A 108,378-nucleotide genomic window follows, 5' to 3' on the forward strand; every position below is an offset into this window, starting at 1 on the left:
CCAAGCCAGATGCAAACCCAAGAGGGATGCGGGGGAGAAGGGGTGAGGGGATGACTTCAACCACCGTAAACCAATATAAGACCTGAACCCCTTACGCGCTAAAGACGTCTTCCGGCGTAGGTAGCTCCTTCCTCACCTTCTCGAGCAACCTCAGGTAGTACCCGAGGTCTATGTCCTCGGCGCTGACCCTCTCATCGTAGACGGCGAGACCGCTCTTCAGCGCGATTAGCTGGTGCGACGCGCCGTCTCCTTCCAGGACGTACCTGGGCGGCCTCTTGTAGGAGCCTCTCGCGCGCCTAGACCTGGTCATGAGGAGGAGCCTAACGTCGACGTTCTCTAACAGCCTCCTCTCGTAGTCTTTCACGACGTCGTAGGCGGTGCTGAGAGCCTCGGCCATGCTCAAAGGGTCTCTCGCCTCGGCCAACTTACTCAACGCTTCGAGCTCTGCCTGTCTCACGATCTCGGGGGTGTCTCTTCTGACGGCTAGTACACCCTTTATCTTCAAACCCCCCTCGTGGAGTAGCCCGTAGTACCTGTTGGCTACACCCCTGCTACCGTTTAGTTCTCTGGGGAGGTACAGCCACACGTAGTAGGCCTCCACCTTAGTCTTGTAACCCGTAGCCCTCTCTATGGCCGCGGCCAGCTCCGCGCAGCACTCCGCGTCAGCTACGCCACCTATGAACAGGCTGTCTACAATGGCGTGTACTACTTTGTAGCCTCTCCTAGCGACCTCCTCCGAGGCTCTCTTCATTATCTCTCTACTCGTAGCCGTGACAGCTTCGTGCGCCATTATAGAGCCGAACAAGCTGTTCCTGTAGCCTAGGTAGCCGAAGCTAGCGACGAGAAGCCACTTAACAGCGCTCCTCCTTTCATAGTACAGTTCGTCGCCTGTAGCCTTGTAGAGCTGCTCGTAGAGCTCTTTCAGCTCTAGCAGTCTCTCCAGGCTCATGGGCACGACCCCTCTCCTGTCCACGCACACCTCTTTAGCGGCGTAGTCTAGGCTTACTTTGCTACCGCAACCGGGGTCGTTCACAGTCTCGCCCGAGATGTTCAGTTTGGCGATGATAGACGGGTAGAGGCTCTTGAAATCGACCTGGCACACCCCCCAGTAAAGGCCCGGCCTAGGCTTAAAGACCACGCCTCCACGGTCGAGCAGTATCAGGTCTGTTATCCGCCTAAAGGGCTCGGGCCTAGAGTGGTCTCTCCTGACGATGTACTTCAAGTCTCTAGACGCGAGTACCTCGATAGTGGTCAGTAATCTACCTATCGTAACGTTGTTCATGAGGCTTAGCGGCGTGAAAGTCAGCCTTGACCACTCGAAGTACTCGTGGGGGCTGAAAGCGCCTCCTAGAACCCACTTCCCGACGTACTCCTTCACTTCCGGGTACATCGATACGAGCCTGAGATAAACGCTGGGCTCGGTGAACACTAGTAGTGGCCGGTGCTCAGCTATGTAGGCCGCTAGATCCCTCACGCTATAGAACTTAATGGGGGTCTTACCGCCGACTATGTAGGCCCCGTTCCTGACGTCCACGACCATGCTCCTGAGACCCGGGTCTCTCTCGCTAGGTCTCCAAGCTATGGTCAAACCCTTGTCGGCCTTGCAGACCCTGGTTAGAGGTCTAACACCCCCCTTGTACAGGGACTCCACCAGCGGGTGAGGGTACTTGTTGACTGGTCTCAAGCCCCTCTTCTCGGCGGTACTCGTGATCCTTCTCAGCTCGTGCAAGCTCTTGACGGAGAAGACCACTATCTCCTCTCTACTCCTATAGTAGGGTGGTGTAAACCACTCCTCGACCCACGCGTTCTCTACTATACCCTCGTAGACAAGCTCTCTAGATACAGCGTAAGGGTCGGGCGCCTCTATGTAACCGTAGAAGCGCAGGTCGACCGGCAGCTCCCTGACCAGGCCGGAGCCTTCGTCGAATAGCTCTAGGACCACACCTCCACTAGGCGACGGTCTTGCGTCTAGGATCCATAGCCCTCTCTCTTCGCTGTTACACTCACTTACAATGTTTACCTTCATACTCCGCCTTTAACTCCGCTATTACGAGTAGGAGATGGAAAACAAGAGGCTCTAAGGGGTCCACGACGCCCTTGTACGACAATAGGGAGGCCGAATAATCAGCCCTCTCGAGAACCTCCTTGACTGCAGCCCTAGTACAGGGGTCTAGTAGTGGTAGTAGGCTAGACCACCTCTCCAGGTACTTGTCGACGAGCTCCTTGAGAGAAGGGGTTGTCCTACCCAATCAGCTCACCCTCACCCAGTTCAGTAAGCTAACAGTGTCGACGGGGGCTGCCTTCTCCTTGAGTAGCTCGACTCTAAAGAGCCTCCTCAAGCCGGTGGGCTTCGCGGGGTGTTTTACGAGCTCTGCCACCACGCTCCTTCCCAGCCTCTTGACTCTGAGTATAACCTCAACTACGTGGTGGTGCATACTACCGCCCTCCGGCATCCTCGACCCGAACCTCGTCGTTGTGTTAAAGATGAGGACGGTGTTCTCCGCCGATACCCTGTTTATAAGCCCCGATATTTCGGTGGCCTCGTAGTAGGTCGAGGGGTCGTCTCCTAGGAAGTTGTAGGGGTACAGAAGGACGACCGTAGAGTCTCTTACACCTATTAGGCTCTCTAGTATGCGTACGACATCTCTTGTTTTGAAAGCCCTGCTAATACTCACAGCCGTCAGTCTACAGTCGAAGACCCTACAAAACGCCTCTATGAGGTCTGTCCTGATACCTCCGAACTCTAGAGAGACAACTACGTAGACCTGGCCCCGCCTACTCTGTATGGCTATAGACCTGTGAAACAGGTAATCTAGAACATAGGAGTCCCCGTAGAACTCTATACTCCAGTACCTGCCGACCGGGTTCAAGAGGTCGTCTATAGGCTTTAAGCCTGTTATAATCACTTTCGATGACCTCACCATATTAAGCTCTAATAAAGAGGGGTAGAGCTGGCCGAAACTTTCATTCTGTCCTAGGCTAAACGTTATTTCTTAGCGTCCACAATATTAATGGTGGTGGTCTTGTTGGAGGACCTCGTGAGACTTTTCCAGGAGTACTCCGAGGTAGAGAAGAGGTACGCCGAGGAGCTCAAGTCCATAACGAGCAAGTTCAGGCACCCGCTACTCAAGGCCTTGATAGAGAGCGTTGCGCAAGACTCCCTGAAGCACTCGCTGATGTACCAGGCTCTAGCGGAGATAGCAAGGGGTGGGCTACCGTTCTTAACGGAAGAGGAGCTGGAGTATATCAGGGAGGGCATCGCCAAGCATATACAAGCCGAGGCGGAGATGATCGCGAAGGCTAAGAAACTCCTGGAGGAGAGTAAGGAGCCCTACTCTAAGTTGATACTGGCGGCGATACTCGACGACGAGAGGAGGCACCACACACTCCTACTCGATATACACGACAAGGTGGCTGTGAAGGAGAAGTTCGGCGAGGAGGAGTTGTGGGACGCCGTCTGGAAGGACAGCCCGTGGCACGGGACGCCGGGTGGGTGAAGCCTTAACTTAGAGGGGAGTTACACCTGTGTTTTAGTCTATCCAGTCGCCGCCCTCTATCTTACTCGGTATGTACGTATCAGCGAGGAATTTTAGACCCTTGCTAGCCATCGCCTCTATCTCGAGCTTGTTCAGGGTCTTGAAGAATATACAAAGTTCTCTGACCCAGTCCGGAGTTCTAAACCACGGGTAGCCCGTAAGACCCTCCTTCTTTTTGAGCTTAGACCTGAGCTCGGAGCTTTCTACGCACTTGTCGGCGACGTCGTACCCCACGAGCTCCACCGCGCGCTCGATGTCGCGTTGTTTCGCCTTTATAACGTAGTTCCTCCTCTCGCTCTCCGACAAGTAGGGCTTCTTCTTCTTGAGCTTGCCGAAGGCGGTTTTAGTGAACCCGCCTACCTCCTTAACTTCGTCTAGGACCTCGCGGAAGACCTCGTCACCGAAGACGTCCGTCATGGAGACGCCTATAAACCTAGCACTAGGAGTAGCGAGCCTCTCGCTCTCGTAGGAGAGGGTTATAGAACCTATCTTGAAGACGCTGTAGATGTAGAAACCGTAGGGGTCGCTGTCCGTCAACACGTAGACAGGTAATTTTAGCTCCTCGTTGAGCCTCCTAACAAACCTCCTCGTGGCCCTGTCGGGCTGCCCGGCGCTCGTGACTAGTATGGCTCTGTACTTCCGCCAGAACCCGTACCTGTGGAGTTGCTGGAATACGGCGTCCTTCTCGACTACCAGCACGTACTCCGCGTCCACGTCTTTGAACTCCACCAGGTCGGGGGTGGGCTCGATCGAGTAGGCCCCGTGCCCCATCTTGCTCAAGTCTATCGTGTCATCGCCGCTCTTGATCACGAGGTTCCCTACCACTTTCCCCTTCTCCTTGCTTAGGATGAGCATCTCCTCTCTCAGGACGTTCATGAAGACCTCCAGGTCTCGTATGACGCTGTCGGACTCCTTCTGTTCGTCCCAGGTGTTCTCGTGCACCAGCTTCCCGTCCACGTCCCTGTACCCTATGCTGTGCTTACCCCTGTAGTACAAGTCACGTATAGTGGGGTACTCGTTGTTCACTAGTGCCTCGTATATTATGGAGGCCATTAAGAGGGTTTGCATAAACTTCCTGGCCTCGTTTACGTCGATAAGCGACCTCCTGAGGACGTCGGGGCCTAGAAGGAGCATTTTGTTCTTCTCGTCGTAGATAGTGTTGGACAGGACCCTCTTGGGCATGACTAGGGTCGGCTTCTCGCCCCTCTGTATCTGGTCTAATATGATCTTGAACTTCTCCTTCAGTATGCTTATGGCGTTCATTCTCGCTCTAACGTCTACACTCGACATGGACGTCCCTCCTAAGCACCTATCTCGACGCTCCTGATCACCTCGTTGATTTTGTTTTCCGGTATACCTGTTTTAGCCGATATAATCCCTACGAGTCTCTTAACAATGGTGTCCTTGTCAAACCCGTCACCGGAGAATATTACCTCGAGAGACCTCGCGATCTCCGGTATATACTTGGCTAAGTGCACTACTTTCCTCTGCGCCTCCAACTCTTTCTGTTTAGCCGTTAAGTACCCTCTGAGCCTCCTGGCGACCTCTGAGATGGCGAGCTTGATCTCCCTACGGACTTCGGGTACATCCGCTATACTCTCTTTGCCGACGCCCTTAAACGGCACTTTCGTGCTACAAACGTGTACCAGTAGCACCAGCTGGGCTGGGAAAGTCACCATGTAGTTGTCCCACGCAATATCCTCCTTAACGACGCTGGTTATCACGTCGCTACCCTCGTCGTACAGTAGCGGTATCTTGTTCGCGTACCTAAGTAGAATTGGTTTGTCGGCCTCGCTGAGCGGGACTTTACCACCGTAGGCTATCCCCGCCTCTACTATGAACGGGTGCCCTTCGTAGATCGACGGCTTCCTTGTCACCGCGTCCACGAACTCCGGCTCGAACATCCTTGTGAGCCCCGCCTTTATGACCTCAACACCCAGGGGTGATATAGCCGAGCTTGACGGGGGTTTGAACTGGTTGTACGACTTCATCGTGTTGATCAGCCTGAGGAGGTCGTCTTCCTTCAAGTCCCTCGGGTTTGAGGACGGGTCTATACCCGCCTTCGACAAGAGGTCTTTAGCGGTTACTTCGCCTACGCTCTGAAAGTTCTCGACCAGCACTTCGAGTATCGTCGGCTCCTTACTGGACTCTATGATCATTTTCAGCATTTCCAAGTCCACACCGTAGGGGTGCGGCTTGACCTCCTTTGGGGGTCTAGGCATAGTCTCTATGACCCTCTTGTACAGGATTACCTCGTTGTCGGGTGTGTACATGACTATGTTAGCGTAAGGTGTAACAGTAGCAGTCCTGTTGATGTACTCCTTTATCCTGGCCTTGGCCTTACCCCAGTCCCCCTCGATCGTTAGGGAAACTATTGTGCCGTGCCAGTCTCTCTGCTTCCTCCAGCTACCTCTCTCCAGTACCACGGGCTCGTTCTTGTTAATGTCTATCCTTATCTTGAAGAAGTAGATCCTCCTGTACTCCCTCTTGCTCGTGATCACCTCGATCGGTCTGCCGGTAGTCATCTGCCCGTATAAGACGGCCATCTTAACGCCCAGCCCGTACATTCCTCTTGTTTGTCTCAGGACGTACTTCGAGCTGAACAGCACCCTGCCGAAGGCGTTTGGCACTACATCGGGCGGTATACCTATACCGTTGTCCTCGACGGTTACTCTGTAGAACTCCTGAACAGGGTCAGCCCTCTGGATCACGACCTTTATATCGGGCAGTATCCCGTGCGAGTCGGTGGCGTCGAGAGCGTTCTCGACCAGCTCTCTGACTGTCTGGTATAGTGCTCTAGCAGGGTTGGCAAAGCCGGCTATCTCCTTGTACTTGTAGAAGAACTCCGCTGGGCTGATCGCCTTGTACTTCTCAACGGTCTCGCTCGACAAAACATCCCCACCTTACTTCCTTTCCGTAAATCCACCAATAGACGTCTTTAAACTATGGGACTAAGGGGGGTTAGTTTCGCTGAACCCCGCGACCACCTAGTTATTTAAAACTATTCTTAACAACCTGTTTAAAGCCACTCCTTTCGACTGGGGTGTACAGGCTTGAAGGGCGTAGAAGGTCTAGTAGCGGCGGCCCTACTACTAGTGATAACGGTAGCTGGAGGGCTACTGATATACAACTATGTAATGAACTACCTCTCTCTTCCTCAGCAATACGCCAGCTTAAAGGTGGTGTCCGCAAAGATAGTAGTGCTAAACTCAACGTCTATGCTGACATTACAGGTTAGCAATCTGGGCAATATACCCGCTAACATCACAGGCGTTACCGTGTACACGAGCGGTAGCACCTACTCGGTCTCTCTATCGAACCATGTGCCGGCTGGAAGCACGATCACCATCAACGTCGGTTTAAACAGCACCGTCACGAGCGCCATTGCGGCTTCCAGCCAGGTCTACATATCCGTTAACTACACTTCTAACGGGAGTAGTGGGGCATCAGATCTAGTCAAGGTACCCGTGTACTACTAGGTGTTTTTTCGCATGATCAAAAACCTCCTCGCGTTTGGTCTGTTCTCTCAATCGAATTCTAAGCAGAAGAGCTTCTTTTCTAAGCTTGTACAAGACTATCTCTCTAGTACTGAGTACGACAAAGTAGAAGTGAGTAGGGTTTTCGAGGAGTACACTGTTGGCGGTGTGGTCAAGGTCAGGATCGCGGAGGGGGCAGACGGCTTCCTCTACTATCTCGTGGAAGAGCCGCTTCTGGACGAGACCGAGGTTGAAGTACTCGGCCACGTGCTCTCCACGGGCGTCGAGTGCGTAAACGTGGAGTGTTTGACGACAGAAGTCGACGGTAGGTTGAAGGGGCTCTCAAAGGAGTCTGTGAGTAGAGTCTACTACCACTATGCGAGAATAGTAACGGGTTACGGACCCTTGTACCCTATACTCCTCGACCCCTTGGTCGAAGAAGTGTCTCTCAACTCTCTCGACAGGAGAGTCTGGGTAATTCACAGGGCGATTAGCCACTACGGCTGGATCAAGACTAACCTGCTCGTCAGAGAGGGCTTTGTCGACAAGGTTGCGTTAAGCCTGTCTAGGAAGGTCAAGAAGCATGTGAGCTTAGCGTCTCCCATCGCCGAGGGGCTGACCAAGGAGGGCTACAGGGTCAGCGTCATCTTCGGCGGGGACATCTCTAGGAAGGGTAGTAGTGTCGTCATCAGGAAGAGGCCCGAGAAGCCATGGACCTTAACGCAGCTCATCAACCAGGGGGTGCTCAACAGCCTTATAGCGGCGTACCTGTGGCTCGTGATAGAGTCGAAGGGCTGGGTCATCGTAGCCGGAGGGGTGGGAGCGGGTAAGACCACCCTACTACAGGGCTTGCTCAACCTCATACCACACAACAGGAGAGTCGTTACTATCGAGGACACGCCCGAGCTATTCCTGTCGAGCGAGCAGTGGGACCCGCTCGTAGAGAGAGTGTCGGTGATAGACCCTAGCACGAACATCGACATGTATGGTTTGCTCAAGGCCAGTTTGAGGAGGAGGCCTGACTACATCGTGGTAGGTGAGGTGAGAGGGGTGGAGGCCAGGGTCCTAGTCCAGGCGTCGAGGCTTGGGCACGGAGTCCTTAACACCATTCATGGCGACAGCCCAGACTCCGTCTTGAAGAGGCTCACAGCGTACCCGATATCGATACCGAAGAACCTCCTCGGCAACATATGGTCAATAATCATAGTCGAACAGACCAGCTACGGGAGGAGGGTCACGAGAGTATCCGAGATAACCGAGAAAGTCGACGTGGTCGACGTCGCGTGGTTTGAGAGGGGGGTGTTTAAGCCCCTCGGTGTAGAGGAGCTGGCGTCCAGGTCTCTGAGACTCGCGGAAAGGATGGGAACAAGGGGCCTCGTGAAAGAGCTGACCGAGAGAAGCCTCTTTCTAGAGAGGCTCGTGTCGAACGGCGTCTTCGAAGAAGCCGAGCTCGCGCGGATGATCAACGAGTTTTACCGTAGTAGGGGCCTGCTCGGCGGGAACTAGCGTTATGAGAATCAAAAGACCCAGGCCTCTTTTCACGACCGTGTCTAACGTGTCCGAGCTAGAGTTCATGGAGTTCTTGACCCTCCTCCTCGCATTCGAGACTAGCGGTCTTAGACTACCTAGGCTACTAGTAGAGATCGCCGAGGGGAGAGTCGAGGCCAGCGGTTACATAAAGGAGCTGGCGAACAAGTTCAAGGTCCTTGAAAAGACGATGATGGAGGACTACAGTGCCCTGAGGAAACTGGCGGAGTTGGCAGGCTCTCCAATGGTCGCGGACTTCCTGAAGGGCTATAGCGAGGTGGCTACAACGAGCGGCGAGACGTTGAGGTTCGTCGAGTCGTACCTAGAGAGAGTGTCGTCGTCCCTCGAGTCCAGGCTTGAGGGCATGCTCAGGTTCATGGAGGGCGTATACGAGGGTCTAATGCTAGCCGTCTTCGGCTTGGTAGCTCTATCAGTAGTACCGATGGCAGGGGTAAATCCGAGGATGTTGACTTCCGCCATTATACTGGCTGCCCTGGCCTCGTACTCAATAGTGCTGAAGGTCTCGGAGAACGTTCTAACACTCTCGAGAGTAGAGCACATTGCCACGATAACTCTAATGGGTCTTACGCTCGTCACGGAGCTAGGGGGCACGTGGACTCTGCTACACATGTTGTTGCTAGCCCTAGCGCTGGTTCTGGTCGCCCCACTAGCTAGGAGAGCGGTCGAGATCGAGAAGAACGTCGTAGACTTCCTAGAAGAGGCGTTCTCAATGACGAGGCACGGAATACCCCTTGAGCAAGTCTTCTACCACGTCGAGTTCAGGAGCGACCCCCTGAAGCTCCTCAAGAGAGTACTGCTACTTGGGTACGACTACGTTCAGCTACTGGGGGCACTACCCGACTTGGCGCGGAGGGCAATGTACCAGTTACTGGCACCGCTACAGTACACCTCGAAACACGAGAAAATCTCGTCTTACGTGCTCAGGTTTGTAGAGCTGATATCCGACGCTAGAGCTCGGCTCGAGAGAAGGGGCTTGACCTATATGGTCTACTCTTTCATTTTCCCTGCAGTGGTGTACGTCTCCTACGCGCTTGTGCACTCGATGTCCAAGACTATCGGGGGCGCGATAGACTTCGGCCAGGCGAAAGTTATCGCCTACTCAACCTTCTTCAACACTTTTACACTAGCAGTAAGCATATCGGGTGTAGGCTTGTTCAGGAGCAGAAAAATCGGGTTGTTGCTATTTGGAAGTCTCCTAGCGATCGTGCTACTGCCTAGCCCTTAACTACGCCGATAGGCCTCAGCCTGACAACAGGGCTAGCTATCCCTACCTTCTGAGCCACCAGGACTACGCGGTCGACGTCCTTGTAAGCCTCAGGCGCCTCCTCGCTGACAACGCGCTTAGTAGCGGCTCTCACGGCTATCCCCTTCTTCGCCAACTCGTTTATTACTCGGTCAGGGCTGTAGGACCTGATGGCCTCACCCCTGCTCAGCCACCTCCCAGCCCCGTGAGGGGCACTGTACCACGTCCTGTACCCCTCCGGAACACCAACGAGTATGTAGCTCGCCGTCCCCATGCTACCCGGTATAAGGACTGGTTGCCCGATGTTCTTGTACTTGGCCGGTATATCGGGGTGTCCTGGAGGGAAGGCCCTCGTGGCCCCCTTCCTGTGAACGATCACCTTATACCTCTTGTTGTTTATCACGTGCTCCTCTATTTTCGCGATGTTGTGTGCCACGTCGTAGACTATGTGTAGCCCGAGCTCTTCAGGGTCTTTCTTGAAAACCTCCTTGAAGCTCTCGCGTGTCCAGTGGGTTATCAACTGCCTGTTAGTCCAAGCGAAGTTGGCAGCGGCCGCCATCGCCTTGAAGTAGTCCTGCCCCTCGTTACTCTTGAAGGGCACAGCTGCTAGCTCTCTGTCGGGAACAGAGATGCCGTACCGCCTCATGGCCCTCTCCATGATTATGAGGTAGTCGCTGGCCACCTGGTGTCCAAGCCCCCTGCTACCCGTGTGGATCATTACAGCGACTTGGCCGACGTGGTCGAAGCCGAGCACCTTAGCTATGTCGGGGTTGTAGATTTGGTCTACCACCTGTATCTCTAGGAAGTGGTTGCCAGCCCCGAGGGTGCCGAGCTGCTCGTGTCCTCTCTGTTTTGCTATATTGCTCACTTTACTCGAGTCGGCTACCCTCCAGCTGCCGTGCTCTTCGATGTACTCCATGTCCTCTTTCCAGCCGAATCCTTTCTCTATGGCCCACTCGACCCCGCGGTCCAGGACTTCGTCCAGCTCTCTAATGCTAAGCCTTATCTTGCCTGTGGAGCCGACACCGCTCGGTACGTTCCTAAATAGCGCGTCGACCAGCTCCTTGAGCCTACCTCTCACGTCCTCCTCGTCAAGGTCTGTCCTGAGTACTCTGACACCGCAGTTAATGTCGTACCCGATACCGCCTGGGCTAATCACGCCCTCGTCTAGGTCAAAGCCGGCCACGCCGCCGATTGGGAAGCCGTAGCCTTGGTGGCCGTCGGGCATGACGTAGGCGTACTCCTGTATACCAGGAAGGCAGGCTACGTTGGCCGCCTGCTCCAGTGTTAAGTCCTCGTTCATCTTCTCTAGCAGAAACTCGTCAGCGAATATTATAGAGTCTGTTCTCATGCAGGGCTTGTAAGACCTCGGTATCCTCCACTCGTAGTTGCTTATCTTCTCCACGTAAACTTTTGGCATGCAGAAACACCGTTACGAGGCCTGCTTGATAGGATTCTAATTTGGACCTAATAAAGCTAGGTTGAACCAGGCTTGGGAGCGTAGGTGTCTATGTAGTCTTCGATGGACTTTAACGGTACTTCCTCCTGCGTCTTCTTGTTTAAATCTCTAACCGTCACTGTACCATCCTTGAACTCTCTCTCGCCAATAATCAGAGCTAGGTCGACCCCCGCTCTACTAGACACTCTGAGCGCCTTATCGAGGTTCCTCGTCACCAGAACGGTGAGCGAGGCGAATTTGCTACTAAGTCTCTTGGCCAACCCGTACCCTACACTCAAAGGTATGTTCTCTGACAAGACCACTATAACACCCGACAGGCCTCTTTTGGCGAGAAGCCTGTCCTTCGAGTCCATCAAGATCAGCGCGATCCTATCCAGCCCTAGTGCCAGGCCCGTGGAATACTCGTAAATATTGCTGTAAACGCTCGTGAGCCCGTCGTATCTACCACCTCCCCCTATGCTCTGCTCCAGACCTCTCGTCGCCTTGTACTCCCATATGAGACCAGTATAGTACGCTAGCCCTCTCACGAGTCTGGGGCTGAACTCCACCTTGTAGCCTAGGTCTGACAGGGTCTTGGAGAAGTCTTCAAGCCTCCTCGTCTCCCTCACCACCTTGTTGTACTCGTCTCCCAGCTCCTTCTTGAACTCCTCCACGAGGCTCATGACGCTGTCGAGCGTACCCCTCATCAACTTGACCACGACCTCCCTCACCGTGCTGCCATACCTATCGAGCAACTCCTTCTCCAACTGGTCGTCCATCTCCTTGTCTATCAAGTGGAGTATGTGATCCTGTTCTTCACCGGGAATCTTGAACATGTTCATGAAGGCCCTGTATATCGCCACGTTCCCGACCAGGTATTTGTGGTCTAGATTTAACTTGTCAAGAAATCTTGAGGCGGTGTAGGCGGCGGACACGTCCGCGTTTACGGTCTCGTCTCCTATGATCTCGAGGCCTCCCTGCCAGAACTCTCTGTACCTAGCCTTCTGCGGCTCCTCGTACCTGAAGCACTGAGAGATATAGTACAGCCTAATGGGTTTAGGCCTAGCCCGCATCTCCTTGAGGTACACTCTTATTACGCTCGCGGTCACTTCTGGTCTCAGAGCTAGTAGTCTACCGGCTTTGTCTTCGAAGACGTACATGCTCTTCCTAATCTCTTCGCCGCTCTTGACCTCAAACAACCTGTAGTACTCCACAGTCGGTGTTATTATGGGCTCGAAACCGTTTTCCGAGGCCGTCTCCGAGAAAAGGCTGAACAGGGTGTAGTACAGCTTGGCCTCGTCGCCGGTAATGTCCCTCATTCCTCTTGGGGGGTTTAGAGTCTCTACCTCCATGTAGGTCCCTTGGCCTTCACATGTTAATTGGGATACTCACTGATAAAACCACGTCAAACGGCTCGACTCTGGTACAGCTCCCTCCTCTCTATACGGGCTCGATCTTATGAACCTCGTAGTACGTTACCTCCCCCTGGAGACTCACCACGGCGACAATAGGGGACACGTTGTTCCTGGTAGACTTCTCTGCGAATTCGAGTATGTCCTTGACTCCTAGCCGGCTCTTCTCCTCTAGGACCAAAACTAGTCTAATATCGCCGTGCTTGTCTTTCATCATGAAAGTATTTTTGTCTACTATTCTGACTCTTCTCCCTCTGTCTCTCAGGTCTTTGTAAACGACCAGGTTAGACCAAGAGTAGTCCTTAAAGCACTCCACAGCCGTTTTCATGAGGTCTTCAAGACTCCTCACGGTCTTACCTTCGACATCGGCGACAGCTTTCCCGGTCAGCAGCAGGTAGGATAGTTCAATAACGTTCAGGACTAGGACGTCACCGCTTCTCTCCCCAAACCACCTCTCCTCGAGCTCTTGAACATTACCGTCCTCTACAATACCTGTACAAGAGCCCTTGTCTACCCTTACAACTATGCTCATCGAGCATACCTTAAAATAGTCTTCTCGAAATCACTTACACTTAACAAGGTGTTATAATGTATACGCACAAGTACCCTCTAACGGTCAAGGCCGTGTGGTGGGACGAGGCCAAGCGCGAGGTTTGCTGGATAAACACTCTGAAACTCCCGTTCGAAGAGGAGGTTATATGCAGTAACGACCCCGCCAGGGTGGCTAAGGCTATCGTCGAGATGGAAGTAAGGGGCGCTCCAGCAATAGGCGTCATAGCCGCTCTCGCCGTAGCGGCGTACGCCAATAAGCTAGCCGCGGAGGGCGGCTCCAACGTCGTGGAAAAGCTGAATGAGGCCATCGACCTGCTGTGGAGGACTAGGCCGACAGCTTACAACTTGTTCTGGGCTCTCGAGAGGATGAGGAAAAGGCTTATGGCTTCGGCTGGGTTAAGCCCACGCAGTCTGGCAGACAGTCTCACGGAGGAGGCCTTGAAAATCCTAAACGAGGATATCGAGGCAAACATTAAAATCGGCGAGTACGGGGCGGATCTTGTGCCGGAAGGGGCGACTATACTCACCCACTGTAACGCAGGCGCTCTAGCCACGTCGGCGTTCGGGACGGCAGAGGCAATAATGCGCGTTGCGTGGTACAGGGGGAAGAAGATAAAGGTGATAGCTACCGAGACGAGACCTCTCCTCCAGGGAGCACGGCTGACCGTCTGGGAACTGGTGAAGGAGGGTATACCTGTTACGCTGATAACAGACAACATGGCCGGCTACGTTATACGAAAAGGGCTAGTAGACCTAGTGATAGTCGGGGCAGACAGGATAACGCGCGAGGGCTACGTGGTGAACAAAATAGGCACCTACATGATCGCTCTCGCCGCGAAGAGGAATAACGTGCCCTTCTACGTCGCCGCCCCGACTAGTACAATAGACCTGAAGTCGAGTATCAGAGATGTGGTGATCGAGGAAAGGAACCCCATGGAGGTTAAAACGGTTATGGGGAGACTCATAACACTTGAGAACGTAAAAGCGCTGAACTACGCCTTCGATGTGACGGACCCCGACCTCGTAACAGCTATTATAACCGAGAAGGGTGTCGTGTACCCGCCTTTCGAAGAGAACCTGAGGAAAACAGTCGAGAGGTAACCCCTAGAAGCATGTCCTCAGCTAGACCCCCTAGGGCTTTACTACTACTGGTTGCCGAGCTCACTCTCTCGGCTTTCTACGTATACTATTTTTCCAAAACAGGGGTATCGGGAGGGCACCTGGCTCTCTTCCAGGTCGTCGCACTCGCACCCCTCGTAGCCGTGGTTGTTTCTGTCGTATACGGCTTGATCGCCTCGATAGTCTACACATCAGTAGTACTCGGCGCTCTCAACAGTGTTTGGCTCTACTTCCTACTAGTGAACTTCACGGGTAGTGCTGAACTCGCGTCATTTGATAACCTGGTGTACCTAGCGACCGTGGCAGGTATCTCCCTGTACTTCGTCTACTCTAAGTTGCTTCACGTGGACGTCTTGAAGTACCTTGCGGGTTCTGTGAGTGCTATTAGCTACGTTGGAAAGCGTGGTTGGGCTGCCTTCGTAGAACCCCTTCCTATGTACTTCTACTCGTTAGCCGTCTTCAACATAGTCAGCTACTACGCCTCCGCTGTCACCGACCTACCCCTGAACGCTCTACCTATGCTACCCGCTAACATCGTCCTCGGCGTTGTCACGGCCTATATCTACACAGCCGTCCACGCGGACGGTCGCGGAGGTGTTCAGCTGGTTAAAGCGATGGAGTTGGCTGCGGTGTCGTCCTCAGGGCTATTAGCGCCCGCGATTCTGTTAAGCGAACTCCTCTACGGCCTTTCGGTCGACGTCGGCTACAGATTCGGGGGTGTGAGTGGACTGATGAGCGAGAACGGCCTTAACTTAGGGGTCGGACTAGGCGTAGCACGTAGAGGCAGGAGGATATGCCCCGTGGAGCTGAAGGGGTTCGAAGAACCCGCTGAAGATTGGTACTGGGCCTGTTTAGGAGTCCCTCTCAAGCTGGATCCCGGAAGACTCGTTAACTCCCACATGATAGTAGCCGGGTCCTCGGGTATGGGTAAGACCACGTTTGTCAAGAGTCTCGTGAGAGATATCGCCAGTCGAGGGGACGTAGACGTCCTCGTATTTGACCCTCACAACGAGTACGTAGACCTGCTCGAAACCCTGGGGGCTAGAAGTATCAATCCCAGGCAGATGGGGGTAAACATCCTCTACCTGGGCCTTAGCTCCCCTAGAGAGAGGGCGCGTAGGCTAGCGGACATCGTTTCCAGCTTCTTTAACCTGGGGCCGCTCCAGCGCAGGGCGCTCGAGGAATTAATCGTAAAGGCGTACGAGAGGAAGGGTATAGTCGACGGGGACGAGAGAACTTGGACGAGGGAGCCCCCCTCGTTAAGAGATTTAGTCGAGATGTGCGAGTCCGAGCCTTCTGGAAAACCCTCCTGCTCATCCATACTCCCATACGTGAAGACCCTAGAGGAGGCCTTCTACCAACCGCAGGCTACACGTGGGGGTTCGTGGACGCTCGAAGGTAGCGCGATCATAAACTTATCAGACATACCAGATGACTACACCAGGTTTATCTACGTGGACACTATCCTCCAGCTTGTACTGAGTCAAATGTACTCTAGGTCTGCAAGGCGGAGGCTCGTCATAGTTCTCGACGAGGCGGCTCTGCTGATGAGGAGCAGGGCCGTCGAAGACGTAATGTCGAGACTGTACATGGAGAGCAGGAAGTTTGGCTTCAGCGTGATATTGGTTGTCCAAAACCCGTACTTGCTACCGGAGTCCATAATAGTCAACTCGGGTATAAGAGTGGTGTTTGGTCTCGGAGAGCCGAGGAGTGTTAGCTACGCTGCTAGAATCCTGTCACCTGGCGGACCGCCAGGTAGGAGTAGGCTGGTCGAGAAGACCCTAGCCAATCTTAAGCCCGGGTACTACCTAGTAGGGCTACTAGGGAGTGAAAATATATTCCTTGCAACCAGATATAAACCAACTTGCTGAGGTGCGGCTCATGATCTACGAGGAGGAGGGCGAAGAGCTTACCGAAGCAACGGAGCCGGCTGCCGAGGAGTTAGCGGAAGAGGAGGTCGAGGAAGTCGAAGTAACGCCCAGTAAGATAGCAATGCTAGAGCAGTTAGTCGACATCACGCGTAAGTGGGAGAGAGTCATAGCCGGGGAGGAGAGCGTAGAGTCGCTAAAGTCGGCGGTTAGCCTACCGGTGGTTACGAAGACTGTAAAAAAGAAAAAGGCCAAGAAGAAGAAAGCAGCCGCGTCCAAGAAAGGCAAAAAAGTGGAGGGCAAGAAGAAAAAGGCGAGGACTAAGCGTAAGGGTAAGAAAGGAGAGTCTAGTTCTTAGACACTCTGCCTTTCTACAGTTACGTCAACGTAGCCTATCTTCTTTAGTGCCTCTTTTATAAGTTCTATCCTGGTCCTCCTATCGAATACTATCTCGACGTACTCGCCTCCGTTCTTGGTCAGCCTCAGCTTCTGAACTACGGCGTACCCTCTTAGAGACTCCGCGGGGTCTTTAGGAGGGAATATGAACTCCTCGAACCTCTTCCTGCTCAGCCTGTAGTACTCTTCGAAGTTACTTACAATTCTAATAGACTCTGATAAGTTCCTCGAAGAGCCTATAGTCTCGGCTAGTGTGCTCAGCAAGCGTATAGCGCTCTCCTTGTCTAGAACTACGTGCGGGGACCCCGCGAAGTCGACTACGACTTTGATCTGCATTGCTTACTACCCTTACTAGGCGTGCGAACGCCTGCTTTTAATGCAAGCTTATAACAATACAGGAGTTTATAATTTAGTGAAGGTGCGCTACTTGTTTAGGGCGACATACCCGTCTGGTAGTAAATTCAAGTCGATAGCCTCGGCGATAGTCAAGATCACGGATGAAGCGCCTTTCTACATAAAACCCGAGGCTCTCGAGGTAAAGGTGTTCAGTCCCGACAAAACGGCAATGGTCATAGTCAAGATACCGAGTGTGGCTTTCGAGGAGTACAATTTCGAAGTAGAAGACTACTTCGTTGTGTCCTCATCGGATCTCAATAGAGTTCTTAGGAGAGGGACTAGAACAGATATCTTGGTACTGGAACTCGATAAATCGGTCGGTGTACTGAAGACGGTCTTCAGGAACAAAAAGACTGGCGTGGAGAGGACGTTTTTCGTAGAGCTCAAGCAGAGCATACCAGAGGAGGTGCCAGACCTCGACATCGAGTTAGGAGTCACAGTGACAATGCTGGCCAGCGACTTCAAGTTACTTATACGAGACCTGAAAACTGTGGGCGACTACGCCACTTTCCACTTCAAAGAAAACAAGCTCCACGTGTACTCGAGTGAGCAGCAAAAAGAGTACAGGGCAGTACTCGAGGAGGGATCCCCCCTTATCTCAGTGGCTTCGACCGTGGACGAGGCGAAAGCCAGTTACAGCATCGACCTACTGAGGTTAGCTACTAGGGCTGCCTCGGCGTCTAAAAACATCACGCTCTCGTTCGACAACGACAAGCCGATGAAGATAGTCTTCGAGCTTGAAGGAGGAGGGTCTATCACATACTGGCTGACCCCGAGAGTCGAGTAGAGTTTACTTCCCTTCTTCAAGCTTGGAGAGTAGGTCTAGTAGAGCCTCCTTACCCGCGGTCTTGCGCGTGGGCCTTGTTGCGGGCCTCAGCTCGAAGGCGAATTTCCACACAGGGTTGGGGCATACAGGCCTATTCATACAGGCAAGACAACAGTGCGGGCAGACATAGTTGCCGGGAAACATTGTACACTCCCTAGTGGCGTTGTGTTGCCCGCAGAAGTCGCACCTCTCCCAATAAATGGTCAACTAGACCACCACTCTTTCACCTTTACAACTATTCGAACCTGGTGTAATAAAGAGTGGTACCTTTGTAGATTAAGCACAAATGCATACGTTTGAAACATAGAACACTATACGCGTATATAAGATTTTTAATGCTGGCGAGGCATGGTTCTTCATTGGTGGACTAATGCTTGAAATAGTGTTTATAGGACGGGGAGGGCAAGGAGCCGTAACGGCGGCCAACATTCTCGTCGAGGCAGCTATGATAGAGGGTCTACACGCCCAGGGCTTTCCCTTTTTCGGGGCCGAGAGAAGAGGAGCCCCGGTAGCGGCTTACGCGAGGGTGGATAAGAAGCCGATTTTGAGGCACGGTATGTTCAACACAGCAGACGTTGTAGTGGTATTGGATAGCAAGCTTGTCCAACAGGACTACGTATCACAGTTCAGTCTCAGGGATAAAGGAGTTCTCGTGTTGAACACCCCGCACACTCAAGTACCTCGAGACCTCAAGATACGCTTCGAAGGAGACTACTCCATATACGTTGTGAACGCTACAGAGATAGCGGTTAAAAACAAGTTGGTAATAGCTGGCTGGCCCGTAGTCAACACGAGCATGTTGGGGGCGCTCTCTAGGGCTACAGGAATAGTGTCTAAGAGCGCGGTGGTCGAGGCTGTGAAGAGGTACTTCGGGGGGAGGGTAGGCGAGGTCAACGCGAAGGCCTCGGAGGATGCTTACGAACAGACTGTTAGGGTGGTCTGATGAAGGTCATAGTCGAGCCCTCGAAGTACAAGTTGCCCATCGCAAGACCCCTCGTCGGGGTAGCGGGGAAGACGGGTACTTGGAGGCTCGAGAGACCAGTAGTAGACAATAGTAGGTGCACAAGGTGCTACCTATGCGAAATACACTGCCCTGTCAACGTTATTAGGGTCGAGCCCGACACCGGAGTCTCGATAGACTACGACTACTGCAAGGGATGCGGTCTGTGCGCGGACGTCTGCCCTGTTCTCGCGATTAAAATGGTCCCGGAGGAGTGAGGGCCGTGGGGTTGAAACTAGTCTTAACAGGCAACTACGCCTTGGCGTACGCGGCTAAAGTTGCTAGAGTAAACGTCGTGGCAGCCTATCCTATCACGCCTCAGACGAGCGTGGTAGAGAAGCTGGCGGAGTTCATAGAAGAGGGCGAGCTAGACGCCGTGATGATAAGAGTAGAGTCGGAGCACTCGGCACTAGCTGCCTGTTTCGGAGCGGCCCTCGCTGGGGCGAGGGTATTCACAGCCACGAGTAGTCAGGGGCTCTTGTACATGCACGAGGTGATACACTGGGCTTCGAGGGCCCGCGTCCCTATGGTCATGGGTGTTGTTACGAGGACGATAGGCCCCCCGTGGAACATCTGGCCCGACCACACGGACTACATGGATCAGAGGGACACAGGCTGGGTTATGAGCTTCGCGATGGATAATCAGGAGGCCTTCGACCTGACGTTGCAGGCTTTCAAAGTCAGCGAAGATCCCAGAGTCTACTTGCCGGTCATGGTTGGGATTGAGGGGTTTATACTGGGTCACACCTCCATGCCGGTTGAGATACCGGAGCAAAAATTAGTTGATGAGTGGCTCGGGCCTAGGAGGCAGCCGTACGTTGTCGACGGCAGTGAGCACTTGGCAATAGGCAACCTAGCCTCGCCGGAGGACACCGAGGAGTTCTTTATGGACATACAGAACGCCATGGAACAGGCTAGGAAGGTCGTAGTGGAGGTTGAAGAGGAGTATTCGAAGATTAGTGGGAGACCCTTCAAAGGACCCGTGGAGTGCTTCAAGTGCGAGGACGCCAAGTACGTTGCTATTAGTATGGGGGCCTGGTCAGGGGACTTGATGGAGTCCATACTGCAGCTACGCGACGAGGGGTACAGCGTCGGTCTGCTGAGGATCAGGTATTACAGGCCCTTCCCTGGGGACTATATATTCGAGAAGGCCAACTCGGCAAAAGGCGTTGTGGTGTTCGACAGGTCCGTCAGCTTCGGGTCTTACGGCCCGATCTTCCTAGACACGGCCGCCTCATTCTTGAAACACGTGAGGAAAACCCCCTACATTAAGAATGTGGTCGCCGGGCTCGGTGGCGTCAATATCACGTCGGACGATTTCTCGAGGATATTGAGGAGGTTTGTGCACGAAGTGGAGTCTGGCGACGTGAATGTGTTTGAGTGGTACCACAAAGGTAAGGTGGTCAAATGAGCAGGCCACCCCTACCCTACAAGGCCAGAGACGTAGTGTTGCCAGGCGACGCAGCCTGTCCGGGCTGCCCTATACCGATAGCGTGGAAGGTTCTCTCCGCGGTGTTCGGAGACAAGATGATACTCGTTATACCAGCAAGTTGCTCGTCGGTCGTCGTAGGGATGTACCCCGGCAACTCCTTGAGGGCGAGCGTGATACACGTACCATTTGCTTCGGCAGCGGCAGTAGCCTCGGGCGTTTCGGAGGCCCTCAAGAAGCGGGGTATTACGGACGTCCAGGTCATAGCCTGGGCTGGAGACGGCGGTACAGCCGACATAGGGATGGCATCCTTGAGCGGTGCGGCTGAGCGTAACCACGACTTCATATACATAATGTACGACAACGAGGCTTACATGAACACGGGTATTCAGAGGAGTTCCTCGACGCCTAGAGGGGCGTGGACAACGACTACACCAGTAATAGGGAAGGCCGAGGAGAAAAAGGACGTGGCCAAGATCATGATAGCACACGGCGTGCCATACGTAGCTACAGCTAGCATAGGCTACGTCCACGACTTCTACAACAAGCTCGTTAGGGCCAGTAAGATCAGGGGCTTCAAGTTCATAAGCCTGCACGCCCCGTGCCCGATAGGGTGGAGATTCGACCCGAGGTACACTATTAGGATCGCGAGGCTTGCTGTAGAGACAGGGCTCTGGATACTCTACGAGTACTACGATGGAAAGATCCATCTTTCGGGCCCGAGCAGACCTTATATGGACCCGTCGAAGAGGAAGCCTGTCGAGGAGTACTTAAAATTGCAGGGCAGGTTTAGGAAGATCGACGACGAATTACTAAAGAGTATACAGGAGTACGTAGAGAAGAACTGGGAGTGGGTCAAGAGGCACATGTGAGCCTGGCGCTACATCAGTACAAGGGGTGTACTTTCTGTAGTACGATCACCGTTATACTTACAGCTAAAGCTAGTATTACGAGTAGGTGAGGTTTCACCTTGATACCCACATCGGACTCCTCGTAGAACCTGACGAGCCCGGCTGCTGTCAGGGGGGCCGCTACCTCTCTTCTCCTCTTTCTAGCTCTACTCACTCCCTCCACCGCAAGTCTTTATTTACGCGCGTCTTTATAAGCCTGAAGCTGGGTGCGCTGGTATTGGAGCTGAGGGAAGCACAAGAGCTGATAAGGAGAATATACTACGAGAGAGACCACGCCAGAGGTCTCTACGCAACCTTCACGTGGTTCGTTGAAGAGGTCGGGGAGCTTGCGAGGGCGCTTCTCGAGATGAACCAAGAGAACCTGCGCGAGGAGATAGCGGACGTGTTTGCTTGGCTCCTAAGCGTAGCAAACCTGCTAAACATAGACCTGGAAGAAGCGTTCAAGGAGAAGTACATCAAAGCTAGCGGCTCTTGATCCCTCTAATGATAGAGACCGCTTTCTCGTAGTCTTCTTCTACGACAGTACCGGTCACTATTATGTCGGCCCCTGCTTTAGCGAGGCTCCTGGCCACCTCGGGCGAGCGCACACCTCCCCCCACGATCACTGTTAGACTAGTGCTCCTCTTTATCAGGCTTGGGAAGGTCTCCGGGACGTGTCTGCTAGCCCCACTACCAGCCTCGAGATATATGTACCTAAAGCCCATCATCTCGGCTGCTAGGGCGTAGGCCAGCCCGATCTCAGGCTTCTCCGGCGGTATGGGTTGTATTCTACCTACGTGAGCGACAGCGGTCTCGCCGTATAGGACGAGATAGCCTGTCGGGAGGGCCTCTAGACCGTACTTTCTTACTAAAGGAGCTGCCTGGACCTGTGCTTGAACTAGGTAGTACGGCTCTAGGCTGTTCATTAAGACCATGAACAACACGGCATCGGCCTTAGGCGTGAGGCAGTTGATGTTCCCTGGGAAGATTATCACGGGTAGACCAGTCGCCTTTTTCAAGATGCTCGATACTTCCCCCGCCTCCTCTGGCGTAACACCAAGACTACCACCGACCAGAAAGGCGTCTGTACCAGCCTCGTGTAGCCTGAGGGCAACCTTCTCGAGTTCGCCGTGGTCTACGTTCTTAGCGGGGTCGATCAAGGTGAAGTGAAGCTTCTCTCCCTTCTCAAGCTTCTCCTTCAGATAATCGCTGACCCTCCCCAAGCCCTTCCCCTTCACTAGGCTTCCTCGTCTCAACTTTGATACTGCCTTCTAAGTATAAGTCCAGGAACTTGGCGTAGACGTCGACGGCTTGGAGTATCTCTGGGACTGGCTGCGGGTACTCTGCGTACAACCCGCAGGAGCCGCAGGATATTATAGCTTTCTTGAATCCAGGCGTTTCGAGCTTCTCAAACTTCACGCTAAGGGTCTTGGCCCCGCACCTTGGGCACTGGAATACTGTCGGTATCTTAGGGACCCTCTTAACGACCCTCTTATACTTCTTCCTCCTTTTACCCATTTCCTCTACCTCGTGTACAGTTTCTTTCTCAAGGTAGATGTTAAATTTTGTGTAAAAACCTCGTTTAATATCTTAACGTACTCGTCGAAAGAACCGAGGTCTACTACCCTGTAGAGCCCCCTTTTCTCAGACAGCGCTTGTTCAACGAGGTGTTTGCAGTAGCACTTCTCTCTCCTCCCAACCACCCTGATAGTGAAATCACTACAGCTACAGAAAACCCCTGGGACTATGACGTAGTCACCGCTGGGACCCATATAGACCCACGTGTTTAGGTCTGCACCTTGAACGTTGACTTTGACAAACCTCCTTAGAACCTGCTCATTAACCACCCCGACCGTTTTAGAGGCCTCGAGGACTTTCTTGATAGAATCTCTTGCGGAGCAATAGCCAGCCGTAGACAAGACATAGCACCATGGAAGTGGGCCCGCGGGGATTTGAACCCCGGGTCACGGGGACCCGAACCCCGCATCCTAACCAGGCTAGACCACGGGCCCTATCTGATAGTCTTAAGTTAAAAGGGTTTAAAGGATTTCCAGATAACTGGTGCCTTTGTACGCTTATTTCGGGAAAAGGCATGAGTTTGCCTGACTGTTTAAGACGGTTAGGCTATAGGGAGTTTACAAATTTACAAAAAGAGGCTTTCAAAAAGATAGTTAGAGAGCGGAGCAACGTAATCGTGGTCGCGCCCACGGGCTCGGGAAAGACGGAGGCAGCGGTCATACCGGTTTTCTATGTCTTGTCGAGGTTGAACGCGAAGCCCATTTCCTGCGTTTACATTACCCCTCTCCGAGCGCTCAACAGGGATATAGTGAACAGGATTAGCAGGCTGGCTGAGTGCTTTAATGTCACCGTAGCTCTCAGACACGGCGATACGCCGTACAGCGCGAGAAAGGCTATACAAAAGAGCCCTCCACAGGTTCTCGTCACGACACCGGAGACGTTCACTTATATCCTATTGAACGCTGAATTATTGAAGCGGCTTTCTAACCTAAGGTTCGTGATACTAGACGAGCTACACGAGCTCGTCGAGAGCAAGCGAGGGCTCTTGCTACTGACGACTCTATACCTAGTGGCGAACCACCTGCGGATAAGGCCTGTCGTGATAGGGTTGTCGGCTACAGTGAGCAATGAAAATGCCGTCAGCGAACTGATCTCGTCCATTAACAGGCTCCCCACGGAGGTCGTCAAGGACGCAGGCGGTAAAGAACTAGAGATCAGCGTTGAGGTCCCGTATTGCGACGATAAGTGTAGAGAAGCCGTCAGCGGTACAGTGGATGAGCGTGTTGCCGGGAGAGCATACTACATTATCAGGAAGATAAACGAGAGCAGGAGTGTCCTGGTCTTCACGAATACGAGGACGATGGCAGAGTACATGAGTAGTCTGCTGAAAAACCTCAGCGAAAGGCTCGGGCTCGACCTCCAGATAAGCGTACACCACGGGAGCTTGTCGAAGGAACACCGCGAGGAAGTAGAGAGGAGGTTTAGAAGCGGGGAGATCAAGGCTGTAGTAGCGACCTCCAGCCTCGAACTGGGTATCGACATAGGTAGCGTCGACTACGTTATACAGTACTTGTCCCCAAGGCAAGTAACGAGGCTCGTGCAGAGAATCGGGAGGAGCGGGCATAGGCTGGGGGGCGTTGCTAAGGGGTGCATCGTGTCTACCAGCAACCTGCTTCATTACCTAGAGTCAGCCGTGATAGCTAGGAGGGCTAGAGCGGGAGAGCTGGAGAAGGAGATCATACACGACTCTCCTCTAGACGTGTTGTCCTACTCTATCGCCGTGTACACGTTAATCAACCCCCACGGTGTAGATGTCAACAGGCTGTACGCTAGTATAGTTCAAATGGCACTATACAAAAACCTCTCCTTCCAGGACTTCATGGACGTCGTGTCTTACCTTGATTACAGTAGGATAGTGAAACTGGAGTCAGGCGTTCTGAAGCCTACTCGGAAGACGAGGCTACACGTCTACAAGACCTCTATGATACCCTCGACTAGAGAGATAACAGTTGTAGACGTAGCAAGTGGTAACAGAGTCGGGAGTCTAGACGAAGACTACGTGATTTTGAACGTCCAACAAGGCGACTACCTCGTTCTAGCGGGAAGCGTTTGGAGAGTAGTTTCGTATGCCGAGAGCGAAGGGCGGCTGTACGTTGAAAGAGCAGAAGCCCCGTCCGAAGAGGCCGTCATACCGTCTTGGGAGGGGGAGAACATACCCGTAGAGTACAAGGTGGCCCGGGAAGTAGGCAGCGTTGTAAGGAGGCTTAAAGAGGGCCGAGTAGAAGCCGTGAGAAGGGAGTACGGGCTCAAGATCGATGCCGTGACAAGAGGACTAGATCTCTTCGGGGACGACAAGACTATCGTTGTAGACTACGTCAAACCCCTGAGGGCCATCGTCATAAACGTCTTCGGAGGCTCAAAAGTGAACTCGATGCTTAAAGACCTGCTCTACTACTACCTCAAGAGGATCTACCCGTTGGGAAACATCAAGACGTACTCTACACCTTACGCTATCGTGCTGAGGGCTTCCAACGTAGACCCCGAGCTACTACGCGAAAACGTGGTCAAGTTCTTCAACTCAATTGACAAATTTGTTGAAGAGACCTTTTTGCTAAGCGCTGCAAGGGAGAGTAAGACCCTCCTCTGGCGGATATACCAGGTAGCTCAAAGGTTTGGCGCCATATCCCCTGAAGCGGAGAGAGTTAGCAACACCATGTTACAGGCCTTCGTAGATACGGTAATAGGCAGAGAGGCGTTCAAGGAGGTGCTGACCAGAGACTACGACATTACGTCGGCTAGGGAACTCGCGAGGCTCGTTGTGACGGGTGTTGTCAAGGTAGTGGATAGAGTCTCGGAAACCCTCAACGACTTCCACAAGGAGGTACTAGAGTACATAGAGGTTCCACTGGTCAGAGGGCTGGTCTTCGACCAGGAGGCGTACCTTGCGAAACTCCTCTCGCGTAAGGTAACATTACTCTGCCTCAGTTGCGGGTACCACGAGTCCGGTAGCGTGGCGGACTTCTTGAAGTGGAGCGAGTTCGGGTGCCCGAAGTGTGGGAGAGCCACTCTCACACTCGTCAAGGGGCACGATATATCTAACGAGCTCGAGATTGTTAAGAAACTCAAGAATAAACTGAAACTGACAGAAGAAGAAAACAAGACTCTCGACGAGCTGAGCAAAAGGGCCGTCCTGCTCTATAGGTTCAAGAGGGACGCGTTGCTGGCGCTGTCCGCGAGAGGTGTGGGGTCGGTAGAGGCCGCCAGAATACTAAACAACGTTATGAGAGGCGGAGACCTCGTCCAGGAGATCTACGAGAGCGAGAAGAAGTTCCTCATGGTGAAAGAGTTCATAAGGCGGGACTGACCCTGTTACCCCATAGCCTGTACATTTTTGTGAACACCTGGATTACTTCTGCCCCATGCCTTCTCGAGCTACGCTTAAACGCCTTCGGATTACCCAGTATAAGCGGGATGACCACCTTCTCGACCAGCTGGTCAGCCAGCGGGCAAGTGTCAATACATAACTTACAGGAGGGACACGGCACGCGCGGTAACGGGCCTTTAGGAGTCATTTTAACCCTGTTGAGAGGGCACCATAGTACACAGCTAGCACACTTGGCACAAGACCTTGTCCGGTAAGTCACCTTCAAGACGTCTGCGAGGTCTTCCACGTTCTCGTCCTTGCCGAAGGGCTCCACCCTAAGAGTATCGCGGTCGATCTTAATGCGTGTATTCTTGGTCTCTACGAGTATAGAGTCGCCCTCACGCCAGACCATGAACGAGAGCATTCTAATGTTCTCTGCGAATGTTTGTTGCGCCTCGTCTTCCACCACGACGTCGTTAAACGTTACTTCAAGCGTATTGTTATCCCTTTTCACGTGTAGTGGTGCGAGCCGAGCCTCGCTATTGAGAAGTCTCAGAGTGTACTCTTTTCTCCAGTCTAGGACGTAGCCGGGTATTTTCCTGGCAATCCTCTTCTTAGCTGCTGCCGGCGTGAGCCACCTCCACAAGCCGTACTTGACCCACTCCGGGGGCTGGTTCAGTCTCTCTCTCCAACGCTCTAGGACGTTGAGCCACCTCTCCCACAAGCAGGGATAGTGGGTTGACACGTCCTTGAACTCGGCCAGGTAGCTAGCGGGGCAGAGGTAGCAGCCTAGCCTGTCGAACCCGGCATCGTACAGCCTGTTGTATGGGAGTTTGTTGGCGTAGATGTATAGCCACACCGAGAGCTGGCTCCAGTCTTGTATGGGAGTGGTAGAGACCACGTGGGGGATCCACCTGTTCCTCCACACTACGGGGCTCTTCGCCCTGTCCAGTGACTCGTACGCCCGTTGCCCCACTATATTGAGCGCTCCACTAGGCCACTTAGCCCTACTAGTCTTTGCTATAGGCACTAGTTTGATTACCTTGCAGCACCACCGGTAGTCTTTCCCAGGCGGCCCAAAGGTTTCAACAGCTGTCCAGAAGAAGTTGCCAGCGGATGCTGTGACCAGGTCGAGGCTGTAAGCTTTAGAGACCTCCTCGACGTTCTTGAGAGTCTCCGGTAGCTCGATGCCCGTATCGTTGAACAGCATGTCAACGCCTCCAAAGGCCTTGACGGCTAGGTGGAGGCTGACGAGGCTGTCTTTACCGCCAGAGTAAGAGACTACGGGCTTGTAGTTGTACTTCTCACGGACTTTTATGAGGTGCCTGATAGCCCTTTCTTCCAGCGTTAGAAGGCCCTCCATATTCTTCTTTATCACGTCTTGGAGAGTGCTCGGCCTTCTACTCGTCTCCACGGGCGGCCTGAAGTCGTGGAATGTCTTGGTTACGACGAGCTTACCCCCGACGTTCTCGGCTATAGCCCTGATCCTACCCTTGTAGTCAAGTACGACGAGGCTTTGCTGGCTTGAAGAGGGCGGGTTGATTGTCATACCAGTATAGAAGTACTTGGAGTCGACCTTGACGTGGTCTACTAGCCCCTTGTCCAGCGCCTCGTAAGCCCCGTGGTAGGTCAGCCTGAACTTCCAAGTGTCGGCAAAGGGATCGAAGTAGAGCTGGCCCCATACGTTACCCGAGGACGCCACCTCCCACATGAGGTCCCAGTGAGGCACCTTGTTGAATAACACCACTCTATTCTCAAAGAGTTCTCTGAATAGCTTATCGCTTCCGAACTCCCTTACGATGCTCTCTCTAAGTCTCTGGTAGTCCCCCGGCCTTGCCGGCCTCGCATCGCCTGGCTCGGTGAGCCTCAGAACGTAGTACAAGTCGATCTCGTCCTGTCTGGGCTGTATTATGGGTATGTCGTCGTAGGGGTCCCAGTACACCTTCGCAACCTTCGGCCAGGTTCTCGGCATACAGCTCAGTCTCGTGGCCGGTGATTAGAGATTCATAGATAGTGTTCAGTCTTACCCCCTCTAATATAGCATCCCTGGACAACACTTTCGCCTCAGTCTCATAGTTGTTAGGGCGACGCCTTGGACGGGTTTGGTCATGGGGTTAGTAGAGTTCGTTAGAGACATAACAACCCAGGTTGTTGTAGTAGCCTGGGCTCTCTTCTTCTTGTCTTGGGTCATAGGTTGGGCTCTTAAAGGTCTCCCCATACCGCTCACGAGAGTCAAGAAAATAGGTGAGAGGATACTGGAGGACGGCGTTTGGGCTGCTTTTTGGCTAGCTGTGGGTAGTAGCGTGTTCGCGCTCGTGTCGTACATAGCATCCTCGGTGTACCAGCCCCTACCCCCACCTCCCAGTCCGTAGGTGTCTAAATGGACCTACTGTACCTAGCATACTACCTCTCGGTATTGACGTACTTCATAGGCGCCGCATTGAAGGGTCTACCCCTACCGCTGGCCTCCGTCAAGAAGGTCGGGCAAAGACTCATGGTTGACGGGGTGTTCTCGGCTTTCATGGTCTTTAGCTACAAGGCGCTAGTCTTCAGTATCTCCTACTTCAGCTCAGTCATCGGAGCAGACTGGAGGTTGTTAAACGAGTGGTATATCGCGGAGTCGGCCTCGTTGATGTCCCTCTTCGTGTTGCTGAAGACCATAGGCTTCCTGTACAGTAAGGTGGGACTAGGGTTCTTAGCCTCCGGCCTAATATCCCCCATGGTTAGCCTACTCGTAGACGTCCTCGTCACGATCACCGTCTTCTACCTGGCTGTAAAGGCGATATACCTCACGGCTAAGACGATGATCGCCGTCGGCATTCTACTATACTCTATACCTTTTAGGTTGACGAGGCCGGCAGGAGCCGTACTCATATCCCTCCCGATAGTATTTACAGTCGGCGCCCCTCTCCTCCCAAACTTCGTTGCGATGTTCTCGACCTTCAACCCGCCAGACAACTTTGTCCAGGCTCAGCCAGCGTACATAAGACTACTCGACTACCTAAACCAGCCTATCGCTTACTTCGTCGTAAACGCGAGCGACGCTAACGGCAACCAGCTCTACATGTACTTGAGTGATTCGAGCGGCCTCGTCAACGCTACTTCCATGGAGAGGTGGATCCCCCTGGGGTACCAGAGACTCGACTTCTTGATGCCGGGCTCGAAGTACTCCGAAGAGGCTAACGTCACTAGTAGCGGGGGCGTAGTGAATCTGACCTACCGGGTTCCAAACATTATAAAAATAGACGTGAACACTCTTGTCTACTACAATACAGACGAAGCAGTCGTGGAGTCTGTTGAGAGGTCGAACAACACCTTCACCACGTTATTCAACGTCTTGTACAGTACTAAGATCTACCTCGTTTACGAGTCGTCTAGTACATTAATTGTGTGGCTCGACAACACCACTGCCCAGGGTTACACTGTTTCATTTGACTGGTTCAACGTCGGTTTCAAGGCACTAGTGTTAAGTCTCCACCCAGGACTACACAATCTCACCATACAAGTGATTAATGTAGCGGCGTCTAGGCCTAACGTAAGCGAGGTGTACTACTTCGAGAAGGTCGTCGAGAGCGGTTCAACCCTCTCCCTGGCCATCGGCCTTGTCTCTATAAAGTTCTTCACTCTCTTAGTCCTACCCGTTGTGTACATATTTGTGCTCGTGACAGCCACCCTTGGTTTGGCCAGGATACTCGGCGGGGTCGAGGCTAGGATATCCAGGCTATTGGTGCTAGGGCCTTGAGGAGGCTAGAAGGCGCCCTAGTGATAATGACCCTCCTAGTCCTTCTCATGAGCCTGTTAGAGGAGCCTGCCCCTTCCAGTCTACTGGTCTCTCTAGGCGTGGCGATAATCGTCACCTTGCTGGTGTTCTTCATTGGTAAGACTGAGAGGAATTAGAGGCCTGTTCAACAGGCAGTCTAATAACCAGGAGGTACGTGTTGACCCGCCAGACGTGTACTTAGTTAGCAGAGACAAGGTCGTCGGGTTCAGGTATCTAGTAGCGGACGAAATGGACTTCGACGTGAGGGGCTTGAGCCCCTCGAGGCTTTACGACAGTGTCGAGAGGCTGGCCTCAGTCATCGACAAGCTACCCCACGGTAGCGAGGTAAAGCTGGTTAAGACGCAGCTCGACCTGTCCTCGTACGCCAGAAAAATCGAGAACGAGATGGCCAACTTGAGGGCGTCCTTGGAGTTGACGAGCGAGCCGCACATAAAGGCGAGGCTCGAGACCAGGTTGGAGACTCTCAGCGAACTCTACAGGCTGATCGTGGAGGGTAGACCTCTCTTAAGGCTGTCTTTCGTGGTGAAGATACGCGCGGAGGCGAAGTCGGTCGAGGAGGCCAGGCAAATACTGTCCTACCACTCCTCCATGGTATCGAACATCCTCCGCTCGAGCCTGGGTCTGAAAGTCAGGGAGGCTAAGAAAGAGGTCGAGAAAATACTGGCGTACGAGACCGGGTTGTCGAGCGAGCTGGGTATACGAACGTTTGTTGGGCCGATGACCGCCGTCGCCCCCGTGCTCCCAATACCGGCCGTCAAGAGGCCCAAGTTAGACTACGACAACGCCGTGGTTCTCGGAGTAGAAATCGAGGAGAACACCCCGGTGCTCGTGCCTACCGACTTGCTTACTAAACACATGCTAGTCATCGGCCCTACCGGTCGAGGTAAGACGACACTCTTGGCCAATCTGCTCCAGGTATTCGCCTCCTTGGGAACCGGTATCTTCCTTGGAGTGGACTTCAAGGGAGATCTGGCCTCGTACTTAGAGGGGGGAATCGCTAAGGTAGTCGAGCCCAGGGAGTACCCTCTCTCTATTAGGAGCCTAGCTAGTGGGGGTCTAGAGGTCAAGAGCCTTATAACCGATATCTTGTCCTCGTCGCTACAAGTGCCGAGGGACAGTCTCGTCGAATTAGTGGAGTACGTCTACTCTCTCTTGGCAGACGACCGTTTAGAGGGCGGTATCAGGGCGGACGTTCTGCCGCTAATCGAGTTACTTAGGGGCGACGCGTCCACCAGTAATCTACGCGAGTTGATCCTGGGCGACAACGTCCTTGTAAATCTGGGTGGGTATGGCTACGCGTTCCAAACAGCTTACGGTCTTTCACTCTTGTACCTAGCCAAGGACGCGCTCTTTAAGAGAAGCACAAGTGAGCTGAGACTGCTCGTGGTCGACGAAGCGTGGAGGGTGAGCAGGTCTAGGCTCGTAGTAGAGCTGTTCAAGGAGGGGAGGAGTAGAAGGGTGGGTGTAGTTCTATCCACTCAGAACCCCGGGGACATCCCCAGGGAGGTCTTCGAGAACGCTCACCTAATAGTAGTCTTTGGATCACCTAACGAGAAGTACGCTCGAACCGTCGCGGAACTCCTCGGGCTAGAGTACGATGCCCTGTCTAAGAAGCTCGGCCGGCTCGGCGTCGGCGAAGCAGTGCTTCTAAACACCCTAGACCCTCACCCAGTAGTATTTAAGGTCAGAAACCCGGTGAAGAAAAACAGTGGTGATGAGCGGCGAGCATCCTGAGCAGTGATGTGTGCGGTCGTATCTGACAGTAAAAGAGTTTAATAAGCGACTCTGCGTGTCTCTCTAGCTTGGGTGGTATAGGTGGGGGGTAAGCAGAAGACCACCATATTTATGACTAAGGAGAAGAAGTCGTCGAGCGAGAAGAAGCCCAAGCCCGAGGAGAAACCTGAGAAGGGTAAAGAAAAGGGTAAGTAGGTTTGGGGCATGTCGTTCACGTCGTCCTTCCGTCAAGCGTTTTAACGGTAGAGCCCCCTGGGCTACCTAGGCTTCTCAAAGCCTATCAGATACTGAGGTACTCCTCGATATTCGGCGTGGAGAAGGCGGTTTTCTTCAAAGACTTCTCGACCAGTGAAAAGGATCACGGGGCTGCGAGGGCCTTCATAGAGAAGGTCTGGAACTACTACAAGACGCCCCCTTATCTGAGGAGGAAACTAGTCCCACTCGACAGGGACCTGAGAGGCGTGGGGATACTGCCGCCTCTTCGGCTGGAGTCCTTTCACGTCTCCAAGAAACCGTATACAGGCCAGGTGAGACCCGCACTAGTAAAGCGTTTGGCGGACGGCTGTTTCGCCGACATAGGGGTCGGAGAGGACTTTTACGTCGAAGGAGAGTGTAGAGAGGGAGTTCGGCAGGTGAGAGTAGTAGACCCGGTTAAAAAGGTAGTGGAGCTGACGGAGACGAAACTCTACACGGGTCCGGAGGTCGCTTTCAAAAACTCCCTCAGGGAAGTGCTAGAGGAGTACACCGGAAAGAGCTTTCTACTCGCCACCGACAGGAGAGGACGAATACCATCCCTAGTAGCCGATGCGAAGAGATTGACGGGTAAAAAAGTCGTGGTCTTATTCGGGTCTCCTAGCCACGACCTCTTCGAAATGTCTGTGGCCGAAGGCTTCAACCTTAGGATGTTCGTTGACGACGTGTGGAACACGATACCTGGTCAGAAAGTTGTTACCGTGAGAACAGAGGAGGCTCTAGTCATAACCCTTGGAATAGTCAATATACTATTGGTCTCGACCACGTGACGCGTAGAGGGCCGTCCCGACCCAGCTCGCTTTGAGGTCATCTTTAAAACCTTGTCTAAGTGTTTACATTGAGTAGCCTGGGGTATGCTTAATGGGTCATAGAAAACTAGAAGCGCCGAGACACGGGAGCCTCGGCGTAAGGCCGAGGAAGAGGGCTAGCGAGCTGACGGTACGCGTGAGGACCTGGCCCGCAAAGACATGGATCGAGCTACTCGAGGAGAGGTACGGGAGCGAAGTCGAGAAACTCAACGTCGTTAAAAGGCCCACGCTACTAGCGTTCCCTGTGTACAAGGCCGGTATGACACATGCTATGGTAGTAGAGGACAGGCCCCACACGCCTTTAACAGGCAAACCCGTCTTTACACCTGTCACGGCACTAGACGCCCCGCCTATAGTGGTTTTAGGTCTGAGGACATACGTCTCCGAGAACGGCTCTTTGAAGACCTACGGAGAGGCGTGGAGAAGCCCCGTTAACGCCGTTGTCGAGGTCTTCGAGAAGTTTTACAAGGACAACCCGTTCTTCAAGGACGAGGCAGCCAAGGACATCGTGAGAAAGTACCTCTCCGGCTTGAGGAAGGTCAACCACGGCCTCGTCAAACCGGACCCGAGTAGTGAATATGGGTTTAAGTTTATCGAGACGGACTACGAGAGCAGATTGAAACAAATCTTGACGGGTGACGTGAGGGCCGTCAGTCTGATCGTTTCGACTATACCGGTTCTCTCGGGGATCGGCAAGAAGAAGCCAGAGATCTTCGAGATCAGAGTAGGGGGTGGGAAGATCGACGAGATAACCTCGTACGCCGAGAAAGTGACTGGAGGGTACGTGAGCGTCACAGACGTCTTCATTGAGGGCCAGCTCGTCGACGTTATAGGTGTAACTAAGGGGAAGGGCTTCCAGGGCGTTATAAAGAGATTCGGCGTGAAGGAGCTGCCCAGGTGGCACAAACACAGGAAGGGTAGTAGAAAGATTGGTGCCAGGAGCCCGGGCTTCGGCACGATGAGCGAGCCGCCTCAAGCAGGCCAAATGGGGTTCCACAGGAGGACGGAGTTGAATAAGCGGATCCTCAAAATCGGCTTGAACGGTCTTGAGATAGTGCCGAAGGGTGGGTTCCTACACTACGGCCTGATCTACGGCCCTTACATACTGATCCATGGCAGCGTCATAGGGACTGTTAAGAGGGTCTTACTGCTTAGACACCCCGTTAGGCCGCCTGCCGGCTGGATACCTTTAACACCCCCGCAAATAACATACCTGAGCCTTGAAAGCAAGCAGGGTGTGTAGCTGTGACCTGGCAACTACTAGTCAGGGTCTCCTCGTCGGAGAAGAAAAAGGTGGGCGTGCTAGACGAGAACGCTAACAAAGTAGGCGAAATAGAGCTGCCTCTAGTATTCAACGTCCCTATTAGAGCAGACCTGATCAGGAGGGCTTTCCTGGCAGCCTTCACAGCGAGGTTACAACCCAAGGGTAGAGACCCTCTAGCAGGCAAGAGAACTAGTGCCTACAGCTGGGGTGTAGGGTACGGTCTAGCGAGGGTGCCTAGAAACCCCAACGGGAGAGCGAGGTTTGTTGTTAGCGCTAGAGGTGGGCACGCAGCCTTCCCGCCAACCCCTGATAGGGTGCTGAGAGAGGAGATCAACAAGAAGGAGAGGGCTCTCGCTCTCGCAAGCGCTTTGGCGGCGACGAGCAGTATCGAGCTGGTCAGGAGAAGAGGGCACGTATTCGGTGTGAACCAGCTACCAGTTGTTCTAGCCGATAGTGTCGAAGACTCTATTGACTCGACTCGGAAAGCCAGGGAGCTGCTGGTCAAGCTCGGTCTATGGAGCGACGTGGAGAGGAGCCGGGATGGAACCGGGATAAGGGCTGGCAAAGGGAAGATGAGGGGTAGAAGGTATGTGGAGCCCAAGAGCATTCTATTCGTCGTGTCTAGTACCGAGAAGCCGTTTGCTAAGGCTGTAAGGAACTTGCCGGGAGTCGACGTCACCACGCCCAAAGACCTAAGCGTCCTCCACCTCGCCCCTGGCGGCGTACCTGGAAGGCTCACCGTCTTCACGAAGAGCGCTCTCGAGGAGATAGGAAGGCGGTTCGAGGTGATACCCCTATGAGCGAGCAGGACAGGTTGGCTAAAGTCATCATCAGGCCCGTCCACAGCGAGAAGGCCTTGACGCTCATAGACAAGAACAATACACTAGTGTTTATAGTCGACAGAACCGCTAACAAGACTCTCATAAAAGAGGCCGTTGAGAGGCTCTTCAACGTCAAGGTGGTCAAGGTTAATACGGTGATCACGCCTAGAGGTGAAAAGAAGGCTTACGTCAAGCTGGCTAGCGAATACAAGGCTAGCGATGTAGCCGCCCAACTAGGCTTACTGTGAGGTGGTTTGTATGGGTAAGAGGATACTCCCCCAGAGAATGGGTAGGGGCTCACCTACATTCAGGAGTCCGGGACACTTACGCGTCGCCCCTGCCAAGTATCCCCAACTACCCTTAGACAAGACCGTTAAAGGGAAAGTCGTGGACCTGGTGCACGACCCCGGCAGGTGGGTGCCGCTAGCTAGGGTAGTACTAGAGACAGGCGAGGAATTCTATATGCCAGCTGTAGAGGGGATGTACGTAGGGCAAACGATCGAGATAGGCCCTGAGGCCAAGATCGAGAACGGCAACATCCTACCGGTGGGGAAGATCCCCGAGGGTACTCAGGTCGCCAACGTGGAGAAAACCCCCGGTGATGGGGGGAAGTATGCGAGGGCTGGCGGGACGTATGCTGTGGTGGTTGGGAGGTCGGGGAACAGGACGCAGATACAGTTGCCCAGTGGGCGTGTAGTCGAGGTACCTAACGAGGCTAGGGCCACTATAGGCGTGGTAGCTGGAGGAGGTAGGGTCGAGAAGCCGCTCTTGAAGGCTGGTGCTTCCTACTACAAGTGGAAGGCAAAAGCCCACAAGTGGCCCAGGGTACGCGGTCTCGCAATGAACCCTGTCTCTCACCCTCATGGAGGCGGCAGGCACGTAGGTAGGCCTACAACGGTTGCTAGGAACACCCCGCCCGGTAGGAAGGTCGGTCATATAGCGGCGAGAAGGACTGGGAGAAGAAAGGGTAAATAACCTTTTTACACAATGCTGTTCTGGAAAAAGAGCTGACACCTGCTCATAGGTCTCGGTCGAGATGGCGGTTGACGGTGATAAAGTCACCGACCCGATAGTAAGTAAGGTCCGTGAGATCTACTCCCAGACCATCCGGAGGTACCCAGTGATAAGAAACCCGCCAGATATTATCAGGTATCTCAGGGAGCACTTCAAGCTCATTGTTAAACCGTACATAGTGTACATCACAGTGGCGGCGTTCTTAAACAACAGACCCGTTCTGTTCGAGGGGCCGCCTGGTACTGGGAAAACAGAAATAGGCGAGGCGATTTTAAGCCTCTGGAGCGGCAAGTCGGCGTTCGTCCTGCCCTGTAGCGAAAACTACGACGAGTACCGTGTCATAGGGGACTTTCACCCCGCAATGGCGATGAGTAAGGGCTTCAACGAGGAGAGCTTTATACCGAGACCTTTACTAGCAGCCATGATACTTGGCACAGGGGTCTTAATAGACGACATAAGGAGGAGTAGCGAAGAGTTCCAGAACCTCTTGCTGGATATAATAGATAAGAGGAGGATCATAATCCCGGAGCTGAAGCGGGTCTACTACCAGAGGGATGACGGCTTTCAGATCATTCTCACGAGCAACCCCTACGACATAGCACAGGGTGAGCTGAGCGACGCCTTCCTGAGGCGGGTCGTCAGGGTGGAGTTCAGGTACCCGACCCTCGAGGAGGAGTTCGAGGTGATAAAGTTGAGGCTAGGAGACCTGATTAATAGGCTAGAGCCCAAGCTGATCGAGGAGGCCCTTCAAATCGTAAGGACCCTTCGCCAGAAAGCCGTGTACAAGCCGGGTATTTCAGATAGCGTCATGTGGCTTACGCTGGCTTCTCTACTCGCAGAGGCGCGGGGGCTGGAAAAGGCCGGTAGAAACGAGTTAGTCGAGGCAGGCAGGGCAGTACTGCTCAAGAACGTCGAGGACGAGGCGTTGTTGAATGAGCTACTACCAACACGTGAGTGACGAGTTCAAGAGCCTAGTAAACAAGGTGCTCGACGAAGTATACGAGAGAGTTAAGAGTGCGGGGAGAATCCCTACAGGACGGCTCGAGGACTTAGCAAGGATAAGGTTGACGCTCGAGCTCCTAAACTACGAGGCGGGCACGGTAAAAAGCGAGGTAATCGAGGAGTTCTACAAGTCCAACCTTGCGAAGCAAGAGCCAACAGGCTATGGGGGCTGGCTCTACAAACCAGGTAGAGAAAGCGTTCACAAAGTTCTGTCGAGCAAGGGTAAGAGACTGAGACTAAGTGACGTCATCAGGGAGGGCACCGCAGAAGAGGTTCTTAACTACGTGTGGCTCAGGGCGAACAAAGTTCTATACAGAGACAAGAGCGGTAAGCTCGCCATAGACAAGAGCGAGGCTCACAGAGCCGTTGTGGAGGAGAGACCAATATCGGCTAGGGACGTACTTAAGTACCTGAAAGAAGTTCCGAGCAAGTACTGGGCCAGTGTGATAACGAGCGAGCTGCTCACGTCGTTGGACTACGACCAGATCGAAGAACTTGTGAAGAGCTACTACGGTCACAGTAAGACGGTGGACAAGAGAATCCTAGACTTCGTGTTAACAAAAGCGGGCGCCGGCGGCGAGGGCGATAAATTAGGTGTCATATTGAGTTTGATGAAAAGGCTCGGTAAGCAGGCGTCTAACAAGATCAGGTCGCTAGTAGACGAGCTGGTGTCTACAACCGACTTGAGAGACATAGAGAAGCAACCCCTCGCCGAGAGGTGGGCCGTCGTCTCTAGCCTCTACAGGGATAGCAGGCTTAGGAGCAGGATGTCTTCGCTCTCACCACTATCTCTAGCCGGGTTGACGAGCGTAGAGAAACTAGATGACACAGCAAGGAACAAGGCCCTGCTCGGCAAGGCTCTTAGACACTACTTAAACTACCTAGTGACCGGTGACCAGGCCGAGAGAGAAGCCGCCTTGTACTACGCAGGGAGGGTGGAGCCCGCCGTCCTTGAGCCACAACACAGAGCGATCCTAGAGAAGATACTGAGCGACGACCAGAGGCTTCTGCTTCACCTGGTCTCGAAGGTCTACCCCGACGACACCTTGGAGCTGATCTCGATGAAATTGTCGGATGTTTTCTCAACGAGAGGTCTCGACTACGTTGTACTTGAGAGGGCGATAAAGCTGAGTTACCGGGTCTTCGAGAGGGCGCGACGCGGTGTACCGGTCGGGGGCAGAAAAGTCAGGTCCGTCAAGGGGAGACTCGATGTAAGGTCAACGTTGTTCAACTACGCTAGGTTTAACTACAGGATGGTGTTCGAGGACTCCCCGAGAAAAAGGAGCATAACGGCCGTTGTAGACGTCAGTGGGAGTATGCTCAGGTACAGTATGTGGACGCTGGTAGCGCTGGCTAGCATGGTAGAGCTTGTAGACAAGATAGTCTTGTTCTGGGACAGAACCGAGGTCGTGAGACCACCTGTGAAGAAGACAAGGCCCCTCATCTACAGGTTCCTCGAAAGAGTCTACACGCAGAGGTTCAAGGGGTATACGAATATCAGCCAGGCCATCAGAGTAGCGGTGAGCAGTCGCCCTGGAAGGATCGTCGTTCTCGTGTCCGATCTTCAGCAGACCGTGAGAGACGTAGACCCCTGGCTAGAAGTGCGGAACCTTATCGATAGAGGCATTAGAGTGGTCGTGGTCGCGCCGCCGAGACACAATAGAGACGTCTTGAGGAGGCTCGAGAGTATAGGTTGCGAGACGGTAATCGTTAAAAATCCCAGCAAGATACCCATTTACCTTAAAAAGAGGTTAAACATTAAAATCTAGACGCAGGCATATCAGGATCGAGTGCTTACAGGTGTATTAGCGTGGCCTTGGACTTGAAAGAGATGCCGCCCGAGTGGAAGAAGTTCAGGTACAGGGGGAAGACCCTCGAAGAGTTGCTGTCCATGCCGATGGACGAGCTGATCGAGCTGTTGCCAGCCAGGGCTAGGAGGAGCCTGAAGAGGGGTTTCACGAAGGCCCAGATCAGATTGCTCGCGAAGATAAGGAAGATCAGGCAGAACCCCGACCTCGCGAAGAAAGCCGTCATAAAGACCCATGTGAGGGACATGATCGTGCTACCCGAGATGGTGGGGTTGACGATAGCCGTTTACAACGGGAAAGAGTTCGTACCAGTGAAGATAACCCCCGAGATGATAGGGCACTACCTTGGCGAGTTCAGCCCGACGACCAAGAAGGTCGTCCACGGAGAGCCGGGTCTCAAGGCGACCCGGAGCAGTATGTTCGTAGCCCTGAAGACGTAGGGTGGTCGAATGCCGACTTGGCACTACTCACTACAGTTGAGGGACGAGTCGAAAATTGCAAAGGCTGTGAGGTACGACATACCGGTCTCTATAAAGTACATGAGAGAAGTCGTCTCGGTCATCAGGGGGATGAAACTAGAAGACGCCAAGAAACTCCTGGAAAACGTTATTAAACTAAAAGAGCCGATCCCGTTCAGGAGGTACCATGGCAAAGTCAGCCACAAGAGAGGGCTAGCCGACAAGTACGGTTGGCCAGCCGGCAGGTACCCGGTTAAGGCGGCAAAGTACCTTCTCGAACTCCTCGAGAACGTGGAGGCCAACGCCGAAAACAAGGGGTTGGACAAGGACAAGCTGGTCATAATACACATAGCAGCACACAAAGGGGTCACGCTGAAGAGGTACATGCCTAGGGCTTTTGGTAGGGCGACTCCCAAGTTCCGTAGAACAACGCATGTGGAGGTCATAGTTAGAGAGGCGAGCTGACATGGTGGGCTCGAGGGTAAAACAGTACTTCATAAACCTTGGGTTGAAGAAGACGATGATCGACCAGTTTCTAGCTAGCTACTTCGTTGACGCGGGTTACGCGGGTGTAGAGCTTTACAAGACCCCTACAGGGCACAGAGTCGTGATATACGCCGAGTATCCGGGGAGGCTGATCGGTAGGGGTGGCTCTGTGATCAGGAAGCTCACAGCGATCTTCCAGACGAGGTTCGGGCTGGAAAACGTAAACATAACGGTTTCCCCCGTGACGGACGCAGACCTGAATGCCAGGGTCGTAGCGTTCCGCATAGTCAGAGCCCTCGAGAAAGAGATACCGTACAGAAGAGTTATGATGGCCATGCTAAAGAGGATCATGGACGCGGGAGCGCTCGGGGCCGAGATCGTGATCAGTGGTAAGCTCAGAGGCGAGAGGGCAACATACGAGAAGATGAGAGCCGGGAAAATTTACAAGGCGGGAGACCTGGTCGATTACATAGTGGACAGGGCTGTTGCTAAGACTCTGCTAAAGCCTGGTATATTCGGTGTTGAGGTCATCATTGTCAAACCGTCTATGCCGTTACCGGACCAGGTCGAGCTGAAACAGCTGAAACCCGAGGAGTTGCAAGCACTACTGCAGCCCCAGGTAAAAGAAGGGGCACCAGTAGGGGGTGGTAGTGGTGAAGGCCAGTGAGATAAGGAAAATGCCGCCCGAGGAGAGAGTAAGGAAACTTGTAGAGCTCCGAATGGAGCTGATCAAGCTGAAAATGCAGGCGAGGGTTGGGACTCTCACCAATACTAGTAGAATTAGGAACATTAAGAGGGACATTGCAAGAATTCTCACGGTTATGAGAGAGGAGGCCTTAAAAAAGAGCTCTGTAGGGGCGGTCACTAGAGAGAGGACTACTGAAGGTAGTCCGGCGGTTGAGAATAAGCAGTAAGAACATTCTTTTCCACGAGATAATAGGCCTAAGAGTGAGGATCCTATCCTATACAGACACAAACCTCAACGGGCTCGAAGGAGTAGTAATAGACGAGACCCTGAAAACCCTCCTCATAGAGACAGCGGGGGGCAGAAGGATCAGGGTTTTTAAACAGAACGGTGTATTTGAATTTGAGCTCCCACACGGTGAGGTAGTGGTTATAAAGGGGGATTTAATTTTAGGTAGACCAGCTGAAAGGCTTAAGAGGTTGAAGAGGCGGTTAAAGTGAGCGCTGTGCAGGTCCGGAACGTGGGTATAAGGGGCGTGGAGCCGCCCAGCGAGACTTGTAATGACCCTAAGTGTCCGTGGCACGGTCACCTGAAGGTCCGCGGCGTTATTTTGACTGGCGTTGTTAAGAGCGCGAAGATGCAGAAGACTGTTGTGGTAAGGCACGACTACTTGTACTACGACCCAAAGTACAAGAGGTACGAGAGGAGGCACAAACACATCCACGCGCATCTACCACCCTGTATCAAAGTCAAAGAAGGGGATGTTGTAGTCATCGGCGAGACAAGGCCTTTAGCCAAGAGCGTGTCTTTCGTAGTCCTAGGCGTCGTGAAGAGAGGTGGTTGAAATGGGCGCGAAGAGAGCGGTAGCAGGGAAGCCCGCTTTCTCCAGGCGGAAGGTGAACACCGGTCTCCAGGTCGGGTCGAGAGTCGTTGTGACCGATAACAGTGGTGGGAAAGAGGCGATGATCATAGGAGTGCCAGGGTATAAGGGTAGACTGAGAAGAGTCCCTCCAGCTGGAGTAGGAGACCTAGTGGTAGTAACCGTGAAGAAGGGAAGTCCGAGCGTCAGGAAGCAGATCTTCAAGGCCATTATAGTCAGGCAGAAAAGACCCTACCGAAGACCGAACGGTGTGTGGGTGGCTTTCGAGGACAACGCCGTGGTCCTGTTAACACCAGAGGGAACCCCGAAAGGTAGTGAAATTAGAGGCCCGGTTGCTAGGGAGGCAGCGGAGAGGTGGCCTCAGATAGCGAACCTTGCCACGATGATAGTTTAGGTGGTATGTATGTCCTTAACCAAGTCTAAGAAGCCCTCTAAACAGCGAAAAGCCCTTTACAACGCGCCCCTCCACCTGAGGCACAAGTTCATGACGGCTAAACTTAGCGACGAATTGGTGGAGAAGTACGGGGTTAAAAGGCTGCCCGTACGTAAGGGGGACACCGTTAAGATCCTAAGGGGTGACTGGAAAGGTCACGAGGGTAAAGTGGTAGAAGTCGACCTAAAGAGGGGGCGTATCTTTGTCGAGGGTGTTCAAGTTAAGAAGGCAGACGGTACGCTTGTGTACTACCCTATACACCCCAGCAAGGTCATCATCACTAAACTAGACCTGAGCGACAAGTATAGAATGAAGATCATAGAGCGACGGAAAAGGGGTGAAAGCAAGTGACCGGCTCTAGGCACTTAAAAGCCCTTGCGGCACCCTACTACTGGCCTATCCTGAGGAAAAAGTACAAGTGGACGGTGAAGCCTTCCCCAGGTCCGCACCCCATCGAGTACTCGCTACCCCTACTAATAGTCGTCAGGGACGTCTTTGGCTACGCCGAGACGGCGAGAGAGGCTCGGAGACTTATCTCCGAGGGACACTTCGAGATCGACGGACGCGTTGTACGGGACTACAAGTTCCCGGTAGGATTCATGGACGTCCTCCACATTAAACCGACCGACGAGTACTACAGGGTGGTACCAGTCCCCACGAAAGTGATAGGCTTCGTGAAGATCCCCAAGGAAGAAGCATCGTTCAAGCTGTGCCGGATACAGAACAAGACTACCGTGAAAGGCGGCCACATACAGTTGAACCTACACGACGGTAGAAACGTGTTGATTAGGGTGAAGGACCCGAGAAACCCGGTAGAGGACGTCTACGAGACGCTCGGAACAGTCCAGTTGTCCCTGGCAGACAACAAGATCTTGGACTACATCCCACTCGCTGAGAACAACCTGGTAATAATATCGGGTGGAAGGAACGTAGGGCGGGTCGGCCTACTGAAAAAGGTACATAGAGGTATGGGTGTGAAGAGGAGTGTTGCCGTCATTGAAGACAGAAACGGGAACTTGTTCCAGACCAGCCTGAACTATGTCTTTGTAATAGGCAGGGACAAGCCACTAATAACGCTCCCCGAGGCTGTGTGGAAATGAGCACCAAGCTCGTAATAGACGAAGACAAGATCTTATCGAAGTGGAACAGTAATCCCATGCTCAAGCCAAGGATAGCCAAAGTAACCGTCAACATCTCGGTCGGCTCGGAGACCGAGAGACTAGGCAAAGCCATGAAGGTTCTCGAGGAGCTGACGGGCGCCAAGCCCGTGCCCAGGAGAGCAAAGAAGACCATCAGGGACTTCGGTATCAAGAAAGGAGAGAACATAGCGGCGATCGTCACGCTACGGGGGGAGAAGGCCATAGACTTCCTTAGAAAGGCTCTTGAGGCTGTAGGGTACAGGTTGAAGGAGTCCAGCTTCGACGACTACGGTAACGTCTGCTTCGGGGTCAAAGAGCACATCCACATACCCGGCGTAAAGTACGACCCGGAGGTGGGCATCTTCGGAATGGACGTCTGCATTACGATCGAGAGACCAGGTTACAGGGTCATGAGGAGGAAAAGAGCTAGAAAAAGGAGAGTGCCCAGGAGGCACAGGGTCTCGAAAGAGGAGGCAATAGTCTTGCTTAAGCGCGAGCTCGGAGTCGAGATAGTTCCAGAGTAGGTGGTGGCGGTGGGGAAGTACAGGCCGCCTAAGGAGAGGAGCTTCGGTAAGGGGAGTAGAAGGTGCCGGAGGTGCGGGGCGAGAGACGCTGTGATACAGGCCTACGGCCTCTACTTGTGCAGGCAGTGCTTCAGAGAACTAGCCTACTCTATAGGGTTCAAAAAGTATGGTTAAATAAGCCATTTAACCCGATATAAAGGAGAGGTGTTGCTTATGGTGATGATGGACACGCTCGCTAACGCCCTCGCGGCGATACAGAACGCGTCGATGAGGTCGAAGAGCGAAGTGCTCATCATGCCAGCCTCTAAGCTCATACTCAACGTCTTGAAAGTCCTCCAGAGGGAAGGGTATATTGGCGAGTTCGAGTACATCGACGACGGGAGATGGGGTAAAATAAAGGTACAGCTACTTGGCAGGATTAACAAGATCGGTGTCATAAAGCCGAGGTACAGTGTGACATATAGGGAGCTATCAGAATTCCCAGACTGGTTGAAGAAATACCTCCCGGCGTACAACATAGGTATCTTGATAGTGAGCACGTCGAAGGGGGTCATGAGCCACAGGGAGGCGGTAGAGAAACACGTTGGCGGCGTACTACTAGCGTACGTCTACTAGGTGGTGGCAATGGTAAAAATGATACACTACAGCTCGACCGTTGAAGTGCCGGAAGGGGTAAGCGTCCAGGTAGACGGGATGAGGGTCAAGGTCCGGGGCCCTCTCGGCGAGCTGGAGAGAGATTTTAGCCACGCGAGGGGCATTCTCATCAGAGTCGAGGACAACAAAGTAATCGTAGAAGGCTTTTACTTGGACAGGAAGAAGAAGGCGCTCGTAGGCACAATCGCGGCGCATATCAGAAACATGATCACGGGTGTCACAAAGGGCTTCACGTATAAGCTGAAGATAATCTACTCGCACTTCCCGATCACTGTACAGGTAGACGAGAAAAACCGCGTTGTCAGGATAAAGAACTTCCTCGGCGAGAAGGCTGACAGAATCGCTAAAATCTTCGGCGAGAAGGTGAAAGTAAAGGTGTCAGGGGAAGACGTAATAGTTACAGGTATAGACATAGAGGAGGTTGGACAAACAGCAGCTAATATAGAAAGGGCTACTAGGATCAAGGACCTAGACCGGAGGATATTTGTTGACGGGATCTACATATACGAGCGGGGTGTAGGAATTGAAAAGTAGAATAGAGCGCTTACTCGAGTTGAGAAGGAAGATCAAGGAGAAGAAGCCAGAGTTCCTCAGGTATCTGTGGTGGAAGAAACCGAAGTTCAAGAACGACCTCAAGTGGCGGAGACCTAAGGGTATCGATAACAAGGTCAGGAGGAAGTTGAAGGGGTACCCGCCGCTGGTGTCGGTGGGTTATGGTGGTCCAGCCGAGGTAAGGGGTTATCATCCATCGGGGTTAGTACCAGTAACTGTTTCGAATGTAGACGAGATCGATAAACTGGATCCTTCGAAGAACATCATATATATTAGTGCGGCTACGGGATTGAAGAAGAAGATTGAGATATACAGAGCGGCGGTAGCGAAAGGCTTTAAGGTGGCAAACCCGCCCGCGCTAACTGAGGGGGTGCGGTAATGGCGGACTTAAGCCTCCAGAAAAGGCTTGCCTCGGAAATACTCGGTGTAGGGGTCTCGAGAATCAGGATCGACCCCGCTAGAGTAGAGGATGTAGCAGACGCCATCACTAGAGAGGAGATCAAGAGGCTCATCAAAGACGGGGCCATATACGTAGAGCCCGCTCACGGGAACACGGGTTACAGCAGTAAAGTTAGGCGTGAACAGAGGAGGAAGGGTAGGAGAAGGGGGCACGGCAAGAGGAAAGGGGTCAAAACGGCGAGGACTGACGAGAAAGAGGTCTGGATGAGCAGGATTAGGAAGATCAGAAGGTATCTACGGTATCTCAGAGACAACAAGATCATAGACAGGAAGACGTACAGGAGGCTCTACAGGCTTGCTAAGGGTGGTTTCTTCAAGTCCTTCAACTCCCTCAGAACGTATCTGATCGAGCACGGGTACTTGAAGCAGTAGGGTGTTCAACATGGCAAGGGGGCCTAGGTATAAAGTTCCGAGGAGAAGGAGGAGAGAGGGTAAAACTAACTACTACAAGAGGTACAAGATGCTCTTATCGGGTAAGCCGAGGTTCATCGTGAGAAAGACCCTAAACTACATATGGGTGCAGGTGGCAGTGGCCAGACCAGAGGGCGACCACATAATAGCGGCAGCCCACTCGTACGAGCTGGTGAAGAAGTACGGCTGGAAGGGTGGTACAGCGAACACGCCGTCAGCTTACCTGACTGGTCTGCTGGCCGGCTTTAGAGCCTTAAAGAAAGGCATTAAAGAGGCAATTCTGGATATAGGGCTTCACTCGCCGACGAAAGGTGGTATAGTGTTTGCGGCGGCTAAAGGGGGCATAGACGCCGGTCTGCAGATCCCGGTGGGCGAGGGGATGTTCCCCAGCGAGGAGAGGATTAAGGGTGAGCATATAGCTGCGTGGTCCAAGATCCTCAGGGAGAAAGGGCTTTTAGAGAGGTACTTCTCAAGGTATTTAGCTAGGGGTCTTAACCCGGAGGAGTTGCCTCAACACTTCGAGGAGGTAAGGAAGAAGATAATTGTAGAGTACGGTGGTTGATATGAGTATGAGTGCTGTGGATAAGGCGGCCTTGGAGAAGTGGGTTCCGAGGACGAAAGTCGGTAAGATGGTACTAGAGGGCAAGATCACGTCTCTTAAGGAGATATTCGAGAAGAACCTACCACTATTAGAGCCGGAGATAGTCGACTACCTCTTACCCAATCTCAAGTACGAGAGGATAGACGCGGGCCTCGTACAGAAGATGACCGACGCCGGTAGGAGGACTAGGTTCAGGGTTGTGGTGGTAGTAGGTAACGAGGACGGCTTTGTCGGGGTCGGACTAGGCAAAGCCAAACAGTACGTGGAAGCGCTGAACAAAGCGCTAAGAGACGCCAAGTTGAACATTATCCCTGTCAAGAGGGGTTGCGGTAGCTGGGAGTGCAGGTGTGGAGAGCCGCACAGCGTTCCGTTCACGGTCGTTGGGAAGAGTGGCAGCGTCAGGATCGTGATTAAGCCTGCCCCTAAGGGTACAGGTCTAGTCGCTGGAGAAGTCGCCAAAGTCGTGTTGAGACTCGCGGGCATAAAGGACGCCTGGACAGAGACCTTCGGCGAGACGAGGACGTCGGTCAACTTCGCCAAGGCGACTCTAAACGCTCTCAAGAACACCTATAAGTTTGTTACGCCGCTCGACTGGCTGAGGGGCTAGGGGTTGGGCGATGCCAGTGCTCTATGCGATTATCAGGGTTAGAGGTGTTCCAGACACCCCGCCCGACGTCGAGCACACGCTAAAGTTGCTGAGGCTGAGAAAAAAGTACCACATGGTAATATACCCAAAGGACCTGCCAGGCCTCGAGGGAATGTTGAGGGTAGTAAAGGACTGGGTAACCTGGGGCGAGATCGACGAGGAGACGCTCGCGCAAGTCTTGGAGAAGAGGGGTAGGGTCGTAGGCGGCTCTAGGCTAACCACTGAGCTACTGAAGAAGTACTTCAACGTAGGTAGCTACGAGGAGTTGGCGAGGAAGATTTTCGCAGGCGAGGTTGTCCTCCACAAACAGGAGATCATAAAACCCGTTTTCAGGCTACACCCGCCGAGAGGCGGGTTCAAGGGTAGCATTAAAAAGCCCATTGGAGATCATGGCGAACTAGGCTACCGCGGGCCAGCGATCAACGAGTTGATCAAAAGAATGCTATGAGGTGTTGGAGATGGTAGTCAGGAGGAGGAAGAAGAGCAGGAAGCTACGGGGTAGGACGCGCACCATGGGGTGGGGTAGGGTAGGACAGCACAGAAAGAGTGGTTCGCGAGGAGGCTTCGGCGCGGTTGGGATGCACAAGCACAAATGGATCTGGATGTTGAAGTACGCGCCAAACTGGTATGGGAAACACGGCTTTGTCAACCCGACGAGTAAGACGGAAGACGTCCGTGAGATCAACGTGGGGTTACTAGACGAGATAGCAGAAAAACTAGTTAGGGAGGGCAAGGCCGTCATCGAAGGAGACCTGATAGTCATCGACGTTACTAAACTCGGGTTTAACAAGGTGACGGGTTCAGGAAAAGTCACTAGGAAAATGAAGATCATCGCAGAGTACGTGACAGAGAACGCTAAGAAGAAAGTAGAGGAAGCCGGCGGGCTAGTTCAACTCCTCGAGCGACGTTAACGTTCTCAACGGATAAGTTTTAATAAGCTACTTGATATCTCTAACCCAGATAGCTTAATTTACGCCAGCAACCCGCTGGTGTCCATGATGGGAGCCTTAGACGTAATGGCTAGGATAGCCGACTACTTGCCTGCCGCCAAGAAGCCGGATAGGAAACCTTCCTTGTACGAGAGGCTGTTCTGGACCGCTATGGCGCTAATAGTATACCTAATACTTGCTAACACCCCTCTGTACGGTATCCCTATTCAGCCGGCCTCGCAACAACAGATACTGCTAATACAGGTGATCTTTGCGTCTAATAGGGGGACCCTAATGGAGTTAGGTATAGGCCCGATCGTGACCGCGGGCCTGATAATGCAGATCCTAGTCGGAGCTAAGCTGGTCGACCTCGACCTTACAGACCCAGAGGATAGGAAGAAGTTTACCTCGGCCCAGAAGACGCTGGCGATCATATTGGCCGTCTTCGAGGCTGCGATGTATGTCTTGTCGTGTAGGTATTGGGTAGTCACGGGGCCCAACCCGTTCACTGCGTGTACTGCTTCGTGGTCTACTAGGTTGATAGTGGGGCTCCAGATCTTCGCGGGAGCCTACATCGCGATACTACTCGACGAGATGATACAAAAGGGTTGGGGTATAGGGTCGGGTGTCAGCCTCTTCATCCTGTCCGGTGTTGCGACAATAATCTTCTGGAACATATTCAGCCCAGTCGTGATAAACGGAACAGCCGTGGGGTTGATACCCTACCTCATACAGGCCATCTCCACTGGCAGTAGCCTGTCGAGCATAATGATAAGACCCGGCGGGAGGGACCTGGTCGGTCTCATAGCTACGATCGTTGTCGCGGTACTCGTGATCTACTTAAGCAACATGAGGGTTAACATTCCCATTACAACGCCGAGACTTCAGTCAATAAAGACTCGGATACCCCTACAATTCCTTTACGTCTCGAACATCCCTGTCCTGTTTGTGGGTATATTGTACGCGGACATCCTAGTATTCGCGTCGCTGTTCAGGACTTACGGAGGTGGCTTGATACCCCAGTGGCTAGTCAACGCACTCGCTACGTACGACCAAAACGGCAACCTAGTCGGCGGGATCGCGTACTACCTGAACTCCCCTCTGGGAGTCTACAGCGCCTATGCCGACCCCGTTAAGACCGTTGTCTACATCGTGGTGCTCGTACTGCTATCGGTAGTGTTCGGCTACATGTGGGTGGAGGTCTCCGGGCTAAACGCGGCCGCTCAGGCGCAACAGCTAGTAGACAGCGGGTTGGAAGTCCCCGGTATGAGGAGGAACCCCAAGGTCTTGGAGAAGATGCTCGACAAATACATAACACCTCTCACAGTGCTGTCCAGTATTATAGTGGGCGTTATAGCAGCGTTATCCGACGTGCTTGGCGTCTACGGCGGCGGAATGGGCCTCTTACTGGCAATCGGCATTGTACAGCAGTACTACATGTTGATAGCGTACGAGAGGGCGCTCGAGGCATATCCATTGCTGAAGAGAATCATAGGGGAGTAGTAGGATTTATTAGACACCGAGCCGATTTTCAGGATAACACGATAACGCTTACAGGGTCGTCAGCGATGCCCAGACCTATGTACAGGACTAGGAGCTGGAGAAGGGTTGTGGTGAGGACGCCAGGGGGCGAGCTTAGAGTCCACTATGAGAAGAGAAGACCCTCCCCTGCCCATTGTGCTATATGTGGACGACCGCTCAACGGTGTCCCGAGGCTCAGGCCGAGTCAGCTGAGGAAGCTCGCTAAGACTGAGAAAAGGCCCGAGAGGATCTACGGCGGAGTTATCTGCCCGAGTTGTCTTGCCAAGCTTATTAGGCGCTCTGTTAGGGCTGCCAGCTAGATAGTCTACATTTTGCGGTGCTGAAGTTGGTGAGGATAGCTGTAAGCGGCCCTCCTGGGAGTGGGAAGACTACACAAGCTAGGAGAATTGCGGACACCTACGACCTGGTCTACTACTCCGCTGGTGGTATTTTCAGAGAGCTGGCCAGAAGCAGGGGGTTGTCGCTGGAGGAGTTATCTCTCGTCGCGCTGAAAGACCCGAGTATCGACCTAGAGATAGACAAGAGGACGTTCCAATTAGCGCACGAAGACAATGTAGTGCTAGACGGCCATCTAACGGCATGGATAGCTAGCGACCTCGTAGACTTTAAGATCTACATAACAGCCCCTCTAAAAGTCCGCGTAGCCCGAATCGCGGCAAGGGACAACAAGCCTTTCGAGGACGCTTTACGCGAGACTATTGTGCGCGAGAGCGTCCAGCGGAAGAGGTTCATAGAGTTCTACGGTATAGACCCGCTGGACCTGTCAATTTTCGACCTAGTCATAGACACGTCAAAGTTGGGTGTGGAGGAGACTTTTGCGATCATAAAGAATAGTATAGACAAGTTTTTAAAAACACATAAAACTGCTAATCATTGAGAGAGGGTGTGGATTATGCCGGCTATTGAGATAGGCAGGATCTGCGTCAAGGTGTCGGGTAGAGAGGCGGGCAGGAAGTGCGTCATAGTCGACATAATAGACGACAGCTTCGTCCTGATTACAGGCCCGAAGAGCCTTACAGGGGTGAAGCGGAGGAGGGTCAACATAAAGCACATAGAGCCTCTAGACAAGAAAATACCGATATCTAGAGGAGCGAGCGACGAGGAGGTATTGAAGGCCATCGGTGAAAGCGGGCTAACGGATTTCATGAAAGAGAGAGTAAAGGTCTCAACCAGCGTCGTCTAGACGACGATGCCCACCTAAACACGGCCGACCCGTACGGCTGTTTTAGTAAAGGTCTTCAGCTCATCGCCTCACCTTTTATCGTGTATTAAGCTCCTTAATAGGTGGCGACTAGTGCATTAAAGACTTAGGGTGGTGCTACCCGATGGGTCTAGTCGAGAGAGGGCTGGAATTCCTAGACCACATAACAGAGAGGGCTGGCTATAAAAACGACTGGATAGTGGTGAGAGAAGCCGACACGTCGAGCGATTACGGTAGACTTCCCTACGAGAGGCCGATCAAGGAGCACATTGTTAACGGAGTGATAAACTTAGACAAACCACCAGGGCCCACAAGTCACGAAGTAGTAGCGTGGGTTAAGAAACTGTTAGGGGTTAGCAAGGCAGGGCACGGGGGTACCCTAGAGCCCCTGTAGACGGGGCGGGGATACCCCAAAGTAACAGGTGTCCTGCCAGTAGGCCTAGAGAACGCCACAAAAGTGATCGGTAACGTAATCCACACGGTCAAGGAGTACGTCATGGTGATTCAGCTCCACGACGCGGTGAATGAGGAGAGTTTGAGGAGGGCTGTTGAGTACTTCAAGGGCGAGATCTACCAGAGACCACCTTTGAGATCGAGCGTGAAGAGAACTCTGAGGAAAAGGAAAGTCTACGAGATAGAGCTGCTCGAGTACAGGGACAAGTTCGCACTAGTCCGCGTACTCTCCGACCCAGGTACTTACATGAGGAAGATAGCTCACGACATAGGGTTGCTACTGGGTGTAGGGGCTCACATGAGGGAGCTCAGGAGGACTAGGACAGGGCCGTTCAGAGAGGACGAGACCCTGTTTACATTGCAGGAGGTCATGGAAGCAGTCACTCTATGGAAGGAGAAAGGGGACGAGAGACTACTCAGGAGAGTAGTACAGCCTGTCGAAGTCTCGGTTGTACACCTACCTAAAGTAATGATACTAGACACGGCAGTAGACGCCATAGCCCACGGAGCCAACCTCGCCGCGCCAGGCGTAGCGAGAGTCACGAGCGACGTGAGGAAAGGATCTACGGTGGCGGTTTTTACACTGAAGGGCGAGCTGGTATCGCTGGGCGTATCCCAGCACGACGCCGCCGAGATCAAAAACATGGACAAGGGCATCGTAGTTAAGACCAAGAGAGTATACATGCAGCCGGGCGTATACCCGCAAGCCTGGAAGAGGCAGGTCTCGAAGAGTTGACCCACTACTTTAAGAAGGGGGCTACAGGGAATAAAGTCGTAGTCACCTACGTCTACAGAGGCGTGTCTCTCCAGTTCATTTCGTACACGAGCCTGTTCTCCGGTAGCGAGGTCGACGAGGGCACTCGACTGTTACTGGAACACCTAAGGATACCCGACGAGGGAGAAGTCCTAGATGTCGGATGCGGTTTTGGCGTCATAGGTATAGCGGTCGCGAGCGTGGCGCCCCGCCTGAGAGTCTACATGGTGGACGTGAACCCGCTCGCAGTTAAGGTCTCAAAGCTAAACGCTAAACTGAATAAGGTGGAGGATAGGGTTGTAGTGGTCCTAGGAGACGCCTACGAGCCTTTCAAAGGGAAGAAGTTTGATGCGATATACTCAAACCCCCCTCTTGCGGCGGGCATGGAGGTAGTGGAGAGGATAGTACTGGGGGCTGTCCACCACCTGAAGAGCGGTGGATGGGCTCAGTTCGTGCTAGCTAAGGGTGGAGAGAGGATTCTTAGCAAGGCGAGAGATGTATACAAGCGCGTTGAAAAGGTCAGCAAGAAAGGGTACACTCTGATATATGCGGAGCCCTAGCACTTCAACTATTCATGGTAGGGAAACTTTGTAAAAGGCCGTCTTAAGCGGTATGCTGTTAGATTAATAAGGTTGCCATCTAATACCCATTTCCATGTCTATAGTGGACAGGTGCCATGAAGCAATAGTGCTAACGGTAGTCCATTAACTTTAGGGTGTTTCTATGATTCAACTGCTGATCGTCTACTGGCTTAACGTCTTCTTGACCACCGTCGTAGCGGGCTACGCACTAAGCGGGGTTATTAGAAAAATGGTTGTTGAATGGCACAAGAAGCCCCCGAGAGTCCTAGAGGTAATTTACAGGTGCTTGGACCGTATGGGCTTAGACACTGCTAACAAGTCCTTCACCGACTACGCTAAAGACTTACTGTTTTTCAATTTCATCTTAATAGCCATCGACACCGTGCTACTCGCTAAACAGGGGCTATTCTTCGGTGGAACCGACCTTCCATGGGACCTAGCTTTCCATACGGCGGTATCCTTCGCGACGAACACGAATCTCCAGCATTACATCGGCGAGACGACGCTAACGAACATGGCTCAAAGCATAGTTATCGGCTCGACGATGTTTCTGGCTCCCGCTACAGGTATAGCAGTTTCGCTAGCATTCCTCCGGTCGCTGATTGGAGAAGGGGCGGGCAACTTCTACCGCGACTTGATAATGACGTTAGGGCTACTGTTGCTACCGCTATCCATCGTCAGCGCAGTACTGCTATCTGCCCTGGGCGTCCCACAAACCTTCAAGGAGTGGGTTCTAGTAGAGAGCCCGTATTCCGGGTCGTTTATGTTGAGGTTAGGCCCAGTAGCCTCGTTCGAGGCGATAAAACTTCTAGGTACTAACGGTGGGGGTTTCTACGGGTCGAACTCCGCCTACCCTCTCGAAAACCCGAGCGGGCTCACGAACTTCATAGAGTCGGTTTTAATGCTACTCATACCTACGAGTATGCTCTTTGCATTCGGCAGGGTCTTAGGGAAACGTAGGGGCCTCTCCCTGTTCGCCGTAGCCTACGTAACGGCTTTCATAATCGTCGGCGTCTCCGTAGTAAGCGGCGTGCCCTCCCTAAACAACCTGATAGAGCCGAGACTCGGCTACCCGGGCACCCTCGTTTTCAATACGGCCGCTCTCTTGTCGAATGCAGGGGCCACGGCTTCGAGTCTGCTGGCCATGAAGCCCTCCGCCATAGCCGCCTTCCTTACAGCTATGTTCATCCAGGCCGTCCCCGGGGCCGATGGAGTAGGGCTGCTGTACCTGCTAGTCTACGTCTTCATAATAATTTTCATCGGCTCGTTGATGGTGGGTAAGACTCCGAGATTCGTTAACATCCCCATATCTCCTAGAGTAGTCAAGCTATCTACAGTGGTGTTCCTGATACACCCCGCCATTATACTCGTGCCGACTTCTATAGCTCTAGTACTAAGACAGTACACAGCCTTTTCGAATAGCCTGGACCCTCTCACGTACACGATGGTCTTGTATGAGTACACCTCTGCGGCGGCCAACAACGGCTCCGGCTACCTAGGGTCTCTCGGTAACACGGTCTTCTGGAACCTGTCGACGGCTATAGTCATGCTCTTGGGCAGGTATTTGCCTATTCTCCTGTTCTTACTGATAGCCGACGACATCAGTAAAGCCAAGAGAAGCGTTGCCGAGGAGCCCGTCGAAACACAGGGGTTGCTGTTCGTAGTATTCTCTGTGGTCATGATCCTAATTCTGGCCGCGTTAACGTTTTTCCCGTTCCTGGCGATAGGCCCCCTGCTCATGGGTGGATGAGTTGAGCGAGTTTAAAGTCAGCTGGATTAGTGTCTTAGCCGAGTCTGTCAAGAGGCTAAACCCCCTCTACCTACTGAAGACAAGTCCGATAATGTTCATTGTAGAGCTGGGGGCGTTCTTCGAGTTACCTCTCGTCTTCTACCCCTCGCCTTACTTGGGCACGTGGTTCTATGTGGACGTCTTCGCCATTCTACTAATCACGGTGTGGTTCTCGACGCTGTCGGAGTCCTTCTCCGAGCACGAGGCTAAGGCTAGGGTCGACTTCCTGAGAGGGCTCGAGAAAGAGATAGTAGCACATAAACTGGTAGGCGACAAGGTGGTTGACGTCAAGTCTAGTGAGCTGAGGATTGGGGACTATGTAGTGGTAGAACAGAACGAGTACATCCCTCAGGACGGCTTTGTTGTTGAGGGGGAGGCCTTCGTCGACGAATCGATGCTTACAGGGGAGTCGGAGCCCGTCTTCAAGGGGAAGGGCGACAGAGTCATATCTGGTACTAAAGTGGTAATGGGCAAGATCGTTGTAGAGGTCGCTGCTGAACCGGGCAAGAGCTATCTCGACAAAATGATAGCCCTGATCTCGGGGGCCAAAAGAGCGAGGATGAGGAGCGAGATAATGCTGTCGATGCTACTCCTCGGCCTCTCGCTGATCTTCCTAGTGGTAGTGGCGTCGCTGTACTTCATACTAGGCGCCTTCGGCAATTACCCAGACCCGTCTCTCATGATTTCACTACTGGTGGCCTTAATGCCGACAACCATAGGGGGGCTACTGCCTGCGATAGGGATATCGGGTGTACTAAGGCTCGCGAGCCACAACGTCATCGCCAAGTCGGGTAAGGCGGTGGAGGCGGCGGGTGACGTAGATGTCGTGATCTTCGATAAGACTGGCACTATTACCGAGGGTATCAGGAGCGCTGTCGAATTCATCCCGCTGAACAACTATAGCGAGAGGGACGTGGCGATCGCGGCGTACCTGTCTTCTGTAGGAGACTCTACGCACGAGGCGAAGTCGATAATCGAGCTGGCCGAAGAGAAAGGCTACGTCCCAGCCAAAGTCCTAGTGGAAGAGGCTATGGTCGCGTCGAGGATAAACTACACACCTAGCAAGAGGTACGGCGGTATAGTCTTCGCGTGGAGGGGAGGTAAGAGAGTGTTCGGGGGGCCGGAGGGCCAACCACTGTCCAGGATTGAGAAGGAGATTTTAGCCATGAGGAGTCTGGGTGAGGAGGTCAGGATAGTCAAAGGAGCTCCAGACGCCATATTAAGACTCCTGGGCATTGAAAAAGACCCCAGGATAGAGGACATCGTGAAGACTATAGGGTCTCGTGGCGACACCCCACTACTAGTGGCCTTCAACGACGTCCTCGTCGGTTTCGTCGTGCTGAGAGACAGGTTGAAGAAAGGTATCAGGGAGAAGATCCACGAGCTGAAGTTGATGGGCATAAAAACGGTCATGATCACGGGAGACAACCCCTATACTGCGGCTAGTATCGCAAAAGAGGCTGGCATAGAGGATTTCTACGCCCAGGCCAAGCCCGAGGACAAGCTGCTGTTGGTAGAAAGAGAAAAGAAGCAGGGGCATGTAGTGGCAGTTATGGGCGACGGAACAAACGACGCCCCGGCTCTCGCGAGGGCTGACGTTGGTGTTGCAATGCACACGGGAACGAGGCCCGCTAAAGAGGCTGCCAATATGATAGACCTCGACTCCAACCCGGCTAGGATAGTCGACATCATCAAGCTCGGCAGGTCTATATTAACGACCAGAGGCGCTCTCACGACTTTCAGTATAATGAACGACATAGCCAAGTACTTCACTATACTCCCGTTCATAATCTCAACAGTAGTACCCCAGGCGAGCTTCCTAAACTTCCTCAACCTGTACAACACTGTGACGGCCGTCTTAGCCACCATGATTTTCAACGCCATCATAATCCCGTTGTTAATACCGCTCGCAGTGAGGGGGGCGGGTTTCAAGGTCTCCACTTTCAAGAGGCTCCTAGTGCGGAACCTTATCGTGTACGGTATCTCGGGGGCTATTATACCGTTCGTCGCGATCAAGTTGATCGATACCGCGGTCGCATGGACCATTTACGGGGTGATCCACTGGTGAGCTTCTCTAGGGTCGTGCTTAGGCTGGCTTGCCCGGTGGCTCTCCTACTAATTCTAATGGTCGTGTTGGGCTTCGTGTACCCGGCCTTAGTGTGGCTGGTCTCACACGCGATTGCGCCGTGGCGGGCTGAGGGGAGTCTACACGTGGCCTGCGGGAGGGTTATAGCCTCCTCCCTGGTGGCGCACTACAACGAGTCAAGCCCTCTATTCCACCCCTTCAGCACTAATATGACCTCCTCAGGTGCGGACCCGTACGTTCCACTAACCTACGCGTTGGAGCAGGTTGATAGAGTGTCCAATGAAACGGGTTTGCCGCGTCACCTACTCGTGAAGCTCCTGCTAGACAACGCCGCAAAGAACGCCGTGGCGAACCTGCACTTGTTTTCTCCAGGTTACAGCATAGTCAATGTAGAAGAGGTCAACCTGGAGATTCTACAAATTCTCAACAAGACTTGCGGGTGGTGAAAGTGAACATACAGATGATCCTGTTCGTTGCGTTCGTCCTACTCTCGGCAATAGTGTTGTTGGTGGCGTTGGCAAAGGAGGGATGAGGTTAGGGAGGACGTGTTTAAGCCGATGCGGCGGCCGGGATTTGAACCCGGGATCTCCGGCTTGGGGGGCCGGCGTCCTATTCCAGGCTAGACGACCGCCGCGTCCAAGAATATCATCTAAACTGCATTGTTTTATAAACCTATAAGCCCAGGTCTACGCGTAACGTGGAATAGTAAAAAAGGTAATTATCGTGGGAAAGACTGCAGTACAGCTAATAAGATGGAGACCTTTCCTCCTCGGGCTCGCCGCGCTTTACGCTCCCGGCTCTTATCACCTTTATGACGTAGTCTATGAAGCTTCTGACCTCCTCAAGCTCCTCCTCTGGTATGTCCTTTATTTTGCGGTTCTTGTTCTTATTCGTCAGTAACTTGAGAAGCATCAGTCTCCCGATAGCGGTCTTAGTCGATATCTTCCCCTCGTTCCAGTCCCTCCAGATCGCGTTGGCAATACCGTAGAACTCTGGTATGCTGTCTAGACCGGGGTCGCCTACATCTATGACCTCTTTGCCCAAATACTTATACCGTTCTTCTTTCTCGCTCTCCGAGAACTCTTTAGTCTTTTCCTTTATGTACTGGTGGACCAAAATTACACCAAGAAGCATAAGGTATCTTGTCGTATTAAGTTTTTCTGGCAAGACTCTCCGGGAGGAGGATTAACGTTGTGTGTTAGCAAACCGTTTTAAACGGCTACTGCGATTAAGAAGGGCTGGATGATGAGAAGAGGGTCTCATGAACCGTGATGTGAGCCGGAAATGCTGATCATAGCTCTCCTTTAAGGACGTTTGAGATGAGGTTAGACGCCTCCTCCAAGTCTTTGTACGTGTCTATAGCCCTCCAAAACACGTTGTCATACCTTACAACGCCTAGAACGCCCTCCTCAGCCATCTTGGGGAACGCGGTTTTCTCTAGATCCCCCTTCTCGGGGAAGTACCTTAAACTCTCGGGTCTCAACGCGTAGATGCCGGCGTTAATCCAGTAGTCGGATATAATAGGCTTCTCCACGAAACCCACCACCTTATCACCCTCAATCCTTAACACTCCGTAGGGGCTGGGCAACGGTATCGACGCGATGACTCCGAGAAGCTTCCTGTCTTCCTCGAGTTTGACTACGAGCTTCTTGGGGTCTAGGTTTGTGAGTATATCACCGTTTATCACTAAGAAGATGTCGTTTTTAGACAAGACATGCTCGGCGTTCTTTATAGCCCCGCCTGTGCCTAGGGGCTCGTCCTCGATAACGTAGGTTATCTTAACGCCGTGCCTACTCCCGCTACCCAGGTGCTCGATGAGTTTCTCCTTCTTGTAGCCGGCAAGTATCACGAGCTCCCTAACTCCATGCTTCTTCAACCACTTGATCTGCCAGTCTATGATGGCCTCCCCCGCTACTTGGACTAGGGGTTTGGGGACGTCTTCTGTGAAGGGTCTCAACCTCTTCCCGAAACCGCCCGCCAATATGGCCGCGATCAAGGTTTTACCCCACACAACCAGAAAGCTGTACAAATCTATGTGTGGTTAAAGTATTAAAATCCCCCATGCGAGATTCAGAATATGCAGGGGCCGCCGTAGCTCAGCTGGGAGAGCGCCCGGCTGAAGACCGGGATGTCCGGGGTTCAAGTCCCCGCGGCGGCATTTCGACTCCTAGGGTGGTTGATTGCCCAAGCTCTACATTGTCCCTTTAACTCGAGCAGGTATTGTCGAATACCTTGACACCATAATTGGCATGGTTCGCGAGAGTTACAGCAGGGCTGGTGTGGACCTGGAGGTATACAGTTGGCCGGAGGTTCTCAAGCCGAGTTTGAAGTGCTACGACTGGGACAGGATGCAGTACCGGGCTGGTTGTATAGTTGAGGACTTGTACAGGGGGGTCTCGAGTCTAGACGAAGGGGGTTATTTCGTCGGGGTGGGAATGATCGACGGTTACGAGCCTGGCTTAAACTTTGTGTTCGGACTCGCGGAGCCTCGCAAGAGGACGGGAGTAGTCTTCACTAAGAGACTGAGAGAGGAGTTCTACGGGAGGTCGGCTAAGTTCGACCTCTACGTAGAGCGGGTAGCAAAGGAGGTGGTGCACGAGTTGGGACACCTACTCGGCCTACCCCACTGCCACAATAGGAGGTGTGTAATGAGCTTCAGTAACAGTATAGTCGACGTCGACTCCAAGGAGAGGTTCTTCTGCGACGAGTGCTCACTTACTCTTAAAAAGCTGGTTCTGCACTAGATGTCGAGAACGAAGTAGGCGGTCCATTTGTCGTCTTTCAAGATCCTCATCAGACTGTATGTGACGGCCTTGACCTCAACACGGCCCTCGTGTAGCGAGGGGTCGAAGACTTCCCCAACACATCTACCGCTAACTCTGTAGTTGAGCTCGTTGCCCCTCCTCTCAATCTCTAACTTGTGTACCTCGAGGTCTCTACACATAATCCTCTCAGAGTAGTACACTGTGAGGAGGGCCTCGAGCCACCTGTACAGCAAGTTCTCAAGGTCGAACCCTTCGGCGCTAACACCTCTCTCCAATACCGGTCTAACACTCTTAGTGTCCACCATGCTCTCGAAGAGCGCTAGCCCCGCGTTCTCGAGAAGCTCCAGTATGTCGCTCCCCACCGCCTTAACGTATATGTCACTCGTGTGTTCCAGGTAGTAGAACCTCCCCTCCGGGTCCTCGTATACAATTTTTTCCTCAACCAATTTGGACACCCTCAAACTTATTGGTCTCCCCAAGGTCGGAGATTTAATCGTGAATTAACCCAAAATATTCTTTAAGTGAGGGATCGTAATTGTCTAAGGAGGGTTTTGAACCATACCCCGAGTACGTCGACAAAACCTACCAGCCAGACCCTGATACCCATGTGATAGTCACGTTCAGAGTCAAGCCGGCCCCCGGGTTCACTGTAGAGGACGCGGCAGGCGGGGTAGCGGCGGAGAGTAGCACTGGCACTTGGACCACGCTGTTCAGCTGGTACGACGTCTCGAGGGTTAAGAGGTTAAGTGGTAGGGCCTACTACTTCAAGGACTTGAAGGACGGGTCTTACATTGTTAGAGTAGCCTACCCCGTCGAGCTGTTCGAAGAGGGGAACATGCCGGCGTTCTTGGCTAGCGTGGCTGGCAACATATTCGGCATGAGGAGAGTTGAGGGTCTAAGAGTAGAAGATATTTACCTGCCGAAGCAGTTCCTCCAGTACTTCAAAGGCCCCTTCAAGGGCGTTAAAGGGGTAAGAGAGATATTCAAAGTCTACGACAGGCCCATTGTGGGGACCGTGCCTAAGCCCAAAGTGGGCTATACTCCAGAGGAGGTCGAGAAGCTAGCGTTCGAGCTTCTAATGGGAGGGATGGACTACATAAAAGACGACGAGAACCTGGCCAGCCCTAGCTTCTGCCGGTTCGAGGCCAGGGCAAAGTCGATCATGAAGATCATCGACAAAGTGGAGAAAGAGACTGGTGAGAGGAAGGCTTGGTTCGCCAACATAACTGCGGACGTAAGAGAGATGGAGAAGAGGCTTAAGCTGGTGGCGGACTACGGCAACCCCTACATAATGGTCGACGTCGTCATCACGGGCTGGTCGGCCCTGACCTACATTAGAGACCTCGCGGAGGAGTACAAGCTAGCGATACACGCTCACAGAGCGATGCACGCCGCTATGACGAGGAACCCCTACCACGGTATCTCGATGTTCGTGCTCGCCAAGCTGTATAGGATCTTGGGGATGGACCAGCTACACATAGGTACGGCAGGGGCGGGCAAGCTCGAGGGCGCCAAGTTGGACGTGGTCAGGATAGCCAAGATGCTCAGGGCGGAGGACTACCAGCCCGACCCCGACGACGACTTCCACCTACCTCAGAAGATGTACCACATCAAGCCAATGATGCCCGTGTCGTCTGGCGGCCTGCACCCCGGCAATCTACCAATAGTGATCGAAGCCCTTGGGACGGACCTCGTCATGCAGATAGGTGGAGGTACAATAGGGCACCCGGACGGCCCTAGAGCGGGAGCTACAGCAGTTAGGCAGGCTCTCGACGCTATAATAAAGGGGATACCCCTAGAGGAGTACGCGAAAGACCACAAGGAACTCGCGAGAGCCTTGGAGAAGTGGGGCTTCGCCAAGCCTATATAGCCCGCACTCTAAATCCTCGTATGCCACACACTTTTTTACCTTACCCAGGCATGCTTAACTACAAGACTTCTCAAAGCTAAGGGGCTGGTGTTGGTTATGGTGAAGACTTGGCTCAAACTAGCCTACTCGCTGGTGCTCTTTGGAGCGTTGTCCGCGGCAGTCTTGTCAGGGCTCCTGAGGGGTCTAGACTACTATGTTTACGAGCAACTAAGGTTTGACAACGTCGTGGTTGTAGGGATCACGAGTACGGCGAGCGTGGCTTTCCTCGGCGTGGTCTGGGTCGTAATGGCTGTTACAGACCTCGTCCGCGCAAGGGGGCTCAGAGAGCATACTTACGAGGTGGCGGTTTTACTTGTGTTATCCGTCTTGTTCGACGCGGCCTTCAAGCTGGTTTTCAGAGTACCGCGGCCGGGCTTGAGCGGCCCTCTTCAACCAGTGTCGGCGTTGACGTCCTTGGAATACTACAGTTACCCGTCCGGTCACGCCACGAGAGCAGTAGCGCTAGCGCTGTACGCAGGTAAGAGATCGAGTACCGCGTGGAGCCTGGCTACATACACCTGGGCCCTCGCAGTCTGCCTATCAAGGATACTCCTGGGTGTCCACTGGACATCTGACGTCTTAGGGGGGTTTGCGGCAGGTCTCATCACATTTTATGCCTCGGAACTACTAAAAGACCCCTTGAAGAAAGTTCTCGAGGCCCTACGGCTAGGGTTCATTTTGAAGCAGTGAGCACGGTTTAAAGACCTTGAAAAAGGATAAAGGTAAGTAGAGCCGGGGTGCCCGAGCGGCCTAAGGGGCTGGCCTTGAGAGCCAGTGGGCTTACGCCCGCGCGGGTTCGAATCCCGCCCCCGGCGTTCACGAGACAGTTTCGTACATCGCCAAGTAGGTTCAGTCGCGGTTTTCGTTTTGACGTATTCTTAGTGTTGTCCCCGCGGATAATGTAGAAGAAACGCTAGACCCCACTTCTCCGACTTTTTCGTATAGCTCAAGACCCTGGTTCAGAGCTTCAAAGTATACTCGCTCACACTAGTCTTGGTTCTACTGGTCTCCGCAGCTATCAAGGAAGCCCTGGCCGTGTGGGCTTTCAGGCTGGGGGAAAAGTTTAACTCTGAGTCCATAAAAGGTGATGCGTGGCACCACAGGAGCGACGCAATAGCGACTGGGCTACTAGCTCTCGCTATATTGACAGCCGGTGGCACGTACTGGTGGGTCGACGGCGTAATGGGGTTGGTGGTCTCGGCCTTCATAGTGGTGACAGGGGGCAAGATCGTCCTCGACGCCTCGAGCGTCTTACTTGGTAGAGCCCCATCGAGGGAGGAAGTAGAGGAGATAGTAAGCGTGGTCAAGAAGGTGAGCCCGAAAGTCCAGAGCGTACACCACATACACGTACACAAGTACGGCGAACACACAGAGGTGACCCTCCACGTGCACTTACCGGACGACACGTCTCTCTCGGAGGCGCACGAGATAGCTACTTTAATAGAAGACGTTTTGAGGAAAGAGCTCGGGTATGAGGCTACAGTGCACGTAGAGCCGGCCAGTGCTAAAAGACTCAAAAACCATGCCGACTAAATCCCGGTTTACAACCCGAGTACTAGTCTGACGAGTATACTCAACCCTGCCGAGGCGAGGATCACGTATATCGGATGCAGCCTCGCCAAGTACAGTAGCGCGAAGGCTATCACGAATATGACCGCCGAGATCACGTCGATAAAGGGAGGTCTCTCGACGACGAGGACGCTCCTGCCGACGGTTATTAGCGCGTAGAGTATGAGCGCTACCACGGCGGAGTTTATGCCCCTGAACACGATCCTAGCCGCCTCTGTGTACATGTAGCGTGTAAGGAACATCGCTATCACTAGTATCACCAGATAGGGAGGCACTACCACGCCCATAGTGGCAAGTATCGAGCCCGGTATGCCCCCTAGCTTGTAGCCTATGTAAGTGGCGGAGTTGATCGCTATAGGACCCGGGGTGCTCTCTGCGATACCTAGTATTTTGACGAACTCGTCCTCGCTGACCCACTTGTTGATCTCCACCAGCTCCTTATACATTAAAGCTATCCCTCCGTACCCTCCGCCGAACATGAAGAACCCTATCTTCATGAACTCCAGGAACAGCTGGAGTAGACTTACATTCATCCCCGTAAGTCACCTAGACATAAAGACTTGGGGCCATCTATTAAACTAGAGCCCACAGCCTAAGCAGTTACCAGTTGAACAGGCCCGTGTAGAGTAAGCAGGGTAGAGCGAGGCGACTGGAAACAGGTGTAGGAGTGGTAAATTAGGGCTTCCCCCATTTGATTAATTGGTTGTCAGGAGTACAGAGTATGAGAGTCGATACAAGGGCTCTGCTAGAAAGGCTGGGCTACAACTACTACTACGAGGTAGAAGAGGCCTCTAGCCCGGACTACGCGGATGTGAAGTTCTCGGACTTAGTGCCCGAGCTTAGCGGGCTAAGCATAGGGGGTAAGAGGCTCTACAGGCACCAGCTCGAGGCCTTCGAAGCCCTGAGGAACGGCGAGAACGTCATACTGATCTCCGGTACTGGTAGCGGTAAAACAGAGGCGTGGGTCCTATACGTCTTGGACCAGGCTAGAAGGGGCACACCCCTCAAGGTAATAGCCGTCTACCCGACACTAGCGCTCGCGAACGACCAAGTCAAGAGGATAGCAAAGTACTCGGGTCTGCTGAAAATCGGGTTCACACAGCTTGACAGCATACGAGTCAAGCGACTGTCCGCGGCGGGGAGGAGAAAGCTGGTCGAAGAGATGGGGAAGGTTAAAATCGTAGTTACAAACCCCGCTTTCCTCTTAAACGACTTGAAGAAGTTCCTCATAACCCAGAGCTCGGCGCTCTTACACAACTTCTACAAGGGTCTGGACTTGCTTGTTATCGACGAGATAGACTTCTACAGTCCCCGCAGCCTAGCCCTACTACTGGCTATGCTCAAAATTTTAAGCGATGTGTCGGACAAGAAGCTCCAAGTCGCTGTGCTGGGGGCGACCATATCCAACCCGGACGATCTCGGCGTCTTCCTGGAGAAGGTCACTGGCAGGAAGTACCGTGTAATCAGGGGTAAGCCGTTCAGGGTCGAAAACAGGACTTACATCGTCCTCGGTAAAAACCTCAGGGAGATATGGGAGAGAGTTAGGCGTGAAGTAGAGAGGCCCGAGTTGAGGGGCAAAATCCCAGAAGAAGTGAGGGTGGCTATGGAAAAATTCGATGTTTTCGCAGAGAGGCCGTACTTCTACCTCCAGTACCTCGAGTCGCTAGGATTAGAGGTCCCCCCGATCCACCCAGACTACATTGAAATACTGTCGGGCTACCTCGCCGACGACTACGTCACAATCGTTTTCACCAGGAGCATAAGCCAAGCAGAGGAGGTTTTGAGGGACCTCAAAAACAGGTTGGGAGAAGGGGTCCCCGCTGCCACGCATCATCACCTAGTGCCGAAGGAGAGACGAGAGGAAATTGAGGAGAAAACAAGAACGGGGCTTATCAAGCTACTGATATCCCCCAGAACTCTCTCCCAGGGGATAGACATCGGCGAGGTAGCCAGGGTGGTTCACCTAGGCCTGCCGGACGACGTGAGAGAGTACTACCAGCGAGAGGGGAGGAAAGGGAGGAGAGCCGAGCTAGGCTACTCGGAGACTGTGATAATACCTATCGGCCGGTGGGACAGAGAACTGCTCGCCAACGGTTTCGACGCGCTCAAAGAGTGGCTCAACCTCGGAGTAGAGAAGACAATAATCAACCCGGGGAACCTGTACCTCCACCTGTTCCTCGGCCTCTCGAAGCTCTTGTCGCCGTGGTTTAAAGGCGAGCTGAGCGAGCTGGAGAAAGAGGCCTTGGAGAAAGCAGGCCTGCTCTCTAGCGGCAAGGTTAGCTTAGACTACCTGAGGAGAGTATACGAAAGGATCAACTTCTACGAGTACGCTCCACCGTACGGTATCAAGAGGTACCTGGTGAAGGGCGACAAAGAGCTGGCTTTAGAGCCGATAGGGCACTGCGACCTCGTAGAGAGGTTTCAGCCGGGCTGCATCGACTACGGGGAGGAGGCAATAGTTGTTTCCCTAGAGAAAGGTAGGAGTACGAGACACGTCGCCCGGGTGGTAGAGAAAGGTTTCAGGGAGATAGACTTCTACCAGGACGACGCGTTCAGGCTCGCCTTGGAGGAGTACAGGTACATAAAGGACGGGTGGGGCGAGAAGCCGAACATACTGAGGGACCTCCTAGCTGGAAGAATATCGTCTTACGAGCTCTGCGTGGTCTACGTGCCCTCGAGGGGGTTCGGGGTCTACAAGAAAGTCCCAAACCGCTGTGTATGGACGGTGAGGTCCGAGAAACCCAAGTCGATAAGGGTCGGGGGAGAGACCATCGTCTTCTACGATAGGAGGAACATATACCTCCCAACACCGACAGGAGGCGAGTACAGGGACTTCACCTACGGATACAGGTTTGACGTAGACCCCGCGGAGAACGCTGAGCTCCTCAGGCTGGCCCTCGCCAGCCTGATGATAATTCTCAGGAAGAGGCTCGGTATAGCCTTCGAGACCATTATGTACGATGTCGTCAAAGTCGGTGAAACGAAGTACTTCAACCTCCACGAACCCGAGTCAGCGGGTCTAATAGACAGCATAGACTGGGGCACCGTTAGGAGGGCTGTTGAAGATTACACATTCACACCGCTCGACAGAATACTGCTATCCCAGATAGACGAACTAGCGTACTCTACACTAGTCTCGTACGAGTTTAACTGGGAGGTCGTCAGGCAGGAGATCCTTAGGGTCATTGATTACATTATTGCCAAAAAGAAGCTACCGCTTCTCGTGAGGGGGGTCAGGGTGAAAATCCCGAAACCTAGCAAGGCTTTGAAGATAGGCGCCCTCTACGCGTTTACGGAGGTGTCAGGCGAGGACTCCCCTAGACCGGTGATGATCGCGGGGCTCAGCTTCTTCGACGGCGAAGACGCGTACAACGTCGTGGAGTCCTACCCGCCAATACCCTACATTAAGCCGCCGGAGTCGTTAAGGTCTCTCGAGGCACTCATAGCCGAGAAGGTCGACTACGAGGACTACAAGCTCGTGGTCGAGTCCAAAGACAAGACGTTGGAGCAGCTAAAGAGGGCTAATCTCAGAACACTGGTAAGAGTGCTCGAAAACGCCGAGCCCGGTAAGCTGATCGATGTAAGGGAGGTCAGTAGACCGGAGTGGCTCAGGGGCCTGAGCTTGAGAGACGTCCTTGTCGAGACGGGGTTGCTCACGCCAAGTGTCAGTATCGAGGACGTGTCCCTGTCGATCGCGCGCGTTTTCGAGAAGGGTAAAATATATCCAGAGACCAAGAACGTCATAGAGGCGTTCCTAGCGGAGCAGTCTAGGTCCTTGTACTTAAGCTACCTGCTCCTCACCTCGTCGGAAGTAGAGAACTTGGGAACCGGGTAGGGGATGGGCCCTCATGTAGTTTTGGCTAGGGTGAGACGGCCCCTCCGTTACCGTGCTGCTCGCGCTTCTTCAGCGCACCGGCTATCTTGTCCCACCAGAGAAATAGAATGCCCAAGACTATTATTTGTCCGATGTCAGGGTAGAGCGTCGAGCCTTTGGGGGTCGACTCTACGATGAGTAGTGGTAGCACTGTCAGCTGGACACCGGTAGAGGTAACGACGAGATAGACCACAGTGTAATGTAGGAGTACTACCACTAGGCCAAGTATGGTAACGGCGGCTCTGAGTAGAGCGCCTCTAAGTAGGGACGATAGGATTATTAGCGCGACCACGAGGGCTCCGACGATCGCTGAAAGCTCGTATACAAAGCCGGGCGAGAACACGCTCAACACCGTGTCTAGCCGTCGAGCTTGGGACCACTGTTAAATACGGGGGGCATTGAAATTTAAAACTCCTCTACTTATAGAATTAGAAGGAGCCGCCGTAGTATAGCCCGGTCAAGTATGCGGGCCTCTCGAGCCCGTGACACCCTAGGCCCGTGAGGGTGCGGGACACCCGGGTTCAAATCCCGGCGGCGGCACTAGGAATAACGCCTCCTCTAACTCCTGTCCTTCAACGCTGGTGTTACACCGCGTTGGCCCTGGTACTTGCCGCTGTAGGGCTTATAGACCGGGCTACTCGTCCTGAGGAAAACTACGTGGAGGAAACGCTGGCCAGGGTATACCCTAACAGAGTTGGGCCCCCCAACGATTTCAATAGTTACCTCCCCTTTGAACCCGGCATCTATTACTGTAGGGGGTATGTAGATCCCGGCTCTAGCGAAGGTACTCCTCAGATTGACCAGGCCGACGAGGTCGGCGGGTAGCTCCACCCATTCCAAAGTCGTCGTCAAGACGTGTTCGTACGGTTTTATTAGGAAGCCCTCTTCGCCGACTCTCTCGCACTCGAGGAAGTCTGTGACGTTCATCTCTCTCGTGTCTATTACCCCACCCGTCTTGAACCTGCAGAACTCGCTTCCAAACCTTAGGTCAACGCCGTTCTCCCTCACGGTGTCCTCGTGAAGAGGGTTTATCACGAGGAGTTTCTTCTCGAGGTAGACCTTGATATCCCAGTCGCTGAGGATCATACTACCACCTCGTACCACTACCTATTACTACATACCGTTACTCATTAAAGGGGTCGGTTTGGCGAGGGGTAGCTCTACACGGTTCAAGAAGACACTACGACCACTCTCAGGTAGAAGTTCTCGTATATAGTCTCCGCTCTGAAGTTTGCGGGAATAACGGCTTGGTCGGTCATCGGCAGGACCACTACTACGCGCCCATTTTCTCTTACAGCGAGCTCTATAGCACTGGTACTCAGGATAGGGTAGGAGGTGAGCATTCTGGGATCAGGGTTTCTCACGAAGAGGTGGATGAACCTAGCAACCCACTCGGGTGCTAGAATGGGCATTTTACCGTAGAAGTCCGCGACTCTCGCGGACACGTCTACGGCAGCGTTGTAAAGGAGCAGGTCGGGTGGCATTGGTCTCAATAGAGTTGGGGTCCTGTACAAGGTGTTGTAAATCACAATGTTATAGAAGTCTCCTCCCGGTAGTACAGCGTAGAGTCCCGGCAGGGTGATCAGTACGGTTATGACAGCCAGCGAGTTTCTGAGACCCGTTTCAGAAACCTTCTTGAAACTGGAGGCCAGGATTAAAGGAGCTATCGTCATCAGGATCCTGTCCCACTCACTCCCGCTAATATTTAAGGTAGGTGCTACCAGCGGGGTAAGAGAAATCATGAGTAGGGCTAGCGAGATAGTAGCAGAATACCTGGGCTTGCTCAGGTCTTCGCTTAGCTGGGCGACGTAGAAGGGTAGTAGAGGACCTAGTGTTATGATTAGGTATGCCGTTACGTAGGGTGCTTGCACTGCCAGGCTATTATATGTAACCACTGGCGGGGATACTACTGAGACAGGGTTCCCGACTAGAGCCGGCAGTCTCATCATGAAATGAACGGTCACGTAGTAGAAGACCAGGGAAGACGCTAGGTAAGTAAGACCTGTTATGGCCCTCCTCCTTTTCAGTATTTCAAGCAGCCCTATCATAAGAGCTGAGACGCTCGAGGTAAACCCGCCGAACTCGCTGGCGAGAGTGGATAAGGCGAAGAACAACAAGGGGGTTAGGCGCCGATCTTCATCGACGAAGATGACTGCTGTCAGAAAGAAGAGCTCGGCGAGGAGTTGCTTCATCAAGTCCCAGGAGAGTCTCAGCATCAGCAGACTGAAAGAAGCTGCTACGCCGAGAGCTATCCCCGTCTTTCCCCTCAACCCCATCAACTTTGTTCCGTAGTAGACCGTGAGTGCAACTACTATCGAGTATACTGCGGGGGCGTACAGCTTGAACACCATCACGGGGTCAGCGAGCCTGGCAAACGGGTAGAGTAGCCAGTCTAGGAGCGGGGGTACTCTCCTCAAACCTCCAAACCAGTAGTATACGCCGAACAAGCTGGGAGAGGCTGCGAAGTCCTTTAAATGAGCAACGTACTCCACCGTGTCGTAACCTAGAATGTAATTGGAGTATGCTAGCTCAGGTACAAGTCTAACGAGGAACGCTATAGCCCCCGACACCAGGGCAGGGTGTGCTAATAGGGCGCGGGCAATACCGGTCACGGTGTTGAGGGGGTTGGGAAGGAGCGTCTGCCAACCCTTGACGAGGTCACCAGCAGCAGACAAGACCAGCCCCATAACCACCAGCATAATAGTCGGCGAGTAGTTACCTGCGTCTATAAAGCCCCCGAGATAGAATTTCAGAGGTATACTCTGGAGGGCGGTCAGCACGCTGTAAAGCCTCCCAGCCGTGACCAGGAGGAAGCCGGTAAACCATATTAGCTCGCCTATCGGGGCCTTGCCCCCTCTTAAAACACCGCGTTTCATACTCGCTAGAAGTAAGGTAAGGAAGGACATCCACACAATGAGGTCTAGTCTAGTAAAATATGCTAGAAGGTCGTCTGTGGGAGTTGAGGCGGCAAGTACTAGGATAGCGAGAAGAGCGATACTCTTCAGTCTCTGGGCGAACATCAGTTTGCCCATGTAGTCACGTCCCAAGGATTTGTTAGCGGCCGCGCGTTATATAAATGCCCGATAAAGTCTCCAACAGCCTTCAGTATACCTGTGAAATCTACGTCGCGAACTCAGCCCGTTCGAGTACACCTCTGGAACTCCGACACCGAGTAAAGGAGGCACTCATGTATTTTGTCTCTCGGCACTAGCTCAGGGCACCTCTCGATCGTGAAGGAGCACTTCTTATTCACGAAGTCCTCCAGGCTACACGGGCTACTTCTGGCCCTGTTTTCCATGAGGACACAGCGCGGACCTGAGAATTTGAATATGAGCGGGTCGACCTTAACGAGCTCCTCTCTCACAGCCCAGGCGACCCACCTGATCTCCCATTGGGCTCTGCTACAAGTCCTTAACGGTATGAACACCTCGAGTAGTTCCCGGGCGTTCATGCTCACAATAACCCTTGTCTTAACGGCCTGGGGTAGGAGAAACCTGGCGTCCTCGTAAATAATCCCGTTCTTGAGGACCTCGTAGTAGTCTCTGACGCTCTCAAGTAACCTCTCCAAAAACGCCCTGTTCTCAAGTTCGACAACCTTTGGAGGCACGATAAAGGCCTCGCCGACAACGTCAAGGAGGGTATTGAAGTCTAGTCTCATCTCGAGGAGTCTGTCTATCACCTCGACCTCGCCGACGTCTTCACCTGTCAACCCAGTCAACTCTCTAGCTCTAGACACCAGGCTTCTCAGGTACTTGTCGCTGTACCTCTGGCTTAGCTGGGAGAACGAGGCATGCCTGTGCCTAACCAGTTGGTGGCTGCACACCCTGCTGCAGACGACCTCGAACACGTAGATGCTGTGCTCTAGTGGGCTGCCGTGACCCCTCTTAACCAACTCGGTAATCCACGTCTCTATTTTGTTTTCGTCCATTCTCTCCGCGATACTCTCGAAGTCTTTCGGAGTAATGGTGAGCTTAGCCGAGATGGCGATGAGCTTCTGCGCGTCGGGCAGCCTAGCTACAAGCCTGGCTGAAGGGTAGTGTTTAGGTGGCATCCAGCTATCCTACCGGCACCAGGTATTGCTGGCAGAGGTTAAAACGGTGTATTTCAGCTAGAAAGCCACCTTTTTACCCTTACGCGGAAGCCGAGCTTGGACACCGTCTCGGCAACCTCGTCTAATAGACCGTTGTCCGGGTTACAGAAGAGCTTGCACCAGTCTGGGTCTCTCGGCGTGGTAACCGGCTCACCGAGTAGTGGCTCGACAACGATGATAAGCCTTCCGATTTTGGACAGGTACTGTTGGATTTTAACCAGGTATTCCGATACGAGGGCTGGTTTACTGAACTTGGTGATGGGGATTCTCAGCTCTAGGGGTACACCGTAGTCGGCTACGAGTGCGAGCCCCTTCTCGTATAGAGACCACAACTTCGAGGCCGTCTCGGGGTCGTGTCCGTACATAACTTCGGGAGGGAGCTTCAGGTCCGTGGCGATGTGGTCTACTAGTCCCTCTCTGAGGAGCCTACTCAGTGGTGAGTACAACGTTAAGTTCGTGTTAACGCTAGTCTTCCCCCCTATGTTGTTTTTCACCAACCTGAGCAGCTTACTCAGCTCCAACCACTGTACTAGGGGCTCTCCACCGGTCACGTGAAGGTAGTCGACCAGCATCTTGGACGCGTCTAGTTCGTCGATCAATCTCTCGATATCGAGGAGTCTACACCTCTCCGGGTCGTTTACGGCTAGCCTCCAGTTATGGCAGAAGGGGCATCTCAAATTACAGCCGCAGAGCCATAGGGTGAAAGTGACCGAGTCTACAACGTCGACCAGGCTAACATTCTTCCAACCCGCTCCTACAAGTCTGATGTCCTCCATAACAAAAACCCGTTTTTGACCCTCGCGCTACGTGTAGTGCTTTCTAGTCCAGAACTCCTTTCTCCTGTATGGGTTCCAGTTCTTCAGTGGTCTGTAGTACCCTATAATCCTGCTCCAGATCTCCACGTTCGTGTTGCCGCAAACCGGGCACTTAGTGTAGAGACCGGTGAAGGTCCTGTTACACGAGGGGCAGTACGTCAGAGCTGGTGTGAAGCTCCAGTACACGATGTCCGTCTCCATGATCCTCTTGGCGAGCTTTGCGAGGGCCTCCGGCTCTGGCTCTTCGCCGAGGAATATGTGCATCATGACTCCTCCGGTGAAGTACTTCTGGACTCTGGCCTCGATCTCTATCCTCTCGGCTAGATCGATTTCGCCATAGTACGGCGCTATACTTGTACTGTATACCGGGTTCTCCGGGTCGGGAAGGTACTCGGCGAGCTCAGGGTACAGCTTCATGTCGATAGAGGCCATCTTAGGCGACGCGGACTCCGCGGGGACTTCCTCCACGTTCCACGGTGTACCGGTCTCCCTCATCCACTCCCTTGCGTGGCTGGTTGCGAATTCCACCATTTTCCTCATCAACTCGGCGGCTCTCAACCAGTCTTTCCTAGACCCCTCGAGCCATAGTTTGGGCTCTCCCATGTAGATCGCGGCGGCCTCGGGTAGCCCTACTAAACCAATGGTGTTGAAGTGGCTAGAGGGGAACTCCGGCATGTACTCCAGTATCATGCTGTAGAGACCCGGGTACTGCTTCATCAGCTTCACATACCTCTGCCTGAACCAGTCGACGGCCTCTCTCACTAGCTCGAGCCTCTCCTCGTACAGCTCCCAGAACTTGGACTCCTCTCTCTGGGACTCGAGTACTACCCTAGGCAAGTTAACGTCTACAACGTTCACGCTGCCCGTTATGTCCGGCATGGCCCACAGCCCTCCGAACCTCTGTCTCTCCAGCTTACTCCAGTACTCCTCCTCAGCCTCCTCGAGGTCCTTCCTCGTAAGCGAGCTACCCTTTAGGCTGAAGCCGCCCGTCTTAGAGTAAGCGTACAAAAGCTCGTTCCTGTCGATGGCGATCCTGCAACACATCGCGAAAGACCCGTCGGGGTCGACAATCCTCGTATTGAGCCAGTAGAAGCTACCCCTCTTAGCCGCGGTCTTAAACACTAACTCGTGAATCTCGGGGTCGTCCCAGATCCAAGAGGCAGTGGTCATGAGCGTCGGTATAGGGAACGTAAACGGCTGTCCAACGGCGTCGCCCTCCATGAGCAGTTCGAACATCGCCTTCAAGAACGTCTTGGCCTCGTCCTCGTAGACCCCGAGAGGCTCGACCTTCTTCCCGTCATATACAGCGTAGTCTCCTTCAAGAGCTTTCTTGGCAGCGTCCATTGTGACGGTGAAGTTTGTGAACGGCGTCTGCATTCCGACTCTAGTCGGGTAGTTGAGGTTGAAGAGTAACCTCTGTATTTGTTGCTTAACGGTTTTGAAGTCCAGTTTGTCGTTTCTAATAAATGGGCCGGCATACCACTCAACGCTCGAGAATGCTTGAGCACCGGTGAAGTAGTGCTGTAGGGTTATCAGGTAGTTGGCGACGTGGTCGACATAGGTGTCGAAGTGTTTGGCCGGCCTCGAGACAACCGTGAAAGTCTTCAGGCCCTTCTCCAGAAGCCTGCTAACACTGTGGCCCGAACAGTAGGGTATGTATATACTATAGGGTAGCTTGTGGATGTATATCAGCCCCGCCTTATGGGCCTTGAGGATCCTCGACGGTATCAAGTCCAGCAGGTCCTTCTTCATGTACTCGTCGAGTAGGTAGCTGAAGAAACCGGTGGGACCCATATACCTGTTAGCGTTCTCGTTCACGTCTAGACTATTCCACTTAGCGTACTCTACTAATGGGTCGACCTTGCTCTCTATTTTATGACTCACGATCTGCTGATCCATAAAAATTTCACCTGATCCAAATCCTTGAAAAGTATTCTTGCTGATATTCTATTGGTTTTAGAAGGTTTAAAAGAGAGTGATAATTTCGTTATTATACCTAATTATTAAACACCGTAGAAGCGAGAGATCACCATTTTTGATTATTTGATCTAGATCCGATAATAATTGTTTAGTTAAGGGCTTAATAAACCTAGCTTTACCTCAAATGCTGTGATCAGGCGCGATGCCACGATCCATGTCGGCAACGACTCTTTGTAGACGGAATATTTCACTGTAGCGATCTGAAGTGTTTTTTCATCGAAGTCTCCGTGCTGGAACCCACCTATACCTATGGCGTAGTTGTTCTCGAGGGCCTCCGTTACTATTGTGCTAAGCCCTTTGGGCTCGCCCCTCTCCCAGAGTAGTAAGACGCCTTTTAAGCCGTTTCTACGAGCGAAGTCCTCTAGGCCGTAGTCTTCTACCTTGATCAGGGGCTCGCCCTTCCCAGGAGGCACCCGACCCTCGGATAAAAGTTGCTCCATCAGTCCCACAAACCTGTTGTAGTTGCGGGGTAGTCTCACGCCCGCCTTGAAAGATATAATAAGCCCCTGGTATGTGTGGACGAACACGTTGACTAGACCACTCCTGCCAGCCGGCCCGTCGAGGATCTGCAGAAGGGTCGTGTGGACTATGTCCGGGCGGCCCCTCTTAACCCAGTCTCTGAGTTTCCTGGCGGCGTGATAGTGGATAGAGATGTCGAGCAGTATTTTAGACGGGTCCTTACCCCGCCTCCTCGCGTTTTTAATAACGGGTGGCTCGTGCCTAATCTCTGGTGGTACGAGCTCAAGCCCGGACTCTAGGAGTATTATGGTCAGCGGCCCCACACTCTCCACCTTGTCGTATGAGATCGCGGGAGGTGGTTTATTTAGCACGCTCTTCAGCAAGAGTCTAAGATAGGGTTAGTGGAGGAACGGCTTTGAGGGACGTGCTCAGGGACATAGCGAAGGAGAGAATGACCATACTCTACGACATGGCGTTAAAAGCAGTTAGGAGAGGCGACAAGGACTTAGCGAGAAGGTACATCGAGCTAGTGGTAGACATCGCTGGTAAGAGCCGGACTAGGCCGCCCAAGAGTATCAGAAGAGGGTACTGCAGGAGGTGCTACATACCTTTAATACCCGGGTTAACAGCAAGGTATAGGATAGTTAGCGAGGGTAGGGGCTCAAGGCTGGTTGTCACATGCCTAGAGTGCGGTTGGAGAAGGAGGTTCATGATAAAGTCAAGGAGGAGATCAGGAAGAGGCTCGAAGGCAAGGTAGATGTACAGCTAGGTAAGAGGGGTATTACAGAGGGTTTTGTAAAGGAAGTTAAGACAAGGCTGAGTAAGAGGGGCGTGGTGAAGGTACGCGTGCTCAAGTCTTATCTAAGGACGAGTGGGGCCGATGTGGAGGAGATAGCTAGAGAGATCGCCTCGAGAACCGGCGGTGTCGTTAGAGACGTTAGAGGGCACACGTTTATCATTGTTAAGAAGCGTGGCGCTGACTCGGCAGCTGTCTATTAACATTTAAAACACCTTAACGATTTTAAACTACATCTAGCTTGCTTAAGGGAGTGCTTTAGGATGGTCAACGCGCTAGAAGTCCCAGCAGACAGGCTAATAAAAAGACTGGCCGCGTACTTGAAAGAGAACGTGCCCGAGGTCAAGCCACCGAGTTGGCACTTGTTTGTTAAAACCGGCTGCTTCAAGGAGAGGCCGCCTTCGGACCCTGACTGGTGGTACGTTAGGGCTGCGAGTATACTCAGAAAGATGTACAAGGCAGGCGGGCCGGTCGGGCTGAGCGAGCTGAGAGTCGTCTACGGCGGTAGGCAAAGGAGAGGTGTCAGACCCCCTCACTTTAGGAGGGCTGGCGGGAGCATAATCAGGAAGATCCTCCAGCAGCTCGAGCAGGCGCAGCTGGTGAGGAGGACCCGTAAAGGTAGGGTGCTCACCCCGCAGGCTGTAGCGATAATTGATAGGGTGGCGCTCGAGGTAGCGAGGGAGTACGCTAGGGAGAACCCCGAGTACGCCAAGTACCTAGCTACCACCTAAGCCTTAAGAGGATCAAAAGCAGTTTTAGACAACTAGGTGGGTGCTTCGCCGTGGCGGCAGGCTACGAAGACGAGGAGTTAGAGGAGATCAAGAGGAGGAAGCTCGCCGAGCTGCAAAGAAAGATGGAGGAGGAGAGGCAGCGCAGGGCGCAGATCGAGGCGGCGCTCCGTCAGATCTTGACGCCCGAGGCTAGAGAGAGGCTGGCAAACCTGAGGCTCGTTAAACCGGAGCTGGCACAGGCCCTCGAGGAGCAGCTGATTAACTTGGCTAGGAGCGGGAGAGTTAAAATACCCATCACTGATGACTTTCTCAAGAGACTACTCGCAGAGATATACGAACAGACCCATAGGGAAACAAAGATTGAGATAAGGAGGAAGTAAGTATGGCCCGCTTCAAACCCCTGGCCAGGAAGCTCAGGTTAGCGGCCGCCCTTAAGAGTAATAGACCCATACCTATCTGGGTCACGCTCAAGACTAACAGGAGGGTCAGGAGGGCCTTTAGGCTGAGACACTGGCGTAGGAGCAAGCTGAAGCTGTGAGAGGGGTGGTATAGTTGAGCGAGGCACAGGTCAAGAGGTCCGTCCACGTGATACCGCTCTCCCGAGTTTACTTCGGTAGGAGAATGAACAGAGCCGACAGGGCTGTCAGGCTCGTAAGAAAGTATGTTGCGAGGCACTATAAACAGGCTGAGAAGATAGTTATCGACCCGCTAGTGAACAAGTTCATTTGGTCGCGGGGCAGGGAGAAGCCCCCTAGAAGAGTAGTGGTCGAGATAAGGTACGACCCCGAGGAGAAGACAGCGAAGGTGCTACTAGCTAGAAGTCCTCGCAAGACAAAGACCGCTTGAATCTCTACTAGGTGTTTCAATTAATGGAGATCGTGAAGCTGAGCGTTTATGGCAATTCGAACATAGGGGTTTACATTTTCGTAAACAACGAGATCGCGCTTGTACCGCCGGGCTTACCCCGCGACGACCTGGAGATGATCAGCGAGATACTGGGCGTTAACGTTTTCGAGTTCAGAGTAGCCGGCAGTCCTCTGAACGGAGTTTTCGTGGCGGGGAACGATAACGGGATCTTGCTCCCCCATTTTGTCCACAGCTCGGAGCTGGACTGGCTGAAGAAGGAGGTCTCTAGGTACGGTCTCGAAGTGAGAGTCCTCAAGTCCCGTGTCACGGCGCTGGGGAACGCGATACTCCTCAACAACAAGGCGGGCATCGCTTCCCCAGATTTCTCAGAGGAAGACGTGAAAGAGATGGTAGAAGTGCTGCGTATCAACGTAGTGAGGAGGAGCTTGATGAACCTCCCCATACCCGGTAGCTTGGGCGTCGTGAACGACTTTGGAGGCATAGTTCACCCCGACCTACCCGAGGACGAAATAAGTCTCATAAAGCAAGTTCTGGGAGTCACAGTTGAGAAAGCTACAGTCAACGCTGGAGTTCCGTTTATAAAGAGCGGATTAATTGCTAATAATAGGGGCGTTATAGTAGGGGGCATCACGACTGGCCCCGAGATACTGAGGATAAAGAGGGGTTTCGGTGGTGGCTGATGGGAGAGGTGAAGATCTACAGGGTTGTGGGTAGAATGCTCATCAGCCACGACAGGTACCCCACGTGGCAGAAGTTCACAAAGGAGGTTAGGGCCTTGACAAGAGAGCAAGCCCTAGAGAAAGTCTACTCCTTGCTAGGGAGCAACCACAAGCTTAGGAGGAAACACATAGTTGTCGAGAAGATAGAGGAGATACCGCCCGAGGAGGCTACGGACCCGCACGTGCGGGAGCTTCTGAGGGTCGAGAGGCTGGTAGTTAAATGAGCAAGAAGCCGGATGAAGAGGGCAGGGTTGTAACCCTAGAGGAACTAGTCGCGAGAGCTGAGGAGTTAAAGGAGTACGCCGGCGCGCTACAGTCGGCATTAAACACATACCTGACACAGTACGCAGAGCTACAGCTGGTTCTAGACACTCTTAGAAACCTGCCACAAGGGGAGACCCAGATATACGTCCTCTTAAATAGGCTCGGCTCTGCTATGGTGCCGGCTGTAGTAAAAGACGGTTGGGACAAAAATGTAATAGTGAACTTAGGCCTAAACTACTATGCTAAGGCGAGCAGGGACCAGGGCATCAGCCTGCTGGAGAAGAGACTGCAGGCGGTGAAGAGGATCGTTGACAAACTGCAGAGGGACTACAAGTCTGTAGTGGAAGAGTACTCCTACATCCAGCAAATCCTCAGCCAGGTATTTGCCCAATTACAGTCTAGGCAAGCAGGTTCTACCGGCGGGGGAAGCGGTAGTAGGTAATAGAGGACCCGCAGGGTGTTTTCTTGTTTCGTAGGCTCAAGAGCGCCTTCTCAAACTTCGTCGAGAGAGTCGCGTCGATAGCGTTCTCAAAGGATAAGCTGTTAAGCGAGCTAGAGGAGCTGAAGCTGGAGCTATTGTCGAACGACGTCGCTCTGGAAGTAGCGGAGGACATATCAAGCAAGCTCAACAAGGCGATAGAGGAAAACGTGGTTAAATCCAGAGAAAAACTCGTAGAGTACTTGAGGGAGACTATACTAGGCTACTTCCGCGAAGCGGGTAGCATAGAGTTCGACAAGGCCGTTAGAAGCGAGAGGCCTTTCAAAATAGTCTTTCTAGGCGTAAACGGTGTCGGCAAAACCACCACTATAGCCAAGATAGCCTACTACCTTAAAGAGAAGGGTCTCAAGCCCTTGATGGTGGCCGCGGACACCTTTAGGGCCGGAGCTCAAGAACAGCTGAAAATACATGGGGACAGGATAGGAGTCCCGGTCTTTACGGGCAGGTATGGGGTAAGCCCCGCCTCGGTGGCGTATGATAGCATAGCCTACGCGAAGAGCAGAGGCTTCGACGTAGTGCTTATCGACACAGCTGGTAGAATGCACACAGACGTAGACTTAGTTGAGGAGTTAAGGAAGGTAGTGAAGGTCGTTAAGCCGCACATGAAAATACTCGTAGTAGACGCCTTAACAGGTAACGACGCTATAGAACAGGCGCGGTTCTTCAATGAGAAGGTAGGCGTAGACGCTGTTGTGATAGCCAAAGTAGATGCCTACGAGCAGGGAGGCGTCCCTGTGAGCATAGTCTACGCGATCAAGAAGCCAATCCTGTTTATTGGCGTCGGCCAGGACTACAAAGATTTAAAACTGTTTGACCCAATTGAGTACCTGGAAAGAATTTTACCCGCTTAGAAAGGGTGTCCGTGTTGGACTTGCGGGAGATGGTCGACCAGTGGAGGAAAATTTTCACGCTCGCCTCTAAACCCGAGAAAGACGATTTCATGACCACGCTCAAGCTGAGTTTACTCGGTATGTCCATCGTAGGGGGTATCGCGTTTATCATAAGAGTGATCTTCTACGCCTTCCTCTTCCCACAGATAGCGGGGTAGCAGTATGTCTTCTGAGGAGGCTAAGATATATGCGGTAAGGACCACCGTAGGGCGGGAGCTGGACGTAGTCCTAATCCTGGAAAGGAGGATAAAGGAGCTGGCCGAAAGGGGCGAGGACGTCGGCATAGCCAGCCTGATAATACCGCCGGGTGTGCGAGGTTACATTTTCATCGAGGCGACAAAGCCCACGGGCATATACAAGGTCATATCCGAGGTAAAGCACTTGAAGAGCTCGTCTCTCATACTGGTCTCCAAGGAGGAGATAGAGAGGCTCATCAAGCCAAAGCCGGTAGTGGAGTCCATCAAAGTCGGCGACATAGTAGAGATCGTGAGAGGGCCGTTCAAGGGCATGAGGGCTCAGGTCACCAACGTGGATAAGAATAAAAACATGCTTACGGTTAGCATTTTAGAAGCGAGTCACGCGATACCTATAACTATCTCAGGTGAGTACGTGAAGCCTGTTAAGAAGGGTGATTAGTTGTGGGTAAGAAAGTCATTAGGGTTATGGTTGAGGGCGGGAAAGCCAACCCTGGCCCGCCGCTGGGTCCAACCCTGTCCTCTCTCAAGTTGAACGTGCAGGAGGTTGTGAGGGCGATCAACGAAGCAACTAAGGAATTCGCAGGGCTTAGCGTTCCCGTCGAGATTCATGTAGACACGTCGACTAAGAAGTACGAGATCAAAGTAGGCGTGCCTACCACGACAGCACTGCTATTGAAGGAAGCGGGGGCTAGCCAGTTCACAGGTGACCCGGCTCACCAGAAGATAGGCGATCTAAAGATGGAGCAGGTCATCAAAGTGGCCATCTTGAAGAAGAATAAGCTGACCGCTAAGACCCTCCGGGCTGCGGTCAAGACCATTCTCGGTACGGCTAGGTCGATAGGTCTGACCGTGGAGGGTAAGGACCCCAAGGAGGTGCAGAAGCTTGTTGACCAAGGTTTTTACGACGAGTTATTAAAGAAGTTTGAGAGCGAGTGGGAGAAAGAGGTGTCTTGATGCCTATAACCAAAGAGATGCTTGCCCAAGCTTTGGAAAAGGCAGTAGCGCACAAGCACGCTAACTTCAGGGAGTCTGTGGAGCTGGTCATAGTACTGAGAGACGTGAATGTGAAGGAGCTTGGCGGCAAAGTGAGAGAAACGGTGTTCCTACCTAAGGGGAGGGGCAAAGAACGTAAAGTGTGTGTTGTAGCTGACGGCGAGATGGCGGAGAAGGCTAGGCAGGCAGGGGCTCACATGGTCCTGACGCCAGCCGACCTCCAGGGTATGACAAAAAAGAACGCGAAGAAGATCGCGGACACGTGTGACTGGGTTCTAGTCAAGACGGATCTTATGGCTGTTGTAGGTAGGACTCTCGGACCGGCTCTCGGCCCCAGAGGGAAGGCACCAGTACCTGTCCCGCCAGGCTCTGACATGTCAGCCTTGGTGAACAGGTTTAAGAACGCTGTGTTAGCCAGGCTAAAGGATCAGCCGCAAATAATGACTTCTATAGGCACTGTTGACATGAAACCCGAGGACTTAGCCGAGAACGCTCTTGCCGTGATCTCGGCTGTGGAAGCGAAGCTTCCACAGGGCGCAGCCAATATCGACAAGGTTATAGTCAAGACTACGATGGGGATACCCGTAGAGGTTAGGGGTGTCTAGCGTGCCGGCCCTCGCGCAGAAGAGGGAGGTTCCTGAGTGGAAAGTCAAGCAAGTAAAGGAGCTAGCAGACGAGATCAGGAGGCACAAAACGATCCTTATAGCGGACCTCACAGGCTTCCCTACGAACAAGCTTCAGGAGCTGAGAAAGAAGATAGGCAAGGTAGCATTTATCAAGGTCGTAAAGCCAAAGCTACTAGCCATCTCGCTAAGAGAAGCCGGGATAGACCCAGAGAAGACGGGTTTGTCGAAGTACTTGACCGGCCAAATCGCCGTCCTATTATCGGACATCAACTCGTTTGAGCTTAACAGCCTTCTCGAGAAACACAAGTCGTACACGTACTACAAGCCCGGCGACGTCGCGTCGAGCGAGATCGTTATACCGGAGGGGGACACAGGCATACCTCCAGGGCCTATGTTGAGCGTATTCGGGAGGCTTAAAATACCGACAAAAGTGGTTGGGAACTCCATTCAAGTAGCCAAAGACACCGTCGTGGCTAAACCAGGCGACCGGATATCACCTGAGCTAGCAAGCCTACTCCAGAAACTCGACCTCCCCTTGAAGGAGGTCAAGCTGAGAGTCAAGGTAGCTTACGACGGCGGCGTCCTCATCCCCGGCGAGAAGCTCACGTTGAACATCGACGAGTACGTAGAACTCCTGAAGGTCGCGGCTCTAGACTACTTGAAGATAGGTGTCGAGATAGCGTGGCCGGAGCCCGACATACTAAGGCTAACCCTGGTGAAGGCCCACAGACAGGCGCTAGGCCTAGCAGTAGAGGCAGCCTTCGTGACCCCTGACACCGTAGAGCACATTATCAGGGTGGCTGAGAGTAGGGCCCTGGCGCTAGCAGCGGCCGTGTCGGAGAAGGCACCGGAACTAGGGCTCAAGGTCAGCGTGGTTCAGCAGCCATCTCAGCCTCAGCAGCCTGCTGCTGAGAAGAAGGAGGAAGAGAAGAAAGAGGAGGAGAAGCAGGAGACGATCAGCGAAGAGCAGCTGGCTGAGGGGCTCGGAGCACTCTTCGGGATGTAGCCTAACTGGTTCGCGATAGTTTTAAAACCCTCGCATTAATTTAAAAAGCCCTGAAACAATCTACAATGCGTGTAGAGGTGGTGCCTATAGAGTACATCTATGCTTCCCTACTACTCTATAGAGCCGGGAAGGAGATAAATGAGGAAAACGTCAAGAAGGTCTTGGAGGCAGCTGGTGTGGCCGTAGACGAGGTAAGGGTTAAGTCCCTCGTCGCGGCGCTTAAGACGATCGATATAGGCAAGGTCCTGGAGCAGGCACTGGCAGCGCCTGTCGCGGCGGCCCCAGTAGCTCAGCCGGCCCAGCCTCAGCAGCCTGCTGCTGAGAAGAAGGAGGAAGAGAAGAAAGAGGAGGAGAAGCAGGAGACGATCAGCGAAGAGCAGCTGGCTGAGGGGCTCGGAGCACTCTTCGGGATGTAGGCGCTCTAGTTTTACTCCCACGAAGCGGCAGAAGTATTTTAATATAACAGCGGGTTTCTATACTCTTTGAAGCCTAGTGGGGATATTCTTGTCTACAAGCGGCATAGACCTAGGGTACTTGAGAAAGTACGGGTACGAGAAGTACAGGTGCGTCAAGTGCGAAGGAGTAATGTGGAGTACGAGGCCTCGGGAGACGTGCCCCGACAGACCGTGCTCCAAGTACGAGTTCCTCTACAAGGACTATAAGAACCTGAGACCTCTGTCCCTCCGAGAGGTTAGAAGCAGGTTCATCGACTTCCTCGTAAGGAGAGGTCACGGGGTCGTCGACCCCTACCCTGTTATAGCAAAGTGGCGCGACGACCTCTACTTGACGATCGCGTCAATAATAGTCTTCCAGCCGCACGTGACCGACGGTCTCGTCGACCCACCGTACAACCCCCTCGTTATAGTTCAGCCGTCGATTAGGCTGACAGACATAGACAACGTCGGGCTGACTTTCGGTAGGCACATGACAAGTTTCGAAATGGGGGGCATGCACGCCTTTAACAAGCCCGGTAAGTTTGTTTACTGGGTTGAGGGCGTCCTCGACAACACAATAGACTTCTTCACAAAGGAGATAGGGCTGAGCCTAGACGACATAGTCTTCAAAGAGTCTTGGTGGGAGGGAGGGGGCAACGCTGGTCCGGCCCCCGAAGTGCTGGTCGACGGTTTAGAAGTGGCTACGCTCGTATTCATGAAGTATAAGGACGCAGGTGGTAGGTGGGTAGAAAACCCCGTACTAGTCGTCGACTGCGGGTATGGCATCGAGAGGATCACGTGGCTTTCCCAGAGGACCCCGACCGGCTTCCACGCAGTGTACGGTAGCCTGGTAGGCAAGTTCAAAGACCTCCTCGGGGTCGAGGAGCCTCCCAGTGATGTCCTGAAGAAGATCGTGTACGAGACTAGCGACAAGGAGATATCCTCTGTGAGCGAGCTCCTAGACCTCGCTACCAAATTGGGCTTCGGCGAGTACGCCAAAGACTTGGAGAGGAGCGTCTACACGTACTCTATACTCGACCACACGAGGACGCTAGCCCTAATGCTCGCGGACGGTATAGTCCCATCGAACACGGGGGAAGGCTACTTAGCGAGACTAGTGGCTAGAAGGCTTGTCAGGAATGTACTACTCACTGGCGTGGAGCTTAGTAGAGTAAGAGACGTTGTACTGGAGCTAATCAACGCCCAGATAAACTACTGGATCGGGGACTACGTATTCGGCAAGTTGGCTAGTAGAAGAGACTACATCCTGGAAGTGGTGCAGGCGGAGGTAGGCAAGTTTGTTAACACGTTAGTCGAGAGCGAGAGCCTGGTTAGGAGAATCGTATCCAGGAAGAAGCAGCTTAGCTTAGAAGACCTGATCTCAATATACGACTCCTACGGTGTACCCCCGGAGATAGTCGTCGAGAAAGCCAGGTCACTGGGCATTAACGTCCAGTTACCGCCAGATTTCTACTCCGTCGTGGCAGCGAGGCACTCTGCGCCGCCAAGGCTAGCGAAGCAGGTCGAGAAGCAGGAGGAGTTCGAGTGGGTGAGTAGCCTGTGGGAGACGGTGCCGGAGTTCCACATCGACCCGTACAAGAAGAGCACGGAGGCCAGAGTGCTAGGCGTTAAAGGCAAGCTAGTGGTCTTGGACAGAACAGTGATCTATCCGAGGTCAGGTGGGCAGGACTACGACATGGGTATCGTGAGGTCTGGCGAAGAAGTCTACAGGGTTGTCGAGGCCTACAAGTTCGGGAATGTCATAGTCCACGTGCTAGACCGCGAGCCCTCTCTTAGACCCGGTGACGTCGTAGTAGTCGAGGTAGACTGGGGTAGGAGGTATAGGCTTATGAGACATCACACAGCAACTCACATAGTTCTCGCCGCTGCCAGGAAGGTACTGGGAGAACACGTTTGGCAAGCCGGCGCCGAGAAGACCGTCGAGAAGGCTAGGCTGGACATAACCCACTACAAGCCTCTGACAAAAGAGGATATCGAGGCCATAGAGAAAGAAGCCAATAGAATAGTCGACTTAAGGATCGACCTAAACGTCAACACCTTGAGTAGGTTCGACGCGGAGAAGAAGTACGGGATCAGGCTGTACCAGGGCGGCTCAGTCTACTCGAGCAACATAAGAGTCGTCGAGATACCGGGTTTCGACGCTCAAGCGTGTTACGGGACGCACGTCAAGAACACGGCCGAGGTCGGCGGGATAAAGATAATTAACGTGGACAGGATACAGGAGGGCGTTGTCAGGCTGGAGTTCGTATCGGCAACTAGGATACCTGAGGTCATGAGAGACTTCATGGAAGAAGAGCGGAAGGCCCTAAGCATCCTAGGCGGGGACAACTTAGTCGCGGCCGCCGAGAGAACAGTGAGCGAGCTCAAGGAAAAGACCTCGCTCTTGGGTAAGTACAGGAGTTTCCTCAAGGAAATCCTCCTCGAGAGGAGCGCTGTGAGAACGAGTTGCGGGTTCGAGTACTACTTCGTCCCCATACCGATAGAAGACGAGGCGCTTAGGAAGGAACTCGTTGAAGAGGCCGCCTTGAAGAGGAGGGCAATGGTTGTCGTCTTAATGGGCGACCTACTCGAGGTAGCGGTAGACCCTAATAAGGCGAGGGAGAGTGGTTTGGACCTCACAAAAGTGGTAAAGGAGCTCGGTCAGTACGGTAAAGGCGGGGGTAAACCAGACCACGTGATAATCAAACTATTCAAGCCCACAGACCCCGGTCTCATCAACAACGTCATTGAGAGGGCTATTTGCTCCAGTAAATAGCCTCGAAGGCATCGCGCTCATTCTTTTAAACTGGTTTAACTCATAGAAGCATAAAGGCGGGCCCGTCGCCTAGCCAGGATAGGGCGCCGGCCTTCTAAGCCGGAGGCCCGGGGTTCGAATCCCCGCGGGCCCGCTTGAGCAGGGTATTTCTCCTCAAGGACGAATCCCTGTAGTGAGGATACTATGCCCACTTCTAGGCGGTGCTTGAGAATACACACGTGAAAGCCGTTGGACAAGGTTGTCTAGTTTATAACGTAACCGCGTAGGTCGAAGAAAGTGGCTTCGCTAATCGCTACCTTTACCCACCTACCGTAGTCTAGATCCTCCCCCGATCTCAGGACGACCGGTATGTAGTTCTCGAGCCTACACACCCAGCCTTTGTGCTTTTCTGTGGTGAAGCAGTTCTGGACCGTGTTGACATACCTCTGTTTGTCTTCAAGACCTACCGACTCTATTACCCTCAGGGCTTGGAGTACACGTGTTTTCTTAGTCTGAGTTGGGATCTGGGGTAGAGACGAGGCTAAAGTCCTAGGTCTTATACTGTAAGCCGCTAGGTGCACTCTCTCGAACCTCAGCTTCTTGATGACTTCTATCGTGGCCTGGAAGTCCTCGTCTGTCTCGTGCGGGAAGCCGACGAGTATGTCGGTGGCGATGCTTATGCCCGGGATCTTACTCTTCAGCTCCTCGACGTAATCGATGTACTCTTCAACGGTGTAGTTCCTCCCCATAAGCTTTAGTATCCTGTTACTGCCCGATTGGAGGGGTATATGGAGGAACTTGTAGACTTTCCTATGCTTTAGGGCTTCGACGAGGTCGTCTAGGATGTAGCTCAAGTGTTCAGGGTTGAGCATGCCGACTCTTATCATGAAGTTCCCCTCGACCTCAGCCACGGACTCGATCAACTCCGGCAATTTCCGTGTCTTGTATAGGTCGATGCCGTATGTGCCGAGGTCCATGCCGGTGAGTTCTATCTCTACGGCACCAAGCCTGACGGCCTCTTCAGCAGCCCTCCTGACGCTCTCGATGGGGTGGCTTACGAGCACCCTCCTAGCGTGTTTCACGATGCAGAAAGTGCAGTTGCCCAGGCAACCCTCTTGTGCGGGTATTGGAGCTACTCTACCCATCAAGAAGACTCCTATAGCCCCCCTGCTCCTGAGCCCTGTCAGCAAGACGACTCTAGAGTCGGACTCGACCGCGAGGTGTATCTTGTCGGCGTTCTGGGGCGAGACGATACTGGCGTCGGGCGCCAGCTTAGCAACCTTGTAGGGCTGGGCCTTGGCGAGGCAGCCCGCGACCACCAGCTTTTTACCGCCTTCTTTAGCTAGTCTGTACAGCTCGGCGATCCTCCTCGCCATCCTATACTCGGTATCGAGCCTTACGGTACACGTGTTGATCACTAGGACATCAGCGCTGGTGGGGTCGTCTACTATGCTATGCCCTCTATCGGTGAGAACCCTCTTCATTAACGCCTCGTCACTCTTGTTCAAAGCGCATCCATAGGTCTCGATGTATACTCTCATCTGGTCTTCCTCAACGTTATTTTGAATGAGAGTTATTAAAGCCCTATTAACCATTAAATCTAGGAGCGTGGTTTCGATGTCAAAACGTGTTAGGGACTACGCCTACGAGGAACTACTCGAGAGAGCCTACAGTAGGCTACCGCAGAGGACTAGTAGCGGCGAGGTCTTCGAGGTGCCTAAGGCGGAAGTTACAGTTGTCGGCGGTAAGACGATAATAACGAACTTCAGGAAAATAGCCGATGTTCTAGCACGCGACGAGTCTCTCCTCCAGCACTACTACATCAAGGAGCTGGGTGTGCCGGCCGTGATCAACGAGGCGGGCCAGCTGGTGTTGCAGGGCAAGTTCAATGCTATAGTGATTAACAAGTTCCTAGACATGTTCGTGAAGAAGTACGTTAGATGCCCGACCTGTGGTAGCTATCACACCAAGCTGATAAGGAAGGGCAAGGTCTTTGTTCTTAAGTGTGAGGCGTGCGGCGCCGAGACGACGCTGGAGGCGTTCAAATGAGCGATCGCGAAGTCGCGGTGAGAGTGTACGTCAAGACCTACAACACGGAGAGTGGGCTTTTTGTAGCGGCGTGCGACGAAGACGTTTTAGGGCTTAGGCTCGTAGACGAGTCACGGGGTATCAACTTCTACGTGGACCCGTCCTTCTTTAAAGGAGAGGTCTTGGACGTTGATAAAGCCGTGAAAGTTCTAAGGAAGGCTAGTATGGCGAACATCGTGGGCAACGGTATCGTGGGGCGAGCTGTAAGTGAGGGCCTCGTCAGAGAGGACACCGTGCTCGTCGTGAACGGCGTTAAAGTGGCTATGTTCATAACCTTGTAGGCGTCCTAGGTGCGGTGGGTCATAGTGAGGTACTGCCTTAATTGTGGTAGAGAGGTCCCTGACGAAGACTACGTCAACGGCTACTGCATAGACTGCTTCAGGAAGATTGGGAACCCCTTTACTAAACAAGTCTCGCTGGAGCTAAAGGTCTGTAGCAGATGCGGCTCAATATTCTATAAAGGTGAGTGGCACCAGGATAGCATGGAGAACGTGGTCAGGAGGTACCTCCTCGACAACCAGGCCAAGTACATGATATCCTCGGCTGAGCTGATCTCGGTGGAGCCCTCGGGCGAGCCTAGGGAGTCTGCTAAAGGGGTTTACGTCCAGAACTGGTTATTTGGGATAGTCCTTAACAAGAGGCATTTCGCGCAGTTCAACCAGGACGTCAGGATTACCGTTTCAAGAACCATATGCCCGCGGTGTTTGGCCCGAGCCAGCAGGAAAATCTCGGCTGTAGTACAAGTCAGAGGAGTTAATGCTCAAGCTCACAGAGGCTTGGTTGAGGAGATCATCAGGTCGAACCCGGGTTATAGCGAGTACTTGGTGGACGTGGAAGACGCCCCGAACGGGTTTGACATAAGGTTCGTTGACCAGCTTCCTGCTCGGAGGCTAGCATACGAGCTGGCCAGGTTGTTAGGGGGTCATGTGAAAGAAACCTTCAAGTCGACCAGGTACGACTCGCGGAAAGGTGTTTGGCAGGGTATACACACGTTCTCGGTTAGGCTTCCCGATATTACAGAGGGCTCTATAGTCAAGTACGGCGGCGAGCTGTGGGTGGTGAAGAAGCTCGACGTAAGAGGGGTCCAGTTAGAAGCGGTTTCCTCGGCTAGGAGAACTACTGTACCGTTGTCGGAGTACTGGAGTGGGCGTCTCCTCGTCGTCGAGAACTACTACGTTAAGGGGGTGTACGAGGTAGTCGCCGTGGACAAGTCGATGGTCTATTTGCTGAACCGCGACTCGGGAGAGGTGAAGGAGTTCCTGCTGTCAAACATACCGTTTCAGGTAAAGCAGGGTGATTACGTTAAAATACTTGTTATAGATGATAAAGAGTATGTCTTGAAGTATGGTCAATAGGGTGATTATACTGTCGAAGAAATCAGTTGGGGAACCGAGCAGTAAAGAACCACCTGTTCCCAGCGAGGGGACTATAATTTGCGGTGTCATCAAACACCTCGGTGGCGACTACGTGCTGGCTAAGTGCATGGACGGGGTTGACAGGAAGCTACGTATACCGGGGAAAATGAGGAGGCGCGTGTGGATTAGTGAGGGAGACATAGTGCTCGCGGGCGTATGGGACTTCTCTCCTGAAAAAGGCGAGGTATTGTACAAGTATGGTAGGAGCGAGCTGGAGAAGCTGATGGAGAAGGGCATTGTGACAAAGGAGTTCATCGACGCGATCAGTGAACTTATATGACTGGGGGTTATGAGAAGCGAATTAAGGACGACGATTTATTCGAGACCGTAGAAGAGGTTTTTGACACGAGAACCGTTCTGAACGTCGTAGAGTTAATGAGGAGGAAGGTCATCAAGAGGCTGGCTGGTACTATAAGCGCTGGTAAAGAATCGAGGGTATACTTGGGCTACACCTATGACGATAAACCTGTGGCCGTGAAGATCTACCTGACGAGTAGTGCCGAGTTCAAGAAGGGGATGTGGAAGTACATAGCGGGCGACCCCAGGTTCGCAGGCTTCTCGCCGCGTAATACGCGTGAACTCGTCTACGCCTGGGCTAGGAAAGAGTTCAGGAACTTGGCGAGGCTCTACGAGGCGGGCGTTAGGGTTCCAAGGCCTATTAGCGTCTACAACAACGTGCTCGTAATGGAGTTCATAGGCGAGGACGGCTTGAGGTACCCGTTGCTGGTCGAGGCGTATAAAGACCTAGAGTTGGAGGAGCTCGAGAAGGTATATGGTAGAGTCTTGGAGGAGCTCGAGAAAATGGTCTGCAGGGCTAGGCTTGTCCACGGCGACTTGTCGGAGTTCAACATCATGGTGACTCCCGACGCGGACGTGGTCATAATAGACGTTAGCCAAGCACTCGACATCGGCCATCCCAACGCGCTTGAACTCCTAAAGAGAGACGTAGAGAGGGTAGAGAGCTTCTTCAAGGACGAGGTAGGGCTTAATAGCGTTAAAGACATTAATAGTATCCTCGAGGTACTACTCAAATGTCTGGAGAAGAGAAAGGTAGAATGATCATAGGGGTCACGAAACTCTACGAGAAAATCCCCTTAGAGAGAGTTGGGGTCCTAATAGGTAACGAGGGGAAGGTTAAGAGAGAGATCGAGGAGAAGACGAGGACCAGGATAACCGTGGACTCGACCAGCGGTATGGTCATAATTGAGCCAGCATTCCCTTCAACAACGACATTCGAGCTGATGAAGGCTAGGGAGATCGTCAGAGCGATCGCCAGCGGTTTCTCACCCGACAGAGCCATGACGCTCCTGGGGGAAGACCAGGTCTTGATAATTATCGAGCTCAAGCAGTACGTAGGAGATAAGCCTAACCATATACAGAGGATCCTAGGAAGGGTGATCGGGGAAGGGGGTAAAGCGAGGAGGGTTCTAGAGGAGATGACCGGTACGTTCATCTCGGTGTACGACAACAACATAGCGATCATAGGTGACTATGAGTCGGCCCAGGTTGCGAGGACAGCGGTAGAGATGCTTATCGAGGGTAGGAGGCACAGTACGGTCTATTCATACATTGAGAGGGAGATGGAAAAGCTGAAGAGAAGGAGAATGAGGGAGCTGTGGAGACCTAAAGAAGCTGGGTGAGGGTCGAACCTCAGTAGCGGGCCTCGTCAGCACGTTCTTTCTACGCTTAAACCCGGATTCCCTCTTCATCGGCGTGGCGTCATCTTCTTAAATTAGGTCTCGCGGGATATAAACTTGAGGTGCAGGCTAGGGTTACGCAAGCGGTCAATTAACGGTGTACACGTTTTCGGCTGGATAGTCTGGAGGGGTTTGCTTGAGCTCTATTGAGCAGGTGTTTTCGAAGAGTTTTATAAGGGTAGTGCCCCGCATAGACCTCGACTCTATCCTAGCAGCTAGTACTATGCTCCACAACTTGCCCGAGCGCGGCGTCGATGTCGCCGTTAGCTTCGACACTTCGAGCGTATTGGAAGCGAAAGAGGAGGTCGCCCTTCTAGGCTTGCCGCAGCCCAAGGGGGCTAAGGCTATCGTCATAGGCAAGCACCCGAACTCTACGTTGACAGGGTCTGTCGTCTACGAGATGGAGAGGAAGTTCGGTGTCCATGCCTGGGACAAGGTCTTATCCATCGCGGCCGGCGTTTACGAGGGCGTGGATGTCGGGAGGGAGGGCCCTAAAGGGGTCGAGAAATCGATTCTCAACGAGCTCTTAACCAAGGGCTTGATAGAGCAAGAACTGGGCTTCAGGCTATGGGGGTACAAGAGAGTGAGTATACTCAAGGCGTTGACAAGAACGATAATCCCTCCCCTGCCCGGCTTGACTGGTAGAGAGGATGTCGTAATGAAGATGCTGGGGGAGCTAAAGTTGCAACCTACAGTGAGGGCCTCCGAGACCGGGATTGAGCAGGACCCAAACCTACTGAGGAAGTTCATCCTGTTGCTGGAGTCGAATATCGTGGGCGACAAAGCTCTTAAAGAGAAAATAGAGCGTAGGCTGGTTGGTTACGTTTACACGACGACAATAAATGGGACTCTAGTCGACCTAGTCGAGTTGCTGGGGGCTTTCATGGTGTACCTGAGTCTCGCAAAGGGGGCGCCCTACCAACTACTCGAGGTGACGCTCCACCAGAGACTCGCCTACGACTTCCTCAACGTATACGAGGACGCAATCGATATGGTAGCCAGGGCTATTTCCGCCCCCCTAGCCAGTCCCGGTAGAGTTGTTGAGATGCCCGAGCCGTTGACTAGGCCTGAACTGCTCGTGGAGGCGCTGAGGTTCATCTACCCGGTCGAGTCCAAGAAGCCGATTATTGTCAGAAGGGACGGGGAGTTGGTGACGACCGTCGGTGAGCTCTTGAGAGTCGGCTACCCGGTGGAGGAGGTGTACAATAGCTGCGGTCCCGACCAGCTGTGTAGGGTAAGAGAGGATGGAAGTCTCGTTAAGGCTTAGTATCGAGCTAGACGCTAGGGAGGCAAGGTCTGTATACGTCTCGCTTAAGCCTGACAACGAGTACCCCGGTCGCGACCTGTACATAGAGGACCGCGTAGTGGAGAGGGACGGTAGGGGGGTTTACATTCTTGAGGTTAAATGCCGAAGTAAGGAGACGTGCTTAAACACGGTTAAGGGGACAATAGACGAAGTGCTCGCGCTAGTGAGCGTAGTGGTCAAAATTGGGGACTTATTGCACTGAAAGCTTAAAAGTTAGTAAACTAATCTGCTTTATAACCCGAAGAGAAGGGATGCTTACATGGCTGCCAGAAAGGGAGTGATCAAGGACAAGTGGAAGTTGAAGAAGTGGTACAACATAGTGGCACCCCAATCGTTCGGGGGCGTTGTTCTGGCTACCACGCCGGCCGATGATCCGATGAAGCTGATCGGTAGGACTGTTGAGACTACACTATACGATCTAACGGGCGACATATCACAGGTTCACGTGAAGCTGTACTTCCAGGTAGTCGACGTTCAAGGCGACCAGGCCATTACCAGGTTTAAGGGCCACGAGCTGGCTAGGGACTACATGAGAAGCCTCATAAGGAGGAAGAGCAGCAAGATACAGGGAATTTTTGACGTTACGACAAAGGACGGCTATGTTCTCAGACTAACGATCGTCACCTTGACAAGCTTTAGGTGTAAAACCAGCCAGAAGAAGGCGATCAGGAGGATTATGAGGGACTACATCTACGAGAAAGCGTCGAGCCTAACGCTGGACGAGCTGATCAACGAGATACTGGGAGGCAAAGTCTCCGCCGACATAGCCGAGAGGGCTAGGAAGATATACCCGGTTAGAAGAGTAGAGGTTTACAAGAGCAAGCTCCTAATGGTACCCGGCCCCACCGGCCCTCAGCCGGCCAAGGTTGTCTCACCGATACAGAAGGGTGCCGTGTAAGACTTTTTACGAGTAGGCTACATATAGTGCTCACAGTGGTTTATTTTGAAAGCGGTGATCCTAGCAGCGGGTAAAGGGGAGAGACTGAGACCGATCACCGAGACTAGGCCTAAGCCTCTGATACCAATACTGTGTAAGCCGCTCCTCGCGTGGCAACTCGAATGGATCGAGAGATTGGGAGGTCTAGTCGACGAAGTAATAATCGTAGTAGGCGACATGAAAGACAAGGTAATAGAGTTTCTATCGAGGACGGCGGCAAACAAAAAAATAAGGACAGTGGAACAGGAGCAACAACTTGGCACGGCCCACGCCGTCTTGAGGGCCTTGGAAGGAGTCGAGGAGGAAGAGGACGTTCTCATCGTGTACGGGGACGTGTTTTTGAGTAAACCGGAGTTGCTACTTGAGGTAGCCAAGCGAGATGGCAATGTGATACTGGGCGCGGAGGTAGACGACCCCAGCCAATACGGGGTGCTACTAACAAAAGGCGAAGACTTGCTAGATAAAATCTTAGAGAAGCCCAAGGAACCCCTCTCTAAAGTGGTCAACGCTGGGGTGTACAAGCTTAGGGTGGGTGATATACTCTCGAATAGGGACATACAGTTGAGCCCGCGTGGAGAGCTAGAGTTCACAGACATAGTCAACAAAATAGCGAGCGTAAGCGATGTGAGGGTTGTTACAGCGCCGAGAGGGAGCTGGATTGACATAGGGTTGCCGTGGCATGTCATCGAGGCAAATAAGACCGCCCTCAGCCTCCTGAGAGGACAAAACATAAAGGGAGTTGTAGAGCAACCCGTCGTGATACATGGTGATGTCTACGTAGGCGAGGAGAGCCAGATAAAGGCGTTCACCTACATCGAGGGGCCGGTTTACGTAGGCAGAAGAGTAAGGGTAGGCCCCTCCGCTAGGCTTAGACCATACAGCGTGATATGCGATGGCTCAGTGATAGGGTTCTCCGTGGAAGTGAAAGAGAGCGTTATATTCGAGAACGTTCACGCGAATCACCTGGCCTACATCGGGGATAGCGTTGTGTGCGAGGGAGTGAACCTAGGGGCAGGGACGGTCACGGCTAACTTGAGGTTCGACGAAAAAACCGTTAAGATGAGGATTAAGGACAAGGTTGTCGACTCCGGCAGGAAAAAACTTGGCAGCGTGATTGGGGGCTACGCGAAGACTGGCGTAAACGTCTCGTTGATGCCGGGGGTGAAGGTGGGGTCCTTTTCTTGGATATATCCAGGAGTTGTGGTTACGAGCGATGTGCCGCAGAAAACGATTTTAAAGCCCGAGACTAAGGCAAGAGTTGATGTGATGAAGTTTGAGAATGAGCACTGACGAATTCAGAAGAAAGTACCCGAACCTCGCGAAAGAAATACTGGACGGACAATATGAGGGTATCAAGCTGACCGTAGACCAGGGGTTCTCCGATCCATGGCATGGGTATCTACCCAACGTCTACGACTACTTGAGGAGGTGCAAGAGCGAGAGCGAGGCGATAGAGGTTATAGAGTACCTGGTGAGGCGCGGCGAGATACCCCTAGAGGAAGGCGAGGAACTGAAACGGGCAGTCCGGGAGCACGGGTTGGCATACTTCGGTGAGAGGAAGTCTCCCGATTACTACTACAAGGCGGCTCAACGCTACTGGAAGTCCTTAAGGAAGAACAGGTGACTGCGCCATAGGCGTTAACGTCTAGACTTGGCCGAGACGACCTTAATGACGTCGCCGTATTTGAGCTGGTAGTCCTCGCCGACCCTCTCCTTAGTACGCGCGTTGATGGCGTACAAGAACCCTTCACCTAGGTCTGTGTGTATCATGTACGCGAGCTCCTTGGCTGTAGTCCCCCATGGCACTAGGTAGACATCGGGTAACACATTCCCGTGGTGGTCTGTGTACTTGTTAACATCCTCGACAGGGTAGACAGGTATTAGGCGTAGTACGTCGAATACGGCCTTGTTCAACAACAGCTGAACCCCGGTGCTACCATAGACTCTTAAGACGCTCTCTTCTATGAACTCCAGCGCTCTCTTGTACTGTCCCGACAGCTTCTTCTCGTCGATAACCCTAAACGAGGAGTCTCCGGGCAGGTACTCTATGGCTCCCTCTGCTGCGAGTTTCCTCAGCAACAACTCTGCGAGGGAGCTTACAGGTACTACGCTCTCCTTGCCAAAGACCTCCACGAGTCTCCTAACATTCTCGCTAGCCTCCGGCACATCTATCTTGTTGGCTGCTATAACTATTGGCTTGCTCAGCCTTCTCACAGCTAGGCTGAAGGACCTGACATCGTCCAGTGACCAGTTCTTCAAGTTCTTGTTTTCCAAACCCACTTCTCTAAGAGCCTCGACGATGTGTTGTTTCCTTATGGATAACCCCGATAGGCTTCTCGCTAGTAGGTCGACCTGGTCCACGGTACTGTGAAGGCTCCGCTGGATTTTGGTCTCCCAGAGCTTCTTGACGACGCCCCAGAACCACTCGTCTATCTCGGCCTGAATTAGCTTGACCTCTTCCACCGGGTCGAACGAACCAGGCCGTACAGGTCTCCCCTCGGGGTCGGTGGATCCGGCCGCGTCGACTACGTGGATCAGAACGTCTGCTTGGCGAAGGTCGTCCATGAACTTGTTGCCAAGCCCTCTACCTTGGCTAGCCCCTGGTATCAGTCCAGCCACGTCCATTATCTTTACCGGCACAAACCTCTCGCCCCTAATACAGGCACCCGTCCTGGGGTTACAAGAAGGTAGGTTTAGTTCTACGTGGGCGCATCTTATCCTGACGTACCCAACTCCTACATTGGGCTCGATGGTGGTGAACGGGTGGTTCGCTATCTTCACTGTAGCGAGCGTCATAGCGGAGAAGAGCGTTGATTTACCGACATTCGTCTTACCCACGATACCGATGAGGCGCTCTGGTGGAGGCATGATACTCCACTACACTACAACATTTAGGGGGTGGCTACGCCCTCTTAAAATGTGTGGCCAGATCCAATCTTATATAAGTTTTTTAAGCTTGTATAACGGTTAGAGTGTAGAGTCAGGTAGCGGTGGGCCGAATGGCCAAGAGCATGTACCACTACATTGCAATGCTGTGGAAGAGGCCCTACGAAGGAGTCATGAAAGACTTGATGAGAGAGCGGCTGATGAAGTGGAGGAGAGAGCCGGCTGTAGTAAGGGTGGAGAAGCCTACTCGTCTTAACAGGGCGAGAGAGCTTGGTTACAAGGCTAAAGTAGGGTTTATTGTGGTAAGGGTCAGAGTGAGGAAGGGGGGACGAAGGAAGCCGAGGCCCTCGAGTGGCCGTAGGCCCAAGCGGATGGGTGTCTATGGTTACGCGCCTGCGAAGAGCCTGAGACTGATAGCAGAAGAGAGAGCCGCGAGGAAGTACCCGGGCTTGGAGGTGCTGAACAGCTACTACGTCGGCGAGGACGGCAGATACAAGTGGTACGAGGTCATACTCGTCGACCCCCACCACCCGTCTATCTGCAAAGACCCGGAGATTAACTGGATCTGCGAACCGCAGAACAGAGGGAGGGTTTTCAGGGGTCTGACCAGTGCCGGCAAGAAAATGAGGGGGCTGAGGAAGAGTCGGGGGCTGAAAGGCACTCACAAGCATAAGTGGAAGAAGAAGGCCAAAGAGAGGAGGCTGAAGAAGAGGCACGAGGCTAGCAGGGGAGCAAGAGAGCCTTGGAGCGAGGCAGAAAAGAAGAAGTAAGACTCGGCGTAAGAGAAGTAGAGGTATCTACACACTGCCACGCGACAGAGGATTGTTCGAAAGTCCTGGTGGCTCTCCACAACGTTATACCTGCCGAGCTTAGAGACCGCGTGAGAGTTGAAGAAGAAGACCTGGAGGGCTTCTATGGGAATAGGATAAAGGTCATGAAGATTAGAGTCGGAGAGAGAGGCGTGCTCGAGAACATACTGAGAAACCTGAGCAAGAGCGATAGGTCTCTGCTAAACGCCTCGCTAGACCTGAGGTTCGATGGGAGAACAGGGAGGTTTTTCGTGAGACTAGACAAGCAAAGTCTCTACCAGGGCAAATTTGTCTTGAACGACGCCGACGACGTTGTCAAGGTGGTCGTCCACTTCAAGGGCTTAAAGAACGTGAACGAGTTAAGGTCGTTTCTCGACTCGATCTCCGGGGAGTAAGGTAGGAGGCTCTGCGAACAGAGGGGTGGTTCTACGCTAATCGACTTGTGGCTGAAAGACTACAAGCTAGTAGACGAGGCTAGGAGGCTTGGGTACAAGGTTGTCTCGGTCGAGGGGATAGACTCGGGCGAGGCGTCGTTGCCCCCCAACGTTTTCTCGAAGGTCGTCGTAGTCTCGGACAATATAAGCCATCTTAAGAGCGCTCTCGCCGGCCTCAAGAGACCTAAAACCGTTGTGAGCGTTGTACCACTAAATGTCGAAGTAGCGAGGTGGGTAGCCCACGATAAGCGCGTCGACAGCATTGTCATGACTTCGAGGAACCAAGCGGTGTTTGACAAGAAGCAGGCGTCGGTTATGAAGTACTACAATAAGCCCCTCGAGGTGCCCTTTACGGAGATAAGGGGGGCAAACGAGAGTAGCCTCGCTGGATTCGTTAAAAGACTCAAGTTGATGATCTCCAGGAAGGTGCCGATCATAATATCGAGCGGTGCTAGCGACATTCTCGAGTACCACCACCCCTTAGTGGTCTTGTCGTTTATTGTGAAACTACTAGACGTAGACTACGAGGCGGCCAAGGCGATGCTCTCTACGAATCCTTACAAAGTACTCACGAGGACGGCGATTTGACGTGGACATCTACCAGTTGTTATCGGTCCTCTCCATAATACTGTCGGGAATTTCTCTTGTCACCGTTCTCGTACTTCTCCTGGACTCGACGGTGGTTTGTAAGGCGCTTACGTGGTTTATGCGGGCCAGGAAGGTTGGAAGGTACAGGAAGAGGTACCTCGCCATAATGTACTACCCTCCAGGCCGCTTCAAGGAAACGGGGGAGCTGGAGAAGGCTTTGAGAACGGTCGTGATGAGGTCTTTCGGAGTTGTCTACTTAGCCGGTATAGACCCCAAGGTTGTATACTTCGACCCGGGCGGGTCTAAGGCTATAGTGAAGTTCAACGGCAGGTTTAAGGTCGAGTTTCTCGCTTCTCTAGTGGCTTCTAGCGAGCTGGGCTTCAAAGTTATACCTGTCGGTATATCGGGCACTTTTAAGTCTGCGAAGAAGAAACTCAGTTGAGTGCCTAGTTTAATAACTCTGGACTACTATAGTCTTCACAAGATGATGAAGCCGCTCCAACACGACGGGTGAAGAACTCGCGACGAACTGAGTTCTCGTCTCAAGCTTAAAACCCAGGTTAAGTAAAATACTTGTTGAGAGCGGGGGTGCCCGAGCCAGGCCAAAGGGGGCGGACTTAAGATCCGCTGGTGTAGACCTGCGTGGGTTCAAATCCCACCCCCCGCACTAATCGTGCCGATATCGTCTTGAGACCCAATTCTTATAAAACCCTTGATTCATTGAGTACAAATCAGCGGTGGTTTAGATGAGCTTCGGGATATCGGCGGCAGCCTACGACAGGGCGATCACAATATTCTCGCCGGACGGGCGTATATACCAGGTCGAGTACGCTTTCGAGTCTGTGAGAAGGGGCTGGACTACAGTCGGGCTGAAGAGCAGGACGGCGGCAATGGTTGTTGTGGAGAAGAAGAAAATAGCGCCCTTGGTTGACGAGAATTTGATACAGAAGATATTCAAAATAGACGACCACGTTGGCTCGAGTTTTGCCGGCATCGCGAGCGACGGGCGCGTCTTGATCGAGTACGCTAGGCAAGTCGCCTTGTTACACAGGCTGTATTACGATGAGCCGGCCCCCGTGGAGTACCTCGCGAAGAGGGTGTGCGACGTGAAGCAGGCTTACACGCAGCATGCGGGTGTTAGACCTTTCGGTGTAGCGGTGATATTCGCAGGCGTGGACGAGCAGGGGACGCAACTCTTCATGACAGAGCCTAGTGGGAGATACCTCAGCTACTACGCCGTGGCCATCGGCGAGAAAGCCAACGCGGTATCGGAGTTCATGGAGAAGAACTACAAGTACGACATGAGCGTAGAGGAGACGATCAAGCTCGGAATACAGGCTATTGCCTCGGTGCTCGATGTAAAGCCCTCTAGCGAGTTCATCGAGGCCGGCTACGTTGACGTCGACTCCAGGAAATTCAAGATAATGAGCAGACAGGAGATAGACGACGTGCTAAGGCAGCTGGCAAAGGAAGGAAAATTGAAAATGTGAAAAGCCACCTTTTCTTCAGTAGCTAGAATGTAATACAGGAAGTTATTTTACCCTGTTAGTCAAAGAATCTGTAGTTTAGTGTAGAAGAGTGATGTGTTTTGACAGACAAATACGTGATAGCGAGACTCGAGGAGAAGGGGCACAGATTTGAAGTGTTGGTTAACCCGGATTTAGCTCTGAAAGTAAAGGAGGGAAAATCTGTTAGTGTAGACGATCTTCTCGTAGGCGATTTCATTTACAAGGATGCGAGGAAGGGGTTGAAGGCGTCGCCCGAGAGCCTTAGGGAGGTTTTTAAGACGGATGACGTCAGACAAATAGCCCTTGAGATCGTACGGAGAGGAGAGATTCAGCTGACGGCCGAGCAGAGACGAAAATTTGTCGAGGAGAAAAAGAAGCAGGTCATAACACTCATAGCAAAAAACGCCGTGGACCCGAAGACCAAACTACCGATACCCCAGAAGAGGATCGAGCTGGCAATTGAGCAGGCAAAGGTTTCAATAGACCCGTTCAAGCCTGCCGAGGCCCAGATGGAGGAGATCATTTCGAAGATTGCGCGGGTGATACCAATAAAGATCGCCAAGGCGTACATTAGTGTGAGGATCCCACCTGAGTACGCTGGGAGGGTCCATAAGTCGATTGCGCAGTTAGGCGAGGTAAAGAAGTCGACTTGGATGAACGACGGTAGTTTATTAATGGAGATAGAGATACCAGCTGGCATGCAACAGGAGTTCATAGACAAGGTAAACAGCTTAACGAAGGGTACAGCACAGGTCAAAATTATCAGCGTGGGTTGAGAGACTTGAAGCTCAAGGTCTACGTGGCGGACAGGCAGATTGTCAGGCCGGGCGATACTCTAGCCGAGATAGAGGAGGACGGGAACCAAGGCTTTAAGAGGCTACCGGAGAAGCACGTATACCTGGTAAACAACAAGATTTACTCTGACGTCTACGGGGTTGCCTCGGTCTCCGAGAACGACATCGCTGTTATACCATTCAACACCGTGTACTACCCTAGAAGAGACGATGTCGTGATTGGCGTTATCGAGGATATCGGGATAACAGCCTGGGAAGTCAACATCAGGAGCCCGTATAAAGCCTACTTGAACGCGAGCGACGCGATAGAGAACTTCAACCCCCTATATCACGACTTGAAGTCCTACCTAGACGTAGGTGACATGATACTCGCCAAGATCGTAGCTTTTGACAGGACAAGAGACCCCCTTCTCACGATAAGAGGTAAAGGTCTTGGCAAGATCATCGAGGGCATCATAATAGAGGTTAAACCGAGTAGGATCCCACGGATAATAGGCAAGAAGGGCAGCATGTTCAACCTGTTGACAACGAAAACGGGTTGCGACATAACAGTTGCCCAGAACGGCTTTATCTGGGCGAAGTGCCCGGACGAGTACAGAGGGGAGGTTTTAACCCAGGCTATTAAGATAATAGAGGAAAAGCCGCATGCGAGGGGCTTAACGGAGGAGGTAAAGCAGTTCCTAGAACAAAAACTGGGTGGTTAATGTGTCGGAGTCTAAGCCCAAGCTGATTCGCGAGGACGGATTAAGGGTTGACGGTAGGAGACCAGACGAACTAAGGCCGATAAGAATGGAGATAGGTGTACTGAAGAACGCGAACGGCTCCGCCCTAGTTGAGTACGGTGGAACAAAAGTTCTAGCAGCCGTGTACGGACCCAGGGAGGTAGTACCCAAGGCCGTGCAGCTCCCAGACAGAGCTGTATTAAGGGTGAGGTACCATATGGCACCATTCTCGACCACAGAGCACAAATCGCCAGCTCCTACGAGGAGGGAGATAGAGCTGTCCAAAGTCATAAGAGAGGCTCTAGAGTCGGTTGTCTTCGTAGAACAGTTCCCCAGAGCCAGCATAGATGTGTTCATCGAGGTGATCCAGGCCGACGGCGGTACCAGGACGGCCGGGTTGACAGCGGCGTCGCTGGCGCTAGCCGACGCGGGCATTCCTATGAAAGACTTAGTGGCCGGAGTCGCAGTGGGCAAAGTCGAGGGAGTCCTGGTACTAGACATAAACGAGCTCGAGGACGAGTACGGCGAGGCAGACCTGCCTGTAGGGTATGCCGCGGGTATCGGCGAGATAGTCTTGCTTCAGCTGAACGGTGTATTAACAGTAGAAGAGTTCAAGAAAGCTGTCGAACTCGCGAAGAGAGGGGCCGAGAAAGTGTACGCCTTGATGAAGGAGACGTTGCATAAGAAGTACCTGTCTGTACTAGAGTCGTGAGGTGGCCTCTATGTCGATAACTCCTCAAAGAGAGCCTATTATGCCCAAGATAAGGGCGGAGACGATAGTAAGGATGCTGAAGAAGGGTGAGCGTGTAGACAACAGGGGTCTTCACGACTACAGGAACATCTCGGTGAGCGTTGGCATAATAAACAAGGCGGAAGGAAGCGCCCTAGTGAAGCTGGGTGGTACGCAGGTAATAGCAGGTGTGAAAGCGGAGCTGGGCACGCCTTTCGAGGATAGGCCGAATGAGGGGGTTTTGCAAGTTCACGCCGAGTTCGTCCCACTAGCCTCCCCCTCCTTCGAGCCTGGACCTCCTAACGAGGACGCGATAGAGGTCGCGAGGGTAATAGACAGGAGTCTCAGAGAGCCCAAAGTAGTAGACCTCTCTAAGCTGGTGATCCAGCCAGGTAGACTGGCGTGGGTGATATACGACGACATCTACGTGATAGACCACGACGGGAACATACTAGACGCCGGCATGATAGCGTCCATGATAGCCCTCGCCACATCGAAGTTGCCTAGACTTGAGACCACAGCGGAGGGCTTCAAAGTCGTCTATGGAACCAAGGAAACCCCCCTGCCAATAAACACACTCGTGACCACGGTAACCATGGGCGTGCTAGGTGATATTCTAGTCGTAGACCCGACGCTCGAGGAGGAGAGTGTGATAGACACGTTCTTGTCGATCTCGGTGGACGAGAAAGGACGTATAGTGGGCCTACAGAAGAGAGGGCCGAGAAGTATTACGCCCAAGACGTTGGACTCTGCTGTCGAAATAGCTTTAAAGGCTGGCGAACAAGTCTTAAGCTTTATAAGGAGGGTTATAAGCAATCCACAAGAGTACACGAAGTGGTAGACCAGGTGTTGCTTATGGGAAGGACGAAGGTCGTTGGTCCCGCCGGTAGGTACGGGGCTAGGTATGGCGCTACTCTGAGGAAGAAGGTTAGGGATATATTACTCAAGAGGTATTCTCCCCAGCAGTGCCCCTTCTGTGGCTACACAGGTCGCGTAGTGAGGGTGTCGGTCGGTCTCTGGACTTGTAAAAAGTGCGGAGCCGTTTGGGCCGGCGGCGCGTACTACCACAGGACAGAGATCAGCAAGTACTTCCCCAAGGTTGTTGTAAGGGAGTAGAAGGAGTTGTTTTTAGTTACCACGTCGCATCGCCCGAGCCAGAGACTCAGGTCTTTCGTAAAAGACCTTACCCTCATCTTACCTGGATCTGTCAGAGTTACTAGAGGTAAAAGGAGGCTTGTAGACCTAGCCTACCTCGCGTTGCTGTTGAAAAAGAAGTATCTAGTTGTAGCCACGAATAAGAAGGGAAACCCGGCGGTTATTCACGTCTACGTAGTCCACTACGATGCCGAGGGTAAAGTCACGGCGTCGAAGTACTTCGACATGCTCCTAGGTGGCGTAAGGCTTTCCAGAGAGGGAGGAGCTAAGTTAACGGCCCCCATAACATCATACAGTAGTGTCGACGAGTCGGGTTGCTCTAGTAATAAGTGCCTAGAACTGGCAGGGTTATTGATGAGCCTGCTCAAGGACTTCATCAACAAGTCGTCGGCCTTCAAGATATCCCTACAAGACGAAGGGGGTAATGTAACGGTTAAAATACTTTCTCGCAATGGATATGTAGTCGGCCCCTTGTTAAAGGTGAGAGGCTTCAAGACTTATGGAGAACAAGGTTGAGCTCGAGGTAAGAGGCGTTGACGAGAATATCGCTAGGTCCATCGTGGAGTCTCTGCGACCGGAGATAGAGAGCCTCCCTGAGACCTGCCGGGGTGAGGTAGAGTTAAAGGAGTCTACGCTCAGGGTTGTTGTATTGTGTTCCAGAATAGGTCTTTTAAGAGCGGTTGTTAATAGTATAATAAGTACCATATCAATGCTCATGGAGTTAAAGACGGTGATCGAGAGGTGAGCGAGCAGAGATTGCCACCCGAGGTTCAGCAGTTGATAGCACAGTACCAAGCTATGAGGGAGAGCTACGTCAAGGTCGACTCGGAGCTAAAGCTCGTAGAAGCCGAGATATCGGAGATAGACAACGTGCTAGAGAACCTGCAGTACCTACAGGACTCTACGGAGGTCTACAAGCTTATAGGTCAAGTCTTGGTGAAGAAGAGCAAGGACGAAGTAGTCAAAGAACTCCAAGAGAGGAAGGAGCTACTCAGTTTGAAGAAGGAAAAGTATAGGAAGCAGCTCGAGGTACTCTCGAGACAGCTAGCAGACCTCGAGAGCAAGATCAGAGAGGTACTATCAAAGTATGGACTCACAGCCCAGAAACAGACCTAAGCTCGTGGGCTTAAAACTAGACAATATAAAAGACGACGACTTGGAGGAAATCGCTCTGAGAGTCGAGGAGGCTATCAGGGGTTTCATCGACGAGAAGGCGCGAGGTCTAGTCGAAGCTGACATAATAGTCCGGTTAGAGAAGACCACGGAGAGCGTCAACGTAGTGATCGACGTGAGGCTAAGAGGGGGAGCGCCTGTTGGGGCGCTCGACATTGACACGCTACTAAGGGACTCGGTTAACGTCGGTAGGAGGGAGTTCGAGGGGCTCATAAGCAGGTACGCGAAAGGGAGTACTTGACATCCGATTTTTAACCCCCGTATACATGAGGTCTTTTAGTACGGTTACGTGGGCGAGGCTGGTTTACGCATGGTCAAGTATAAGCAGACTAGTGAAGTCTTGAAGATAATGAAGAACCTCGAGCAGGTAAGGAATATAGGCATAACAGCGCACGTCGACCACGGGAAGACGACGCTGTCTGACTCACTGTTAGCGATGGCGGGTCTGCTCTCTGAGAAGATCGCGGGGCAGGCATTAGCGCTGGACTACTTAGATATCGAGCAGAAGAGGCAGATGACCGTCAAGGCGGCGAACGTTAGCTTGTACCACGAGTACAAGGGCAAGCCCTACGTTATTAACTTGATCGACACTCCGGGACACGTCGACTTTCAGTCGAAGACTATAAGGGCGCTGAGGGTGATCGACGGCGCTATTGTCGTGGTCGATGCCGTTGAGGGGGTAATGACGCAGACCGAGATGTACCTTAGAGTAGCCCTGGAGGAGATGGTGAGACCAGTACTGTTCATAAACAAGATCGACAGGTTGATTAAGGAGCTTAAATTGTCCCCGGCAGAGATACAGCAGAGACTTGTCCAGATAATCAAGGACATCAACTCGCTGATAGCCACTTATGCCGACAAGGAGTTCCGGACAGCGTGGCAGCTCGACCCGGCTAAAGGCCAGGTAGTGTTCGGCAGTGCTAGGGATAGATGGGGCTTTTCAGTACCCATGGCTCAGCAAAAGGGCATAAAGTTTAGCGATGTAATTGATGTCTACCAGAGGGGTAAGGACGCCCTCCCCGAGCTACAGAAAGTAGCCCCGCTACACGAGGCTATCCTCGACATGGTAGTTAAGTACGTCCCCAACCCCAGGGAGGCGCAGGCCTACAGGATAAAGAAGATATGGCACGGCGACTTGAATAGCGATGTGGCAAAAGCAATGCTAGAGGCGGACCCCAACGGACCTTTGGTGATGCTGGTTAACGACGTTAGGGTGGACCCGCACGCCGGCCTGGTGGCTACCGGGAGAGTATACTCAGGGACTGTTAGAGCCGGCGAGGAGGTCTGGCTAGTGAACGCGAGGTTAAAGCAAAGAGTTTTGCAGGTCGGGCTGTACATGGGCCCATACAGGGAGCTAGCTGACGAGATAAGCGCCGGCAACATAGCCGCCGTGCTGGGACTAGACAAGGCCAGGTCAGGAGAGACCGTGTGCTCCCTCGCGGTCAAAGACTATATGACGCCCTTCGAGAGGCTGAGGATGATCACAGAGTCGGTTGTCACGGTGGCCATCGAGCCGAAAGACCCCTCTCAGCTGACTAAGCTGATCGACGCGATGCACAAGCTGAGCATAGAGGACCCGAGCTTGGTGGTCAAGATAAACGAGGAGACGGGCGAGTTCCTGCTGAGCGGTGTTGGGACTCTCCACATCGAGATCGCTCTTACTCTCCTCAAAGACCTCTACGGACTAGAAGTAGTCGCCACCCCACCAGTAATAGTATACAGGGAGAGTATTAGGGCGAGTAGCCGCGTATTCGAGGGCAAGTCGCCGAACAAGCACAACAAGTTGTACATAAGCGTCTCGCCGCTGGACGAAAACACGATCAGGCTGATACAGGACAGGATTATCACGGAGGACATGGATCCAAGGGACAGGGCTAAGATCCTCAGGGAACAGGCTGGATGGGACGCGGACGAGGCCAGGAGGATATGGGCTATCGACGACAACATAAACGTGTTCGTCGACATGACCACTGGTGTTCAGTACCTTAGGGATGTAAAGGACACCATCATACAGGGCTTCAGGCTAGCCATGAGAGAAGGCCCGCTGGCCATGGAGCCCGTTAGAGGGGTCAAAGTGGTACTACACGACGCAATAATACACGAAGACCCGGCGCACAGAGGCCCGGCACAGTTGTTCCCGGCTGTTAGGAATGCTATATACGCTGGCATGTTGACCTCGAGGCCCACTCTCCTGGAGCCTATCATGAAACTCGACATAAGAACCCCCATGGAGTTCATAGGGAACATATCGACGATAATAACGAAGAAGAGGGGGAAGTTGATAGAAGTCCAGCAACTGGGCAACCTGTCGAGGGTAATAGCCGAGATACCGGTCGCCGAGTCTTTCACAATAGCCGAGGAGCTCAGGAGCGCAACTGCCGGCAAGGCGATCTGGGGGCAGGAGTTCAGTAGGTGGGCCCCGGTACCAGACAGCATGTTAATGGACCTAGTGGCTAAGATCAGGGAGAGGAAAGGGCTCAAACCGGAGCCTCCAAAGCCAGAGGACTTCCTCGGTCCATAAGCGCTTTTTCAAGCTACGGGTTTTCATATACTGTTCTCACTACACCTTTAGAAGTAGAATAAAGCGCCGGGGCGGGGACTCGAACCCCGGACCACCGGGTTTCCACCAGGCTACCTAGCGCGGTTAACAGCCCGGCGCTCTACCAGGCTGAGCTACCCCGGCTCGAGTTCTTATTATATATCATACGACGGGTTTTATACTTCAACAACCGTTGTAGCCGTTAGTTTCAGGGTGGTGGTCGTATTTCAACACCAGCCTTCACAGGGGGTGCTCGGAGATAACGAGCACAGTAAGGGTTAAGGTCGACGTGGTCAAGCTCTACAAGAGCTTTGTCGATTCCGGGGTGTTGTTCGTTAGCGTTGAGGACGTCGCCGAGAGGCTCTACACCACCAAGACGTCGGCTGGGAGGGTACTGTCTAGGTTAGAGAGACTGGGTCTTGCTAGGAGGTGGTCCAAGAACGTATACGTAATCAGAGCCAGGCTAGTCAACAGTGATGGAGTCCCCATTACTAGGGACGTAGATGTTTAGGTCTTTCCCCAGGCTCTCCCTTATGGCGTTAGCCAGCCCTTTGGACGACTCCTCGTCTCCGTGGACTATGACCACGTTGCGTAGCGTGTGCGAGTAGGTCTTGGCTATGTCTACCAGCCCGTCTCTACCGGCGTGGCTAGAGAAGTCGAACCACTCTACGCGTGCTCTAGTGAAGTAGACCCCGATCTCCTCCAACCCCCCTTTCTCGAGGAGCTTATGTCCCGGGCTATTGGGCGACTGGTAGCTAACGAGTAAAACAGCGTTCTTAGGGTCGTCGGCAAGCTTCTTCAAGTACTGAAGACTGGGACCCCCTTTGAGCATTCCAGCTGTAGCTATGATGACCCCCGGGCTCTTCAGGGCTTTCTTCCTATCTCTCACGTTCTTCACGAAGGTAACCCTTTCCAGCGCCCTTAGGTACAGGGACGGGTCTCTTAAGTACTTCCGGTAGTTCAGGTATATGCCGCATATCTCTCTCGCCATCCCGTCTACGTAGATGTCTACATATGGTAGCTCGTTCGCGAGTAGCGTCAAGACCTCCTGGCTTCTACCCACACTGAAAGAAGGTACTAGTACCACGCCGCCGCCGGAGATCACCTCCTCGACTACGCTGACGAACCTTTTTTCGACGCGGTACCGGGGTGGGTGTACCCTATCACCGTACGTGGCCTCTGTAATAAGGGTATCTACTTTAACAGGCCACAACTCAGCCCCGCTGAGCGTCCATGTCTGCACCGTATTGATGTCTCCTGTGTACAGAATCCTGTGCCCGCTCGGGGTCTCGACGTAAATAGCCGCGCTACCTAGTATGTGGCCCGCGTTCATGAAGACCAGCTTGAAACCGCCGGCTTCGACTTCCGCCCCGTAATCGACGAGCTGGGCATTATCGCTCATTTTCACAAACTCGCTGTACTCGTAGTCCACGTTGACCGCGTTCAGCTTCAGGAAGTCTAGTACTAGGAGTCTGGCGATTTCGATCGTGGGCCTCGTCATGTAGATCTTCGGCTTACCAGTTATGTACATCAAGGGGGCTGCGCCGATGTGGTCTAGGTGGGCGTGCGAGATCGCGATCAGGCTCAGGTCAGCAGGCCTCACGTGCAAGGGTACTTGCGGGCGGTCCTTGTCGTCGAAGTTAATACCGTAGTCTAGTAAAGCCTTCTCCCCGTCCTCGACTAGTATGGCGGCCCTACCTACTTCCCTACCTCCACCTAGTATTCTCAGGCTGGGCATTTTGAATCAACAGGATTCTTCGCTTCGGCTTCTACTTTAATAGGTTAACACGACTTATATAATTTAGACTGTCGCGGTGTTTCTCCTTGATACCGGGATTTAGCCCCCGAGAACTGAAGAGAGCACTGAAGAGAATGGGTCTAGATGTTGAAGAGCTGAGCGGCGTCGAAAAAGTGGAGTTCTATTTGAAAGACAGGAAGATCGTTATCGAGAACCCCCAGGTAGTGGTTATAAAGTCTAAAAACCAAACGGTTTTCCAGGTCGTCGGGGAGGCAAAAGAGGAGACGACCGGGAAGGAGCAAAGAGAAGCAGTGGTCGCGGTAAACGAGGAGGACGTCGAGTTTGTAGCTTCACAGGCTGGCGTGTCCAAAGAGGAGGCTAGAAGAGCGCTCATAGAGACCAGGGGCGATATCGCAGAGGCGATCATAAGGCTGAGGGAGAGGAGGGGGTCTAGTGAAGTACAGTAAAATAGGCGATGTCTACACACTAGATTACGACAGGTACGTTTCTACACTGGACTCGCCAGCTTACCTGCTCAATGTCGAGTATAATGGAGAGGCCGGTAAGGCCTGCCTCGTATTTTTGTCTAACGACGGGAGAAGGATAATTAGACTGCTAGACCCCACGGGGCATAAACCATACTTCATCACCGACGAGCCCGCTGACGAGGTCTTGAAGAAGAAGGAGGTCACTGGAGACCCTTCTTTCGAGGCGGTTGAGGAGGTTATCAAGGTAAACCCCTTGACCATGCAGAAGGTAAAGCTGACAAAAATAGTTGTTAAAGACCCGCTCGCCGTAAAGAAGCTCAGGGAGCACTTCGCCTCGGCGTGGGAGGCCAAGATCAAGTACCACAACAACTATATTTACGACAACCTCCTCGTGCCCACCATGAGGATAAAGGTTGAAAATACCAACCATAGACCCGTCTTGTCAATAGTCAAGCCCTCCGTAGATAAGCAAGTCCTGGAACTCGTCACAAAACTGTTCGGTAATGAACACCCCGAGGTCTACGAGACATCGATGAGCTTCCTCGACTACTTCGAAGAAATGCCGCCGAACCCTGTGAAACTAGCAGTCGACATAGAGGTCTACAGCCCGGCAAAGGGTAAAGTCCCCTCGCCTAAGCACGCAGACCTCCCCGTGATATCGATAGCGTTCAGCGCAAGCGACGGGTTTAAGAAAGTCTTGGTCTTAGCTAGGGACGTGAGGTTCGGTGAGCCGACCGATGAGTACCCTTGGGAAGCCGAGGTCGAGGTATTCGACAGCGAGAGGGCGATGATCCTCGAAGCCTACAGAGTCATGTCTAACTACCCTGTGGTCGTGACGTTCAACGGAGACAACTTCGACCTGTACTACTTGTACAACAGGTCGATTAACCTCGGTATAGAGAGAGACAAGATCCCTATCAGGATTGCGAAGATAGAGGAGACGAAAGAAGTCCAGGCCAGGTTAGAGACATCTATACACATCGACTTGTACAAGTTTTTCTCGAACAAGGCCATTAAGAGCTACGCCTTCGGCAACAAGTACCAGGAGGAGAATCTAGAGGCAATATCAACCGCCCTACTTGGAGTATCCAAGGTCGCGTTCGAGGGAAATCTCGGCGAGAAAGACCTCTCCTTGCTGATAGCCTACAACTACCGTGACGCCGAGATCACACTGCAGCTGATCACCTTCAATAACGAGCTGGTTTGGAAGCTGATGGTGTTAATGGCCAGGATATCGAGAACCGGTATCGAGGACATCTGTAGGAGGAAGATCTCAAACTGGATCCAGAACATGGTCTTCTGGGAGTCGAGGAAGAGGAACTACCTGATCGTGAATAAAGAGGATATCCAGAAGTTCGCAAAGAGCACTCACAC

The 108,378-nt window shown here is 52.9% G+C and carries 133 protein-coding genes, 8 tRNA genes and 1 pseudogene (1 of these 142 only partly in view); 110 read left to right on the plus strand and 32 right to left on the minus strand.

From position 1 onward, the window contains the following. Positions 1-91: 91 nt before the first annotated feature. The 3 genes from ACP5VX_RS00005 to ACP5VX_RS00015 are packed head-to-tail and all read right to left on the minus strand — an operon-like array spanning position 92 to position 2,924. Positions 92-2,026 (minus strand): DNA polymerase domain-containing protein, encoded by a 1,935-nt coding sequence (locus ACP5VX_RS00005; protein WP_428723851.1) that lies wholly within the window; start codon positions 2,024-2,026, stop codon positions 92-94. Further along, complete coding sequence (locus ACP5VX_RS00010; protein ID WP_428723852.1) at positions 2,004-2,249, minus strand: hypothetical protein; 246 nt, start codon at positions 2,247-2,249, stop codon at positions 2,004-2,006. Before ACP5VX_RS00010 ends, ACP5VX_RS00005 begins: the two co-directional genes overlap by 23 nt. After that, positions 2,250-2,924: a hypothetical protein gene (locus tag ACP5VX_RS00015; protein ID WP_428723853.1), complete on the minus strand. Its 675-nt coding sequence runs from the start codon at positions 2,922-2,924 to the stop codon at positions 2,250-2,252. 87 nt (positions 2,925-3,011) lie between these two features. Here ACP5VX_RS00015 and ACP5VX_RS00020 point away from each other — a divergent pair, with 87 nt between their 5' ends. Continuing rightward, complete coding sequence (locus ACP5VX_RS00020; protein ID WP_428723854.1) at positions 3,012-3,497, plus strand: ferritin-like domain-containing protein; 486 nt, start codon at positions 3,012-3,014, stop codon at positions 3,495-3,497. Between the two features lie 33 nt (positions 3,498-3,530). On the opposite strand, the gene ACP5VX_RS00025 is transcribed toward ACP5VX_RS00020, so the two are convergent. Together ACP5VX_RS00025 and ACP5VX_RS00030 are read right to left on the minus strand one after the other, a co-directional pair. Beyond that, the gene (locus ACP5VX_RS00025; RefSeq protein ID WP_428723855.1) at positions 3,531-4,826 is read right to left on the minus strand and encodes a DNA topoisomerase IV subunit A; all 1,296 of its coding nucleotides are present in this window, start codon (positions 4,824-4,826) and stop codon (positions 3,531-3,533) included. Between the two features lie 11 nt (positions 4,827-4,837). Next, complete coding sequence (locus ACP5VX_RS00030; protein ID WP_428723856.1) at positions 4,838-6,427, minus strand: DNA topoisomerase VI subunit B; 1,590 nt, start codon at positions 6,425-6,427, stop codon at positions 4,838-4,840. Between the two features lie 162 nt (positions 6,428-6,589). Here ACP5VX_RS00030 and ACP5VX_RS00035 point away from each other — a divergent pair, with 162 nt between their 5' ends. Genes ACP5VX_RS00035 through ACP5VX_RS00045 form a run of 3 tightly spaced genes read left to right on the plus strand, consistent with a single transcriptional unit; the run spans position 6,590 to position 9,785 of the window. Continuing rightward, entirely contained in the window at positions 6,590-7,015 is a 426-nt protein-coding gene (locus ACP5VX_RS00035) for a hypothetical protein (protein WP_428723857.1), read from the plus strand. 12 nt (positions 7,016-7,027) lie between these two features. Then, positions 7,028-8,518: a type II/IV secretion system ATPase subunit gene (locus ACP5VX_RS00040; RefSeq protein WP_428723858.1), complete on the plus strand. Its 1,491-nt coding sequence runs from the start codon at positions 7,028-7,030 to the stop codon at positions 8,516-8,518. Positions 8,519-8,567: 49 nt separating this feature from the next. Next, positions 8,568-9,785, plus strand: a complete 1,218-nt coding sequence (locus tag ACP5VX_RS00045; RefSeq protein WP_428723859.1) for a hypothetical protein — start codon at positions 8,568-8,570, stop codon at positions 9,783-9,785. Here ACP5VX_RS00045 and ACP5VX_RS00050 read toward each other — a convergent pair. The 3 genes from ACP5VX_RS00050 to ACP5VX_RS00060 all read right to left on the minus strand — a co-directional run bounded on the left by ACP5VX_RS00050 (position 9,775) and on the right by ACP5VX_RS00060 (position 13,185). Then, positions 9,775-11,223, minus strand: coding sequence for an RtcB family protein (locus ACP5VX_RS00050; RefSeq protein WP_428723860.1), 1,449 nt, complete (start codon positions 11,221-11,223; stop codon positions 9,775-9,777). The two genes, ACP5VX_RS00045 and ACP5VX_RS00050, sit on opposite strands and share 11 nt — an antisense overlap. Before the next feature lie 56 nt (positions 11,224-11,279). After that, positions 11,280-12,593: a histidine--tRNA ligase gene (hisS, locus tag ACP5VX_RS00055; RefSeq protein WP_428723861.1), complete on the minus strand. Its 1,314-nt coding sequence runs from the start codon at positions 12,591-12,593 to the stop codon at positions 11,280-11,282. Between the two features lie 88 nt (positions 12,594-12,681). Continuing rightward, complete coding sequence (locus tag ACP5VX_RS00060; RefSeq protein ID WP_428723862.1) at positions 12,682-13,185, minus strand: endonuclease; 504 nt, start codon at positions 13,183-13,185, stop codon at positions 12,682-12,684. 56 nt (positions 13,186-13,241) lie between these two features. On the opposite strand from ACP5VX_RS00060, the gene mtnA reads away from it, so the two are divergent. The 3 genes from mtnA to ACP5VX_RS00075 are packed head-to-tail and all read left to right on the plus strand — an operon-like array spanning position 13,242 to position 16,550. Beyond that, positions 13,242-14,306: an S-methyl-5-thioribose-1-phosphate isomerase gene (gene mtnA / locus ACP5VX_RS00065; protein WP_428723863.1), complete on the plus strand. Its 1,065-nt coding sequence runs from the start codon at positions 13,242-13,244 to the stop codon at positions 14,304-14,306. Between the two features lie 11 nt (positions 14,307-14,317). Beyond that, complete coding sequence (locus ACP5VX_RS00070; protein ID WP_428723864.1) at positions 14,318-16,195, plus strand: ATP-binding protein; 1,878 nt, start codon at positions 14,318-14,320, stop codon at positions 16,193-16,195. A gap of 10 nt (positions 16,196-16,205) precedes the next feature. After that, positions 16,206-16,550 (plus strand): hypothetical protein, encoded by a 345-nt coding sequence (locus tag ACP5VX_RS00075; RefSeq protein WP_428723865.1) that lies wholly within the window; start codon positions 16,206-16,208, stop codon positions 16,548-16,550. Here ACP5VX_RS00075 and ACP5VX_RS00080 read toward each other — a convergent pair. Then, positions 16,547-16,924, minus strand: a complete 378-nt coding sequence (locus ACP5VX_RS00080) for a hypothetical protein (RefSeq protein ID WP_428723866.1) — start codon at positions 16,922-16,924, stop codon at positions 16,547-16,549. The genes ACP5VX_RS00075 and ACP5VX_RS00080 overlap by 4 nt on opposite strands. A 76-nt stretch (positions 16,925-17,000) precedes the next feature. Here ACP5VX_RS00080 and ACP5VX_RS00085 point away from each other — a divergent pair, with 76 nt between their 5' ends. Further along, positions 17,001-17,771 carry a DNA polymerase sliding clamp gene (locus tag ACP5VX_RS00085; RefSeq protein ID WP_428723867.1) on the plus strand — a complete coding sequence of 257 codons (771 nt, stop codon included), beginning with the start codon at positions 17,001-17,003 and terminating at the stop codon, positions 17,769-17,771. 3 nt (positions 17,772-17,774) lie between these two features. Here the strand turns inward: ACP5VX_RS00085 and ACP5VX_RS00090 are convergent, their stop codons facing one another. Beyond that, positions 17,775-18,017: a hypothetical protein gene (locus ACP5VX_RS00090; protein ID WP_428723868.1), complete on the minus strand. Its 243-nt coding sequence runs from the start codon at positions 18,015-18,017 to the stop codon at positions 17,775-17,777. A 163-nt stretch (positions 18,018-18,180) separates the two neighbouring features. On the opposite strand from ACP5VX_RS00090, the gene ACP5VX_RS00095 reads away from it, so the two are divergent. The 4 genes from ACP5VX_RS00095 to ACP5VX_RS00110 are packed head-to-tail and all read left to right on the plus strand — an operon-like array spanning position 18,181 to position 21,111. Beyond that, positions 18,181-18,753: a 2-oxoacid:acceptor oxidoreductase family protein gene (locus tag ACP5VX_RS00095; RefSeq protein WP_428723869.1), complete on the plus strand. Its 573-nt coding sequence runs from the start codon at positions 18,181-18,183 to the stop codon at positions 18,751-18,753. Beyond that, on the plus strand, positions 18,753-19,028 hold the full coding sequence (locus ACP5VX_RS00100) for a 4Fe-4S binding protein (RefSeq protein WP_428723870.1): 276 nt from the start codon (positions 18,753-18,755) through the stop codon (positions 19,026-19,028). The genes ACP5VX_RS00095 and ACP5VX_RS00100 overlap by 1 nt, the downstream gene beginning before the upstream one ends. A 5-nt stretch (positions 19,029-19,033) precedes the next feature. Further along, a complete protein-coding gene (locus ACP5VX_RS00105; RefSeq protein WP_428723871.1) occupies positions 19,034-20,221 on the plus strand; it encodes a pyruvate ferredoxin oxidoreductase in 1,188 nt (395 codons plus the stop codon). Further along, positions 20,218-21,111, plus strand: coding sequence for a 3-methyl-2-oxobutanoate dehydrogenase subunit beta (locus ACP5VX_RS00110; RefSeq protein WP_428723872.1), 894 nt, complete (start codon positions 20,218-20,220; stop codon positions 21,109-21,111). Before ACP5VX_RS00105 ends, ACP5VX_RS00110 begins: the two co-directional genes overlap by 4 nt. A gap of 13 nt (positions 21,112-21,124) precedes the next feature. Here ACP5VX_RS00110 and ACP5VX_RS00115 read toward each other — a convergent pair whose 3' ends face one another. Further along, on the minus strand, positions 21,125-21,304 hold the full coding sequence (locus tag ACP5VX_RS00115; RefSeq protein WP_428723873.1) for a preprotein translocase subunit Sec61beta: 180 nt from the start codon (positions 21,302-21,304) through the stop codon (positions 21,125-21,127). Between the two features lie 63 nt (positions 21,305-21,367). Between ACP5VX_RS00115 and ACP5VX_RS00120 the strand changes: the two genes are divergently transcribed. Further along, complete coding sequence (locus ACP5VX_RS00120; protein ID WP_428723874.1) at positions 21,368-21,625, plus strand: MazG nucleotide pyrophosphohydrolase domain-containing protein; 258 nt, start codon at positions 21,368-21,370, stop codon at positions 21,623-21,625. Here ACP5VX_RS00120 and ACP5VX_RS00125 read toward each other — a convergent pair. The 4 genes from ACP5VX_RS00125 to ACP5VX_RS00140 all read right to left on the minus strand — a co-directional run bounded on the left by ACP5VX_RS00125 (position 21,612) and on the right by ACP5VX_RS00140 (position 23,141). Continuing rightward, a complete protein-coding gene (locus tag ACP5VX_RS00125; protein WP_428723875.1) occupies positions 21,612-22,352 on the minus strand; it encodes a geranylgeranylglyceryl/heptaprenylglyceryl phosphate synthase in 741 nt (246 codons plus the stop codon). The two genes, ACP5VX_RS00120 and ACP5VX_RS00125, sit on opposite strands and share 14 nt — an antisense overlap. Continuing rightward, positions 22,315-22,647, minus strand: a complete 333-nt coding sequence (locus tag ACP5VX_RS00130) for a hypothetical protein (protein WP_428723876.1) — start codon at positions 22,645-22,647, stop codon at positions 22,315-22,317. Before ACP5VX_RS00130 ends, ACP5VX_RS00125 begins: the two co-directional genes overlap by 38 nt. A 5-nt stretch (positions 22,648-22,652) precedes the next feature. After that, positions 22,653-23,048 (minus strand): metal-binding protein, encoded by a 396-nt coding sequence (locus ACP5VX_RS00135; protein ID WP_428723877.1) that lies wholly within the window; start codon positions 23,046-23,048, stop codon positions 22,653-22,655. Between the two features lie 18 nt (positions 23,049-23,066). Continuing rightward, positions 23,067-23,141, minus strand: a tRNA-Pro gene (locus ACP5VX_RS00140). Between the two features lie 80 nt (positions 23,142-23,221). On the opposite strand from ACP5VX_RS00140, the gene ACP5VX_RS00145 reads away from it, so the two are divergent. Then, positions 23,222-26,011, plus strand: coding sequence for a DEAD/DEAH box helicase (locus ACP5VX_RS00145; RefSeq protein ID WP_428723878.1), 2,790 nt, complete (start codon positions 23,222-23,224; stop codon positions 26,009-26,011). Here the strand turns inward: ACP5VX_RS00145 and ACP5VX_RS00150 are convergent. Further along, entirely contained in the window at positions 25,995-27,983 is a 1,989-nt protein-coding gene (locus ACP5VX_RS00150; protein ID WP_428723879.1) for a phosphoadenosine phosphosulfate reductase family protein, read from the minus strand. The two genes, ACP5VX_RS00145 and ACP5VX_RS00150, sit on opposite strands and share 17 nt — an antisense overlap. A gap of 136 nt (positions 27,984-28,119) precedes the next feature. On the opposite strand from ACP5VX_RS00150, the gene cedA1 reads away from it, so the two are divergent. The 40 genes and pseudogenes from cedA1 to ACP5VX_RS00350 all read left to right on the plus strand — a co-directional run bounded on the left by cedA1 (position 28,120) and on the right by ACP5VX_RS00350 (position 56,205). Further along, positions 28,120-28,383, plus strand: coding sequence for a DNA import protein CedA1 (gene cedA1, locus ACP5VX_RS00155; protein ID WP_428723880.1), 264 nt, complete (start codon positions 28,120-28,122; stop codon positions 28,381-28,383). 8 nt (positions 28,384-28,391) lie between these two features. After that, the gene (locus tag ACP5VX_RS00160; RefSeq protein WP_428723881.1) at positions 28,392-29,753 is read left to right on the plus strand and encodes a hypothetical protein; all 1,362 of its coding nucleotides are present in this window, start codon (positions 28,392-28,394) and stop codon (positions 29,751-29,753) included. Beyond that, positions 29,750-29,908 carry a hypothetical protein gene (locus tag ACP5VX_RS00165; RefSeq protein ID WP_428723882.1) on the plus strand — a complete coding sequence of 53 codons (159 nt, stop codon included), beginning with the start codon at positions 29,750-29,752 and terminating at the stop codon, positions 29,906-29,908. Before ACP5VX_RS00160 ends, ACP5VX_RS00165 begins: the two co-directional genes overlap by 4 nt. Next, a complete protein-coding gene (locus ACP5VX_RS00170) occupies positions 29,886-31,526 on the plus strand; it encodes an ATP-binding protein (RefSeq protein WP_428723883.1) in 1,641 nt (546 codons plus the stop codon). The genes ACP5VX_RS00165 and ACP5VX_RS00170 overlap by 23 nt, the downstream gene beginning before the upstream one ends. Positions 31,527-31,723: 197 nt before the next feature. Next, the gene (locus ACP5VX_RS00175) at positions 31,724-32,548 is read left to right on the plus strand and encodes a putative RNA uridine N3 methyltransferase (RefSeq protein ID WP_428723884.1); all 825 of its coding nucleotides are present in this window, start codon (positions 31,724-31,726) and stop codon (positions 32,546-32,548) included. A 91-nt stretch (positions 32,549-32,639) separates the two neighbouring features. Further along, positions 32,640-33,830: a 50S ribosomal protein L3 gene (locus ACP5VX_RS00180; protein WP_428723885.1), complete on the plus strand. Its 1,191-nt coding sequence runs from the start codon at positions 32,640-32,642 to the stop codon at positions 33,828-33,830. Positions 33,831-33,832: 2 nt separating this feature from the next. Then, positions 33,833-34,651 carry a 50S ribosomal protein L4 gene (gene rpl4p, locus ACP5VX_RS00185; protein WP_428723886.1) on the plus strand — a complete coding sequence of 273 codons (819 nt, stop codon included), beginning with the start codon at positions 33,833-33,835 and terminating at the stop codon, positions 34,649-34,651. Then, a complete protein-coding gene (locus ACP5VX_RS00190) occupies positions 34,648-34,920 on the plus strand; it encodes a 50S ribosomal protein L23 (protein WP_428723887.1) in 273 nt (90 codons plus the stop codon). The genes rpl4p and ACP5VX_RS00190 overlap by 4 nt, the downstream gene beginning before the upstream one ends. 10 nt (positions 34,921-34,930) lie before the next feature. Then, positions 34,931-35,647 carry a 50S ribosomal protein L2 gene (locus tag ACP5VX_RS00195; RefSeq protein ID WP_428723888.1) on the plus strand — a complete coding sequence of 239 codons (717 nt, stop codon included), beginning with the start codon at positions 34,931-34,933 and terminating at the stop codon, positions 35,645-35,647. A gap of 61 nt (positions 35,648-35,708) precedes the next feature. Beyond that, on the plus strand, positions 35,709-36,644 hold the full coding sequence (locus ACP5VX_RS00200) for an AAA family ATPase (RefSeq protein WP_428723889.1): 936 nt from the start codon (positions 35,709-35,711) through the stop codon (positions 36,642-36,644). Continuing rightward, entirely contained in the window at positions 36,619-38,457 is a 1,839-nt protein-coding gene (locus ACP5VX_RS00205; RefSeq protein WP_428723890.1) for a vWA domain-containing protein, read from the plus strand. The genes ACP5VX_RS00200 and ACP5VX_RS00205 overlap by 26 nt, the downstream gene beginning before the upstream one ends. 62 nt (positions 38,458-38,519) lie before the next feature. Next, positions 38,520-38,936, plus strand: coding sequence for a 30S ribosomal protein S19 (locus tag ACP5VX_RS00210; RefSeq protein WP_428724015.1), 417 nt, complete (start codon positions 38,520-38,522; stop codon positions 38,934-38,936). Between the two features lie 9 nt (positions 38,937-38,945). Further along, positions 38,946-39,419, plus strand: a complete 474-nt coding sequence (locus ACP5VX_RS00215) for a 50S ribosomal protein L22 (protein WP_428723891.1) — start codon at positions 38,946-38,948, stop codon at positions 39,417-39,419. 1 nt (position 39,420) lies between these two features. Then, positions 39,421-40,107, plus strand: coding sequence for a 30S ribosomal protein S3 (locus ACP5VX_RS00220; RefSeq protein ID WP_428723892.1), 687 nt, complete (start codon positions 39,421-39,423; stop codon positions 40,105-40,107). Next, positions 40,091-40,354: a 50S ribosomal protein L29 gene (gene rpmC / locus ACP5VX_RS00225; RefSeq protein WP_428723893.1), complete on the plus strand. Its 264-nt coding sequence runs from the start codon at positions 40,091-40,093 to the stop codon at positions 40,352-40,354. The genes ACP5VX_RS00220 and rpmC overlap by 17 nt, the downstream gene beginning before the upstream one ends. After that, on the plus strand, positions 40,338-40,625 hold the full coding sequence (locus ACP5VX_RS00230; RefSeq protein ID WP_428723894.1) for a ribonuclease P protein component 1: 288 nt from the start codon (positions 40,338-40,340) through the stop codon (positions 40,623-40,625). The genes rpmC and ACP5VX_RS00230 overlap by 17 nt, the downstream gene beginning before the upstream one ends. Then, positions 40,622-40,969: a 30S ribosomal protein S17 gene (locus tag ACP5VX_RS00235; protein WP_428723895.1), complete on the plus strand. Its 348-nt coding sequence runs from the start codon at positions 40,622-40,624 to the stop codon at positions 40,967-40,969. Before ACP5VX_RS00230 ends, ACP5VX_RS00235 begins: the two co-directional genes overlap by 4 nt. 1 nt (position 40,970) lies before the next feature. Next, a complete protein-coding gene (locus ACP5VX_RS00240; RefSeq protein ID WP_428723896.1) occupies positions 40,971-41,399 on the plus strand; it encodes a 50S ribosomal protein L14 in 429 nt (142 codons plus the stop codon). A gap of 9 nt (positions 41,400-41,408) precedes the next feature. Then, positions 41,409-41,789 (plus strand): 50S ribosomal protein L24, encoded by a 381-nt coding sequence (gene rplX, locus ACP5VX_RS00245; RefSeq protein WP_428723897.1) that lies wholly within the window; start codon positions 41,409-41,411, stop codon positions 41,787-41,789. Next, a complete protein-coding gene (locus ACP5VX_RS00250; protein ID WP_428723898.1) occupies positions 41,786-42,538 on the plus strand; it encodes a 30S ribosomal protein S4e in 753 nt (250 codons plus the stop codon). The genes rplX and ACP5VX_RS00250 overlap by 4 nt, the downstream gene beginning before the upstream one ends. Then, the gene (locus ACP5VX_RS00255) at positions 42,535-43,101 is read left to right on the plus strand and encodes a 50S ribosomal protein L5 (protein WP_428723899.1); all 567 of its coding nucleotides are present in this window, start codon (positions 42,535-42,537) and stop codon (positions 43,099-43,101) included. Before ACP5VX_RS00250 ends, ACP5VX_RS00255 begins: the two co-directional genes overlap by 4 nt. 9 nt (positions 43,102-43,110) lie before the next feature. Continuing rightward, on the plus strand, positions 43,111-43,275 hold the full coding sequence (locus tag ACP5VX_RS00260; protein WP_428723900.1) for a 30S ribosomal protein S14: 165 nt from the start codon (positions 43,111-43,113) through the stop codon (positions 43,273-43,275). 39 nt (positions 43,276-43,314) lie between these two features. Further along, a complete protein-coding gene (locus ACP5VX_RS00265) occupies positions 43,315-43,716 on the plus strand; it encodes a 30S ribosomal protein S8 (RefSeq protein WP_428723901.1) in 402 nt (133 codons plus the stop codon). Positions 43,717-43,725: 9 nt separating this feature from the next. Then, positions 43,726-44,289 (plus strand): 50S ribosomal protein L6, encoded by a 564-nt coding sequence (locus ACP5VX_RS00270; protein WP_428723902.1) that lies wholly within the window; start codon positions 43,726-43,728, stop codon positions 44,287-44,289. Next, positions 44,279-44,686: a 50S ribosomal protein L32e gene (locus ACP5VX_RS00275; RefSeq protein WP_428723903.1), complete on the plus strand. Its 408-nt coding sequence runs from the start codon at positions 44,279-44,281 to the stop codon at positions 44,684-44,686. Before ACP5VX_RS00270 ends, ACP5VX_RS00275 begins: the two co-directional genes overlap by 11 nt. Beyond that, positions 44,686-45,138 carry a 50S ribosomal protein L19e gene (locus ACP5VX_RS00280; protein ID WP_428723904.1) on the plus strand — a complete coding sequence of 151 codons (453 nt, stop codon included), beginning with the start codon at positions 44,686-44,688 and terminating at the stop codon, positions 45,136-45,138. The genes ACP5VX_RS00275 and ACP5VX_RS00280 overlap by 1 nt, the downstream gene beginning before the upstream one ends. 10 nt (positions 45,139-45,148) lie before the next feature. After that, positions 45,149-45,739, plus strand: a complete 591-nt coding sequence (locus ACP5VX_RS00285; protein ID WP_428723905.1) for a 50S ribosomal protein L18 — start codon at positions 45,149-45,151, stop codon at positions 45,737-45,739. 1 nt (position 45,740) lies between these two features. After that, positions 45,741-46,385, plus strand: coding sequence for a 30S ribosomal protein S5 (locus ACP5VX_RS00290; protein ID WP_428723906.1), 645 nt, complete (start codon positions 45,741-45,743; stop codon positions 46,383-46,385). 10 nt (positions 46,386-46,395) lie between these two features. Then, entirely contained in the window at positions 46,396-46,872 is a 477-nt protein-coding gene (locus tag ACP5VX_RS00295; RefSeq protein ID WP_428723907.1) for a 50S ribosomal protein L30, read from the plus strand. A 10-nt stretch (positions 46,873-46,882) separates the two neighbouring features. Further along, complete coding sequence (locus tag ACP5VX_RS00300; RefSeq protein WP_428723908.1) at positions 46,883-47,335, plus strand: uL15 family ribosomal protein; 453 nt, start codon at positions 46,883-46,885, stop codon at positions 47,333-47,335. 87 nt (positions 47,336-47,422) lie between these two features. Further along, on the plus strand, positions 47,423-48,856 hold the full coding sequence (gene secY, locus ACP5VX_RS00305) for a preprotein translocase subunit SecY (RefSeq protein ID WP_428723909.1): 1,434 nt from the start codon (positions 47,423-47,425) through the stop codon (positions 48,854-48,856). A 65-nt stretch (positions 48,857-48,921) separates the two neighbouring features. Beyond that, on the plus strand, positions 48,922-49,194 hold the full coding sequence (locus ACP5VX_RS00310) for a 50S ribosomal protein L34e (protein WP_048162913.1): 273 nt from the start codon (positions 48,922-48,924) through the stop codon (positions 49,192-49,194). A gap of 26 nt (positions 49,195-49,220) precedes the next feature. Then, entirely contained in the window at positions 49,221-49,772 is a 552-nt protein-coding gene (gene cmk / locus ACP5VX_RS00315) for a (d)CMP kinase (RefSeq protein ID WP_428724016.1), read from the plus strand. Positions 49,773-49,787: 15 nt separating this feature from the next. After that, positions 49,788-50,078 (plus strand): 50S ribosomal protein L14e, encoded by a 291-nt coding sequence (locus ACP5VX_RS00320; RefSeq protein WP_428723910.1) that lies wholly within the window; start codon positions 49,788-49,790, stop codon positions 50,076-50,078. 142 nt (positions 50,079-50,220) lie between these two features. Further along, positions 50,221-50,490, plus strand: a complete 270-nt coding sequence (locus ACP5VX_RS00325) for a tRNA pseudouridine synthase A (RefSeq protein WP_428723911.1) — start codon at positions 50,221-50,223, stop codon at positions 50,488-50,490. A 27-nt stretch (positions 50,491-50,517) separates the two neighbouring features. Then, positions 50,518-51,285, plus strand: a pseudogene (locus ACP5VX_RS00330) (RNA-guided pseudouridylation complex pseudouridine synthase subunit Cbf5); the annotation flags it as partial. Further along, on the plus strand, positions 51,282-51,863 hold the full coding sequence (locus ACP5VX_RS00335) for a class I SAM-dependent methyltransferase (protein ID WP_428723912.1): 582 nt from the start codon (positions 51,282-51,284) through the stop codon (positions 51,861-51,863). The pseudogene ACP5VX_RS00330 and the gene ACP5VX_RS00335, both read left to right, overlap by 4 nt. Positions 51,864-52,026: 163 nt before the next feature. Beyond that, positions 52,027-53,634, plus strand: coding sequence for a potassium-transporting ATPase subunit KdpA (locus ACP5VX_RS00340; protein WP_428723913.1), 1,608 nt, complete (start codon positions 52,027-52,029; stop codon positions 53,632-53,634). Further along, positions 53,627-55,741, plus strand: coding sequence for an HAD-IC family P-type ATPase (locus tag ACP5VX_RS00345; protein ID WP_428723915.1), 2,115 nt, complete (start codon positions 53,627-53,629; stop codon positions 55,739-55,741). Before ACP5VX_RS00340 ends, ACP5VX_RS00345 begins: the two co-directional genes overlap by 8 nt. After that, the gene (locus ACP5VX_RS00350; RefSeq protein WP_428723916.1) at positions 55,738-56,205 is read left to right on the plus strand and encodes a potassium-transporting ATPase subunit C; all 468 of its coding nucleotides are present in this window, start codon (positions 55,738-55,740) and stop codon (positions 56,203-56,205) included. Before ACP5VX_RS00345 ends, ACP5VX_RS00350 begins: the two co-directional genes overlap by 4 nt. A gap of 112 nt (positions 56,206-56,317) precedes the next feature. Here the strand turns inward: ACP5VX_RS00350 and ACP5VX_RS00355 are convergent. The 3 genes from ACP5VX_RS00355 to ACP5VX_RS00365 all read right to left on the minus strand — a co-directional run bounded on the left by ACP5VX_RS00355 (position 56,318) and on the right by ACP5VX_RS00365 (position 57,755). Continuing rightward, positions 56,318-56,393 (minus strand) — tRNA-Gly (locus tag ACP5VX_RS00355). 110 nt (positions 56,394-56,503) lie between these two features. Next, positions 56,504-56,875 carry a hypothetical protein gene (locus tag ACP5VX_RS00360; RefSeq protein WP_428724017.1) on the minus strand — a complete coding sequence of 124 codons (372 nt, stop codon included), beginning with the start codon at positions 56,873-56,875 and terminating at the stop codon, positions 56,504-56,506. 175 nt (positions 56,876-57,050) lie between these two features. Next, complete coding sequence (locus ACP5VX_RS00365) at positions 57,051-57,755, minus strand: nucleotidyltransferase family protein (protein ID WP_428723917.1); 705 nt, start codon at positions 57,753-57,755, stop codon at positions 57,051-57,053. Between the two features lie 89 nt (positions 57,756-57,844). Here ACP5VX_RS00365 and ACP5VX_RS00370 point away from each other — a divergent pair. Both ACP5VX_RS00370 and ACP5VX_RS00375 read left to right on the plus strand, forming a co-directional pair. Beyond that, a tRNA-Phe gene (locus tag ACP5VX_RS00370) sits at positions 57,845-57,917 on the plus strand. A gap of 22 nt (positions 57,918-57,939) precedes the next feature. Continuing rightward, entirely contained in the window at positions 57,940-58,503 is a 564-nt protein-coding gene (locus ACP5VX_RS00375) for an archaemetzincin family Zn-dependent metalloprotease (RefSeq protein WP_428723918.1), read from the plus strand. Here ACP5VX_RS00375 and ACP5VX_RS00380 read toward each other — a convergent pair. Next, positions 58,500-58,970, minus strand: a complete 471-nt coding sequence (locus ACP5VX_RS00380; RefSeq protein ID WP_428723919.1) for an archease — start codon at positions 58,968-58,970, stop codon at positions 58,500-58,502. The genes ACP5VX_RS00375 and ACP5VX_RS00380 overlap by 4 nt on opposite strands. An 89-nt stretch (positions 58,971-59,059) precedes the next feature. On the opposite strand from ACP5VX_RS00380, the gene rbcL reads away from it, so the two are divergent. The 4 genes from rbcL (at position 59,060) to ACP5VX_RS00400 (ending at position 61,966) form a co-directional block, all read left to right on the plus strand. Next, complete coding sequence (gene rbcL, locus ACP5VX_RS00385; protein WP_428723920.1) at positions 59,060-60,394, plus strand: type III ribulose-bisphosphate carboxylase; 1,335 nt, start codon at positions 59,060-59,062, stop codon at positions 60,392-60,394. A gap of 96 nt (positions 60,395-60,490) precedes the next feature. After that, complete coding sequence (locus ACP5VX_RS00390; RefSeq protein WP_428723921.1) at positions 60,491-61,123, plus strand: phosphatase PAP2 family protein; 633 nt, start codon at positions 60,491-60,493, stop codon at positions 61,121-61,123. A 41-nt stretch (positions 61,124-61,164) separates the two neighbouring features. Then, positions 61,165-61,248 (plus strand) — tRNA-Ser (locus ACP5VX_RS00395). Positions 61,249-61,426: 178 nt separating this feature from the next. After that, positions 61,427-61,966, plus strand: a complete 540-nt coding sequence (locus ACP5VX_RS00400) for a cation diffusion facilitator family transporter (protein WP_428723922.1) — start codon at positions 61,427-61,429, stop codon at positions 61,964-61,966. A gap of 8 nt (positions 61,967-61,974) precedes the next feature. Here the strand turns inward: ACP5VX_RS00400 and ACP5VX_RS00405 are convergent, their stop codons facing one another. Continuing rightward, positions 61,975-62,535, minus strand: coding sequence for a chromate transporter (locus tag ACP5VX_RS00405; protein WP_428723923.1), 561 nt, complete (start codon positions 62,533-62,535; stop codon positions 61,975-61,977). A 188-nt stretch (positions 62,536-62,723) separates the two neighbouring features. Here ACP5VX_RS00405 and ACP5VX_RS00410 point away from each other — a divergent pair, with 188 nt between their 5' ends. Beyond that, positions 62,724-65,837: a DEAD/DEAH box helicase gene (locus ACP5VX_RS00410; protein WP_428723924.1), complete on the plus strand. Its 3,114-nt coding sequence runs from the start codon at positions 62,724-62,726 to the stop codon at positions 65,835-65,837. A gap of 25 nt (positions 65,838-65,862) precedes the next feature. On the opposite strand, the gene ACP5VX_RS00415 is transcribed toward ACP5VX_RS00410, so the two are convergent. Then, positions 65,863-66,219 (minus strand): hypothetical protein, encoded by a 357-nt coding sequence (locus ACP5VX_RS00415; protein ID WP_428723925.1) that lies wholly within the window; start codon positions 66,217-66,219, stop codon positions 65,863-65,865. Positions 66,220-66,313: 94 nt separating this feature from the next. Between ACP5VX_RS00415 and ACP5VX_RS00420 the strand changes: the two genes are divergently transcribed. Then, positions 66,314-66,416: transfer RNA gene (locus ACP5VX_RS00420), tRNA-Glu, on the plus strand. Positions 66,417-66,434: 18 nt separating this feature from the next. Here the strand turns inward: ACP5VX_RS00420 and dcd are convergent. From dcd to ACP5VX_RS00450, 6 genes are all read right to left on the minus strand, one after another. After that, positions 66,435-66,962, minus strand: coding sequence for a dCTP deaminase (gene dcd / locus ACP5VX_RS00425; protein ID WP_428723926.1), 528 nt, complete (start codon positions 66,960-66,962; stop codon positions 66,435-66,437). Positions 66,963-67,045: 83 nt separating this feature from the next. After that, a complete protein-coding gene (locus ACP5VX_RS00430) occupies positions 67,046-68,908 on the minus strand; it encodes a hypothetical protein (protein WP_428723927.1) in 1,863 nt (620 codons plus the stop codon). A 101-nt stretch (positions 68,909-69,009) separates the two neighbouring features. After that, entirely contained in the window at positions 69,010-69,927 is a 918-nt protein-coding gene (gene thyX, locus ACP5VX_RS00435) for an FAD-dependent thymidylate synthase (protein WP_428723928.1), read from the minus strand. A gap of 53 nt (positions 69,928-69,980) precedes the next feature. Then, positions 69,981-70,742 (minus strand): anaerobic ribonucleoside-triphosphate reductase activating protein, encoded by a 762-nt coding sequence (locus ACP5VX_RS00440; RefSeq protein ID WP_428723929.1) that lies wholly within the window; start codon positions 70,740-70,742, stop codon positions 69,981-69,983. A gap of 27 nt (positions 70,743-70,769) precedes the next feature. After that, the gene (locus ACP5VX_RS00445; RefSeq protein ID WP_428723930.1) at positions 70,770-72,680 is read right to left on the minus strand and encodes an anaerobic ribonucleoside triphosphate reductase; all 1,911 of its coding nucleotides are present in this window, start codon (positions 72,678-72,680) and stop codon (positions 70,770-70,772) included. A 173-nt stretch (positions 72,681-72,853) separates the two neighbouring features. After that, positions 72,854-73,543: a 16S rRNA methyltransferase gene (locus tag ACP5VX_RS00450; protein ID WP_428723931.1), complete on the minus strand. Its 690-nt coding sequence runs from the start codon at positions 73,541-73,543 to the stop codon at positions 72,854-72,856. 101 nt (positions 73,544-73,644) lie between these two features. Between ACP5VX_RS00450 and ACP5VX_RS00455 the strand changes: the two genes are divergently transcribed. From ACP5VX_RS00455 to ACP5VX_RS00540, 18 genes are all read left to right on the plus strand, one after another. After that, positions 73,645-73,977 carry a ribonuclease P protein component 4 gene (locus ACP5VX_RS00455; protein ID WP_428724018.1) on the plus strand — a complete coding sequence of 111 codons (333 nt, stop codon included), beginning with the start codon at positions 73,645-73,647 and terminating at the stop codon, positions 73,975-73,977. Beyond that, positions 73,908-74,219, plus strand: coding sequence for a YhbY family RNA-binding protein (locus tag ACP5VX_RS00460; protein WP_428724019.1), 312 nt, complete (start codon positions 73,908-73,910; stop codon positions 74,217-74,219). Before ACP5VX_RS00455 ends, ACP5VX_RS00460 begins: the two co-directional genes overlap by 70 nt. A gap of 60 nt (positions 74,220-74,279) precedes the next feature. Further along, complete coding sequence (locus tag ACP5VX_RS00465) at positions 74,280-74,747, plus strand: 30S ribosomal protein S19e (protein WP_428723932.1); 468 nt, start codon at positions 74,280-74,282, stop codon at positions 74,745-74,747. A gap of 50 nt (positions 74,748-74,797) precedes the next feature. Further along, positions 74,798-75,127, plus strand: a complete 330-nt coding sequence (locus tag ACP5VX_RS00470) for a DNA-binding protein (RefSeq protein ID WP_428723933.1) — start codon at positions 74,798-74,800, stop codon at positions 75,125-75,127. Between the two features lie 2 nt (positions 75,128-75,129). Beyond that, positions 75,130-75,285 carry a 50S ribosomal protein L39e gene (locus ACP5VX_RS00475; protein ID WP_014737053.1) on the plus strand — a complete coding sequence of 52 codons (156 nt, stop codon included), beginning with the start codon at positions 75,130-75,132 and terminating at the stop codon, positions 75,283-75,285. A gap of 14 nt (positions 75,286-75,299) precedes the next feature. Next, positions 75,300-75,593 (plus strand): 50S ribosomal protein L31e, encoded by a 294-nt coding sequence (locus ACP5VX_RS00480; protein WP_428723934.1) that lies wholly within the window; start codon positions 75,300-75,302, stop codon positions 75,591-75,593. A gap of 23 nt (positions 75,594-75,616) precedes the next feature. Next, positions 75,617-76,294, plus strand: coding sequence for a translation initiation factor IF-6 (locus tag ACP5VX_RS00485; RefSeq protein ID WP_428723935.1), 678 nt, complete (start codon positions 75,617-75,619; stop codon positions 76,292-76,294). Continuing rightward, positions 76,294-76,557 (plus strand): 50S ribosomal protein L18Ae, encoded by a 264-nt coding sequence (gene rpl18a / locus ACP5VX_RS00490; RefSeq protein WP_428723936.1) that lies wholly within the window; start codon positions 76,294-76,296, stop codon positions 76,555-76,557. The genes ACP5VX_RS00485 and rpl18a overlap by 1 nt, the downstream gene beginning before the upstream one ends. Next, a complete protein-coding gene (pfdA, locus tag ACP5VX_RS00495; protein ID WP_428723937.1) occupies positions 76,554-77,039 on the plus strand; it encodes a prefoldin subunit alpha in 486 nt (161 codons plus the stop codon). The genes rpl18a and pfdA overlap by 4 nt, the downstream gene beginning before the upstream one ends. A gap of 23 nt (positions 77,040-77,062) precedes the next feature. Beyond that, the gene (gene ftsY / locus ACP5VX_RS00500) at positions 77,063-77,947 is read left to right on the plus strand and encodes a signal recognition particle-docking protein FtsY (protein ID WP_428723938.1); all 885 of its coding nucleotides are present in this window, start codon (positions 77,063-77,065) and stop codon (positions 77,945-77,947) included. A 5-nt stretch (positions 77,948-77,952) separates the two neighbouring features. Then, positions 77,953-78,144: a protein translocase SEC61 complex subunit gamma gene (locus tag ACP5VX_RS00505; RefSeq protein ID WP_428723939.1), complete on the plus strand. Its 192-nt coding sequence runs from the start codon at positions 77,953-77,955 to the stop codon at positions 78,142-78,144. A gap of 4 nt (positions 78,145-78,148) precedes the next feature. Next, on the plus strand, positions 78,149-78,622 hold the full coding sequence (locus ACP5VX_RS00510; RefSeq protein WP_428723940.1) for a transcription elongation factor Spt5: 474 nt from the start codon (positions 78,149-78,151) through the stop codon (positions 78,620-78,622). A gap of 2 nt (positions 78,623-78,624) precedes the next feature. Continuing rightward, complete coding sequence (locus ACP5VX_RS00515) at positions 78,625-79,137, plus strand: 50S ribosomal protein L11 (protein ID WP_428723941.1); 513 nt, start codon at positions 78,625-78,627, stop codon at positions 79,135-79,137. Beyond that, positions 79,137-79,781 carry a 50S ribosomal protein L1 gene (locus ACP5VX_RS00520; RefSeq protein ID WP_428723942.1) on the plus strand — a complete coding sequence of 215 codons (645 nt, stop codon included), beginning with the start codon at positions 79,137-79,139 and terminating at the stop codon, positions 79,779-79,781. Before ACP5VX_RS00515 ends, ACP5VX_RS00520 begins: the two co-directional genes overlap by 1 nt. Position 79,782: 1 nt before the next feature. Next, complete coding sequence (locus tag ACP5VX_RS00525) at positions 79,783-80,808, plus strand: 50S ribosomal protein L10 (RefSeq protein ID WP_428723943.1); 1,026 nt, start codon at positions 79,783-79,785, stop codon at positions 80,806-80,808. A gap of 86 nt (positions 80,809-80,894) precedes the next feature. Continuing rightward, a complete protein-coding gene (rpl12p, locus tag ACP5VX_RS00530; protein ID WP_428724020.1) occupies positions 80,895-81,224 on the plus strand; it encodes a 50S ribosomal protein P1 in 330 nt (109 codons plus the stop codon). A gap of 88 nt (positions 81,225-81,312) precedes the next feature. Further along, positions 81,313-84,018 (plus strand): alanine--tRNA ligase, encoded by a 2,706-nt coding sequence (gene alaS, locus ACP5VX_RS00535; protein ID WP_428723944.1) that lies wholly within the window; start codon positions 81,313-81,315, stop codon positions 84,016-84,018. 58 nt (positions 84,019-84,076) lie between these two features. Beyond that, a tRNA-Arg gene (locus ACP5VX_RS00540) sits at positions 84,077-84,151 on the plus strand. 109 nt (positions 84,152-84,260) lie between these two features. Here the strand turns inward: ACP5VX_RS00540 and ACP5VX_RS00545 are convergent. After that, positions 84,261-85,538 (minus strand): tRNA (N(6)-L-threonylcarbamoyladenosine(37)-C(2))-methylthiotransferase, encoded by a 1,278-nt coding sequence (locus ACP5VX_RS00545; RefSeq protein ID WP_428723945.1) that lies wholly within the window; start codon positions 85,536-85,538, stop codon positions 84,261-84,263. 76 nt (positions 85,539-85,614) lie between these two features. Here ACP5VX_RS00545 and ACP5VX_RS00550 point away from each other — a divergent pair, with 76 nt between their 5' ends. From ACP5VX_RS00550 to ACP5VX_RS00600, 11 genes are all read left to right on the plus strand, one after another. Continuing rightward, positions 85,615-86,046, plus strand: coding sequence for a translation initiation factor IF-2 subunit beta (locus ACP5VX_RS00550; RefSeq protein ID WP_428723946.1), 432 nt, complete (start codon positions 85,615-85,617; stop codon positions 86,044-86,046). After that, positions 86,043-86,366 (plus strand): DUF424 domain-containing protein, encoded by a 324-nt coding sequence (locus tag ACP5VX_RS00555; RefSeq protein ID WP_428723947.1) that lies wholly within the window; start codon positions 86,043-86,045, stop codon positions 86,364-86,366. The genes ACP5VX_RS00550 and ACP5VX_RS00555 overlap by 4 nt, the downstream gene beginning before the upstream one ends. A gap of 9 nt (positions 86,367-86,375) precedes the next feature. After that, positions 86,376-87,440 (plus strand): NMD3-related protein, encoded by a 1,065-nt coding sequence (locus ACP5VX_RS00560; protein ID WP_428723948.1) that lies wholly within the window; start codon positions 86,376-86,378, stop codon positions 87,438-87,440. Position 87,441: 1 nt separating this feature from the next. After that, the gene (locus ACP5VX_RS00565; protein ID WP_428724021.1) at positions 87,442-87,780 is read left to right on the plus strand and encodes a translation initiation factor aIF-1A; all 339 of its coding nucleotides are present in this window, start codon (positions 87,442-87,444) and stop codon (positions 87,778-87,780) included. Beyond that, positions 87,777-88,559, plus strand: a complete 783-nt coding sequence (locus ACP5VX_RS00570; RefSeq protein WP_428723949.1) for a serine protein kinase RIO — start codon at positions 87,777-87,779, stop codon at positions 88,557-88,559. The genes ACP5VX_RS00565 and ACP5VX_RS00570 overlap by 4 nt, the downstream gene beginning before the upstream one ends. Continuing rightward, positions 88,532-89,140 (plus strand): KH domain-containing protein, encoded by a 609-nt coding sequence (locus ACP5VX_RS00575; protein WP_428723950.1) that lies wholly within the window; start codon positions 88,532-88,534, stop codon positions 89,138-89,140. Before ACP5VX_RS00570 ends, ACP5VX_RS00575 begins: the two co-directional genes overlap by 28 nt. A gap of 238 nt (positions 89,141-89,378) precedes the next feature. Next, positions 89,379-90,464 carry a hypothetical protein gene (locus ACP5VX_RS00580; protein ID WP_428723951.1) on the plus strand — a complete coding sequence of 362 codons (1,086 nt, stop codon included), beginning with the start codon at positions 89,379-89,381 and terminating at the stop codon, positions 90,462-90,464. After that, the gene (locus tag ACP5VX_RS00585) at positions 90,442-90,705 is read left to right on the plus strand and encodes a hypothetical protein (protein WP_428723952.1); all 264 of its coding nucleotides are present in this window, start codon (positions 90,442-90,444) and stop codon (positions 90,703-90,705) included. Before ACP5VX_RS00580 ends, ACP5VX_RS00585 begins: the two co-directional genes overlap by 23 nt. Before the next feature lie 57 nt (positions 90,706-90,762). After that, positions 90,763-91,401 (plus strand): 30S ribosomal protein S3ae, encoded by a 639-nt coding sequence (locus tag ACP5VX_RS00590; protein WP_428723953.1) that lies wholly within the window; start codon positions 90,763-90,765, stop codon positions 91,399-91,401. 54 nt (positions 91,402-91,455) lie between these two features. Next, a complete protein-coding gene (gene glmU, locus ACP5VX_RS00595) occupies positions 91,456-92,730 on the plus strand; it encodes a bifunctional sugar-1-phosphate nucleotidylyltransferase/acetyltransferase (protein WP_428724022.1) in 1,275 nt (424 codons plus the stop codon). After that, the gene (locus ACP5VX_RS00600) at positions 92,720-93,064 is read left to right on the plus strand and encodes a DUF2095 family protein (RefSeq protein ID WP_428723954.1); all 345 of its coding nucleotides are present in this window, start codon (positions 92,720-92,722) and stop codon (positions 93,062-93,064) included. Before glmU ends, ACP5VX_RS00600 begins: the two co-directional genes overlap by 11 nt. 14 nt (positions 93,065-93,078) lie before the next feature. On the opposite strand, the gene ACP5VX_RS00605 is transcribed toward ACP5VX_RS00600, so the two are convergent. Further along, entirely contained in the window at positions 93,079-94,308 is a 1,230-nt protein-coding gene (locus ACP5VX_RS00605; protein WP_428723955.1) for a redox-regulated ATPase YchF, read from the minus strand. A gap of 131 nt (positions 94,309-94,439) precedes the next feature. Here ACP5VX_RS00605 and ACP5VX_RS00610 point away from each other — a divergent pair, with 131 nt between their 5' ends. The 16 genes from ACP5VX_RS00610 to ACP5VX_RS00685 all read left to right on the plus strand — a co-directional run bounded on the left by ACP5VX_RS00610 (position 94,440) and on the right by ACP5VX_RS00685 (position 104,760). Continuing rightward, positions 94,440-95,096, plus strand: coding sequence for a 50S ribosomal protein L15e (locus tag ACP5VX_RS00610; RefSeq protein ID WP_428723956.1), 657 nt, complete (start codon positions 94,440-94,442; stop codon positions 95,094-95,096). After that, complete coding sequence (locus ACP5VX_RS00615) at positions 95,069-95,530, plus strand: RNA-binding domain-containing protein (RefSeq protein ID WP_428723957.1); 462 nt, start codon at positions 95,069-95,071, stop codon at positions 95,528-95,530. The genes ACP5VX_RS00610 and ACP5VX_RS00615 overlap by 28 nt, the downstream gene beginning before the upstream one ends. Positions 95,531-95,575: 45 nt before the next feature. Continuing rightward, positions 95,576-96,157, plus strand: coding sequence for an RNase P subunit p30 family protein (locus tag ACP5VX_RS00620; protein WP_428723958.1), 582 nt, complete (start codon positions 95,576-95,578; stop codon positions 96,155-96,157). Position 96,158: 1 nt separating this feature from the next. Beyond that, on the plus strand, positions 96,159-96,599 hold the full coding sequence (locus ACP5VX_RS00625; RefSeq protein WP_428723959.1) for an Rpp14/Pop5 family protein: 441 nt from the start codon (positions 96,159-96,161) through the stop codon (positions 96,597-96,599). A gap of 140 nt (positions 96,600-96,739) precedes the next feature. Further along, positions 96,740-96,824: transfer RNA gene (locus ACP5VX_RS00630), tRNA-Leu, on the plus strand. Between the two features lie 79 nt (positions 96,825-96,903). After that, on the plus strand, positions 96,904-97,647 hold the full coding sequence (gene psmA / locus ACP5VX_RS00635) for an archaeal proteasome endopeptidase complex subunit alpha (RefSeq protein ID WP_428723960.1): 744 nt from the start codon (positions 96,904-96,906) through the stop codon (positions 97,645-97,647). A gap of 98 nt (positions 97,648-97,745) precedes the next feature. Beyond that, positions 97,746-98,441: a ribosome assembly factor SBDS gene (locus ACP5VX_RS00640; protein WP_428723961.1), complete on the plus strand. Its 696-nt coding sequence runs from the start codon at positions 97,746-97,748 to the stop codon at positions 98,439-98,441. Continuing rightward, complete coding sequence (gene rrp4 / locus ACP5VX_RS00645; protein ID WP_428723962.1) at positions 98,438-99,163, plus strand: exosome complex RNA-binding protein Rrp4; 726 nt, start codon at positions 98,438-98,440, stop codon at positions 99,161-99,163. Before ACP5VX_RS00640 ends, rrp4 begins: the two co-directional genes overlap by 4 nt. A gap of 1 nt (position 99,164) precedes the next feature. After that, positions 99,165-99,893, plus strand: coding sequence for an exosome complex exonuclease Rrp41 (gene rrp41 / locus ACP5VX_RS00650; RefSeq protein ID WP_428723963.1), 729 nt, complete (start codon positions 99,165-99,167; stop codon positions 99,891-99,893). 40 nt (positions 99,894-99,933) lie between these two features. Next, positions 99,934-100,752, plus strand: coding sequence for an exosome complex protein Rrp42 (gene rrp42, locus ACP5VX_RS00655; protein ID WP_428723964.1), 819 nt, complete (start codon positions 99,934-99,936; stop codon positions 100,750-100,752). Positions 100,753-100,766: 14 nt separating this feature from the next. Next, positions 100,767-101,027: a 50S ribosomal protein L37ae gene (locus tag ACP5VX_RS00660; protein WP_428723965.1), complete on the plus strand. Its 261-nt coding sequence runs from the start codon at positions 100,767-100,769 to the stop codon at positions 101,025-101,027. Positions 101,028-101,033: 6 nt separating this feature from the next. Next, positions 101,034-101,582, plus strand: coding sequence for a Brix domain-containing protein (locus ACP5VX_RS00665; RefSeq protein WP_428723966.1), 549 nt, complete (start codon positions 101,034-101,036; stop codon positions 101,580-101,582). Then, a complete protein-coding gene (locus ACP5VX_RS00670) occupies positions 101,566-101,811 on the plus strand; it encodes a KEOPS complex subunit Pcc1 (RefSeq protein ID WP_428723967.1) in 246 nt (81 codons plus the stop codon). The genes ACP5VX_RS00665 and ACP5VX_RS00670 overlap by 17 nt, the downstream gene beginning before the upstream one ends. Next, complete coding sequence (locus ACP5VX_RS00675) at positions 101,808-102,182, plus strand: prefoldin subunit beta (protein ID WP_428723968.1); 375 nt, start codon at positions 101,808-101,810, stop codon at positions 102,180-102,182. Before ACP5VX_RS00670 ends, ACP5VX_RS00675 begins: the two co-directional genes overlap by 4 nt. Before the next feature lie 40 nt (positions 102,183-102,222). Continuing rightward, positions 102,223-102,480 carry a hypothetical protein gene (locus ACP5VX_RS00680; protein WP_428723969.1) on the plus strand — a complete coding sequence of 86 codons (258 nt, stop codon included), beginning with the start codon at positions 102,223-102,225 and terminating at the stop codon, positions 102,478-102,480. Between the two features lie 69 nt (positions 102,481-102,549). After that, a complete protein-coding gene (locus ACP5VX_RS00685) occupies positions 102,550-104,760 on the plus strand; it encodes an elongation factor EF-2 (RefSeq protein ID WP_428724023.1) in 2,211 nt (736 codons plus the stop codon). A gap of 64 nt (positions 104,761-104,824) precedes the next feature. Here the strand turns inward: ACP5VX_RS00685 and ACP5VX_RS00690 are convergent. Beyond that, a tRNA-Asn gene (locus tag ACP5VX_RS00690) sits at positions 104,825-104,922 on the minus strand. 145 nt (positions 104,923-105,067) lie between these two features. Here ACP5VX_RS00690 and ACP5VX_RS00695 point away from each other — a divergent pair. Then, the gene (locus ACP5VX_RS00695; RefSeq protein WP_428723970.1) at positions 105,068-105,289 is read left to right on the plus strand and encodes a MarR family transcriptional regulator; all 222 of its coding nucleotides are present in this window, start codon (positions 105,068-105,070) and stop codon (positions 105,287-105,289) included. On the opposite strand, the gene ACP5VX_RS00700 is transcribed toward ACP5VX_RS00695, so the two are convergent. Continuing rightward, positions 105,242-106,516, minus strand: coding sequence for an MBL fold metallo-hydrolase (locus ACP5VX_RS00700; protein WP_428723971.1), 1,275 nt, complete (start codon positions 106,514-106,516; stop codon positions 105,242-105,244). The two genes, ACP5VX_RS00695 and ACP5VX_RS00700, sit on opposite strands and share 48 nt — an antisense overlap. Positions 106,517-106,602: 86 nt before the next feature. On the opposite strand from ACP5VX_RS00700, the gene ACP5VX_RS00705 reads away from it, so the two are divergent. Continuing rightward, positions 106,603-106,983 carry a nascent polypeptide-associated complex protein gene (locus ACP5VX_RS00705; RefSeq protein WP_428723972.1) on the plus strand — a complete coding sequence of 127 codons (381 nt, stop codon included), beginning with the start codon at positions 106,603-106,605 and terminating at the stop codon, positions 106,981-106,983. Further along, on the plus strand, positions 106,970-108,378 hold the 5' portion of the coding sequence (locus ACP5VX_RS00710) for a DNA-directed DNA polymerase I (RefSeq protein WP_428723973.1). It continues 1,180 nt past the right edge of the window; only the first 1,409 of its 2,589 coding nucleotides appear in the window; it begins with the start codon at positions 106,970-106,972; its stop codon lies off the right edge, out of view. Before ACP5VX_RS00705 ends, ACP5VX_RS00710 begins: the two co-directional genes overlap by 14 nt.

Origin of the sequence: Thermogladius sp. (assembly GCF_049970955.1) — an archaeon.
Taxonomy (GTDB): domain Archaea; phylum Thermoproteota; class Thermoprotei_A; order Sulfolobales; family Desulfurococcaceae; genus Thermogladius.

Excerpts from the sequence above, each read along its gene's own strand:
- ACP5VX_RS00130 (WP_428723876.1), bottom strand. The coding sequence starts at position 22,647 with ATGGGTAAAAGGAGGAAGAAGTATAAGAGGGTCGTTAAGAGGGTCCCT.
- mtnA (WP_428723863.1), top strand. The coding sequence starts at position 13,242 with ATGTATACGCACAAGTACCCTCTAACGGTCAAGGCCGTGTGGTGGGAC.
- ACP5VX_RS00040 (WP_428723858.1), top strand. The coding sequence starts at position 7,028 with ATGATCAAAAACCTCCTCGCGTTTGGTCTGTTCTCTCAATCGAATTCT.
- ACP5VX_RS00190 (WP_428723887.1), top strand. The coding sequence starts at position 34,648 with ATGAGCGAGCAGGACAGGTTGGCTAAAGTCATCATCAGGCCCGTCCAC.
- ACP5VX_RS00075 (WP_428723865.1), top strand. The coding sequence starts at position 16,206 with ATGATCTACGAGGAGGAGGGCGAAGAGCTTACCGAAGCAACGGAGCCG.
- ACP5VX_RS00295 (WP_428723907.1), top strand. The coding sequence starts at position 46,396 with ATGCCAGTGCTCTATGCGATTATCAGGGTTAGAGGTGTTCCAGACACC.
- ACP5VX_RS00080 (WP_428723866.1), bottom strand. The coding sequence starts at position 16,924 with ATGCAGATCAAAGTCGTAGTCGACTTCGCGGGGTCCCCGCACGTAGTT.
- ACP5VX_RS00060 (WP_428723862.1), bottom strand. The coding sequence starts at position 13,185 with ATGAGCATAGTTGTAAGGGTAGACAAGGGCTCTTGTACAGGTATTGTA.
- ACP5VX_RS00600 (WP_428723954.1), top strand. The coding sequence starts at position 92,720 with ATGAGCACTGACGAATTCAGAAGAAAGTACCCGAACCTCGCGAAAGAA.
- ACP5VX_RS00255 (WP_428723899.1), top strand. The coding sequence starts at position 42,535 with ATGAGCACCAAGCTCGTAATAGACGAAGACAAGATCTTATCGAAGTGG.
- ACP5VX_RS00445 (WP_428723930.1), bottom strand. The coding sequence starts at position 72,680 with ATGGATCAGCAGATCGTGAGTCATAAAATAGAGAGCAAGGTCGACCCA.
- ACP5VX_RS00440 (WP_428723929.1), bottom strand. The coding sequence starts at position 70,742 with ATGGAGGACATCAGACTTGTAGGAGCGGGTTGGAAGAATGTTAGCCTG.
- hisS (WP_428723861.1), bottom strand. The coding sequence starts at position 12,593 with ATGGAGGTAGAGACTCTAAACCCCCCAAGAGGAATGAGGGACATTACC.
- ACP5VX_RS00195 (WP_428723888.1), top strand. The coding sequence starts at position 34,931 with ATGGGTAAGAGGATACTCCCCCAGAGAATGGGTAGGGGCTCACCTACA.
- ACP5VX_RS00590 (WP_428723953.1), top strand. The coding sequence starts at position 90,763 with ATGGCTGCCAGAAAGGGAGTGATCAAGGACAAGTGGAAGTTGAAGAAG.
- ACP5VX_RS00555 (WP_428723947.1), top strand. The coding sequence starts at position 86,043 with ATGAGCGATCGCGAAGTCGCGGTGAGAGTGTACGTCAAGACCTACAAC.
- ACP5VX_RS00390 (WP_428723921.1), top strand. The coding sequence starts at position 60,491 with ATGGTGAAGACTTGGCTCAAACTAGCCTACTCGCTGGTGCTCTTTGGA.
- ACP5VX_RS00485 (WP_428723935.1), top strand. The coding sequence starts at position 75,617 with ATGGAGATCGTGAAGCTGAGCGTTTATGGCAATTCGAACATAGGGGTT.
- ACP5VX_RS00510 (WP_428723940.1), top strand. The coding sequence starts at position 78,149 with ATGTCTTCTGAGGAGGCTAAGATATATGCGGTAAGGACCACCGTAGGG.
- ACP5VX_RS00405 (WP_428723923.1), bottom strand. The coding sequence starts at position 62,535 with ATGAATGTAAGTCTACTCCAGCTGTTCCTGGAGTTCATGAAGATAGGG.
- ACP5VX_RS00465 (WP_428723932.1), top strand. The coding sequence starts at position 74,280 with ATGGTCAACGCGCTAGAAGTCCCAGCAGACAGGCTAATAAAAAGACTG.
- ACP5VX_RS00215 (WP_428723891.1), top strand. The coding sequence starts at position 38,946 with ATGCCGACTTGGCACTACTCACTACAGTTGAGGGACGAGTCGAAAATT.
- ACP5VX_RS00545 (WP_428723945.1), bottom strand. The coding sequence starts at position 85,538 with ATGAGAGTATACATCGAGACCTATGGATGCGCTTTGAACAAGAGTGAC.
- ACP5VX_RS00220 (WP_428723892.1), top strand. The coding sequence starts at position 39,421 with ATGGTGGGCTCGAGGGTAAAACAGTACTTCATAAACCTTGGGTTGAAG.
- cedA1 (WP_428723880.1), top strand. The coding sequence starts at position 28,120 with ATGGGGTTAGTAGAGTTCGTTAGAGACATAACAACCCAGGTTGTTGTA.
- ACP5VX_RS00520 (WP_428723942.1), top strand. The coding sequence starts at position 79,137 with ATGCCTATAACCAAAGAGATGCTTGCCCAAGCTTTGGAAAAGGCAGTA.
- ACP5VX_RS00150 (WP_428723879.1), bottom strand. The coding sequence starts at position 27,983 with ATGCCGAGAACCTGGCCGAAGGTTGCGAAGGTGTACTGGGACCCCTAC.
- ACP5VX_RS00670 (WP_428723967.1), top strand. The coding sequence starts at position 101,566 with ATGGAGAACAAGGTTGAGCTCGAGGTAAGAGGCGTTGACGAGAATATC.
- ACP5VX_RS00180 (WP_428723885.1), top strand. The coding sequence starts at position 32,640 with ATGGGTCATAGAAAACTAGAAGCGCCGAGACACGGGAGCCTCGGCGTA.
- ACP5VX_RS00550 (WP_428723946.1), top strand. The coding sequence starts at position 85,615 with ATGTCAAAACGTGTTAGGGACTACGCCTACGAGGAACTACTCGAGAGA.
- ACP5VX_RS00300 (WP_428723908.1), top strand. The coding sequence starts at position 46,883 with ATGGTAGTCAGGAGGAGGAAGAAGAGCAGGAAGCTACGGGGTAGGACG.
- rrp42 (WP_428723964.1), top strand. The coding sequence starts at position 99,934 with ATGCCCAAGATAAGGGCGGAGACGATAGTAAGGATGCTGAAGAAGGGT.
- ACP5VX_RS00660 (WP_428723965.1), top strand. The coding sequence starts at position 100,767 with ATGGGAAGGACGAAGGTCGTTGGTCCCGCCGGTAGGTACGGGGCTAGG.
- ACP5VX_RS00210 (WP_428724015.1), top strand. The coding sequence starts at position 38,520 with ATGCCGCCCGAGTGGAAGAAGTTCAGGTACAGGGGGAAGACCCTCGAA.
- ACP5VX_RS00700 (WP_428723971.1), bottom strand. The coding sequence starts at position 106,516 with ATGCCCAGCCTGAGAATACTAGGTGGAGGTAGGGAAGTAGGTAGGGCC.
- rplX (WP_428723897.1), top strand. The coding sequence starts at position 41,409 with ATGTCCTTAACCAAGTCTAAGAAGCCCTCTAAACAGCGAAAAGCCCTT.
- ACP5VX_RS00410 (WP_428723924.1), top strand. The coding sequence starts at position 62,724 with ATGAGAGTCGATACAAGGGCTCTGCTAGAAAGGCTGGGCTACAACTAC.
- ACP5VX_RS00320 (WP_428723910.1), top strand. The coding sequence starts at position 49,788 with ATGCCGGCTATTGAGATAGGCAGGATCTGCGTCAAGGTGTCGGGTAGA.
- ACP5VX_RS00475 (WP_014737053.1), top strand. The coding sequence starts at position 75,130 with ATGGCCCGCTTCAAACCCCTGGCCAGGAAGCTCAGGTTAGCGGCCGCC.
- secY (WP_428723909.1), top strand. The coding sequence starts at position 47,423 with ATGGGAGCCTTAGACGTAATGGCTAGGATAGCCGACTACTTGCCTGCC.
- ACP5VX_RS00070 (WP_428723864.1), top strand. The coding sequence starts at position 14,318 with ATGTCCTCAGCTAGACCCCCTAGGGCTTTACTACTACTGGTTGCCGAG.
- ACP5VX_RS00610 (WP_428723956.1), top strand. The coding sequence starts at position 94,440 with ATGGCCAAGAGCATGTACCACTACATTGCAATGCTGTGGAAGAGGCCC.
- ACP5VX_RS00015 (WP_428723853.1), bottom strand. The coding sequence starts at position 2,924 with ATGGTGAGGTCATCGAAAGTGATTATAACAGGCTTAAAGCCTATAGAC.
- ACP5VX_RS00575 (WP_428723950.1), top strand. The coding sequence starts at position 88,532 with ATGTCTGGAGAAGAGAAAGGTAGAATGATCATAGGGGTCACGAAACTC.
- ACP5VX_RS00340 (WP_428723913.1), top strand. The coding sequence starts at position 52,027 with ATGATTCAACTGCTGATCGTCTACTGGCTTAACGTCTTCTTGACCACC.
- ACP5VX_RS00145 (WP_428723878.1), top strand. The coding sequence starts at position 23,222 with ATGAGTTTGCCTGACTGTTTAAGACGGTTAGGCTATAGGGAGTTTACA.
- ACP5VX_RS00280 (WP_428723904.1), top strand. The coding sequence starts at position 44,686 with ATGGCGGACTTAAGCCTCCAGAAAAGGCTTGCCTCGGAAATACTCGGT.
- ACP5VX_RS00020 (WP_428723854.1), top strand. The coding sequence starts at position 3,012 with ATGGTGGTGGTCTTGTTGGAGGACCTCGTGAGACTTTTCCAGGAGTAC.
- ACP5VX_RS00240 (WP_428723896.1), top strand. The coding sequence starts at position 40,971 with ATGGGCGCGAAGAGAGCGGTAGCAGGGAAGCCCGCTTTCTCCAGGCGG.
- psmA (WP_428723960.1), top strand. The coding sequence starts at position 96,904 with ATGAGCTTCGGGATATCGGCGGCAGCCTACGACAGGGCGATCACAATA.
- ACP5VX_RS00310 (WP_048162913.1), top strand. The coding sequence starts at position 48,922 with ATGCCCAGACCTATGTACAGGACTAGGAGCTGGAGAAGGGTTGTGGTG.
- ACP5VX_RS00430 (WP_428723927.1), bottom strand. The coding sequence starts at position 68,908 with ATGGGCAAACTGATGTTCGCCCAGAGACTGAAGAGTATCGCTCTTCTC.
- dcd (WP_428723926.1), bottom strand. The coding sequence starts at position 66,962 with ATGATCCTCAGCGACTGGGATATCAAGGTCTACCTCGAGAAGAAACTC.
- pfdA (WP_428723937.1), top strand. The coding sequence starts at position 76,554 with ATGAGCAAGAAGCCGGATGAAGAGGGCAGGGTTGTAACCCTAGAGGAA.
- ACP5VX_RS00585 (WP_428723952.1), top strand. The coding sequence starts at position 90,442 with ATGGAAGTCTCGTTAAGGCTTAGTATCGAGCTAGACGCTAGGGAGGCA.
- ACP5VX_RS00290 (WP_428723906.1), top strand. The coding sequence starts at position 45,741 with ATGAGTATGAGTGCTGTGGATAAGGCGGCCTTGGAGAAGTGGGTTCCG.
- thyX (WP_428723928.1), bottom strand. The coding sequence starts at position 69,927 with ATGCCACCTAAACACTACCCTTCAGCCAGGCTTGTAGCTAGGCTGCCC.
- ACP5VX_RS00050 (WP_428723860.1), bottom strand. The coding sequence starts at position 11,223 with ATGCCAAAAGTTTACGTGGAGAAGATAAGCAACTACGAGTGGAGGATA.
- ACP5VX_RS00100 (WP_428723870.1), top strand. The coding sequence starts at position 18,753 with ATGAAGGTCATAGTCGAGCCCTCGAAGTACAAGTTGCCCATCGCAAGA.
- ACP5VX_RS00160 (WP_428723881.1), top strand. The coding sequence starts at position 28,392 with ATGGACCTACTGTACCTAGCATACTACCTCTCGGTATTGACGTACTTC.
- ACP5VX_RS00005 (WP_428723851.1), bottom strand. The coding sequence starts at position 2,026 with ATGAAGGTAAACATTGTAAGTGAGTGTAACAGCGAAGAGAGAGGGCTA.
- ACP5VX_RS00200 (WP_428723889.1), top strand. The coding sequence starts at position 35,709 with ATGGCGGTTGACGGTGATAAAGTCACCGACCCGATAGTAAGTAAGGTC.
- ACP5VX_RS00285 (WP_428723905.1), top strand. The coding sequence starts at position 45,149 with ATGGCAAGGGGGCCTAGGTATAAAGTTCCGAGGAGAAGGAGGAGAGAG.
- ACP5VX_RS00605 (WP_428723955.1), bottom strand. The coding sequence starts at position 94,308 with ATGCCTCCACCAGAGCGCCTCATCGGTATCGTGGGTAAGACGAATGTC.
- ACP5VX_RS00270 (WP_428723902.1), top strand. The coding sequence starts at position 43,726 with ATGGTAAAAATGATACACTACAGCTCGACCGTTGAAGTGCCGGAAGGG.
- ACP5VX_RS00095 (WP_428723869.1), top strand. The coding sequence starts at position 18,181 with ATGCTTGAAATAGTGTTTATAGGACGGGGAGGGCAAGGAGCCGTAACG.
- rpl18a (WP_428723936.1), top strand. The coding sequence starts at position 76,294 with ATGGGAGAGGTGAAGATCTACAGGGTTGTGGGTAGAATGCTCATCAGC.
- ACP5VX_RS00025 (WP_428723855.1), bottom strand. The coding sequence starts at position 4,826 with ATGTCGAGTGTAGACGTTAGAGCGAGAATGAACGCCATAAGCATACTG.
- ACP5VX_RS00265 (WP_428723901.1), top strand. The coding sequence starts at position 43,315 with ATGGTGATGATGGACACGCTCGCTAACGCCCTCGCGGCGATACAGAAC.
- ACP5VX_RS00685 (WP_428724023.1), top strand. The coding sequence starts at position 102,550 with ATGGTCAAGTATAAGCAGACTAGTGAAGTCTTGAAGATAATGAAGAAC.
- ACP5VX_RS00570 (WP_428723949.1), top strand. The coding sequence starts at position 87,777 with ATGACTGGGGGTTATGAGAAGCGAATTAAGGACGACGATTTATTCGAG.
- ACP5VX_RS00205 (WP_428723890.1), top strand. The coding sequence starts at position 36,619 with ATGAGCTACTACCAACACGTGAGTGACGAGTTCAAGAGCCTAGTAAAC.
- ACP5VX_RS00325 (WP_428723911.1), top strand. The coding sequence starts at position 50,221 with ATGGGTCTAGTCGAGAGAGGGCTGGAATTCCTAGACCACATAACAGAG.
- ACP5VX_RS00110 (WP_428723872.1), top strand. The coding sequence starts at position 20,218 with ATGAGCAGGCCACCCCTACCCTACAAGGCCAGAGACGTAGTGTTGCCA.